Source organism: Caballeronia sp. LjRoot29 (assembly GCF_964252755.1).
Taxonomy (GTDB): Bacteria; Pseudomonadota; Gammaproteobacteria; order Burkholderiales; family Burkholderiaceae; genus Caballeronia.
Map to the genome: position 1 here is coordinate 1 of NZ_CAXUPU020000033.1, position 87,950 is coordinate 87,950.

The 87,950-nt window shown below is 59.1% G+C and carries 84 protein-coding genes and 1 pseudogene; 30 read left to right on the forward strand and 55 right to left on the reverse strand.

The features are described 5' to 3' along the window. Window positions 1–153 precede the first annotated feature (153 nt). The 6 genes from ACSQ83_RS27815 to ACSQ83_RS27840 all read right to left on the reverse strand — a co-directional run bounded on the left by ACSQ83_RS27815 (window position 154) and on the right by ACSQ83_RS27840 (window position 5,710). Window positions 154–1,509: a sensor histidine kinase gene (locus ACSQ83_RS27815; RefSeq protein WP_436230410.1), complete on the reverse strand. Its 1,356-nt coding sequence runs from the start codon at window positions 1,507–1,509 to the stop codon at window positions 154–156. Window positions 1,510–1,629: 120 nt separating this feature from the next. Further along, window positions 1,630–2,403: a response regulator transcription factor gene (locus tag ACSQ83_RS27820; RefSeq protein WP_414966448.1), complete on the reverse strand. Its 774-nt coding sequence runs from the start codon at window positions 2,401–2,403 to the stop codon at window positions 1,630–1,632. Next, on the reverse strand, window positions 2,400–3,125 hold the full coding sequence (locus tag ACSQ83_RS27825; protein ID WP_436230411.1) for a response regulator transcription factor: 726 nt from the start codon (window positions 3,123–3,125) through the stop codon (window positions 2,400–2,402). Before ACSQ83_RS27825 ends, ACSQ83_RS27820 begins: the two co-directional genes overlap by 4 nt. Window positions 3,126–3,134: 9 nt before the next feature. Beyond that, a complete protein-coding gene (locus tag ACSQ83_RS27830; protein ID WP_436230412.1) occupies window positions 3,135–3,953 on the reverse strand; it encodes a MipA/OmpV family protein in 819 nt (272 codons plus the stop codon). Between the two features lie 390 nt (window positions 3,954–4,343). Next, window positions 4,344–4,727, reverse strand: coding sequence for a nuclear transport factor 2 family protein (locus ACSQ83_RS27835; RefSeq protein WP_436230413.1), 384 nt, complete (start codon window positions 4,725–4,727; stop codon window positions 4,344–4,346). 41 nt (window positions 4,728–4,768) lie between these two features. After that, complete coding sequence (locus ACSQ83_RS27840; RefSeq protein ID WP_436230414.1) at window positions 4,769–5,710, reverse strand: aldo/keto reductase; 942 nt, start codon at window positions 5,708–5,710, stop codon at window positions 4,769–4,771. Window positions 5,711–6,298: 588 nt separating this feature from the next. Here ACSQ83_RS27840 and ACSQ83_RS27845 point away from each other — a divergent pair. From ACSQ83_RS27845 to ACSQ83_RS27860, 4 genes are all read left to right on the forward strand, one after another. Next, window positions 6,299–7,291 carry a fatty acid desaturase gene (locus ACSQ83_RS27845; RefSeq protein WP_436230415.1) on the forward strand — a complete coding sequence of 331 codons (993 nt, stop codon included), beginning with the start codon at window positions 6,299–6,301 and terminating at the stop codon, window positions 7,289–7,291. 283 nt (window positions 7,292–7,574) lie between these two features. Next, on the forward strand, window positions 7,575–7,889 hold the full coding sequence (locus ACSQ83_RS27850) for a PadR family transcriptional regulator (protein ID WP_414953408.1): 315 nt from the start codon (window positions 7,575–7,577) through the stop codon (window positions 7,887–7,889). Further along, window positions 7,886–9,295, forward strand: coding sequence for a GIN domain-containing protein (locus ACSQ83_RS27855; RefSeq protein WP_436230416.1), 1,410 nt, complete (start codon window positions 7,886–7,888; stop codon window positions 9,293–9,295). Before ACSQ83_RS27850 ends, ACSQ83_RS27855 begins: the two co-directional genes overlap by 4 nt. 35 nt (window positions 9,296–9,330) lie before the next feature. Continuing rightward, complete coding sequence (locus ACSQ83_RS27860; RefSeq protein ID WP_436230417.1) at window positions 9,331–10,473, forward strand: serine hydrolase domain-containing protein; 1,143 nt, start codon at window positions 9,331–9,333, stop codon at window positions 10,471–10,473. A gap of 119 nt (window positions 10,474–10,592) precedes the next feature. Here ACSQ83_RS27860 and ACSQ83_RS27865 read toward each other — a convergent pair whose 3' ends face one another. Beyond that, window positions 10,593–11,330: an ABC transporter substrate-binding protein gene (locus ACSQ83_RS27865; RefSeq protein WP_436230455.1), complete on the reverse strand. Its 738-nt coding sequence runs from the start codon at window positions 11,328–11,330 to the stop codon at window positions 10,593–10,595. A 215-nt stretch (window positions 11,331–11,545) separates the two neighbouring features. Beyond that, the gene (locus ACSQ83_RS27870; RefSeq protein WP_436230418.1) at window positions 11,546–12,790 is read right to left on the reverse strand and encodes an MFS transporter; all 1,245 of its coding nucleotides are present in this window, start codon (window positions 12,788–12,790) and stop codon (window positions 11,546–11,548) included. Between the two features lie 133 nt (window positions 12,791–12,923). Here ACSQ83_RS27870 and ACSQ83_RS27875 point away from each other — a divergent pair, with 133 nt between their 5' ends. Next, a complete protein-coding gene (locus ACSQ83_RS27875) occupies window positions 12,924–13,871 on the forward strand; it encodes a LysR family transcriptional regulator (protein WP_436230419.1) in 948 nt (315 codons plus the stop codon). 110 nt (window positions 13,872–13,981) lie between these two features. Here ACSQ83_RS27875 and ACSQ83_RS27880 read toward each other — a convergent pair whose 3' ends face one another. The 7 genes from ACSQ83_RS27880 to ACSQ83_RS27910 form a co-directional block, all read right to left on the reverse strand. After that, complete coding sequence (locus ACSQ83_RS27880; RefSeq protein WP_414953388.1) at window positions 13,982–14,431, reverse strand: ester cyclase; 450 nt, start codon at window positions 14,429–14,431, stop codon at window positions 13,982–13,984. Window positions 14,432–14,616: 185 nt separating this feature from the next. Then, a complete protein-coding gene (locus ACSQ83_RS27885; RefSeq protein ID WP_414953387.1) occupies window positions 14,617–14,991 on the reverse strand; it encodes a hypothetical protein in 375 nt (124 codons plus the stop codon). A 61-nt stretch (window positions 14,992–15,052) separates the two neighbouring features. After that, window positions 15,053–15,940, reverse strand: a complete 888-nt coding sequence (locus ACSQ83_RS27890) for an NmrA family NAD(P)-binding protein (protein ID WP_414953386.1) — start codon at window positions 15,938–15,940, stop codon at window positions 15,053–15,055. 105 nt (window positions 15,941–16,045) lie between these two features. After that, on the reverse strand, window positions 16,046–16,528 hold the full coding sequence (locus ACSQ83_RS27895; RefSeq protein WP_414966437.1) for a hypothetical protein: 483 nt from the start codon (window positions 16,526–16,528) through the stop codon (window positions 16,046–16,048). A gap of 98 nt (window positions 16,529–16,626) precedes the next feature. Further along, window positions 16,627–17,124 (reverse strand): MarR family winged helix-turn-helix transcriptional regulator, encoded by a 498-nt coding sequence (locus ACSQ83_RS27900; RefSeq protein ID WP_436230420.1) that lies wholly within the window; start codon window positions 17,122–17,124, stop codon window positions 16,627–16,629. Window positions 17,125–17,172: 48 nt separating this feature from the next. Next, complete coding sequence (locus tag ACSQ83_RS27905; RefSeq protein ID WP_414966435.1) at window positions 17,173–17,937, reverse strand: hypothetical protein; 765 nt, start codon at window positions 17,935–17,937, stop codon at window positions 17,173–17,175. A 118-nt stretch (window positions 17,938–18,055) separates the two neighbouring features. Next, entirely contained in the window at window positions 18,056–19,207 is a 1,152-nt protein-coding gene (locus ACSQ83_RS27910; protein ID WP_436230421.1) for an epoxide hydrolase family protein, read from the reverse strand. Between the two features lie 137 nt (window positions 19,208–19,344). Here ACSQ83_RS27910 and ACSQ83_RS27915 point away from each other — a divergent pair, with 137 nt between their 5' ends. The 3 genes from ACSQ83_RS27915 to ACSQ83_RS27925 are packed head-to-tail and all read left to right on the forward strand — an operon-like array spanning window position 19,345 to window position 20,644. After that, window positions 19,345–19,680, forward strand: coding sequence for an ArsR/SmtB family transcription factor (locus ACSQ83_RS27915; protein ID WP_436230422.1), 336 nt, complete (start codon window positions 19,345–19,347; stop codon window positions 19,678–19,680). Further along, window positions 19,677–20,204 (forward strand): SRPBCC family protein, encoded by a 528-nt coding sequence (locus ACSQ83_RS27920; protein ID WP_436230423.1) that lies wholly within the window; start codon window positions 19,677–19,679, stop codon window positions 20,202–20,204. The genes ACSQ83_RS27915 and ACSQ83_RS27920 overlap by 4 nt, the downstream gene beginning before the upstream one ends. Before the next feature lie 17 nt (window positions 20,205–20,221). Next, window positions 20,222–20,644: a DUF1801 domain-containing protein gene (locus ACSQ83_RS27925; RefSeq protein WP_414953379.1), complete on the forward strand. Its 423-nt coding sequence runs from the start codon at window positions 20,222–20,224 to the stop codon at window positions 20,642–20,644. A 24-nt stretch (window positions 20,645–20,668) separates the two neighbouring features. Here ACSQ83_RS27925 and ACSQ83_RS27930 read toward each other — a convergent pair whose 3' ends face one another. The 4 genes from ACSQ83_RS27930 to ACSQ83_RS27945 all read right to left on the reverse strand — a co-directional run bounded on the left by ACSQ83_RS27930 (window position 20,669) and on the right by ACSQ83_RS27945 (window position 24,218). Continuing rightward, window positions 20,669–21,652 (reverse strand): hypothetical protein, encoded by a 984-nt coding sequence (locus tag ACSQ83_RS27930; RefSeq protein ID WP_414953378.1) that lies wholly within the window; start codon window positions 21,650–21,652, stop codon window positions 20,669–20,671. Between the two features lie 138 nt (window positions 21,653–21,790). Then, the gene (locus ACSQ83_RS27935) at window positions 21,791–22,759 is read right to left on the reverse strand and encodes a helix-turn-helix domain-containing protein (RefSeq protein WP_436230424.1); all 969 of its coding nucleotides are present in this window, start codon (window positions 22,757–22,759) and stop codon (window positions 21,791–21,793) included. 90 nt (window positions 22,760–22,849) lie between these two features. Next, window positions 22,850–23,227: a hypothetical protein gene (locus tag ACSQ83_RS27940; RefSeq protein ID WP_414966429.1), complete on the reverse strand. Its 378-nt coding sequence runs from the start codon at window positions 23,225–23,227 to the stop codon at window positions 22,850–22,852. 115 nt (window positions 23,228–23,342) lie between these two features. Next, the gene (locus tag ACSQ83_RS27945; protein WP_436230425.1) at window positions 23,343–24,218 is read right to left on the reverse strand and encodes a LysR substrate-binding domain-containing protein; all 876 of its coding nucleotides are present in this window, start codon (window positions 24,216–24,218) and stop codon (window positions 23,343–23,345) included. Between the two features lie 131 nt (window positions 24,219–24,349). On the opposite strand from ACSQ83_RS27945, the gene ACSQ83_RS27950 reads away from it, so the two are divergent. From ACSQ83_RS27950 to ACSQ83_RS27975, 6 genes and pseudogenes are all read left to right on the forward strand, one after another. Continuing rightward, window positions 24,350–25,213 carry an alpha/beta hydrolase gene (locus tag ACSQ83_RS27950; RefSeq protein ID WP_436230456.1) on the forward strand — a complete coding sequence of 288 codons (864 nt, stop codon included), beginning with the start codon at window positions 24,350–24,352 and terminating at the stop codon, window positions 25,211–25,213. Between the two features lie 58 nt (window positions 25,214–25,271). Further along, window positions 25,272–25,898 (forward strand): annotated as a pseudogene (locus ACSQ83_RS27955) (MFS transporter); the annotation flags it as partial. A 142-nt stretch (window positions 25,899–26,040) separates the two neighbouring features. Then, window positions 26,041–26,661, forward strand: a complete 621-nt coding sequence (locus ACSQ83_RS27960) for an MFS transporter (RefSeq protein WP_436230426.1) — start codon at window positions 26,041–26,043, stop codon at window positions 26,659–26,661. A gap of 64 nt (window positions 26,662–26,725) precedes the next feature. Next, window positions 26,726–27,577 (forward strand): DUF72 domain-containing protein, encoded by an 852-nt coding sequence (locus ACSQ83_RS27965; RefSeq protein WP_436230427.1) that lies wholly within the window; start codon window positions 26,726–26,728, stop codon window positions 27,575–27,577. A gap of 1,047 nt (window positions 27,578–28,624) precedes the next feature. After that, window positions 28,625–29,677, forward strand: a complete 1,053-nt coding sequence (locus ACSQ83_RS27970) for a porin (protein ID WP_436230428.1) — start codon at window positions 28,625–28,627, stop codon at window positions 29,675–29,677. Between the two features lie 89 nt (window positions 29,678–29,766). Further along, window positions 29,767–30,699: a glycoside hydrolase family 6 protein gene (locus ACSQ83_RS27975; RefSeq protein WP_436230429.1), complete on the forward strand. Its 933-nt coding sequence runs from the start codon at window positions 29,767–29,769 to the stop codon at window positions 30,697–30,699. Between the two features lie 29 nt (window positions 30,700–30,728). On the opposite strand, the gene ACSQ83_RS27980 is transcribed toward ACSQ83_RS27975, so the two are convergent. Together ACSQ83_RS27980 and ACSQ83_RS27985 are read right to left on the reverse strand one after the other, a co-directional pair. After that, window positions 30,729–31,433, reverse strand: a complete 705-nt coding sequence (locus ACSQ83_RS27980) for a YceH family protein (protein WP_436230430.1) — start codon at window positions 31,431–31,433, stop codon at window positions 30,729–30,731. A 138-nt stretch (window positions 31,434–31,571) separates the two neighbouring features. Then, window positions 31,572–32,360: an alpha/beta fold hydrolase gene (locus ACSQ83_RS27985; protein WP_436230431.1), complete on the reverse strand. Its 789-nt coding sequence runs from the start codon at window positions 32,358–32,360 to the stop codon at window positions 31,572–31,574. A 129-nt stretch (window positions 32,361–32,489) separates the two neighbouring features. On the opposite strand from ACSQ83_RS27985, the gene ACSQ83_RS27990 reads away from it, so the two are divergent. After that, entirely contained in the window at window positions 32,490–33,395 is a 906-nt protein-coding gene (locus ACSQ83_RS27990; RefSeq protein WP_436230432.1) for a LysR family transcriptional regulator, read from the forward strand. Window positions 33,396–33,450: 55 nt separating this feature from the next. Here ACSQ83_RS27990 and ACSQ83_RS27995 read toward each other — a convergent pair whose 3' ends face one another. The 9 genes from ACSQ83_RS27995 to ACSQ83_RS28035 form a co-directional block, all read right to left on the reverse strand. Further along, the gene (locus ACSQ83_RS27995; RefSeq protein ID WP_089161796.1) at window positions 33,451–33,804 is read right to left on the reverse strand and encodes a RidA family protein; all 354 of its coding nucleotides are present in this window, start codon (window positions 33,802–33,804) and stop codon (window positions 33,451–33,453) included. 39 nt (window positions 33,805–33,843) lie between these two features. Further along, window positions 33,844–34,980, reverse strand: coding sequence for an NAD(P)/FAD-dependent oxidoreductase (locus tag ACSQ83_RS28000; protein WP_436230433.1), 1,137 nt, complete (start codon window positions 34,978–34,980; stop codon window positions 33,844–33,846). Next, window positions 34,973–36,367 carry an NAD(P)/FAD-dependent oxidoreductase gene (locus ACSQ83_RS28005; RefSeq protein ID WP_414966419.1) on the reverse strand — a complete coding sequence of 465 codons (1,395 nt, stop codon included), beginning with the start codon at window positions 36,365–36,367 and terminating at the stop codon, window positions 34,973–34,975. Before ACSQ83_RS28005 ends, ACSQ83_RS28000 begins: the two co-directional genes overlap by 8 nt. Beyond that, complete coding sequence (locus ACSQ83_RS28010) at window positions 36,357–36,713, reverse strand: (2Fe-2S)-binding protein (protein ID WP_414966418.1); 357 nt, start codon at window positions 36,711–36,713, stop codon at window positions 36,357–36,359. The genes ACSQ83_RS28005 and ACSQ83_RS28010 overlap by 11 nt, the downstream gene beginning before the upstream one ends. Before the next feature lie 84 nt (window positions 36,714–36,797). Next, window positions 36,798–37,940: an NAD(P)/FAD-dependent oxidoreductase gene (locus ACSQ83_RS28015; RefSeq protein WP_414953362.1), complete on the reverse strand. Its 1,143-nt coding sequence runs from the start codon at window positions 37,938–37,940 to the stop codon at window positions 36,798–36,800. Next, window positions 37,937–38,734 carry an ABC transporter permease gene (locus tag ACSQ83_RS28020; RefSeq protein WP_299701158.1) on the reverse strand — a complete coding sequence of 266 codons (798 nt, stop codon included), beginning with the start codon at window positions 38,732–38,734 and terminating at the stop codon, window positions 37,937–37,939. The genes ACSQ83_RS28015 and ACSQ83_RS28020 overlap by 4 nt, the downstream gene beginning before the upstream one ends. Before the next feature lie 13 nt (window positions 38,735–38,747). Next, the gene (locus tag ACSQ83_RS28025; protein WP_436230434.1) at window positions 38,748–39,620 is read right to left on the reverse strand and encodes an ABC transporter permease; all 873 of its coding nucleotides are present in this window, start codon (window positions 39,618–39,620) and stop codon (window positions 38,748–38,750) included. Then, entirely contained in the window at window positions 39,607–40,686 is a 1,080-nt protein-coding gene (locus tag ACSQ83_RS28030; protein WP_436230435.1) for an ABC transporter ATP-binding protein, read from the reverse strand. The genes ACSQ83_RS28025 and ACSQ83_RS28030 overlap by 14 nt, the downstream gene beginning before the upstream one ends. Window positions 40,687–40,738: 52 nt before the next feature. Next, complete coding sequence (locus ACSQ83_RS28035; protein WP_436230436.1) at window positions 40,739–41,830, reverse strand: ABC transporter substrate-binding protein; 1,092 nt, start codon at window positions 41,828–41,830, stop codon at window positions 40,739–40,741. A 134-nt stretch (window positions 41,831–41,964) separates the two neighbouring features. Here ACSQ83_RS28035 and ACSQ83_RS28040 point away from each other — a divergent pair, with 134 nt between their 5' ends. Further along, complete coding sequence (locus tag ACSQ83_RS28040; RefSeq protein WP_414953358.1) at window positions 41,965–42,888, forward strand: LysR substrate-binding domain-containing protein; 924 nt, start codon at window positions 41,965–41,967, stop codon at window positions 42,886–42,888. Between the two features lie 19 nt (window positions 42,889–42,907). Here ACSQ83_RS28040 and ACSQ83_RS28045 read toward each other — a convergent pair whose 3' ends face one another. Then, the gene (locus tag ACSQ83_RS28045; RefSeq protein WP_436230437.1) at window positions 42,908–43,450 is read right to left on the reverse strand and encodes an ureidoglycolate lyase; all 543 of its coding nucleotides are present in this window, start codon (window positions 43,448–43,450) and stop codon (window positions 42,908–42,910) included. Beyond that, complete coding sequence (locus ACSQ83_RS28050; RefSeq protein ID WP_436230438.1) at window positions 43,440–44,417, reverse strand: LysR family transcriptional regulator; 978 nt, start codon at window positions 44,415–44,417, stop codon at window positions 43,440–43,442. The genes ACSQ83_RS28045 and ACSQ83_RS28050 overlap by 11 nt, the downstream gene beginning before the upstream one ends. 192 nt (window positions 44,418–44,609) lie before the next feature. On the opposite strand from ACSQ83_RS28050, the gene ACSQ83_RS28055 reads away from it, so the two are divergent. Together ACSQ83_RS28055 and ACSQ83_RS28060 are read left to right on the forward strand one after the other, a co-directional pair. Further along, on the forward strand, window positions 44,610–45,293 hold the full coding sequence (locus ACSQ83_RS28055; RefSeq protein WP_436230439.1) for a DUF2848 domain-containing protein: 684 nt from the start codon (window positions 44,610–44,612) through the stop codon (window positions 45,291–45,293). A 242-nt stretch (window positions 45,294–45,535) separates the two neighbouring features. Then, window positions 45,536–46,633, forward strand: coding sequence for a branched-chain amino acid ABC transporter substrate-binding protein (locus ACSQ83_RS28060; protein ID WP_436230457.1), 1,098 nt, complete (start codon window positions 45,536–45,538; stop codon window positions 46,631–46,633). Window positions 46,634–46,654: 21 nt separating this feature from the next. Here the strand turns inward: ACSQ83_RS28060 and ACSQ83_RS28065 are convergent, their stop codons facing one another. The 6 genes from ACSQ83_RS28065 to ACSQ83_RS28090 form a co-directional block, all read right to left on the reverse strand. Then, a complete protein-coding gene (locus tag ACSQ83_RS28065) occupies window positions 46,655–47,482 on the reverse strand; it encodes a quaternary amine ABC transporter ATP-binding protein (protein WP_436230440.1) in 828 nt (275 codons plus the stop codon). A 31-nt stretch (window positions 47,483–47,513) separates the two neighbouring features. Continuing rightward, complete coding sequence (locus tag ACSQ83_RS28070; RefSeq protein WP_436230458.1) at window positions 47,514–48,473, reverse strand: ABC transporter permease; 960 nt, start codon at window positions 48,471–48,473, stop codon at window positions 47,514–47,516. A 40-nt stretch (window positions 48,474–48,513) separates the two neighbouring features. Next, on the reverse strand, window positions 48,514–49,551 hold the full coding sequence (locus ACSQ83_RS28075; RefSeq protein WP_414953353.1) for an ABC transporter substrate-binding protein: 1,038 nt from the start codon (window positions 49,549–49,551) through the stop codon (window positions 48,514–48,516). A gap of 79 nt (window positions 49,552–49,630) precedes the next feature. Next, window positions 49,631–50,497, reverse strand: coding sequence for a glycine betaine ABC transporter substrate-binding protein (locus tag ACSQ83_RS28080; protein ID WP_414953352.1), 867 nt, complete (start codon window positions 50,495–50,497; stop codon window positions 49,631–49,633). 83 nt (window positions 50,498–50,580) lie between these two features. Next, on the reverse strand, window positions 50,581–51,807 hold the full coding sequence (locus ACSQ83_RS28085) for a M24 family metallopeptidase (RefSeq protein WP_436230441.1): 1,227 nt from the start codon (window positions 51,805–51,807) through the stop codon (window positions 50,581–50,583). Between the two features lie 19 nt (window positions 51,808–51,826). After that, window positions 51,827–52,714 (reverse strand): HalD/BesD family halogenase, encoded by an 888-nt coding sequence (locus ACSQ83_RS28090; protein WP_414953350.1) that lies wholly within the window; start codon window positions 52,712–52,714, stop codon window positions 51,827–51,829. Window positions 52,715–52,844: 130 nt separating this feature from the next. On the opposite strand from ACSQ83_RS28090, the gene ACSQ83_RS28095 reads away from it, so the two are divergent. Then, window positions 52,845–53,747, forward strand: a complete 903-nt coding sequence (locus tag ACSQ83_RS28095; RefSeq protein ID WP_414953349.1) for a LysR substrate-binding domain-containing protein — start codon at window positions 52,845–52,847, stop codon at window positions 53,745–53,747. 970 nt (window positions 53,748–54,717) lie between these two features. On the opposite strand, the gene ACSQ83_RS28100 is transcribed toward ACSQ83_RS28095, so the two are convergent. After that, window positions 54,718–56,649, reverse strand: a complete 1,932-nt coding sequence (locus tag ACSQ83_RS28100) for a potassium transporter Kup (RefSeq protein WP_436230442.1) — start codon at window positions 56,647–56,649, stop codon at window positions 54,718–54,720. 458 nt (window positions 56,650–57,107) lie between these two features. Between ACSQ83_RS28100 and ACSQ83_RS28105 the strand changes: the two genes are divergently transcribed. Beyond that, on the forward strand, window positions 57,108–58,862 hold the full coding sequence (locus ACSQ83_RS28105; RefSeq protein ID WP_436230443.1) for a S10 family peptidase: 1,755 nt from the start codon (window positions 57,108–57,110) through the stop codon (window positions 58,860–58,862). Window positions 58,863–58,913: 51 nt separating this feature from the next. Here ACSQ83_RS28105 and ACSQ83_RS28110 read toward each other — a convergent pair whose 3' ends face one another. The 3 genes from ACSQ83_RS28110 to ACSQ83_RS28120 all read right to left on the reverse strand — a co-directional run bounded on the left by ACSQ83_RS28110 (window position 58,914) and on the right by ACSQ83_RS28120 (window position 60,939). After that, window positions 58,914–59,384: an Lrp/AsnC family transcriptional regulator gene (locus tag ACSQ83_RS28110; protein ID WP_414966406.1), complete on the reverse strand. Its 471-nt coding sequence runs from the start codon at window positions 59,382–59,384 to the stop codon at window positions 58,914–58,916. Between the two features lie 114 nt (window positions 59,385–59,498). Continuing rightward, entirely contained in the window at window positions 59,499–59,951 is a 453-nt protein-coding gene (locus tag ACSQ83_RS28115) for an ester cyclase (protein ID WP_414953345.1), read from the reverse strand. 136 nt (window positions 59,952–60,087) lie between these two features. Beyond that, a complete protein-coding gene (locus tag ACSQ83_RS28120; RefSeq protein ID WP_414953344.1) occupies window positions 60,088–60,939 on the reverse strand; it encodes an oxidoreductase in 852 nt (283 codons plus the stop codon). 133 nt (window positions 60,940–61,072) lie between these two features. On the opposite strand from ACSQ83_RS28120, the gene ACSQ83_RS28125 reads away from it, so the two are divergent. Then, window positions 61,073–61,990 (forward strand): LysR family transcriptional regulator, encoded by a 918-nt coding sequence (locus tag ACSQ83_RS28125; RefSeq protein ID WP_436230444.1) that lies wholly within the window; start codon window positions 61,073–61,075, stop codon window positions 61,988–61,990. Window positions 61,991–62,009: 19 nt separating this feature from the next. On the opposite strand, the gene ACSQ83_RS28130 is transcribed toward ACSQ83_RS28125, so the two are convergent. Further along, on the reverse strand, window positions 62,010–63,278 hold the full coding sequence (locus tag ACSQ83_RS28130; protein WP_436230445.1) for a cytochrome-c peroxidase: 1,269 nt from the start codon (window positions 63,276–63,278) through the stop codon (window positions 62,010–62,012). Between the two features lie 246 nt (window positions 63,279–63,524). Here ACSQ83_RS28130 and ACSQ83_RS28135 point away from each other — a divergent pair, with 246 nt between their 5' ends. After that, the gene (locus tag ACSQ83_RS28135) at window positions 63,525–65,081 is read left to right on the forward strand and encodes an acid phosphatase (RefSeq protein WP_414953341.1); all 1,557 of its coding nucleotides are present in this window, start codon (window positions 63,525–63,527) and stop codon (window positions 65,079–65,081) included. An 89-nt stretch (window positions 65,082–65,170) separates the two neighbouring features. Here the strand turns inward: ACSQ83_RS28135 and ACSQ83_RS28140 are convergent, their stop codons facing one another. After that, a complete protein-coding gene (locus ACSQ83_RS28140) occupies window positions 65,171–67,069 on the reverse strand; it encodes a potassium transporter Kup (protein WP_414953340.1) in 1,899 nt (632 codons plus the stop codon). 302 nt (window positions 67,070–67,371) lie between these two features. Here ACSQ83_RS28140 and ACSQ83_RS28145 point away from each other — a divergent pair, with 302 nt between their 5' ends. Further along, window positions 67,372–67,998, forward strand: a complete 627-nt coding sequence (locus tag ACSQ83_RS28145) for a ParB-like protein (RefSeq protein WP_436230446.1) — start codon at window positions 67,372–67,374, stop codon at window positions 67,996–67,998. Between the two features lie 140 nt (window positions 67,999–68,138). Here ACSQ83_RS28145 and rpoD read toward each other — a convergent pair whose 3' ends face one another. Then, a complete protein-coding gene (gene rpoD, locus ACSQ83_RS28150; RefSeq protein WP_414953403.1) occupies window positions 68,139–70,031 on the reverse strand; it encodes an RNA polymerase sigma factor RpoD in 1,893 nt (630 codons plus the stop codon). A 167-nt stretch (window positions 70,032–70,198) separates the two neighbouring features. Here rpoD and ACSQ83_RS28155 point away from each other — a divergent pair, with 167 nt between their 5' ends. Then, complete coding sequence (locus tag ACSQ83_RS28155) at window positions 70,199–70,390, forward strand: hypothetical protein (RefSeq protein WP_414966402.1); 192 nt, start codon at window positions 70,199–70,201, stop codon at window positions 70,388–70,390. Window positions 70,391–70,844: 454 nt separating this feature from the next. Further along, the gene (locus ACSQ83_RS28160) at window positions 70,845–71,186 is read left to right on the forward strand and encodes a zinc ribbon domain-containing protein YjdM (protein WP_414966401.1); all 342 of its coding nucleotides are present in this window, start codon (window positions 70,845–70,847) and stop codon (window positions 71,184–71,186) included. A 64-nt stretch (window positions 71,187–71,250) separates the two neighbouring features. Here ACSQ83_RS28160 and ACSQ83_RS28165 read toward each other — a convergent pair whose 3' ends face one another. Both ACSQ83_RS28165 and ACSQ83_RS28170 read right to left on the reverse strand, forming a co-directional pair. After that, window positions 71,251–71,904 (reverse strand): DUF2278 family protein, encoded by a 654-nt coding sequence (locus tag ACSQ83_RS28165; RefSeq protein WP_414966400.1) that lies wholly within the window; start codon window positions 71,902–71,904, stop codon window positions 71,251–71,253. A gap of 74 nt (window positions 71,905–71,978) precedes the next feature. Next, window positions 71,979–73,439 carry a metallophosphoesterase family protein gene (locus ACSQ83_RS28170; protein ID WP_436230447.1) on the reverse strand — a complete coding sequence of 487 codons (1,461 nt, stop codon included), beginning with the start codon at window positions 73,437–73,439 and terminating at the stop codon, window positions 71,979–71,981. Window positions 73,440–73,773: 334 nt separating this feature from the next. Between ACSQ83_RS28170 and ACSQ83_RS28175 the strand changes: the two genes are divergently transcribed. After that, window positions 73,774–74,085, forward strand: a complete 312-nt coding sequence (locus tag ACSQ83_RS28175) for a hypothetical protein (protein ID WP_414953335.1) — start codon at window positions 73,774–73,776, stop codon at window positions 74,083–74,085. Window positions 74,086–74,218: 133 nt separating this feature from the next. Here ACSQ83_RS28175 and ACSQ83_RS28180 read toward each other — a convergent pair whose 3' ends face one another. The 6 genes from ACSQ83_RS28180 to ACSQ83_RS28205 all read right to left on the reverse strand — a co-directional run bounded on the left by ACSQ83_RS28180 (window position 74,219) and on the right by ACSQ83_RS28205 (window position 81,896). Then, window positions 74,219–74,605: a nuclear transport factor 2 family protein gene (locus ACSQ83_RS28180; protein ID WP_414953334.1), complete on the reverse strand. Its 387-nt coding sequence runs from the start codon at window positions 74,603–74,605 to the stop codon at window positions 74,219–74,221. Between the two features lie 512 nt (window positions 74,606–75,117). After that, window positions 75,118–76,260: a diguanylate cyclase gene (locus ACSQ83_RS28185; protein WP_414953333.1), complete on the reverse strand. Its 1,143-nt coding sequence runs from the start codon at window positions 76,258–76,260 to the stop codon at window positions 75,118–75,120. A 331-nt stretch (window positions 76,261–76,591) separates the two neighbouring features. Next, window positions 76,592–78,247, reverse strand: coding sequence for a long-chain-fatty-acid--CoA ligase (locus ACSQ83_RS28190; protein ID WP_436230448.1), 1,656 nt, complete (start codon window positions 78,245–78,247; stop codon window positions 76,592–76,594). Window positions 78,248–78,265: 18 nt separating this feature from the next. After that, window positions 78,266–80,086 (reverse strand): alkyl sulfatase dimerization domain-containing protein, encoded by a 1,821-nt coding sequence (locus ACSQ83_RS28195; RefSeq protein WP_436230449.1) that lies wholly within the window; start codon window positions 80,084–80,086, stop codon window positions 78,266–78,268. A gap of 68 nt (window positions 80,087–80,154) precedes the next feature. Next, on the reverse strand, window positions 80,155–80,838 hold the full coding sequence (locus ACSQ83_RS28200; protein ID WP_436230450.1) for a TetR/AcrR family transcriptional regulator: 684 nt from the start codon (window positions 80,836–80,838) through the stop codon (window positions 80,155–80,157). A 122-nt stretch (window positions 80,839–80,960) separates the two neighbouring features. Beyond that, the gene (locus ACSQ83_RS28205; RefSeq protein ID WP_414953330.1) at window positions 80,961–81,896 is read right to left on the reverse strand and encodes a LysR family transcriptional regulator; all 936 of its coding nucleotides are present in this window, start codon (window positions 81,894–81,896) and stop codon (window positions 80,961–80,963) included. Between the two features lie 259 nt (window positions 81,897–82,155). On the opposite strand from ACSQ83_RS28205, the gene ACSQ83_RS28210 reads away from it, so the two are divergent. Beyond that, window positions 82,156–83,499, forward strand: coding sequence for an MFS transporter (locus ACSQ83_RS28210; RefSeq protein WP_414953329.1), 1,344 nt, complete (start codon window positions 82,156–82,158; stop codon window positions 83,497–83,499). Between the two features lie 108 nt (window positions 83,500–83,607). Here the strand turns inward: ACSQ83_RS28210 and ACSQ83_RS28215 are convergent, their stop codons facing one another. Beyond that, window positions 83,608–84,723: a porin gene (locus ACSQ83_RS28215; protein WP_414953328.1), complete on the reverse strand. Its 1,116-nt coding sequence runs from the start codon at window positions 84,721–84,723 to the stop codon at window positions 83,608–83,610. 598 nt (window positions 84,724–85,321) lie between these two features. Here ACSQ83_RS28215 and ACSQ83_RS28220 point away from each other — a divergent pair. Continuing rightward, window positions 85,322–86,011: a nucleoside 2-deoxyribosyltransferase gene (locus ACSQ83_RS28220; protein ID WP_436230451.1), complete on the forward strand. Its 690-nt coding sequence runs from the start codon at window positions 85,322–85,324 to the stop codon at window positions 86,009–86,011. Window positions 86,012–86,100: 89 nt separating this feature from the next. Here ACSQ83_RS28220 and ACSQ83_RS28225 read toward each other — a convergent pair whose 3' ends face one another. Further along, complete coding sequence (locus tag ACSQ83_RS28225; protein ID WP_436230452.1) at window positions 86,101–86,856, reverse strand: DeoR/GlpR family DNA-binding transcription regulator; 756 nt, start codon at window positions 86,854–86,856, stop codon at window positions 86,101–86,103. An 83-nt stretch (window positions 86,857–86,939) separates the two neighbouring features. Between ACSQ83_RS28225 and ACSQ83_RS28230 the strand changes: the two genes are divergently transcribed. Then, window positions 86,940–87,539, forward strand: a complete 600-nt coding sequence (locus tag ACSQ83_RS28230; protein ID WP_436230453.1) for an NUDIX domain-containing protein — start codon at window positions 86,940–86,942, stop codon at window positions 87,537–87,539. Then, window positions 87,536–87,928, forward strand: a complete 393-nt coding sequence (locus tag ACSQ83_RS28235) for a DUF4406 domain-containing protein (RefSeq protein WP_436230454.1) — start codon at window positions 87,536–87,538, stop codon at window positions 87,926–87,928. Before ACSQ83_RS28230 ends, ACSQ83_RS28235 begins: the two co-directional genes overlap by 4 nt. Window positions 87,929–87,950: the final 22 nt, after the last annotated feature.

An 87,950-nucleotide genomic window follows, 5' to 3' on the forward strand; every position in this document is an offset into this window, starting at 1 on the left:
AAACCCGCGAAGACCTAAAGAGCAGCAACCCGGCAATGAATCCGACCGCTAACGCAGAACCCATGCAACCCAGCAAAGAACCAGACCGCTAACGCCAGATCCTAGCCCCAACCCAACCCCCACCCAAAACCCGTACACCAAACAGAAACAACCTTAAAAAGAAACAATAAACTGCGTGCCCGACGCCAACGTCCTGACAGACAACTGCCAACTATGCGCCAGCGCAATCTCTTTGCAGATCGAAAGACCCAACCCGGCGCCGTCGTGTTGCGCATCGGGCGCGCGCCAAAAGCGCTCAAACAAAAACGGCAGATGTTCAGGACTAACACCAGCCCCCTCATCCTGAACGCAGATGGTCGTTTCATCGACTGAAACAATGACGGAACCATTCGAAGGCGTAGCATTGATTGCGTTTTCAACTATGTTTTTCAGCAAGATGAAAAGCGCACTCCTGTCAGCCCGGATTGTCGGGGGAATGACAGGCGCGTCAACATGCAACTTCACCTGCTTCTTGTCTGCCTTGCGCGCCAGATATTCCACAACATCCTCGGCAACATCGACCTTGTCGACCTCACCAAACTCAAAGTTCTGAGATTCGCTTACTTCAGCAAGGTGCAGAAGTTGCCGGACCTGCCGCGCCATCAAATCGATTTCTCGAAATAACAACTCCTTGTTCTCAACCTCGGGTTGCAACTCGATCTGTCCTCTTATCAACGTGAGCGGCGTTTGAAGTTCATGAGCGGCCGAGGCAAGAAATTGTTGTTGTACAGCGAACCCATTTTCGAGGCGCGCCAAGGCGTCATTGAACGCGATAAGAATGGGCTTAATTTCACTGGGAACGCCCTTGATGGAAAGCCGCATGCGAAGGTTCTGCGGCGTGATTGAAGCGGCGGAATCCGATGCCACGCGCAAAGGCCGCAGCACACGCCGAACCGTGAACGTCAAGGTCAGGCCGAAGATGATGGTGGTGATCAGCAAGGTATAGCTCACGACCTCCGGAATCGGCTCGATCCGTTCGCCAAGCACAGCCTTATTGAACGCCACGCTCGCCGCGCTCTGCAAGAAATAGGGTGTCTGGCCGCGCGTAATCTCCAGGGTCACAACGTCAAAGGGCTTGTCCTTGATAGTCACGCGTTTCATGACACCGAGAGATCGTGTCAAATCACCGGCATCCGGGGACGGAACGTTCAGCGCGCCGCCGGATGCAAAAAGCACGTGTCCCGAAGCATCGAGCGCCCGGTACCACAACTCCGTCGGTGCGAAGTCGAAGAGCCACGTCGCCCGCTCATCAAGGACTACCGAGACCGGTCGCCCCGACTCGTCAAAGCGCAACTTGGAAGCTAACATGTGGGCGCTTCTTACGCTCTCGCCCATCCGGAACCTGTCGGGTGGCAAGTGATTAAATGCATAGAGCACGATTGCAGCGATGACGGCAAGACACATCGCCAACGCCGCTACGCTGGTGATCCATAAACGCGCCGAGAGGCTTCTGATCCAGTAGCTGAACATGATGATGCTATCCGTGTAACTTGATCGACCGCGATCAAGGATAGAGTTGCGCGATATGAGCGCCCACCAGGGGATGCACCCTTCGCGCTCCGTCCGTGTGACGCTACCGGTCTTCGTAAGTCATCCCGCGCCGTGACCGCTTGCGGCTAACAGATCAGCCTCTATTCGCGGGCGTTGCGACGCAGTATGAAGCTCGGGACGAAAGACGTACCCATGACCGCGAAAGGTTTCTATGAACTCACATGCACCCACTATCTGCCTGATCCGCTCACGCAGCCGATGCACCCAGACGCCGACGTTGGTGCAAGCGCTCGCCGAGTCGGAATGCATGCTTTGAGCAATGGCGGCTTTCGAGAATATCCTGCCCGGCGCTGTTGAAAACAGCGCGAGTATGGCGTATTCATGCTGGGTCAGCGAAACTGGATCATCAAGATAAGTGAGCGATCGCAGCCCGTAATCCAGCTTGAACCCGCCAAACGAAAAAGGCGTCCGGTACGTAGGGTCCTGAAAATGATGCTCCCCAACTCGTCGCAGCACGGTACGAATTCTCAGTAACACTTCGTGCACGTTGAACGGCTTGGAAATAAAATCGTCAGCACCACACTCGAGCGCGACAATACGTTCGATCGCGTCGTCGCGTTCACCAAGCATGATAATTGGTATGTCATCCTGATCGATTCTCAACGCCTGAAGTGCTCGAAGCGCAGGCAAACCGCCGCGTCCGGACGAACCGCTGGCCATCAGGATCAGCGCGGGCCGCTCCTCTTTGATCCGGCGAGCCACCTTGCTTGCGTCATATAGAACCGCGGCTTCGTAACCATCGGCCTGCAAGGCGTTGCGCAAGACATCGCGACATCCAGGGTCATTGTCTACGACGAGGATAAGCCGCTTCATTGCTGCCCTTCATCGCGTTGCCCTTCGTCAGTCTGCAAAGGCGGACACTCAAGCGGCTGGACGGCGAAACCTGCGCCCCTGATGTTCCCGAGCCGTGTGGTCGCGCCCACCGCAAGCAGTTTCTTTCGCAGCCGGTGAATAGTCACTTCAAGCGCGTTGGGGGTGACTGCGTCGCCCATACCCCATCCCGCATGCTCAAGCGACGCATGGCGCACTGTCCGGCCGCCGGCTTTTAATAAAACAGACATGATCTGCAATTCAGCGGGCGCAAGCGGGATTGACTCCTCGCCGCATCGCATGGCATGTTGCTGCGGATCAATGGCGATATCTGCAAAGCTCAGAATCAGCGTCGTCATTTCGGCCGGCCTGCGCATCAGCGTTCGAACCCGTGCTACCAGCTCACTCATTTCAAATGGCTTCGTGACGTAGTCGTCCGCGCCGGTCTCGAGCCCTTCTATCCGGTCGTGCAACGCATCGCGCGCGGTCAACATCAAGCACGGAGTCATGGTTCCGGCAGCACGCAGGGTGCGCAGAAAATGCAACCCGTCGCCATCAGGCAGCCCGCGGTCAAAGATCATTACCGAATAGTCGCCATGGCTTAAGCCATAGGCTGCTTCAGAAAGATTGCTGAAGATATCGGTTTCGATTCCGGCAGCCAACAACGATTGCCGGATCATGTCCGCCAGTCGGGCATGATCCTCGATCAGGGCAATTCGCGACATATGGCCGGTTTATTTGAATTGATAGAGATAAGCCACCTTGGCTTCAGGAATGAATCGCCTGCCAACGATAGGGCTGTCAGTAATTCCGCTGCTCAGGTAGGCGACGCCCAGATCAAAGCTTAAGAGCTGGTTGCGCGTTACGCGATAGTCGAACTTGGCGCCGACTGTTTCTGTGTAGGCGGATGTGCCGGTGTAGGCAGGTCGTCCGGCTCGCGCCTCGGACGTCCTTACGCCATAGTAATAGTCAACATAATTGCCGTTGAGCCAAGTGGTGCCAACGTGCGGTTCTATGGAGAAGTTACCATAATTCAAGGTCTTGCCGAACGCGATATCCGCCTTCTGTCCTTTGTTTCCGCCTGTCAGGTAGTCACCCGACAGGTCGCCGTATGGCGTCGTCCATTTGAACGCGGGGCCTAGCCAGAATGCGGCGCGCCGGGTCTGCATCCCGTTGAGTATGGGTGCGTCAGAGCCCTTGTAGCCATCTGCGATCGCGTAATTTCCACGCAGTGTGAACGCCACACCGCCCCAATTTCCGACCTTCAGATCAAGCGTTGTACCAATTGCATGTATCCATTTATCGTCGAAGAAGAAAAACGGAACCGGCGTTATGTGCGTGCCATAACCTTTGTAAGGTGACTGCTCAAAAGCCGCCCCGCCGCCAAGTCCCCAGTGTGTAACGTTCGTGGCGTTGCTCAGGATCGCAAAGCCGCTCGTATCGGTGTTGGGCAGATTCGCGCCAGGACCTTCTGCCGAAGCCGCGCCCGAATACGTCAGTACGGATGCAACGGCGAATAGCAGTCGATACTCGCGACGAAAGTGTTTTTTCACAGTAGTGCCTTTTCTTGGTGTGGTCGTTGCGGCGTACTGTATGACCGGGGCACTTACTGGTCACTTACTCAGCCGTCGATTACTTCCATGGGAGGTGAATTGGTTCGCTGATCCGGCGCAGCGATACGACCTGCGGAATAAATCGCTTCACCGGCGTCATACAGTTGCGGACGCCGATTGATGCCGTCCGGACCGATCCGGCCAACCGAGGCCGGCCGTCGCGCAGGTCAGTAAGAAGTGGAAAGGAAGTTTGGCCGACAACAGGAGGGATCGGGCGGCGGTGGCTTTGTCGCGTTCTCAAACGCATCAGTTCGTGATCCTTATTATTTAGCAGACTATGACCAATGACTGCTGTGGAGCATTGGTTATCTAAAGCAATGTCGAGTCACGTCAGGCGATCTGCTCAACCCATTGACTCCGCCAGCCCGGTGCTTCAAAAGGATCCGAAAAATACTGAGTCTCGTGAATGACCTTGCCGTTGCAGAACTCCATGATACTTACCGTGAAAGTTGCTTGCCCCGTATAGGTGATCGTGTATTCCGTGATCCAGAGGCTGCCTTCGCCTTGGATTCGCCTGACATTGAAACCTGAAGGCTTGTCAGGATGATGACCGCGCAGTGCCTGCAAATTTTTTCGCCCAATAATTCGCTCACCAGATTGGGGATAGTCACAGATGGCGTCGTCATCGTAGATATCATGTTCCGCGTCGAGATCGCCGTCCGCCGACGCTTGCCAATGCGCATTCAGCGCTTCACGTATTTTCTCTTCCTGCATGAGCGTCTCCGGATACCGTTCAGGTCTATCTCGAGGTACCTCTATTGAGCAGGTCGCGGAATAAAGCCGGGGCTGCCCGTCTTGACCACTTCGTTGTAACGCTGCCGTGTCTCAATCCGGTTGATCTCGTCGAACGCGTCTGCCGGAAGCGCGGAGGTATCAAAATTCTCCCGTGCGCGGGCTGCGGTTTTAGGCGTTGTGAGCAAAGCCCCGCCCCGCTGAATTGCCCAGGCAAGCAATACCTGTGCTGGCGTCTTACCAAGTCGCGCAGCGACACGCGTGACGACCGGCTCCTCAAGCGGTCCCGGCCTGATTCCGTGACCCAATGGCGCAAAGGCCAGGAACACTATTTCGTGCTCTTTGCAGAATTCCAGAAGTTCCGTTTCTGGAAGATACGGATGGGCTTCTACTTGCACCGCCGCCGGCTTGATGCGTGCCGATTCATAGAGAGGCCGCAATTCGTCCAGGCCAATATCGGACAGGCCAATCGCCCCGCATCTTCCCTGGTCGACGAGATCTTCCATCGCCCGCCACGTGTCTTGCAACGTCACGCCTTTGTCGTAGATGACATCGCCGTTTTCATCGCGCGGGTCCTGCTCATCGCCGGGTTGAAATGCAAACGGAGTGTGTATCAGATAGAGATCAAGATAGTCGAGCCCGAGCCTTTCAAGACTTGCATCGAACGCCGGTCCAACACGTTCCGGCCGATGATTGGAGTTCCATAATTTCGTGGTCACGAAGATGTCTTCGCGCGCGATCCCGCCCGCAGCAAGCCCTATCCGCAGCGCTTCACCCACCTCGCGCTCGTTGCGGTATCGCTCGGCGCAATCAAAGTGTCGATAACCCGCTTCCAGCGCGTCCTTGGTCGCACTGATGGTTGTCGCCGGATCGGGAATCAGCGTGCCGAATCCGAGCGCGGGCATATGGCCGCGTCCGTGACTAAGTGCAATCTTTTTGCTCCGGAAACCGGAAGACTCAAGCATGGTCACACCTCCGCAATTTCAAGCCCTGCGATGGGGACCCGCGCCTCACGCGTGCAGTCGTGAGCGAGGTCCATGAACAGAAAAAGCATCGACGTACTCGAGTCGTTAAAACGGTGAGCAGATTTGATGGCGGAATGCCCCCACTGAATTCATGAACTGCTTACACTGCGGCCCGTTAAGTCGCGAAAAGCAAAGTCATTAAGGAAATCTAAAAGTATCGCTTCATTAGCAGGCGTGACTTGGCGTTTTAGCGATAACGCCTAGGTCGTCTCGACAACTCGTGCTTGCAGAACAGTGCCCGGAAAGCCGTTCTTTCTCAAGCACGGACCGGTGTTGAATGCGGGGAAGTGAAGCTGTTAAACCAAACGCCAAACAGGTCCGGGTCTCGATCCAGTGTAGCAAATGAATTACCAGGCAGCAGTGAAGAGTTGCGGAAGGATGCAGCGCGGCGGTAGGAGGCGATTAGCCGATCTTGCGATGTCTTTGTCTGCATTGCTTACCGGAGATTACCGGCGCACGAACGATTCTTCAGACTGTCACGAGGTGTTGTTAAGTTCTGCGGCGACATGGTGTGTCGACGGAGAAAAGATGGACCCAGAGGTATCCGCCAAGGCAGAAACGAAAGCATTCGCGGCAGCGCGAACTCAGCGAACACCCAGGCATTCCGCTATCGATAGCCGCGCTAATCTGGCGTTGCTCGCCCTTGTCACATTGGCGATGCTGCTGCAACTCCTCGCGTGGCCGTTCCTGTTGCGGCATTGGGGCGCGCATGCGCTATGGCTCGCCGTGCCGCTCGTGGTGCTCGCGCCTACTCACTGGGGCTTGATACACGAAGCCATTCACGGGCAATTGCTGCCGCGGCGACGGCTCAACGAATCAGCAGGACGTGTGCTGGCCATCACCTTCCTGTTGCCTTTCGATGCAGTGCGTTTCGGTCATTTGATGCACCATCGTTTCACGCGCGAACCGTACGACCGCCCGGACGTGCATGACGGTTCATCGCATCGCGTGCGCGCCCGTGTTCACTATTACGCGCGTTTGCTGGGCGGCCTCTACGCGGCGGAACTGGTGTTGCCGGTGCTCGCATTCCTGCCGGTCGGGCACACGCGCAAGTTGGTAGCGCGAGCGATTGACAGTGAAGGTCCGGTCGGGATGAATGTCCAGCGCCTGTTCGTCGGATTTGCCGGCGATCCGGCACGGCGTAGCCGCATCCGGCGCGACTGGCTGCTGTCGCTCGCGCTGCACGTGGGCGCGTTTTATCTATACGGCGAATGGTGGCCAACTCTTGCCATGACGATGCATCTGCGCGGCGTGTGGCTATCGATAGCGGACAACCTGCCGCATTACGATGTTGCGCTCGACGAGCCTGAGCGCGCACGCAACTTCCGCGCGCCCCGGATCTGGCACGCAGTGCTGATGAATCATCATCTGCATCAGTTGCATCATCGGCACCCCACGTTGCCGTGGACGGCGCTTCCTACGCTCGCGCGCGAGATTGCCGTGCCATCGGCAACTCGTAGCGACGCCGCCTACTTCCGGACCGCGCTCCGACAATTTCGCCGGTTCGGCAAGGTGCGTTGAACGGCCGTCGTGATGCAATGCACGTTAGCGTTGCATTGGCGCGACCTTAGATTTCGCGGACCCATCGAACCGTGCTCGCGCACGGATAAATCCACTCCGGACATAGCGCGCGGCCTCGCGACTTCGCGACTTCGCGACTTCATTACGGCTACCTTCCACGCCAGTTTACGCTTACCGAAACACGTGATCCCCTCTCCGAAAAATATGGACCCATCTACCTTGCATAAACAGGTAGCGTGTTATATGTTTATCCTAATCACTGAGTTCGCACATGACCGAATCGATCCAGGTTCAACTGAAGAAAGGCGCACTCGATCTCTGCGTGCTGGCGTTGCTGGCGCGGGGAGAGAGCTATGGCTACGAGATCGCCAGCACGCTCGCCAGCGCCGTCGGCATGGGCGAAGGCACGATCTATCCGCTGATGCGCCGCATGCAGAACGACGGGCTGGTCGCCACGCGTCTGGTCGAATCGAGTAGCGGACCTTCGCGCAAATATTATCGGCTCACGCCATTGGGTCAGGACGCGCTCGAGGCGCATCGGCGTGACTGGCGGTCTTTCGTGGCGGCAGTCGATCAACTTCTTGGAGCTCAGCCGTGAACAGTGAAGCATTCTTGCGCACGCTGCGCGCCGGGCTCGCCGGCCTGTCAAAGGAAGAGGTCGACGAGATCATCGCCGACTACGAAGCGCATTTTGCCGAGGCGCGCGCGTCGGGTCGCAGTGAGGCAGAAGTCGCCGAAGCGCTCGGCGATCCGTCTCGGCTAGCCCGCGAGCTTCGCGCCGAAACCGGCTTGCGTCGATACGAGGCCCATCGCAGCGTTGCCAATCTCATCACGGCCATGCTTGCGCTCGCGGGCCTCGCGGCGGTCGATATCTTCTTCCTGATGCCGCTGCTGCTCATCGTGGCAGCCGTCGCCCTCGGCATTGGCATCGGCCTCGTGGCGCTCGGCGCTGTCGGCGCGCACATGATCTTCACGGTCGTATTCCTGGCTCACGGCGGCTCGTTCGTTGGCGGAGCGGTGCGCTTCGTGGTCGGCATCGGGCTGATTGCCTGCCTTGTCGTCGGCGGCTCACTGCTGTTGATGGGACTTGGCGCCGGCGTGCGAATGCTCGGACGCTACATGCGGATGCATTACCACTTGCTCGAGCCCGAACAGGACCGCACGCGAGTTCCAGGCGAAGACGGTGCAGCGCAGGAGCGGAAGCCGGCTAAAAAATCGGCCGTGCTTGTAGTCACGGGATTGATCGTCGTCATTGCTCTCGGTGCTGTCCTCACGCTCGGCAGTTCGCTCGCAGGATCGCATCGGGCCGGCAGTGCGTCCTGGTGGAGCAATGGCGGATGGCGTTGTGGTCCAACATGGATGAACCGGTTCGACGGGTCGTCCGCAAGCGGACGCGGAGCAAGCAGCGTCAACGCGGCGAACGCGGCGGGCACTTCGCCGGCCTCCGTTACGTTCCCGTTCGAGGCAAACAACCGTATCGATATCGATCTGCCGGCCTCCGTCAGCTATCAGCCCGGCCCCAAAGCAGAGGCGACCGTGACGGACGATCCCGCCGTCGTCAGCCACGTTCACATTGCCGATGGCAAGCTCGGTTTCGACAACGAACTCGGTTGTTCCCAAGGCTCGCAAGTCACGCCACTCTCGGTTCGGCTGAAGGGACCGCCCATCGAAACGTGGGGAATCATAGGGAGTAGCGACCTTGCTCTGTCGGGTATCGACCAGCAGAAGCTGCAACTGCGCATCATGGGGAGCGGCCATGTTGTCGCGAGCGGTGCCGTGCAGGTTGTTGCGCTCAATGTTGCAGGTTCGGGCGAAGCGGAACTGCAAGGCCTCAAAGCCAGGTCAGCGAAGATCGTGGTTCATGGCAGCGGTGAAGTGCAGGTCACGGCGCAGGACAACGCTGACATCGAGATGCGCGGCAGCGGTGTCGTGAAGTTGCACGGCCGTCCAGCGCAGTTGCATTCGAACATATCGGGTAGTGGCCGTATCGAGAACACGCCTTAGCGGCATCGCACGCCAGGGCCTTCAAGGAGATGTTCATGATCAACTCTTTCAGCCGGCGCGATATCTTCAAACTCGCCGGCGCTGCATTCATAGCGAGCCAGATGCCGCTATTCGCCCAAGCCGCTTCGTTGGCAACGGGAACCCCAACTCCCATGACTTCCGGTTTCGCACCCGATCTCGACGCCCGCTTCGATGCATTTCGCGCCACGGCTTCGCTGCCCAACCTGCACAGCGTCCTGGTGCTTTATCAAGGGCACATAGCCTTCGAACGCTATTTCTCTGGTCTCGATGAAACCCGCGGAGAAGCGGCCGGGGAGATCGTTTTCGGACCCGACACACAGCACGATCTGCGATCGGTCACCAAGAGCCTTGTGTCGTTGCTCTACGGCATCGCGCTGGCTGACAAGCGCGTTCCGCCAATCGATGCACCGCTTCTCGCGCAGTTCCCGGAATACCCGGATCTCGCACGCGATCCGCAACGGGCAAATCTCACGATCGCCAACGCGCTGACCATGACGCTCGGCATGCAATGGAACGAACAACTTTCGTATAAAGATCCGGCTAACAGTGAGTCGGCGATGGACGCGGCGCCCGATCGTTACCGCTACGTGCTCGAACGGCCGATTGTCGCCGCACCGGGCGAAGTCTGGACCTATAGCGGCGGAGCTGTCGCGCTGATCGGCCGCCTGATCGAGAAGGGCACTGGGCAAGCGCTCGCGGACTACGCGCGCTCGGCGCTGTTCGAGCCACTTGGCATCGACAAATTCTCATGGGCGAAAGGTACGCATGGCGAAGCGATTGCCGCGTCCGGGTTACGTCTGACGCCGCGTGAACTTGCACGTATCGGACAACTGGTGCTTGCACGCGGCCAATGGGAAAGCAGGACGATCGTGCCCGCGGCTTGGCTGGATGCGAGCTTCACGCCCGCTGCTACCGTGCGTGACGGACAGTCATATGGTTACCTGTGGCGGGTCGGTCAGATCGCGTATCCGAGCAAGGGCGGAATTCGGGGCGAGCACTATGTGATGGCTTTCGGCAACGGCGGCCAGTTGCTGGCCATCATTCCGGCGCGCGAACTCGTGGTGGTTGTCACAGCCGGAAATTACAACGATCCGAAAGACTGGCAAGCGCCCGACGAAGTGCTGCGCCATTTCGTGTTGCCCAGCCTTAAGGCGTGATGGTTCTATCGGTGAATGATTCTTTGAATTCCCTGCATGCATGGGATGGAATTCGGCCTCCAGTCCACATGACTGTTTCACCGCACCCAGCAACGCTATAAGTGCGCATACGCCACCGGCTAGTCATTGTCTTTCGCAACGATCGCGCCCGAAATTCGATGGCGCGCCAGGGATGCTGCGACAAAGCCCGATGCTTTCATGTTCTCGACAAACGCAGACAGATACGCAGCCGCTTCATCGCCCTTCGCTTTGGGCACTCCCATCGCTTGTCGGATCACCATGAAACGTTGATCGAGAATCCGCAACCCGCCGGCCTTCGCGGCATCTCTTTCAAGCTGTTGCTTGACGCCTGCGGCAACGTCAAGATGCTGACCCAGAAAATCTTGCACCACGGCGGGAGACGTCGGGATTCGCACGATCTTCGCGCGATGCAATGCGCGTGTGAGGAACAGATCGTATGCACTGTCCTTGCCGACGGCGACCGTCACGCCCGGTTGATCGACTTGATCGTTGGTGGTGATCGGCGACGTGTCGCGCACCAGGTAAAAGCCTTCGATCAGCACATACGGTTTCGTGAAACTGATTTCTTGTCCGCGCTTGGGATCGACAGCAAAGAAACCGACGCCGGCCTTGTCCTGATTGACGTTATCCACGGATGCACCGGCCGATTTAACCACCACTAGTTGTATTGGCACATCGAGACGCCGGGCGAGTTCGGTGGCGAGATCGACCGATACACCGACCGCCTTGCCGCTCGCTGGATCGATGCTCGCCAGCACCGGATTCCCTAGGTTGATCGATGCGCGCAGCGTACCGCTCGGCGCGAATACTTTCACTAAGGATGCGTCGGCTTGCAGTGAGGTTTGGGCTTGCGCGAATACGGAAACTGATAGGGCGGCGCTGAACGCCAGCGCGAGCGACAGCATTGCGGTCCTGCTTTGCAGGATTGAAAGCTTCGTCATCTTGGGATGTCTTTTATTATTTAGCGGACTCAACGAGGTTTGGACCGCACATCCCATTTCAACCAACGTTCATTGGCCTGTCAAGCGCCCTCGTTTGGACCATGCTCAGCTTACCTAATCAACCGGAGAACAAAAGCGAGGCCGGTGAAAACGAATCCCACCACGCAGACACCAGACCACCCCGCGATCGCCCATGCAGCGCCGGACATTGCGGCACCCGATGCGCCGCCGACAAAAAACACGCCGACGAACAAACCGTTCAGCCTCCCGCGCGCGGCGGCGTCCATCAGGTTGATCGCCCTTCGCCCCAAGGTCTGGTCAGTGACGACACCTGCGTCGAGCGCAGCCGCCCCCGCGACGAGCATCGCAACCGCCAGGACAGGATGTGCGCTCGCTGAAAAGCCTCCCCAGCCCGCGCCTGCCACACCGATTGCTACGAGCGCAATAAGCATCGTCAGGTGGCCGGCAAGCAAACTCTTGCGATCCCATCCGCGGTCGCCCGCGCGGCCGGCAAGCGGCGTCACGACCGCACCGGCGGCGCCGGCGAGCGCGAAGAGCGCGATGCCCTTCATATCGAAGCTGAACGGCGGCTGCACGAGACGCAGGCTGATCGCAGTCCAGAACGTGCTGAACCCGCCCATCACCAACGCCGCCGATGCAGCATTGCGTTGCAACACAGGCTCGGTGCGCAACAGCGTCCAGAGCGAGTACAAAAGCGCCGGATAACGCGTCGGGTTCAGCGGCATGCGCACAGGCAACTTCACGTACAGGACGATCGCAAGCAGCGCATTAATCACCGCGGCAAGACCGTAGAAGGCACGCCAGCCCACCGACCCGGCAATCAGGCTCGCCGCCGGACGCGACAACAAAATGCCGAGCATCAATCCGCTCATCACGTTGCCGACTGCACGTCCACGATGACTTTCGGGCGCCATCGAAGCGGCCATGGGCACGAGCATCTGGATCACGCTCGATGCCGCACCGGCCAGGAATACAGCGATCAAAAACAATACGCGCGACTCGGTGAGCATCGCTATCGCGAGAAAACCTGCGCCGAGTACCAGTGTGCGCACGATTAGCCGACGGTTCTCCAGCAGGTCACACAACGGCACGAGCAGCACCAGGCCGACCGCATAGCCGAGCTGCGGCAGCATCGCGGCGAGGCCGGCGAACTCGGGGGCGAGATGCAAGCTGCGGCTGATCGCACCGGTCAGCGTTTGCGCGGCAAACAGGTTCATCACAATCACACCGACTGCCGTCGCGAAGAACACCGTCAGCGGCCCAGTGAGTCTGCGCGGACTGTCGGCGTCCTGCGTGGCGATAGCACGGGCGGGACTTTCTGCGGATGGGATCATCGAACGGATTCTCAAGATAGGGCTGAGAAGCCATCCTAGTGATGCATCTAATATGCGACAATTGAAATATGTTGATAATGATTATGCGGAATAAATTTCGCACGTTAGAACTCGACCCAGTCGGAGCACTTGCTTGAATACACGCGATCTACAGGCGTTCGTGGCAGTCGTCGACAGCGGGTCGATGGTGCGTGCGGCCGAAAAACTCCATCTCACGCAGCCGGGACTGACGCGGCGCGTGCAAAACCTTGAAACCATGCTGGGTGTGGAATTACTCGATCGCCAGAGCAAGCCGCTCAAGCCGACCGCTGCCGGCAACGAGGTGTACGCGCTCGCGCGCACCGTGTTACGCGCAGTGGACGATCTGCTCGTGGTGGCCTCTCCCGAAAGCGAGCCGTCCGGTGAGTTGAGAATCGGCATGCCGCCGTTTCTGGCGGAAGTCGGGCTCGAAAAGCCAGTCGATCTTCTGCGCGGCGCCTTTCCCCGGCTTACGCTGCGCGTAACAGCGGGGTGGTCGCCGGCTTTGATACAGAGTGTGGAACGGGCGATGCTCGATGCATCGATCGTATTGATGCCGTCCGGCTTCGCCCCACCCGAGACGTTGAATGGGACGCGCCTCGCTTTCCTGCCGACTGTGATCGTCGCGGCGCGCACCCTGGGTCTGCCTGATACGCCGGTGACACTGGCGGATCTCGCGCGTTACGAATGGGTGCTGAATCAGGATGGCTGCGGGATGCGCTCGGTGTTAAGACGCGCGTTGGAAGCAGCGGGAATGCCATTCAATGTCGCCGTTGAAGCATTTGGTTCCGAGCTGCAATTGTCGCTGGTCGCGCGTGGACTCGGCATTGGGCTTGTCACCCCGGACATGCTGGAACGCACGGCGCACCGCACGGCGCTCCAGGTCATAGAGACGACAGATTTTCGAACGGGAGTCGATGTGTGGTTCATCCACGGCTCCGTCCCCGCGAGGCTGATGCGGGCTATCGACCTGTTGCGATTCGCACTTACCGAGGTACTAAGCAAGGATACGACGGCGATGCAAGGAGTAGAAACTGATTCAGCCAATAATTTGCTTTCCTGAATAATCAGGCTTCCCTTATTGCGCTACAGGCAGCATGACCGCTCGTTCAAGTGAAGAAGGTTAGAAGTACGCGGCGTCGCCAAACGTTTCCGGCAACGCCGCGTCCTCGGTCACGCTGCCTTAAGGAGCCCGAGTTGTTGCAGAGCGGTCACGCCATCGTCCAGGCCAATTTCCTCAACAATCCTCCCATCTTTGAGACGAAGCACGGTCGTGCCGGTGAAGCGCATTTTTCTGCCCGTCGCAGCCGGCAACGATCCAACCAGAAAATCGCTGAATGCCGGGCCCGTGTGCGTGCCGCCACCCTCCCAACGTCCGACTACGTAGTCCCCCTCGGCGATAAGATCAGCAGCGCCCCAGAAGTTAAGGTCGGGAAACGCTTCGCGAAAGCCGTTCATGAATGCCTTGATATCCTCGCGGCCACGGCGCGGTTCATGCAGCGAGTAACGTAGAAGCATGTCGGGTGCAGCGAGTTCGTCGACAATGCCGAGGTTGCAGGTCTTGCCCCAGAAATCGGTGAACCAGCGGCCTACGATCGCCTTGTTGTCGTCTTCTCTGGACATGGTGAATTCCTCATTGACAGGTTGTAGAAGAGCGGCACGATCGCCTCTCTCTGCCTGAACAATATCGACGTAAGCGGCCGGATACTCCCCGTTTCTTGCGGCAACATTCGAAGAATTCCCGGAGGGAGGATTAGCGCGGATGAATCATGGTCCGTTTTACATGCTGGGTTTGAGCGAAACGTTCCTCAAGCTGCAGAAGGATCACCGATCAGCAACGCAAGCGGCTTTAACGGGGAAAGAGCGATGAGCTCAAACTCCATCATGCCCGCCACGCCCAGCGGCAGCTTTTCCAGAATCTCGTAAGCTTCGGCGGTACTCGACGCGTTCATGATGAAGACGACCCCGTACCCTTCGGCCTGGAAGTACCAGTGATCTATTTTGCCGGCTAGATAGTTACGAACGGTGGCTCGCACTTCGAATGGCAGGATAGGTGCTATCGCGTCGGGTGTTCCCTTCGTCGTCACCGAACCTATCGCAAGGATCTTGTTCGTTGGCGCGACGACGGCGGCTAGCGCAGGCAGAATGTCCGCATGGACACGCGGATTTTTTGCTTGGGACATGATCAAACTCCAGTTCATAAAACGGTGGGAGATACCGGCAACACTACAATTCGGACTACTTTTATTTAGGCTGAAAAAGCTTGATGTTGGCTTTGACGTATTCGCCGACCGTCATGGGCTTTTTGCCCGTTAAAGTCTCAATCACATCGTTGCTTCCGGCGAAAACCCCGTTTTGATAGTCGTGATACACCGCGACAATATGCTGGATGAAATGCTCCGGCATTCCGATTGCATTCAGCCGTGCGCGAAATGCGTCGAAGCTTTCCGGTTCATAGCGAATCTTTCGGCCCAATGCCTCGCCGACGGCGCTCGCGAGCTCTTCGTGATTCATCTCCACCGCGCCATAGAGCGGGTAGATCTTGCCGGCGTGCGGCGTTGGGTCGAGGAGGATATTGGCGATCGCGCGTCCCTGGTCCTCCGCTGAGATGGGCGCGTGACGCCCCTCTCCTGCCGGCACCTTGATGAGATCGTGGTTAGCAATGAGCGGCAGTTGAAACCCGTAAGTCAGCCATTCCATAAAAAAGGTGGGACGAAGATGCGTAACGGGAACGCCGGCCCAGTCGAATACGCGCTCTCCGTACCAATGCGAACGTGCGGCTTGGCTCACGGCGTCCATCTTTGCGGAGATCTGCGACATATTCACAATGGATCGCACCCCTGCGTCTATTGCGGCATGTGCGAAATAGGCGCTTGCATCGACAAGTTGCGGCTGCGTGACGGGATACACAAAGTACGCGCCGGTCACGCCCTGCACTGCTTTTTGAACGGCCCCGTTATCGAGAAGATCGCCTGGGACAATCTCGACTCCTTTGGCGCGCAATGCCGCGGCACGGTCGTCCTCGTTATGCACGAAAGCCCGAACCTTTGCTCCCTTCGACAACAGATGGTCGATAGCGCTCCGACCGGTGGCGCCGGTGGCGCCAGTTACCAGATACAGTTCATCACTCATTTCATTCTCCAGATAGTTTAAATACGATTTGTAATCCTACATATATGGAATGGAGCACCATCCCGGCATCCTTCGTTCCCTGCGCTCCTGACTTAGTTCTCTTTTCTACCGGCTTGCCGAACCGCCCAAAGCCGCCAGCGGAGATAACGGGCCCAGTGGAATAAGGTCGAATTCCATGAGATCCGCCCTGCCGAGCGGCAGCTGTGCCAGTGTGTTGCGCGCCTCATTTACATCGGTCATATTGAGAATAAAGACCACGCTCGCCTGGTCCTTGCGCACATACCACTGGTCAATCTTTCCCTCCAGGTAAAGTTTGACGGTGTCGCGTACTTCCTGTGGAAGCACCGCGCCGACCGCATCAGGAGTTGACTTGGACGTCAACCGGCCGATCGCGAGTATTCGGGTGGTGGGTACGTTAGGTAATCCGAGCGCAGCGGACGCTTGCGCGGGCTCCAATGGCGCCTGTGCGAAGCTGAACGCGGGTGCGGCAAGCGCCAGCGTGACCGCCAGCGCGGCGGTCACTAACCGCTTGGGAAGGATCGAAACAGAACCCTCCGTAGTTTCGTCGATGCTTTTCTCGAATGTCATGACATCTCCTTAAAGGTAGGTTTTTGATGTATATACAACATAGACGGCAAAAAAAAATGCCATCGAAACGACGGCGACAATCGCAGGCGGATGACAAATCAGACAGGCGAAGTCCAGACCGATGCCGATGCCTTATGGACTGCCCCAACTCCCTCCGGCCCCAGCAACTTGCCGGCCTGTCTTTGTGCGGCACGCCAATCAGGGAGCACGGCTTCAATCTTTTCTTCGCCCGCTGCTGTTAGCGCGACTTCACGAATTCCCTTTGCGTCCGATGACACCGCTTCGACCAATCCCTTCTGTATCAATAGATCCAGGTTGCGCGAGACGGTTGACCGTTCCAGTTGAAGAACCTCTCCAACCTTCCCCGGCGGGCAAACACCAATTTCGCCCAATGCGGTAAGCATATTCACTTGGGCAATGGTCACGTCGTGGCTTGCCATCGCTTGCTCGTAGATGGCCGAAACCGACCGCGCGACGACACGAACACGCATGGCCAGGCAGTTATTAATGATTTCGCGAGTGGAGCTACGTGTTGTCATGAATCGAACCAAGTTTGTTGATGAACCAATTGTTGTAGATACAACGTGCGATGTCAAGTTTATTTTTTGCCGGCGATATCAAGCGATTGTGGCCCTCGCCAAACATCACATCATTCCGCCGGTGGCGCCGCTTTTGCTGCCGGTGCCGGCGCCCGATGACGACGAAGCGGGTGTTGTAGCTAGCGGATGGGCAAGACCGGCCGATGAGAGTAGCGAGACAGCGGTCTGATCGGGCATGCCGTTGGTATCGATAGCGCCTGCTCGTGCCAGCGCATCGAGATCACCGTCAACGCCCGCTTGCCCAACATTAAACGGCGTCGTCAGAAATGCCGGCGTTGCCAACGTGAGAGCGTAGTGCGCTTGCAGATTCGTAACCACCGCCGATTGTGCGGCTAGCACGTCGGCCTGGTTTGCCAGAGCTTGCTGAAACTGCGGGTTATTCGGAAACCCCGCAATCAGACCGGCTTCGTCGGTGCCAAGTTGGGAGGCGAGATAGACCAGCATCAACTCGGTCTCGGGTGTCGTATTAAAGGTGCCGCCGCCAAATGCCAGCGAATGCAAACTTACGGCACCGGAGTTCGCTGTGATGACGCAGGGAAGCGTGGCGTTGAGCGTGATCGCGTAGTGTCCACCACCGTCCGACAAAGCCGAGCCCGAACCTTGCGCGCAACTGAAGTTGACCGTCGCGCTGGCGAGCGCGCTGCCGGTCGCCGCCGTGCCGGATAGGGTGATGTTTGGCACCGCATTTCCGCCGCCACACTCGCCGAGGCCGATGCAAGAGTTTCCGCCGCACGCCACGAGCGTTACAAGCGAAGCGATGCAAGCTGCGGCTAGCGCCGGGCGAACGAAACACGCATAACGAGCGTTCATGGTTGCCTGCCATTGATAGAGTCAGCCAGGACAATCGGTTCCACGCAAAGGAACCCGGCGTACCTTCAATTTTAACTCTCAAAGCGCCGGGAAACCTGCCCTCTCTTCAACGAACCGGCTACCGGAGGCGCCTGAAGAAGCCACGAATATCGGCCGCCAGGAGTTCAGGTTCTTCCATTGCCGCGAAATGGCCGCCACGTGGCATGTCCGTCCACTGCGCGACATCGAAAACTCGTTCCATCCATGCCCGCGGCGGATGGTTAATCTCTTTCGGAAAGTGTGCAAATCCCACTGGCGGCGTTACCCGTTGCCCAGCAGCGAAACGCATGGGCTGCAACCGATTTTCCCAGTACATTTGAATTGCTGAACCAATGCTTTGCGTGTACCAGTAGAGCGACAAATTGGTGAGCAGTTCATCTTTCGAGAATCTACGTTCGATATCCCCATCGCAGTCGCTCCATGCGCGAAATTTCTCCCCAATCCACGCAGCCAACCCGGCAGGCGAGTCGTTTAGCGACGCAGCCAGCGTCTGCGGCCTCGTGCCGTGCATATGCGCATAACCACCCTCGAGCGCGGCCCATTCAGCTTTCTCTTGACGGTAGGTTTGTTCGGCGACGGTAAGCGGCGAATTCGCGGCACCGATTGTGGGTTCGTACGAGCTCGGCAGAAAGTTAAGATGAATGCCATCGACTACTTCGGGGTGCTGCAAGGCGAGCGCGATCGACACCCCCGATCCCAAGTCGCCACCCTGAGCACCAAATCGTTCGTAGCCCAAACCTTTCATTAGCGATGCCCACAGCTCGGCCACTTGGAACGCCGAAGTTCCGGGTGCGGCTGGCGCCGGCGAAAAAGCAAAACCCGGCAGTGAAGGAATAACGACATCGAAGGCATCGTTTGGATCTCCGCCGTATGCGGCAGGGTTGCACAACCGCTCAGCCAACGCGTGAAATTCGAAGAACGATCCCGGCCAGCCGTGCGTGATGATTAGCGGATACGGCTTGGGTCCAACGCCCCGCCGATGAACGAAATGCACGCGCTGACCGTTCACGTCGGCCATGAATTGAGGTTGCTGGTTCAGACCGTGTTCTGCAGCACGCCAATCAAAACTCTCGGCCCAGTGCGTCACCCATTCGCGCAGCCATGCGTGCTCTGTGCCCTGTTGCCACGGCTCGGACGGCGTCATGGATGCCCACCGGGTATTGCGCAAGCGGCGGCGTAAGTCGTCGATCTCGACGTCGGATACGGAAATCTGAAATGGCTCGATATGCATGGCATCTCCTCTGAAGGCGTGCAGTCATTCTCCACGATCCAGCCGCAAAAGACAGGACGCCCGATTGCTCAGTTAAATCGCGCGGTTTTCATAAGCATGGCTTGACACGTATATACCTAACGGAGTATATATTAGGTATGGAATCAACATTCGCAATCATCGCCGAGCCGAGCCGCCGCGCCATCCTGAGTCTGCTAGCAACAGCTGAGCGGTCCGTGGGTGACATCGAGGAAAATTTAAACCTCTCGCAACCCTCGGTCTCCAAGCATCTACGGGTGCTTCGAGAGGCCGGGTTCGTGGAATCGCGCGTTGACGCGCAGCGGCGTTTATATCGGATCAAACCAGAGCCGTTGATGGAGATCGACGCCTGGCTCGCACCGTTCCGCCAGTTCTGGTCGGTTCATGTCGACGCGCTGGAACGTCATCTCGATCAGATGGATCCTGTACCGCGAAAAAAGGGAAAGAAACGATGAGCAACCGCGACCAATACATGCCGGGGCCGGCCGCCGGCGCCGCAGTCCGGAAGGATGGTGAGAAGTGGACTCTTATTCTCGTGCGCGAGTTGCGCCATCCGCCGGAGAAAGTGTGGAAGGCGCTGACCGACCCGGCCAGTCTGCGTGAATGGGCGCCGTTCGATGCCGACCGGAACCTCGCGTCTGTTGGTCCCGTCAAGCTTTCGACTGTCGGAACACCGACGCCGCAGATCTCGGCGTCGCAGGTGACGCGCGCCGAGGAGCCGAAGCTGCTTGAGTATCGCTGGGGCGAAAATGACATGCGATGGCAGCTTGAGCCGGTCGACGGCGGCACGCGGCTTACGCTGTGGCACAACATCGATCGCGGGTTTATATCGATGGGCGCCGCCGGCTGGCACATTTGCCTCGATGTACTCGATCGGCTTGTGGCCGGCGACCCCATTGGCCGTATTGTGGGTGGCGAAGCAATGAAATTTGGTTGGCCGCGCTTGAACATCGAGTACGGAAAGCAATTTGATATCTGAATCTTTAGGATCACAAAATGAAAAAAACTGATTTAGCCGAAGGGCTGTCGGCATCCGAGTTGATCGACAGAAAAATCACTGAGCTTGGGGACTGGCGCGGTGAGACTTTGAGCAGGATGCGCGAACTCATCAAAGACGCAGACCCGGACGTCGTGGAGGAGTGGAAGTGGATGGGCACGCCCGTGTGGTCGCATGACGGAATCATCTGCACCGGCGAGTCGTACAAGTCGGTCGTGAAATTGACCTTCGCCAAGGGCGCTTCGTTGGCAGACCCGGCCAAGCTGTTCAACTCGAGCCTCGACGGGAATACAAGGCGCGCGATTGACATCCACGAGGGTGAAGAGATCGAGTCGAAGGCGTTCAAGGCGCTGATCGGTGCTGCTATTGCCCTTAACACGTCGAATGTAAAAGCTAAGGCAAAGCCAAAGCGCGTGAAATAGACTAGTGAGAATCTTTCCGACTTATCAATAAGTCAGGCCAAGGCTCACTGTCCATCCCTTGAGGTGGGGACCAAATAGATAGGCTGCTCCTACCTGAAGGCGTTTCGATTGAGCGTTGTCTCTTGAAAGAGGAAGTTCGAACCCGCCGCCGATGTTGGCCAAGGTTGAAAACCCAAGAGCGTTGCGATTAGGTCCGAAAAACCCGCCGTATCCCGCATTGACAACGTAATTCAACGGACGCGCAAATAGCTGAGCACCTGTCGGCGCCGAGTACGCCGACTGGATCGACCACGAACCGGCTGTTTCCCTGAACCGCAGTAAAGGATCCGATTCGTCAAAACTGGAGACCCAGGACCACGCAATATGCCCACGAATAGTCAGCGTCTGTTCTGGCGCCATGCTCGTCGTCCATTCGAGCGCGGCGTTCGGCGTGACGAGCCATGCATTTTCGTGCCAGTTGAATAGCGGCCCGTCAGTGGCAGGTTTAAGGCTGGTAGCCGCGCCCGAATACGAAGCGTCATTGAGCAACCGAGCCACGCTGAGGTCCAGGCCAGGCTCGAACGTGAATCCATAACCCAGTTTGCTTTTCAGGAACAGGCCACCGCTCGCGCTGAAGGCCGACCACTTGCTTGCAATACTGCCTGCCGCGCCGTTAGGATCGTTGATCGTGAATTCGTCCTTTTCGCGAAAATAGCCGCCTGACACCCGCCAGCCAATACTGTTTCGATCCGAAAACGTGAGCAAACTACCCTCGTAGGGAATCCGGGTGACGGTGAGGGATTGCGGAACCGCACCATCCGAGATGTCGAGGTGTGCGGAGCTGATGTCCGGGGTTGTGGTCAAGTTGAGAATCTGCGAATACCCTGAACCGAGACGCGCGGCGCCGATGAAGTCCCGGCTGGACTGAGCAATCGCCGATGCCGAGGTTGTGACGGCGAGCGGAAAGACAAGGAACCGGACCACAAGAATCGACGCAATGCTACGGCGGCTTCGGGCTGAAGTTCGCATGCAGAGTTCTCTCCGTTTGGCGATCGGGTAACCGCACACGCAATCGCTGTACCGCACGCAAACTCAGGATGAATTCCTGGTAAGGCTCCGTCGTCGCTCTCTGACCGAGCGACGCGTCACGCTACCTTAAGCGCACATTTATCCAGTCTCTTCGTCCTCCGAAGCAACCCGCCCTCGGTTTCGTTGAAGCGATGGCGAGCGCTCAGTGAGCCGCACGACATTGTCGTCATCAGGAACACCGGCTTCAGCAAACTCCCGGCGATATGCCGCGGGCGTGGTGTCTCTCACCGACTTGAACTGCCGGTTGAAGTTGGACACATTCGCAAAACCTGACCGTGCCGCAATGACGGAAACCGGCAGCGATGTATTGCTCAGCATCCGGCAAGCATGGCCAATCCTCACGCGGGTCATGTACTGGCCTACGCTCTCGCCCATGTGTTGTGCAAAGTAGCGCGCGAGTGAACGCTCCGACAGGCTCGCAGCCGCACACAATTCCGACAGACGCAAAGGTTCGGCAAAACGCGCTTCGATCAGCGACAGCACCCGGTTGATGCGTTCGGGCTCGTGACCGGAAGGTCCGCCGTCACGCTCGTTGAACGCACTGGGTGACGCAAGCGGTTCGCCCGGTGAATCGGCGAGCGCGCACAAGATGTCCAGCGTACCGGCGAGGCGTTCGCGCGTCGCGCTCGATAGCAGTTCGTCGAGACGCTCGCGCATCATGGTGGCCGCCTCGGGTTCGAACGCCAGTCCACAAGCCGCCCGGCGCAACAACTTGCGCAGCGGTTCATATTCCGGGCAGCAATCCGCCAGCCGCCGGGCCCACTCGCCATCGAACCAGATCACGATTGCCACTTGCGGCAACGATGGTTCAATAGAGCGATTCGACGCCCAGGTATGGGGAAGGTCCGGTGGAACCAGCACGAGGTCGTCAGACCCGTAGCTGGTCACTGAATCGCCAATGTAGCGCTTGCCGTGGCTATTCATTGTCAGCGTCAGTTCGTATTCCGGGTGATGATGCCACTCGAACGGAATGCGGGGAAGCCGCCGGTGATAGACCCGGACGGAGCAGTTGCCGCCGAACTCGACATGTTCGTATGCTGGCTTCATGACGGAAATCGCAAAGTGAGTGTCTGGATAGTATCACCGCGGCGAGCGTGCGCGACAGGTGCTCCGGTCATCTCGGCTTGCACGGGAACGTCAAACCAGCATCGAAATAATTCCTCCAATGGTGAGGCCCGCAGCGATCCATCTTCCGGCCGTATAGAACTCGTTGTGATTTTGTTGCGGCTGGTCGGGACGTTCGAGTCCGAGCGTGCCGTAAGCAAGCGACTTGACTGCCGAAACGTTCGACGCTGCACCGTCGTCACTGCTTGCGTCCTGATTAGCCAATGCAGCGCCTTCGGGCGAGATTGTGACGGCCGAATCCTGTGTCGCGGCATCGGCCGGCGTGGTGCTCTGCGCCGCTTGCGTCGGGTCGACGTTGTCGTCCGATACAGAACGTTGGTCAGTCGCGGCACTCGAAGTCGATATCGTCTGCTCTGAAATTGGCGACGACGCGACATTGCCTATCTGCATAGCGAATCCCTCATCTTTGTCGGCCTCTCCAGCTTATCGACGCAAGCGGGCGGATCTTTAGTGTTGGTAAGGATGGGTAAGGTCAGCGCACTGCATTGACGAAATGCGAGGCGGCTTAAGCCAATGTCTGCAGCAACTTCTGCCGCACAATTCCCGTAATCTCAAGCTGTCGATCATTTTCAAGCATGCCGATTACGCGCTTGAGCGGGCCGTATGGAAGTTGCAATGCAATCAGCGAATGGTCGCGCGTCCAGGCGACATGCTTAAGCAAAGGCACGATGGAAACTCCTACGTTTTGCCGCACCAGGTCGATGATGGCTGCCACCGAATTGACCTCAAGAATCTCCTTGGGTTTTATCCGCATGCGCCGCAAGGTCTGTTCGACCTTGGCTCCCGTTGGCGAGGTCCGGTCGAAGCGAAGGAACGGCTGGGTCTTTAGCAAGGACGCGACATCGGCCTGTGCCGTTGCCACCCGCGTGCTTGCAATCAACATCAAGGGCTCTTCGTAAAGCGGTGTCCATTGGAGATTGGCGGGCGTCTCGTAAGGTATTTGCACGATAAGCGCGGCGTCTATCTGGGACGCCGTGACCTGCTCTGCAAGCTCTCCGGTGTGACCAAGAACGAGCCGGACATCGAGTGCCGGATACTGCGCCTTCAGGCTGACCAGGTTCTCCGACAGAAAGCCCATTGCTGAAACAATTGCACCCACGGTAATGCTGCCGGCAATCTCGTGACCCGTGTCCGCGTCGGCGAGCATTGCCTCGTACGCCGCGACCAATTTGCGCGCTTGCGGAATCAACGCACGTGCGGCGGGAGTTAGCGTAATGACCCGCCCTGACCGGAGGAACAGCGGTCTCCGGAACTCTTCCTCAAGCGCACGCATCTGCTGTCCGACCGCTGCCTGGGTCAACGCAACACGGCCTGCGGCCGCTGCGAAGGAGCCGTATTTTTCGACGGCAAGGAAGGTGCGCAAAAACCTAATGGTGCTCATGGGAATGGCATTCCAACATTGCGAGACTAAAGATTTAGTTTAGTTTGTGTAAATATAAATCAGTTAGTTTTTTTGAATAAGCGACTGCACAATTGTACGGTGAATCATTCCTTTACAAGGCTGCAGACATGATGCATGGAACTGAATTTCCGCCCGTAGACGAACCCGTCGAACGTGGACAAGCGTATTACGAACTAGGATCGACGACCGTGTTTGCATCGCGTCACGACCCACGTTTCGCTTACACGTTGTATGTGCCGGAAACGATCCTCGAACCGGGCAATGACGTTGAGCTCGTCGTGGTCATGCACGGCACGGGGCGCCAGTTCGCGCACTACCGCGATGCGTTTGCGGAGTTCGGCCGCTGGAACAACTGCGTCGTCTTATGTCCGCTCTTTCCAGTCGGCGTGCGCGGTGACGGCAACCGGGACGGCTTCAAACATCTGGTTGAAGGCGACATCCGCTATGACCGCGCGCTGCTCGACATGGTCGATGAAATCAGCGACCGCTATGGCAAACGCTTTGACCAGCTCGCGTTATTCGGCTTCTCCGGCGGCGGTCAGTTTGCAAATCGGTTTGCCTATCTGCATCCAGAAAAGTTGTGGGCCGTGTCGATCGGTGCACCGGGGTCGGTGACATTGCTCGATATCGATCGCGACTGGTGGGTCGGCTTGCGTGGTTTCGAACAGCAGTTCGGCAAGGCATTCAACCTTGACGCCTTGAAGCGCGTGCCGGTTCATATGGTGGTCGGCAAGGCGGATCTGGAAACATGGGAGATTACGCACCGCGAAGGCGGCCGTCACAACATGCCCGGAGCAAACGACGCCGGTAAGACGCGTCCAGAGCGCATCAGGACGCTCAAGGCGTCGTTTGAAGTTGCAGGGGTCCATGTCGTGCTGGACGAACTGGATAACGTGCCACACAACGGCATGATGGCCGTGAGCGCGGTTCAGGACTTCCTTGCAGCCGTACTGCGCGAGCGCCGGTCCAGCTGATTCAAGCGATACCCCAAACAAACTCGCTTTACCGGCGACGTGCAGGAGGAGACGGCTTATGAATCCAGCAGAACACGAACGCGGATCAGTGCCCGCTGCGCCCGACCTGCGCCAAGTCCGCCGCGCGTTAATTGCGTCGGTGATCGGCAGCGGCTTCGAGTGGTTCGACTTCACGGCGTACGTCTATTTCTCGAAGACCATTGCCGAGGTGTTCTTCTCGGTGGGAAGCAGCGTGGTGTCGATGTCGCTTGCGCTCGCCACGTTCGCTCTCGGCTTTCTCGTCCGGCCGCTTGGCGGAGTCCTCTTAGGCATCTATGCGGATCGCGTTGGCCGTGCTCGCGCCCTTTCGTTGGTTATGCTGATGATGTGCGCCGGCACGCTGATATTGGCCTTGGCGCCTGGCTACACGACGCTGGGCGTCGCCGCTCCCCTGCTCGTTCTGCTGGCGCGGCTGGTCCAGGGACTGGCGATTGGCGGCCAGTTCAGCCTTTCGTCGGTCGTGGTGGTGGAAAGTGCGCCGCCCGGCAAAAAGATCTACGGCAGCTTCAACATGTCCTCGCAGGCGCTAGCCATCTTGCTGGCCTCAGGATGCAGCTATTTGCTGATCAACAATCTCTCTGCACATTCGCTGTCGGCGTGGGGCTGGCGCGTGCCGTTCCTGATTGGCGCACTCATCGGACCACTGGGCTTTTACATCCGCCATAACATTGCCGAGTCGCCGGAGTTTGAGGCGCTGCGCAAGCAAGTTCGCGGGCGCAACACGAGCTTTCCGGCTGCGCGACTTTGTGCGCGAACAAGGCGATGCGGCGTTATGTGCAATGGGCGTGATGATCATTGGCACGGCCTCGAATTATTTGTGGAACGCGTATTTGCCCGTGTATGTGGAACGCCAATTGCATCTGCCGCTCAAGTCGGCTTTGCTTGGGACGTTTATTGGCGGGGTTATCAACTTCCTGCTGTTCCCGGTCTCGGGCAAACTCGCCGATAAATTCGGTGCGTACCGCCTTTTTTATCCACTGGTGATCAGTTGGTTGTTATGCACGTTCCCGTTGTTCTGGTTCATTGTCTCCGCGCCATCGCTCACGCGCCTCTTGATCGCGCAAATTATTGCGTCGCTCTTCCAGGCTGCCATCGCCGGTCCACATCCCGGCATGCTGGCGGCAATCTTCCCGGCGAAGGCGCGTTCAACTGGCGTGGCGCTGTCGTACAACCTCGCAGTCACTGTGTTCGGCGGCCTTGCGCCGCTGACCGTGTCGACGCTGACTCAATTCACGGGCAGCCACTATGTCCCGGCGTTTTATGTCGTCTTTGCCGCGCTGATTTCGCTTGCACTCGTGTCGTTCACGCGCACCGGACAAATGGCTTTGGCTAGCGACCGCGCTGACAGGAAGCTTTTTCCCGCGGCGCAGCATGGGCCCGCATCGGACCTTCAATCGTCCGATGGCTGACCACACGCCCGACGGTATTTCGCTACACTTGAGCGCATCGAGTGCACTGGGAGGGGTCTCATTCATGGCAGCAACCCGGAAGACGGCGAGCAAAGCTGGTGAAGCGGGCAAAGCTGGGCAGATCAGGATCGGCATTGGCGGCTGGACCTTCGAGCCGTGGCGCGGCACGTTTTATCCGGAAGATCTCGTGCAAAAACGCGAACTGGAGTACGCGAGCCGCAAGCTGACCACCATCGAGGTCAACGGCACGTTCTACGGCTCGCAGAAACCCGCCACGTTCGTGAAGTGGCACGACGAGACCCCGGATGATTTTGTCTTTTCGCTAAAGGCTCCGCGTTTTGCGACGAACAGGCGAGTGCTCGCGGAAGCCGGCGATTCCGTTGACCGTTTCCTTGCGAGCGGCGTGCTCGAATTGAAGAACAAGCTTGGCCCGATCAACTGGCAATTCGCCCCGACCAAACAGTTCGATCCGGACGACTTCGAGGCTTTCTTGAATCTGCTGCCGCATAAAGTCGATGGCCGTGAGATCCGCCATGCGCTCGAAGTGCGGCATGAGAGTTTTCGCGACGAGACATTCGTTGCCCTTGCGCGCAAATATGGTGTTGCCATCGTCATGGCGGGGGATTCGAAATATCCGCAGATCGCGGACGTCACGGCAAAGTTTGTCTATGCGCGGATCATGGGGACAACTGAGCAGTTCGCTCAGGGTTATGACCAAAAGATGCTGGATCTGTGGACTAAGCGAGCGCGTGAATGGGCATCGGGGGGTGGGCCGAAGGGGCTTGAAACGCTGGGCAAACCTGCCGCGGCGACAGCGGCGCGAGACGTCTATTTGTATGTGATCAGCGGGTTCAAGGCACACAACCCGGCGGCGGGCATGGCTATGATCGAGCGATTGAACGGTAGTGGTGCTTGAGTGGATTCAGCTGCGCTTACTTCAACTTGGCCGTCGTGCCGGGCGCGGTTAGCGCTTTGAGGAGCCAGTTCGTGGCTAGTCCTTGCGGGTGGTGTTAGTGGTCTACGTCATTGCCGGGTTGGTGCTTTCAAGGTTAGTGGTCTGCGAGAGTCGGCTTTTCTCTTTATCACTATTAGCCACTGCGCGTGGCGGCGCGTCATTTCTTTGTCCAAAGCGACAAAGAAACGAAGCAAAGAAAACGCTTTCACCGCTCTACCCTAAGTGTCCACAGCGTGCAGTTTCTATTCATGGGTGCCCCAAAAGCACGGTGCTCGCCAGAGCCACGGATGGTTGAAACCCTCCTTCTCGCGAATCCTGACAGTAAAACGCTTCGCCCCGTACGCTCTCGGGCAAGCACCCTTGCCCCACGGACCCGCACGGCCTCACACGTATCTTCCGCTATAGTTCTTCGCGGGTTAGCTGCTCAGGTTGCGCCGCTATTTTCGGGGTTAAGCCTCACTCAATCTGCTCCCTCATTTATTGACGGGTTGCAAAGTGGTTCGGTATGCGTACAAATTTGGTGGATGGTTTTCCGCGGATAGCGCGGGGTGCTCTTCGGGCGGGTTCAGTCACTGGTGGCGAAGCGTGGGGTATCTGTGTTCGGAGAAAGAGGGGTTCACACATCCGTGGCTCTTGCGAGCACCGTTCTTTTGGGGCACCCATGAATGAAAACTGCACGCTGTGGACACTTAGGGTAGAGCGGTGAAAGCGTTTTCTTTGCTTCGTTTCTTTGTCGCTTTGGACAAAGAAATGACGCGCCGCCACGCGCAGTGGCTAATAGTGATAAATAAATCAGCCAACATAAAACGCGCAAAAACCTAAAAAGCAGCAACCCGGCATTGACTCCGACCGCTAACGCAGAACCCGTGCAACCCAACACCGCCACTACCGCCCCGCCCCCCGAAAACCAAGCGCCAGCGCCCCTTCTCGTGCGAACGAATATAAATTTCATTGCAACGACAGTTCAACTTGCTACAGTCGCGGAACTCCTTGCCAAGACCCATCGCGATGAAATCCCCAGTCCGGCGCCGTGCCAAGCTCCTCCGTCGCACTTGCAAACACGCCCTGCTCTGCGCGCTACCGCTCCTTACCACTGCAGGCACAGTCCGTGCGCAAGGCTCAGTCACGCTATACGGCACGCTAGACACCAGCATCGAAGTAACGAACCCCGGCAATGGCTGGACCACGCGAATGGACTCCGGCGCGTATCGTGGCTCACGCGTCGGCTTGCGCGGCCGTGAAGCCCTCAGCAGTGACACCAGCGTGATCTTCGACCTGGAGAACGGCTTTGGCTCCGCAAACGGCACCCTCGATACACCCGGCACGCTCTTCAACCGGCAGGCATGGATCGGCCTCGACGCACCGTGGGGCGAGACCCGCTTCGGCCGGCAATATTCGCCGCTCTACATCCCGTTCAAGGGCGGACTCGATGCTTTCGGCGCAGGTACCATTGGATCGGGGCTGAACAACTTGTCGAAGATCACGCCCTACACGGACAACGCGCTGACCTGGATCTCGCCGACAATCGGCGGCTTCACCGTCACCGGCATGGCCGCGCTCCGCGACCCAGGCGATGGCAACGGGTTCGGCGGGTATTACACAACAGCCAATTACACGCACGATGCCCTCCAGTTATCGTATGCACGGCAACAAACCCACGGCGACACGGGATTGCGCGCGAACTTGGCCGGCGCGTCTTATCTGTTCGGTCCCGTGCGCGCTTACGTCGCGCTGTTCAACGGCGACGGCGGCAGCCCCCGCTATCACGACGACGGCATTTCGTTGTCTGCTTCCTGGGCCATCTCCCCGCTCGCGCGCGCGTCACTAGGCTACGCGCACGCACGCGATCGCAGCGGCCAAGGCAACAACGCTGACCAGTTCAGCGTGGCGTTCGAATACACAATGTCACCCACGCTCCTGCTCTATTTCACCGCCGCCGACCTGGAAAATCGCGGCGCAGCTACGTTCACCCTGCGCGGCGTCAACGTCACAGGCTTGCCGGTCGCCTACCCGGGCGCGCCGGTACGCGGTGTGCAAGTCGGCATGATCGAACGATTTTGAACCGGCCTTTTTTACGTAACGCGATAGACAAGCTCAGCGCAACAACTCGAAAAATCTTCAGAGACATCCGCCCTCGAAGTGAACCGGTCATGCTTATCAAATATTCTCTTGTTATCGCGGCGATGCTTTTTCTGGGCGTTACGCAAGCGCGTGCGGACAGTGGGTTTTATGTCGATCCCGATTCGAGTCCTGCGTTATGGGTGCGAGCACATCAAGCGGACCCGCGCGCGCCACGCATTGCCGAGGCGATCGCCAACGTACCCATGGCCCGCTGGTTCGGCAACTGGAGTGGCGACGTGCACAAGGCAGTCAAGCGCTTCGTCGACAAGGCGGATGCCAACCATCGCGAACCTATCCTCGTTGCCTACAACATTCCTCATCGCGATTGCGGAGGGGCATCGGCGGGCGGCGTGGACGACGCCTCCGCTTACGAAGCCTGGATAGACGCGTTCTCGCGCGGCTTGGGCAGTCATCGAGCGATAGTTATTATTGAGCCGGATTCGACCGCGCAACTGGACTGCTTCAAGACCGATGGCGAGCGCGAGGAGCGGCTTGGCTTGCTGCGTGATGCGGTCTCGCGTTTTCATCTCAACGCGCCGGCCGCGGATGTCTATCTCGACGGCGGCAACGCACGCTGGATTCCCGCAGCCGCCATGGCGGCTCGACTCAATGCGGCCGGTTTGAGCGAAGCGAAAGGCTTCGCACTGAACGTATCCAATTTCTACACGACGCAGGAATCGGCGGCTTACGCATACGCGGTGAATGCCGCTTTAGCGGCGCAATTCGGCTATAGCAAACCGTTCGTTGTCGATACAAGCCGTAACGGCAAAGGCTCGGATGGCCAGTGGTGCAATCCGCCCGGCAGGATGATCGGCGCGCGCACGACTGGCGCCTCGGGCGCCATGCTGCCGATATGGATCAAGATTCCAGGCAGTTCCGATGGACCCTGTGGGTCGGCTCCCACGTCACCCGCCGGCGCATTCAGCCCGGAACTGGCGCTGCGTCTTATCGACGGTGACTGAGGCGCGAGCCGAAATGCTAGAACCTGAGGCTAGCCGCTCGTTTTGTCGAGGTTGATGCCCAGCTCGGCAGCCATCTGTTCGACCATCGTCCGAAGGCGGACCAACTCGTCGCCGAGGCGCTTGTGATCGGCTTTGAGAATCTCGAACTCCGTATATGAAACGAAGTCGTCGACCGCTCCGCTAGCCGACGCTTCGCTCACACTCACGCTCACTTCGCCGCATAACAAATGCGCCCAGCGGCTCTCGCGCTCGCCCGGCGTACGCGGCAGCTTCACGACGCGCGGCGGCTCGCTGGCGGCGAGTTCATCGAGGAACGCCTCGACCGACGATACATCGGCGAAACCATGCAGACGCGCGGCGTTCAAGCGTAGTTCGGCGGCGGTCTGTGGTCCGCGCAGCATAAGCGTGGTGAGCAACGCCGCGGCCTGGCTCGGGATGCCCAGCACGCGGTTCATGTTGTGCTCGAAGCGCGGCACGCGGCTGCTGCTGCCTTCGAACACAAGGCTCAGGCGTTTCAGGTCATCTACGGTCGTGAGAACATCGGCGTCGGTGACGTTCATCACCGGGGAACGCGCGGTCTTCTGGTTGCAGCCGGATGTCAGCGCATTGACCGACAGCGGATATGCATCGGGAACCGTGTGCTGCTTTTCGACAAGTACGGCCAGCACGCGCGCCTCGAGCGGCGTCAAAGTGCGCATGGGTGGGCGTGAGGGAGCATCGGGAGTGGAGTTCATGCTTGGCGTCGCTGAGTGCAGATACGTGTATTCGGACCGGGCGTTGAGCCGGGCGATAGACCTCTATAGGCGCTTAACCAGCCTTGTGAAGAGCACTATGATATCCGCCCTGCCCTTGCCCGAGAATACGTGGCAATCTCAAACGGCACTCTCAAGCCCATCGACAAACCCGCGAATGATCCCGGCCACTTCCACCGGCGATTCAAGTGGTGACAAGTGGCCGGTACCGGGCAGAACATGCATGACCGCATGGGGCACGCGCGTGAGCAATTGCGCTTCGAGGATCGCGGGGCCATCGACGCGATCAAGCTCGCCGGCAATGACCATGACCGGTACATCGATCGCGGCGGCATCGAGCGTAATGTCTTCCTGGCTCGTCGATCGCGGCCATGCCAGCTTCGCCTGTGACGCGCCACGCAGGCTGTCTTCAATCACCTGTTCCCGATGCTTCGCGCTCAGCGGCTTGGCGGTCAGCATCTGGTCGATCGACATGCCGACCGACTCCCGCGTGAGGTAAGCCCCTTCCATTGCCGCACGCACTTCAGCGGGCAAAGCCAGCGGACCCGGCGGAGACGGCGCAACGAGCACGAGCCCCGCCAATCCCTGCGGGCGGCGCGACGCGAGTAACTGCGCGATCTTGCCGCCCATCGAGTGACCAACCAATACAAAGCGCTTCAGGTCCATTGCAGCAATCATGTGCTGCGCGTCGTCGGCGAAATCGGCGAGCGCGTATCCCGCGGGCGGCGCGTCCGAGTCGCCCCAGCCCCGAAGGTCCGGCGCGATGGTCCTGTATCCCGTCGGGAGCGCCGCTATCACGCCGTCCCACGTGCGCGACGATCCTCCCCAGTAATGTAGAAAAACGACTGGCAGCGCGCCGTTGCCCTGGTCTTCCACGTGAATGTTTATTCCGTTGGCTGCTACTTTCATCGCGTTGCTCCTTGATATCGACGGCTTGACCACGGTCGGCCAAACTCACAAGGCGATGTTAGATTAAAGCGTATTGAGCGATAATCCCCTCATTAGTATCATCACTCCATCATCTAGCTATCGAATAAAATGGATCGCTTCGCAAGCATCGCCGTGTTTGTTGCCGCTATCGACGAGGGGAGTCTCGTGGCTGCCGGCAAACGTTTTGGCCTGTCTGCATCCATGGCCGGCAAATATGTCAGCGCGCTCGAAGCCGAGCTGAATGTGCGCCTGCTCCATCGCAGCACTCGCAGCCTGAGCCTGACGGACGCCGGGCGCACTTATTACGTCCGGTGCCAGCGCATCCTGGAAGAGTTCGACGATGCCAATCGGGAGGCCAGCGACGCGCACAGCACGGTGCGCGGCACATTGCGGGTCGCCGCGCCCGTCACCTTCGGGTCGATGCATATGGGCGAGGTGGTCGCGCGATACCTTGACGACCACCCGCACGTCAGCATTGAAGTTTCGCTCGATGATCGTTATGTCGACCTGCAAAGCGCAGGCATTGACGTCGCTATCCGGATTGACAAGCTGCCCGACTCTGATCTCGTTGCGCGGCGTCTCGCGCCCTGCCGCATGGCGATCTGCGCGGCGCCGACGTACCTGCGCCGGGAGGGCACGCCACAGAATCCAGATGACTTGCGACGCGCGCCTCGTCTTGCGTTCAGCGAGGCGGTATCGGCTCCCGAGTGGACACTGACGGACAAGCAGAATCGCGAGCATGTGATCGACGGGCCGCTTCGAATGCAGGCCAACAACATGCAGATGCTGCTCTCGTCAGCGCTCGCGGGCGTCGGCATTGCGTACGGCCCCACCTTCGTTTTTGGGCAGGATATCAAGGCAGGGAACCTGATCAAGCTGCTGCCTGACTACAGGACTACCGAGCTGACTATTAACGCGGTGTATCCGACTGCGCGCTACGTGCCCTCGAAGGTTCGCCGGTTCATCGATTACCTCACCGATGCGTATCGCGACGAACCGCCATGGGACCAGTAACGGCTTTTAGTACTTGCGTAATGCCACCACCGGCGCTTCCGTGGTGGCACAACAATCACGCTAGCGCAGTCACCGTAATCTCAACCAGCAGATCCGGCGCGGCCAGCTTCGACTCCACCGTCGCGCGTGTCGGGGCACAACCCGGCGCGACCCATGCGTCCCATACTTCGTTCATGCCCGCGAAGTCGCGGCCAATATCGGCCAGCCAGACTTGCGCCGACACCAGCCGTGTTTTATCGATACCCGCTTGCGCGAGGTACCCATCAATCTTTGCAAGAACCTGCTGCGTCTGGCCTTTTACATCGAGCGTACGATCATTCGACGTTTGCCCGCCGACGAACACCAGCCCTGCAGCCTTCACGACACGGCTCATCCGCTGATTGGTTTCAATCCTGACGATGTCATTCATAAGTATTCCTTGTTTAATTAGAGTAACGATCAATCATCTCTATGCCGGCGCAACTTCCTTGAAACGGTCGATGGCAAACGCATCCAGCGGCAAGGACGCCACGCCGTCCAGCACCAGCTCTGAAACCAGCTTCCCACATGCCGGCCCCAGCTGAAACCCGCTGCCGCAATACCCGAACGAATAGGTCAGGTTAGACGCACGCCGGCTAGGCGAGATCACGGGCAACGAGTCGTCGGTGAAGGCTTCCACGCCGGCCCATGCGCGATTGATGCCGAGATTGCGCAAGTGCGGAAACAGATCAACGACCGTATTCGCGCTCTTGACCAACCGCGCGAAATCGACTTCGCCGTGACGTCCGGCCAGGTCCGCTATTCCGATCAGCTTGCCGCCAATCACCACCGTGCCGTTATCGAATTGCTTGAACGATAACGGCCGTCCCGTTGCACCCAGCGTCGCTCGGCAAAACGGTGCGGCGCGATGCGTGACCATCAACATCAGCCCTTCGGGATGAACCGGCACCGGCTCGCCCACTTGCTCCGCAAGCTCGCCCGACCACGCCCCGGCCGTGACCACCAGTTTCGTGGCCGAAAACACGCCCGACGGTGTATGCGCGAACCAGCGTTCGCCCTTCTGTTCAATGCGCGTGACCGGCGTGCCTTCATGGAACACAGCGCCATGACGCTCCGCTGCCAGCCTGAACGCGGTCGTTGTCCGGAACGGCAACGCGTAACCATCGCGTTCAACCCAGATACCGCCAGTCACCTGCGGCGTGAGTGCCGGCTCCAGTTCAAGCACGGTCTCGCGATCGATGATTTTCTCATGCGTGAAGCCATGCGACTCGAGCAACGCGACACGTTCTCGGCATTCATCGAGTTCGGCGCCGGTCTCTGCAATCTTCAATTGACCCGATGCCACGAAACCGCAGTCGTCGCCCACGGTATCAGCGATGTCATGCCAGATCTCACGCGACATCAGCGCCAGAGGAATCTCGGGCACTGGCCGGCCAAGCGTGCGCACGCCGCCTGCATTGACACCCGATGCGTGGCGGCCGACGTAATCGGCTTCCAGCACGGTCACGCTCACACCACGGCGCGCGAGATGGAATGCACTGCTCGATCCATGCAGTCCACCGCCGATCACCAGCACGTCCGACTCTTTGGCGACGGGATTATTCACCAGCCAGTTCTCCGAGCGTGAGCGGCTTGATCGGCGGACGGATGCGATAGTAGCCAACAGTCTCGGGAGGCACGCTGCGTGCATCGGCGATCACTTCGGTCACGGTCAATCCGCACAGCCGGCCTTGACATGGGCCCATGCCGCATCGGCCGAAGGACTTCGCCTGGTTCGGTCCGAGACAGCCGAGCTTCACGAAGCTTCGCAGTTCGCCGGCGGTGACTTCCTCACATCGGCACACGATAACCTCGTCCTTCGGCATACGGTTTTCATCGCGTGGACGATACAGACTGTCGAGAAAAGGACGAATGCGCATGACTTCAGCGAGGCGTCGAAGCAGCGGCGCGGCGCGGCGGTTGCGCGCGGCGGTATCAATCGCGCCGAGCTGCGCAGCGATCGCCAGCGCGGTCACTTCTCCCTGCGTCTCGGCCGCCTGCGCGCCGCCTATCCCGCCGCCATCGCCCGCGACGAAGATGCCGGGGACATCGAGCTCGCCCCATTGATCGGTTAAGGGTGCGAAGCATAATTGCGCTTCGTCCCACTTATGCGACGCCCTGAGCGAATGCGTGAACTGCGTATTGGGCACCACGCCCTGATGCAGCAGGATCACATTCGCCTCTATCCGATGCGAGACGCCCCGCACCGAAAAATTCAGCGCGCGTGCGCGTTCGGACCCGTCTTCATCGATACCGCTTTCCACCCGAAGTTCGTCAGCAGCTTCGTGCATTGCCACGCCTGCGTCGCGCAAGGTCCTCATGAGTTGCAGGCCCTTGCTCAGATACGGCCACGCACGCAAAGCCGACAACATGTGGCGTTTGGCGCGCCAGCGGTCCTCGTGACGCGTGGTATCCACCAGCGCGCGAATGGGCACGCCCGCGCGAACGTACTGCCATCCGAGCAAGTACAGCAGCGGTCCGCAGCCCACGAGTATGGGCGGTTCGGCCGGCACTTCGCCCGCGCTTTTCAACAGGATCTGTGCAGCGCCGGCTGTCATCACGCCGGGCAGCGTCCAGCCCGGAATCGGGAAGGGCCGTTCAAGCGCGCCGGTCGCGAGCACTACGCGCCGGGCCTCGAAGCTGCTCACCTTGCCGTCTTTGAGGTAGTGCACCGAGCGCTCGCGCGTGACTTGCCAGACCGACGCGTTCGGCACATAACGCGCACCTGAACGCGCAAATTCGCTCGCCAGCGCCGCACCCGCCGCATAGTCCGGACCGAGGATTTCGCGGCGCTGCGCGTCGCTACGTTCAATCGCCCGATAGATCTGGCCGCCAACCGCTTCCTGTTCATCGAGCAGGACCACGGACAGGCCGGCTCTCGCGGCCTGCGTCGCGGCCGCGAGCCCGGCAGGCCCGGCGCCGATCACGGCGACATCGACGGTATCAGCGGCCATGTGCATTCTCCAGCGGGTTCATGTCCGAAGACGGCGGCAAGTCGCGCGCGCCCTCTTGCGAGTGGATACGCATGCCGTCCTTTACCGTCACGAGACAACTCTGCCGGCTCGGCATGCCGTCGATCTCCACCAGGCATTCGAAGCACGCGCCCATCATGCAATAGGGCGCACGTGGCGCGCCCGACACCGGCGTCGCGCGAAACCGCTGGACTCCGGCAGCAAGCAGTGCGGCAGCAACCGAGCGTCCGCCCGGTACGCTGAGCGGCTGGTCGTTGAACCAGATATGAATTGTGGCCTGAGCATCGGTAGCCGGCGTGAGCACTTTGAATAGCGGTTTTGAAGTCATAGTCGGACAGGTCGAGGCAAAGCGGAATGTCGGCGTTCCGGGTGCATCGTCTTCAGGGCCGATGCAAGCGAGACGTTGAAGCGGTTAGTGAGCATGGCTGGTCGCGTGCTCGGCGGCGAGAAAGCGGCCACCTCGAAACGCGGCGAGTTCATCGGGGATCGGACCACCCTTGATCCATGGAGCGATGCGCATGGCATGTGCTGCCGCAAGCGTCACGCCGCTGTGGCAGGTCACGACGAACGCGCCCGGATACTGCAGCGACTGTTCGTAGATCGGGAAGCCATCGGGGCTATAGACACGCAGCGCCGCCCACGTGCGTACCAGCCGCACGTTCTTCAACAAGGGGAACGCACGCACGCCGCGCCGCGCAATGGTCGAGAGCACGTCGGCGGTCGTGAAGTCGTTGTAGCCGACCTCTTCCATTGAGTCGCCGAACTGCACTGAGCCTTCATCCGTCTGGCGCACATTGATGGTCGGGTAATGCAGGAACGGAGCGACACGTTCACTGACCAGCACCTGTCCGCGATTCGGTGCAACCGGCGCATGCAGACCTACCTGGGCGCTGAGCGCGCGGTTGCCGAGACCTGCTGACAGCACAACCTTCGGCGCGCGCCACACAGCTTTCTTGCCGTGCACGGCGAAGCCGTTCGTCTCGGGAACAATGCGCCCGATATCTTCGCCATTGACCAGCGTCACGCCGCGCTGCTGCATGGCTTCGTGCAACGCCCGCAGCAGTTTGAGCGGATTCACATGACCGTCCATCGGCGTATAACTTGCGCCGATCACCTCAGGTCCGACGGTCGGAATACGTTCACGCAACTCGCGCGCATCGAGCAATTGATAGGGATACTCATCACCAAGTTCTGTCTGTAGCGTAGACAGCCGCTTTTCGCGCTCGGCCAGTTCTTCATCAGAGAAACATAGATGGAAACCGCCGGGCTGCTTGAGCGATACATCAATGCCGGTCTCTTCCAGCAACGCCGCTGCGAGCCCCGGCCACAGTCTTGACGAACTGCGCGACCAGCGTGCGTAGGGTGTCAATCCGTATCCCTTACCCTGCACCCAGACCAGCCCGAAATTGCCGCGCGACGCGCGAAAACCGCCATCGCCCTGATCCAGCACCGTTACCTTGGCCCCTTCGCGCGCGAGCCCATAGGCTACTGCCGTTCCTACCAGCCCGCCCCCGACCACCAGCACGTCGGGACTGTCGACTGAATGACCTCTCATCGTGTTTCTCCAATCAGGACGCGGTCCAGACCGACCATCCGGTCGAGCACCAGCATCAGAACTATCGTGCCGACGATCAACACGGTCGACACGGAGGCCACCAGCGGATCGATCGTCTGCGCGATCTGGTTGTACATCGCGACGGGCAGCGTAGTCGTGCCCGGTGTCGCGACAAAAATGGTCATGGTGAGTTCGTCGAAGCTCTGGATGAACGACAGCACCCAGCCGCCGGCCACGCCCGTGCGGATCATCGGCAGCACGACGCGGCGAAAGGCGGTGAAGCGGCTAGCGCCACATGACAACGCGGCCCGTTCGGCATCGCGATCAAGGCCAATAGCCGATGACAACGCCAGCCGCAACGCGTACGGCAACACGATGATCACGTGCGTCGCGCAGAGCGCCCAGAACGACCCGCCGAGTCCGAGCAAGCTAAGAAATCGCAGGAACGCAATGCCGAGCACCACGGCGGGAATCATCATGGGTGACAGGAAAAAACCGGTCAGCGCGCCGCGCCCAGGAAAGCGATATCGGGCGATAGCAAGCGCCGCCGGCAACGCGAGCGCTACGCCTATTGTCGCGGCCACCAGCGCGAGGCGCACCGAGAGCCAGAAGGCATCGACGATCTGGTCGTTGTGCAGGAGCGCCCTGAACCAGCGCAGCGACGCGCCATCGAATGGGAGAGAAATAAAGCCCTTGTCGGTGAACGAGACCGCGATCACGACAACGAGCGGCGCGGCGATGAACGCGAGAAACAGCGCGTTGAACAGCAGCCCCAGGAATCCGTTTTGTTTCATGACGTCTCCCGGTTCAATCGAAGATGTGCTTGAAGCGGCGTTCGGCAAGACGAGTGCAACCCAGCACGATTGCCACGTTGGCGATCAGCAGCAGGACCGCGATGGTCGCGCCCAAAGGCCAGTTCAGTGTGCCGAGAAACTCGTCGTACGCAGCGGTTGCAACCACCTTTAGACGTCGGCCGCCGATCAGCGCGGGCGTCGCAAACGCCGATGCCGACAGCGCGAACACAATGATCGATCCAGACAAGATGCCCGGCAGGATTTGCGGTAGCACCACACGCCGGAACACGCGAAAAGGCGACGCGCCCATCGACCGGCCGGCCCATTCCACTTGCGGGTCCAGCTTCTGCAACGTCGCCCATACCGACATCACCATGAAGGGCACCAGCACGTGCGTCAGCGCGATCACAACGCCTGTCATGGTGAAGACCAAGCGAATAGGTTCATCCGTGATGTGAAGCGCCTGCAGCGCATTGTTCAGTACACCGTTGTTACCCAGCAGGATCTGCCAGCCGAGCGTGCGCACCACTACCGATATCAACAGCGGACCCAGCACGACAAGCAGACAGATGGATTGCCACGGCCGCTTCATCCGTGCGAGCACGATGGTCTCCGGTACGCCCAGCACTACGCAGAGGAAGGTCACCGCGAACGCCATGCCCGCAGTGCGCGCGAAGATTGCACCGTAGTACGGATCGGTGACCACTTCGAGGTAGTTGCGCAACGTGTAGGTCGGGAGCGTGCCCTGGCTATCGCTGAAAACGTGGAAGGACAGTACCAGCGTCAACAACAGCGGCACCAGCAGCAGGCTGCCGAATAACAGCAACGCGGGTGCGGAGAGGAGCCACGGCGCGGCGCCCGCGCGATCGTTGTCAAGCGTGGCCATGGTGTCCCTCCTTCTGGAGCACACGCAGGTCGTCGTCCGACCAGGCCACGCCGACTTGCGCGCCTTCATCGGGCGGCGGAGCGCCGTTGTTCGACTGCGCCACGCTCAGTTGCCCAAGACCGGTATCGATCAGGAGAAGCCACTGGTTGCCGGTGAACACCCGCGTGGTGATGCGGCCGGTGGCACGCACACCTTGCGTACCCATCGTCGTGAGATGAACCTTCTCCGGGCGGATATAGACGTTCACCTCGCCTTGCACATGGCGGCCTTCGTGCGGAACCTTGAGCGTGGTGCCCGCCACATCGATTTCAGCGCAACGCGCGTTGAGGCGCAATACCGCGCCGGGCAGCAAATTAGTCTTGCCCAGAAATGCCGATGCAAACGGCGTCTCCGGCCGCTCGTACGCTTCGAACGGCGTGCTCAATTGGGCAATCTTTCCACGATGCATCACCGCAATGCGATCGCTCATGGTCATGGCTTCGACCTGATCGTGCGTGACAAGAATGGTGGTTATGCCAAGGCGCTTTTGAATCGATCGCAATTCGATGTGCATCTCCTCGCGCAACTTGGCGTCGAGGTTGGACATCGGTTCGTCGAGCAGGAGTAGTTCGGGGCGCATCGCAAGTGCACGGGCGATGGCCACACGTTGTCGCTGACCACCCGACAACTCTTTCGGATATCGCCCGCCCAGTCCGTTCAGACGCACGAGGTCGAGCGCTTCTGCCACACGTTCGGCGCGCGCCGCGCGTTTCATGTTGCGCATTTCCAGGCCGAAACCGACGTTACCGTTCACCGTCATATGCGGAAACAACGCATAGCTCTGGAACACCACGCCCATGCCGCGTTTCTCCGGTCGCTCATGCGTAATGTCGCGGCCATCGAGCAGGATGTTGCCGGTGCTTGGCGTGACGAATCCCGCGATCATCTGCAAGGTCGTGGTCTTGCCGCAACCGGATGGACCGAGCAGCGACAGGAACTCACCACGCTCGACATCGAGGTCAATATGCTCGATCGCGGTGAAGTCGCCGTAGTGCTTCGAGATGCCTTTGAGGGTCAGAAAGCTCATGTGCGTCCGTGAGTTAAAGTCGGCGGTCGTGGTGCGCGGGCGAAGGTAAAGCTCACCGCTCCACGCTGCGATTCCAGCGCTCGGTCCACTCGGTTCTATGTTGATTGATCGTCGTCCAGTCCACTGCGACCAGCTTCGATATCTGCTCAGGACCATACGGCACGCGCGCCGCCACGTCCGGCGTCAGTTGCACGGTCTTGTTGACCGGTCCGAGGCCAATTGCCTGTGCCTGGATCGTCTGCACTTGCGGACTCAACAGGTACTGGATGAACTGCTGCGACAACGCGGGCTGCGCGTTCTCCGCCACGGCGCAAGCGCCAACCTGCAGCGCAACGCCGCCCTCTTTCGGATAGAAGAACTTCAGCGGGAAACCGGTGTTCTGCAGCGCAACGGCGCGGCCGCTGCCATACGGCGCGATGATCACGTCGCCGCTTTGCATGAGGCCGTCCATCTCGCCGGGCGTCGGCGCCCACGAGAGGACATCCGGTGCGACCTGCTTGGTCATCGCGGTGAACCCCGGGTCTATATTCTTCTCGCCGCCGCCGTTCAAACGCGCGAGCATCACCAGCGTATGCAGGCCGTATGTATTGGTGATGGGCGGCATGCCGAGCTTGCCCTTCAGGCGCTTGTCGTACAGCACGTTCCAGGAATCCGGCGCGGGCAGGCCCATCTTCTTGAAGGCGTCCGCGTTATAGCCAATGCCGGTCGCGACCATGCCGACACCCACCGAGGTCTGGCCAAGACGCGCAAGCGGATACAGGTCCTTCATCACCGGCGCTTCCTCGACCTTCGCGCACAAACCCATCTGCATCGCCTGGTACATCGGACCGTCATCCATGACCGCGACGTTGATCTGCTGATGCCCTTTTTGCGCCTGCAATTTCGCGAGCGTGTCGCTGGAGTTACCGGCGACGTAGACGATCTTGACGTCGTGCGCTTTCTCGAACGGCGGGATGATCTTGTCGCGATACATGGTCTCATTCGAGCCGCCGACGTTCGCCACATACAGCGTGGTTTCAGCGTGTGCCAGCAGCGATCCGGACAATGCCCCGGCGCAGCCGAGCGCGGCCAGCAGCGGCCGCAGATACGAACGAGAAGACAAATGAGTCGACGACAGGCAACGGATTTGCTGCAGTTGTTTCATGTGCGGTTCTCCAGACTATGCGGCGCGAACGGTTGCGGAATGTGATCAGGCAAATTTATTTTGTTCGTCGCGAGGCATATCGTCCAATAAGAATAAAATAACTATCCATACGAGGATGATATGGGTTTCGTTCAATGAATCTTAAGCACATAGAGGCGTTTCGGGCAGTCATGTTGGCGGGTTCAATGACTGCTGCGGCCAAGGAATTGTTCACGTCGCAGCCCAATATCAGCCGCCTGATATCGCAACTCGAACGCGAAACCGGACTGCTGCTGTTCCAGCGTAGCGGCGTCCGCCTGATTCCGACTAGCGAAGGAAATGCGTTTTTTCGTGAGGTGGAACGGGCGTATGTAGGCCTTCAGGGGCTGACGAATGCGGCGGCTCAGATCAAGAATCTGGGAACCGGTCGATTGCGCATTGCAGCAATGCCGTCAGCGGGAATGACGCTCGTGCCGCACGCAATCCAGCGCTTCCAGGCATTGCATCCGGAAGTCACCGTCTCGCTGCATGTGAACACTTCAGGCACCGTCAATCACTGGACGAGTTCGCAGTTCTGCGACCTTGGGGTCGCGATCTATCCAAGTGAAGCGTCCAATTGCGAGGTCGAGTTGCTGTCGAAAGTGGCGGCGGTAGGCGTGCTGCCCGCGGGTCATCGGCTGGCAAAAAAGGCGTCGCTCAAGCCGAAAGATTTTCAGGGAGAACCCTATATATCGCTGTGTCATGGCGACGGCACACGCGCGCAGATGGACGAGGTCTTCGCGCATGCAGGCGTTGAACGGGTCATGGCAATCGAGGCTCAATACTCGGCCATCTGCTGCGAGATGGTTCGCAGCGGCATGGGCGTGACGTTGTCGCATCCTATCGTTGCACAAGATTTTGCAGGGCCTGGGATCGAGATCCGTCCGTTCATGCCAGCGGTCCTGTTTCCCATCTATTTGCTGTTTCCCCCGCATCAGCCACGGACTCGCCTGACCATGGAATTCGTCGACATACTGCGAGAAACACACGACGATCGGATGGCGGCAGCGGATAAGCTTGGACGGTTGAAACGGGCTTGAAGGGACGTGGTTGTGGCGACTACAGACCCGCGAGCCTGTGCGCCGGAATCGACTTGATCGCGCTCTCGCATGCGGGCGCTCCGGTCTCCAGATGAACCACCAGGTCGTAGGTCGTCGAGCGCCGCGTGAGCATCAAGCATGTCGACTCGCCTTGCGATACGCGCGTTGCATGCCAGCAATGCGGCCGCATGCAGATGCCCTCGCCTTGTGGCACCCAAAACGCGCGCAGTGTTTCCATATCGGGTTGGCCGCCCTCCATGCTCGTTGCAACGATCTGGATAACAGGCGCGGTCAGCGGCACGATGGCTTGCTGCGTGAGCCAATGGGCTTCGAGGCTTGCGACTGTTTCATCGGCGTTCCGATACTTTACCCATAGCACTTCGGTCTCGCCGGCCACGCCTGTATCGAAGAGATGTTCGCGCCAGAAATCCGATGCCGGACTTGTGTAAGCGGGAACGTGACCATCGGTTTTAAGCGGTTTGCCCAGCATCCAGCCATAGGCACTGAAAGCCTCGGCGCTGAGCGGTTGAATCGCTAAAGAAGGATAAAAATCAGTCGGCATTTTTCGATGGGACGTGGAGAGCTGATGATGGAACCGGCGTGTCGTTCGTGCTGGGAAGCAACGCGAAATCGGGGCCGTTGGCGAGACTGAAATCGCGCACCACTTGTAATGCAAGCCGCGTAATGGATTCGCACAACAAGCTGTCCGGGCTGCGCCTGAACGTGGCAACGAGCGGGAGAGCCGGAACGCGGTGCGTCACCTGCAGCAATTGCAGCCTTCCCGATTGCAACTCGTGCATGACGAAGGCAGTCGGCAGCACGGCTATGCCGAAGCCATCGATAACAAGACGGATGATCGCGGCCACCGACGACACACAATTGATCTGGACGGTGGTCTCTCCGCTGGCTCCGAACAAGTCAGTGAGGAAACCATGCGGCGCCGAGTGCCGCGCAAAACTGACGATAGGAAACGCAGCCAGCTCGGCCTCCGAAAGCGCTTCAGCCGATAGATTGAGCGAAGGGCTCGCCACCCATCGCATGGGAAGCGTCCCCAGCGGAATGTTGACGGCGTCGCTGCCCGTCACGTTCGTGGTCAGCAGCGCCACGTCAACGTTGCCATTGATCAGATGCCCGGAAAGATTGGCCGTGGTGTCCGACGTCAGTTCAATGGTCAGGTTCGGATACTCCTCCCGCACCCGCTTCAGCAAGTTCGGCAACCATGTATGCACGACCGACTCGATCACGCCGAGCCGCAGCAGCCCCGATACCTTGGAGCGGTCGCTGACGCTCGCGAGCATGTCCCGGTTCAGCTTCAGGATTTGCTCGGCGAACGCGAGGGCCTTGGTGCCTTCCTGCGTGAGCGTCACATCGCGTGGACCGCGATCGAACAGACGCACGCCAAACTCCTGCTCCAGAGCCGATATCCGGCTGGAGATGGCGGCCTGGGTCGCGTGCAAATGCTCGGCCGTCATCCGGAAGTTGCGCAGTTTGGCGAGCCATACAAACGTTTCGAGAAAACGGACATTCATGGCGCACTCCGGCTGATGCGTTGAGTGGCGAAGCGGCGAGCATCGACCAAATCATTCCCTCTTACTTTATAGCTGGAAGAATTCCGGCGTGACAAGAAAAAGTGACCACGTGGGCCCACATTTACTTGTTGGACATCGCCGCGCCCTTCTTCAAGACTGTCATTCATTGAATCCACCGGGTGAAAGGTTTTGATGAAGACACTTGAATGCAGGATAGACGACGGCGCGGGTATAGAGGTGACGGTGAACCGCCTCGTCATCGCCGGCTGGGCAGGGCGGGACGCGCGCGATGTCGAGCACCATATCCGCGAACTGGAAGCGCTCGGCGTCAAACGTCCGGCGTCAGTGCCGACGTTTTACCTGGTCTCGCCCGCCTTGCTGACGACCGAGGACGCCATCGATGTGGTTGGCGTTCACTCGTCCGGCGAGGTCGAAGTCGTGCTGATCCAGACCGCCGCCGACGGCTTGCTCGTCGGCATAGGGTCCGATCACACGGATCGCCATGTGGAAAGTTACGACGTCGCGGTCTCCAAGCAGATGTGCGCGAAGCCGTTAAGCACGGTGCTCTGGCGTTATGCCGATGTCGCCCCGCATTGGGATTCGCTGATCGCGCGGAGCTGGCGAATCGACGATGACGCCGATCCTGCGCTGTACCAGGAAGGCACGCTCGCGCGCTTGCTGCATCCGGAAGACCTGATCGAACGAAGTTTCGGCGCGGTCGCCATGCCGCCCGGATCGGCGATGTTCTGCGGCACGCAAGCCGTGCTCGGCGAACTAAGCGCAGGATCGGGCTATGAGCTTGAGCTACACGATCCGGTACTGGGACGCAGCCTGCGGCACCGTTACGCGGTCGACTCACTCGCTCATGTTGAATGAAACCGCGCGACTTTCTCGAGGCATTAGATTTGTTTATTGCCGGCCAACAGAATTAGTCGCTGGACGTGGCAAATTGGCCTTTGAATACTGAGCCTCATTCGCTTCCCGTGTCGCCGGCCGTGTTCGATGAACACGGCCAGCCCGCTCACTCTCCAAGCCTCAAGGATCCGCCCGTGACTTCCTCTTCCGCCCCGCTTCGTTTCGCGCGTCCCGCTTGCTCCACCCTCGCCGCCGCGGTTCTCCTGACCATTAGCGGACAAAGCTATGCCGCCGACCCGAGGGTCGTCCTGATCGGCCACGCTGCCCCATTGACCGGGCAGCTTTCCCATATGGGCAAGGACAGCGAGAATGCTGCGCGGCTGGCGATCGACGAAATCAACGGCCAGCACCCGACGATTGGCGGCAAGCCGGTCAGGTTCCAACTCGATTCCCAGGACGATGCCGCCGATCCGCGCACCGGCACGCAGGTCGCGCAGAAGCTGGTGGACGACGGCGTGGTAGCGGTTGTGGGCGACATTAATTCGGGCGTCTCGATCCCTGCATCGAAGATCTATAGCGAAGCGGGCATCGTGCAGATTTCGCAAGGGTCGACCAATCCCACTTACACGCTGCAGGGATACAAGACCACGTTTCGCGTAGTCGCTACCGACGCGCTTCAGGGCCCTGCACTCGCCCACTACGCGCTCGACTCGCTGCATGCGAAGCGGATTGCGATCATCGACGACTCCACTGCCTACGGCCAGGGCCTCGCCGATGAATTCGAAAAGGCCGCAAAAGCGAACGGCAGCATGATCGTCACGCGCGAAGCGACCAACGACAAGGCGACCGACTTCCGCGCGATCCTGACGAAGATAAAAGGCTTGCGCCCCGACGTTATCATGTACGGCGGTTCGGACGCGACCGCCGGGCCGTTGGCCAAGCAGGCGGGCAATCTCGGGATCACGGCGAAGGTGCTGGGCGGCGACGGCGCGTGCACGGAGAAGATGATCGATCTGGCCGGCGATGCGATCGGCAACGTGACCTGTTCAGAGGCGGGTCTCGCGCTCTCGAAGATGCCCAAGGGACAGGACTTCGAAAAGCGCTATGCGGCCCGTTTCAATACGCCGATCGATGCTTACGCGCCGTTCACCTATGACGCCGTCTACGTGATCTACAACGCGATGAAACGCGCGGACTCGACGGAACGCACGAAGGTGCTTGCGGCGATGCCATCGACACAATATGACGGCGTGATCGGCCGCATTGCGTTCGATCCGCATGGCGATCTGAAGGATGCGGCCATCACGATCTATCAGTTCAAGGACAAGAAGAAAACCGTGATGGATGTCATCAGGATGTGAACGGCTTGTATAGGCGCTCAGTCAGCCAGCGACGCGGTCCGCCCGTCGCTCGACGAACCGGCGGACGTAGTCGTTCGCCGGGAAACGCACAATGTCTTCAGGCGTGCCTTGCTGCACGAGTTCGCCATCGCGGAGAATCGCGATCTGTGTGCCAAGGCGCAATGCTTCGTCGAGGTCGTGCGTGATGAAGACGATGGTCTTGTTCAACGTCCTCTGCAGTTCGAGCAACTGATCCTGCATCTCGGTCCGGATCAACGGATCAAGTGCCGAAAATGCTTCGTCCATCAGCAGCACTTCCGTGTCCGCCGCTAACGCACGGGCAAGCCCGACGCGCTGACGCATCCCGCCCGAGAGCTCGTCGGGGAATTTATCGCCGTAAGTATCCAGGCCTACCTTGCCGAGCCACGTACGGGCCTTCTGGTTCGCTGCATCGTGGCGTTCGCCTCTTACACGCAATGCGTACGCCGCGTTCTCCAGCACCGTTGCATGAGGCAACAGGCCGAAGTTCTGGAACACCATGCTCACGCGATGCCGCCGGAACTCGCGCAGCCCCGCTGCGTTGAGCGACAGGATGTTCTCGCCGTCGATCACGATCTCGCCCGCGCTGGGATCGATCAGCCGGTTGAAATCGCGCACGAGCGTCGACTTTCCGGACCCGGACAGGCCCATGATGACGAAGATCTGACCGGACTCGATATTCAGGTTGATGTTGTTGAGGCCGACGTTGCAACCGTTGTCGGCGAGGACATCCGCCTTCGACGCGCCGTGCCTGAGCATGTCGATCACGCGTGCGTGGGTCATCGTCGGGCCGAAGATCTTGTAGACGTTGCTGACTCGGATAGTTGTCATGTTCGCGCTCCGCTAGAGGAATAGATGAGGGTCAGACGTGACGCGACGCGGCATCACCCGCCGCTTCAGGCTCGCCTAGACCGGCGCTGCGCGCGCTCTGGCGAGCCTGCACGCGCGCCCTTCTGTTCGCGCTAAGCGCTATGCGTGCACGCCGTTCCTGCCCGTACCCCTGCGAGATCCGGTCGATGACTATCGCCAAAATCACAATGGCGATGCCCGCCTGCATGCCCTTGCCGACATCGAGTGTCTGGATGCCGGCGAGCACGTCTTCACCCAGGCCGCGCGAGCCGATCATCGATGCAATCACGACCATGGACAGTGACATCATGGTGGTCTGGTTGATCCCCGCCATGATGCTCGGCCGTGCCAGCGGCAACTGCACGCCTATCAGCATCTGGAAGCGCGTGGTGCCAAAAGAGCGCGCCGCTTCCACGACGTCACCATCGACTTGCCGGATGCCCAGGTCCGTCAGCCGGATCAGCGGCGGCAGCGAATAGATCACCGTGGCGAAGATGGCGGGCACCTTGCCAAGCCCGAAGAGCATCAGCACCGGGATCAGGTACACGAAGCTGGGCAACGTCTGCATCACATCGAGCACGGGCAACAATCCGCGGCGCACCCATCGATTCTGCGAGCACAGGATGCCAAGCGGAATCCCCAGCACGATCGACAGCACGGTTGCGACCAGCATCAGCGCGAGCGTCTGCATCAGCTTGTCCCACAGACCGAACGCGCCGATTGCATAGAGCAGCAACACGAACAACGCGGCCAGCGAGAGCTTGCGTGTGGCGTGCCAGGCGAGCAGGCCCGCGAGTATAAGAAGCAGCCACGGCGGTGTGATGCGCAAGCCGCTTTCAAGCGGCACCAGCAGGTATTTCAGCACGACCAGACTGAACGAGTGGAAGGCATCGCCATAGTTCTGGACCAGCAATGCAACCTTGTCGTTAATCGGGTCGGCAAGCGATCGATGCGGAAAGATGGACGTCATGATTTCTCTCGCTTAGAGAAGGGTCGCGTGGAAAGGCCCGTGTTCAAGTGCCCAGCTTGGCCTGCACCTTGGCCGCTACATCGGCCGGCACCCAGGTCTTCCACATCTCCGGATGCGTGCGCAGGAACGTGGTCGCCATAGCCGAGCCGTCGATCTTCTTCGATGTCATTTCAAGGATCGTACTGTTCAGGAAGTCCATCGGAAAATGGACCTTCGAGAACATCTCGATAGCTTGCGGTTCGGCTTCGCTGAAAGGCGTCGAAACCCCTACCGTCACATGCGACACCATGTATGACGAAGCACATTGCTTCGTACTGCTTTCATCGCGTAACGTCTTCCAGCAGGCGTCGTTATACGGCGGCATCTTGAGTTCGGCGAACTTGTATTTCGCCATCAGCGCAGCCGGTCCCCAGTAATAAAACACCATCGGCTTACCGCGCTGATATGCCGATTCGATCGATGCATCCAGCGCCGCGCCCGTGCCGGGGTGGAAGTTGGTGTAGGTTGCATCGAGTCCCAGCACCTTGAGCAAACGGGTGTTCACCCGTTCGCAATCCCAGCCCGTCGGGCAGTTCAGGAAACGGCCCTTCTCCGGTTCTTCATCATCGGCAAACAGCTCCTTGTATTTCGGCAGGTCGGTCACGGCAACCAGGCCAGGCGCGCTCGCTTTGATGTTGCGGGACGCGTCGCCCTTGATCACGTATTCGGGCACGAACCAGCCCTCTTTCGTGCCGCCCGGCAGCGTGTCGCCAATAAGCTTGACCTTCCCGGCGGCGACTGCTTTCGATGTGATCTCACTGCGGCCAGTCCATTGCTCGGCCCAGACCTGCACGTCGTTGCTTGCCAACGCAGTCTCGGTAGCGGCCGTGCTGCCGGGTACGACATCCGTGGCGCAGCCGTAGCCTTTTTCAAGGATTTGCCGCAACACTTCAGTCGCAAACGCGCCGCTTTCCCACGTAATGCCCGCGAAGTGCACGGTTTTGCCCGAGCTGCAGAAAGTCCCTGCGGCATGCGCAGTACCGGCGCTGGCGGCAACCACGACCAGCGCTGAAATGCTTGCTTTGAAGAATCGTTTGAGCATCGTCTTGCACCTATGGGGAGTTCGGGGGAATGGTTTTTTATCGATGGGTATGACGCGTCGGATGACCTGATAAAGCCGGCTACTTCAGCCACTGCGCCACTAGCGCCGGGTTCTTGCTGATCCACAACGACACGCCTTTCTCCGGCTGCGTGTCGCCTTCGCTGCGAATGTCATTCATCAGCGCGCCAAGCGTCTCGTCATCCATCTTCCATTGATGCAGCCAGCGCGACGCATCAGGCTGGCTGGCGGTGAAGTCCGATGCCGCTATTGCATAGATTGCGTCGGGGGACCCAAAGGTGCCCTTCGGGTCCTTGAGATAGTGCAGCTTGTATTTCGCCCACACCCAATGCGGATTCCACAAGGTCACCACAATGGGCTCCTTGCGTTGCTCGGCGCGTTGCAATGAGATCAGCATGGCCGCTTCCGACGACGGCAGCACGCTGTAGTCCAGCGCATAGTCGCCCTTGGCCTTCGCTGTGAGCTTCATCAGGCCGCTGCCCGATTCAATGCCGAAGATGGTCGGTTTGCCATCGTGGATAAATTGAGCGCCCTGTGCGTTCAACTGGTCGACGCTCTGGACCGGCACGTAGTCCGGCACCGCCAATCCGAGTTGCGCCTTGTCGAACCACGGGCCGATCTTTTCAACATGCGCCTTGACGTTGTCGTAAGGCGCCCCGTCGGCAGACGGCAACCACACTTCAAACGTGAGATCGAGCTTGCCCTGTGCCACGCCGCTATAGATGATCGCCTTGTCGCCGGGTTGCAACCTGACCGTATAGCCCTTTTGCGTCAGCAACACCTTCCACAGGTTGGCAACCGCAATATTCTCTGCCCAGTTATTCACGCCGATCGTGATCGGTTTGTCCTGCGGGCTTGAGGCGGCCCACACGGCCGAACTGCACAACAGGCATGCGTACACGAATACTTTTCTAAACAGCTTCTGCATGGCGGATTCCAGATACGGATGACGCCCGCGCGCAGCGCGGGCGGTCGATCAAAAGATGAATGCGGTCAATAGCGCTGCGAGGATCAGGCCAGCAGCCGCGCCTCGAACGGATAGTCCGAGAGCAGTTCCACGCGGCCGTCGTCGCGAATGTAGAGCTGCTCTTCCAGCTTCACACCCTCGCCGCCCGCCTCGTGTCCGATATAACTCTCGATACACAGAGTCATGCCCGGTTCGATCACGCCGTCATAACCCTTGGCCTCGTTGTCTTCCCTATGCACGATGTACGGATACTCGCCCGTCATGCCAACGCCATGAGCAAGCGCGAAATATCGGCGTGCGCGATAAGGCTCGGGAATCTTCCACGCGCGCGCGATGAACTCCTGGAAAGTCGTGCCGGCGCGCACGTTCTCCATGTTCGAATGAATCTGCTCGTACGCAAGCTGATAGAGATTCTTTTGCGCAGCCGTCGCTTGCACATCGCCGCAAAGAAACGTGCGCGAAAAATCCGCGTAGTAGCCAAAACGGCCGACCACGTCGGTATCAAGTCCGACGAGTTCGCCCGACTGGATCTTGCGCGGGCTGCTTTCCTGGAACCACGGATTGGTGCGCGGCCCCGAACTGATCAGGCGCGTTTCAATGTAGTCGCCATCGGTTGCAATGATGTGCTGATGCAGATGCGACCACAGCTCGTTCTCGCTAATGCCCGGCACGAGCGCCGCTTCCAGTTTGCGCACGCCATCTTCTGCGGCACGCAGCGAAGCGCGGATCATCTTGATTTCGTTGGACACCTTGATCGCGCGGGCGCGTTCGAGCGGCTCCTGTGCGTCGAAGACCTGATAACCGCGGGCCTGCAACGCGAACGCTGCTGCAGATGTCGCGCTTTCAATCGCGATGCGCTTGCCGCCGCCGCTTTGTTTCACCAACTCATCGATCTCTGCTGCCCAGCGCTCGGTCACCTGGCCGAGCATGTCATCGCAGAAGTAATAGGAGATCGCGGTCGCGGGACGGACTTCATCGACAGTGTCCAGACCGTCAGCCAGAAAGTCGCAACCTGCGTACTCGAACAGCACGACCTTGCCTTCTGCCGGCACGAACACATAGCGCGCCGGGTTGCGCATTGAATAGACCTGCATGTTGCGCGAGCCGGTGGCGTAGCGCATGTGAGTCGGGTCGAACAGCACTGCGGCGGTGAGATCGCGCTTCTTCAATTCACGGCGCACGGCGGCCAGCCGGTCACGTTGAATCTGCGCAATTTCGGCAGCCGTGGGTTCGCAATCTTCAGGAAGATGAGTGGGGCGAATAATCGACATGTGGGCTTTTTTGTAGGGGTTAATCAACCAGGCTATCAGCGCGAACGAGCCGTTGCTCGGCTTCCAGATGCGCTTCTGAAACACGGCCATACAACTGGCGGGTTCGTTCAAGCCGTCCGATCACGCCGGGCTTTTGCGAGTACGCAAAAATGGCGGTGTGACGCTCGACATCGCCCGCCACCTGCGTGACGCGGTGCAGCGAAAAGCGGCCCTTGAACAATTGCAGGTCGCCCGGACGCAAGGTGATGACGTTGATGGCGTCGCGGGTTTCCCCTCGTACTACGCGGCCGACGGCTTCATAGTTCTCACCTTGCGGCGTGCGAATATTCGGGCAGTATTCGAAGTCACCGCCGACGGTGGGTTGCTGCGTCATCATCGAAACAATGAATTCGTTCGTGTCGTAATGCCACGGCTGCTCGGTGCCGGGCGGCATCACGTTTTGCACCAGACCCGCATACGGATCGGCGTATTCCCAGACCCGGGTTTCTCCCAGGCAATCGGCCACGAAACGTTTCATCGCCTGGGCGACATAGATGCGATGCACGATTGCGTCTGCCGGAATCAGGTCGCGTGTCACGAAGCCGCTGGTGCGGTCCATGAAGATGCGGCGCGGATCGGCATCGGACAACGTGGGGTCATCGGCAGTGAAATAGGCGTTCACCTTACGGGTTGAAAAGTAGGTTTTTGCGGCCAGCGCGCGGCCTTCGTTGCGTGCCCGTTCCAGCGCCTCCGGGCGCAGGAAATCGTGCAGCACGGCGCTGCCGCTCGCGGCCAGCTCCGCACGGCAATTCGCCACCAGTTCGTTCAGGCGCGGGCTGTCCGGGTCATGCAGGGGATAGCGGTCGGTGTTGACGATATCGCCGAGATCAAGGCATTCGGCATCGGCAAGTAAAGCGGAGAGAACCACGGCAGGCTCCAAATCGATATTTTGGCGAGTGGATTTACGGGGCGACTTCAACAACAATCTGCGAACAGAATCTGCAAACGACTGCCCGATCTTTTGGCGGCCAATTTCTTTTGGAAAGCGAGTATTTCCGATGGATTCCATTAGCGAACCCGATTGGTCGAAGATCGCTTCACTCGATGCGGAACTCGTGCGGGCGTTTGTCGTAGTGGCCGAAAGCGGCGGTTTTACGGCGGCGGCGCGCCAGCTTCATCGCACGCAATCGACCATCAGCCTGCGTATCCGCACGCTGGAGGAGCGGCTCGGCGCGCACCTGTTTTTGCGCAATAGCCGTCATTTCGCGCTCTCAAGCGATGGCGAGAATTTCCTGATCCACGCGCGGCGGATATTGCAGGTGCAGAACGAAGCGATTGCATCACTGACGCGCGGTAGCCGCGGCAACGTGATTCGTTTTGGGCTGCCGGAAGATTATGCGGAGCTATGGCTGCCGGAATTGCTGCGGGCGTTTTATGCGTTACGGCCCGGCGCGCGGCCGCATATTCATTGCCGTACATCGCTTGAATTGCTCGAGCGGCTAGGTGCGGGTGAACTCGATCTGGCGCTAGTTGTGCGGCATGGCGAGCGCGCCGGGGGAAAACCCCTAGCGCGTCAGGAACTGGTGTGGGCAGCGCATCGCGACTTCGAGTTATGCGCCGATGCGCCGGTACCGCTCGCTCTCTTCGATGAAAGTTGTACGTATCGGCAACGCGGGTTGCAGGCGCTGACTGCTATCGGCCGGGATTATCAGCTTGTGTACACGAGCCAGAGTCCGACTGGCATTCGGATTGCCGTGAATCATGGTGCGGCGGTGACCATAATTGATCGTCGGACGCTGCCGGCGTGTTGGCGCACGTTTGGGGAATCGGATGGTCTGCCGGGGCTACCGCCCGCGGAGTTGGAGCTTCATGTCGCGCCGACCATGCGGAATGAGGCGACTCGCGATCTGAGCGCGTTGATCGAGACGCTGGTGTCGGAGCATAGCGGCGTGATGGCTTGAATGGGGGGTTTTTGCACGTTGGGGGTTGCTAGGGTTTGGTGTTAATGGTCGGGGTTATTGCTGGGTTGCGCGGGTTCTGCGTTAGCGGTCGGGTTCATTGCCGGGTTGCTGCTTTTCAGGTCTTCGCGGGTTTAGTGTTAGCTGTTCTCTTTATCACTATTAGCCACTGCGCGTGGCGGCGCGTCATTTCTTTGTCCAAAGCGACAAAGAAACGAAGCAAAGAAAACGCTTTCACCGCTCTACCCTAAGTGTCCACAGCGTGCAGTTCCATTTCATGGGTGCCCCAAAAGAACGGTGCTCGCAAGAGCCACGGATGTGTGAACCCCTCTTTCTCCGAACACGGATACCCCACGCTTCGCCACCAGTGAGTGAACCTGCCCGAACAGCACCCCGCGCTATCCGCCTAGAACCAATCACCGAATTTGTACGCATACCGAAGCATTTCGCCAACCCACCAAGAAACGAGGCTGCAGAATGCGTAGGGCCTAACCCCCGAAATGGCAGCGCAAACCGAGCAGCTAACGCGCGAAGAACCTCACCCATACAAGTGCGTGAGGCCGTGCGGATCGTGGAACACTGATGCTTGCCCGAGAGCGTACGGGGCGAAGCGTTTTACTGTCAGGATTCGCGAGAAAGAGGGGTTCACACATCCTTCGCTCTTGCGAGCACCGTGCTTTTGGGGTACCAATGAAATAAAACTGCACGCTGTGGACACTTAATTTTTAGAGAGGTGAAAGCGTTTTCTTTGCTTCGTTTCTTTGTCGCTTTGGACAAAGAAATGACGTGCCGCCACGCACAGTGGCTAATAGTGATAAAGAAAATAGCCAACATAAAACCCGCGAAGACCTAAAAAGCAGCAACCCGGCATTGACCCAAAACCACTAATCCCAGAACCCGTGCAACCCGGCGCCAACTCCGACCGCTAACCCCAGAACCTAGCATCCCGGCACTTCCCTCCCCAACCCGGCCCTCAAATCTCCACCTTCGATCCAAATTCAACCACACGATTAGTCGGCAACTTGAGATAGGCGGACACATTGCCGACGTTGTGCAACATGACGCCGAACAATCGCTCGCGCCACAATGCCATACACCTTTCCCTATCCTTCTTGGGTATCACCGTAGCGCGGCTCAGGAAGTACGATGTCTCCGATTGCTCGAACGCAAGCCCATACGCCTTGCATGCTTCGAGGGCCCGCGGCAAGTTGACCTCGTCCTTGAAGCCATAAGCGATCGTGATGTGATAGCAATCGCTACACAGCAATTTCACCGTGACGCGCTCGCGCTCCTCAATCCACGGAACCTCCTTGTTCGAGACCGTCAGGAAAACCACTCTCCGATGCAATACCTGGTTATGCATCAGATTGTTAAGCAGTGCGTGCGGTACGCCATGAGGATCTGGCGAAAGGAAAATCGCCGTCCCGTTAACCCGCACCGGCGAACGAGCCAGCAACGACTCAAGGAACGGCTTTAGCGGCGTGGTCCCCGCCCGTACCTTGGCTTCTCCCAGCATGATTTCCCATCCACGTCCCCACGTCGTCATGACGGCGAACATGAGCAGCCCGATAGCAAGCGGGAACCACCCGCCTTGCGTGATCTTGAGCAGGTTGGCGGAGAAGAACGTAGCATCAATCACAAAGAAAAACGCCGTCGCGCCCAGGCAAAGCAGCCAGTTGTAATGCCACGCATAACGAATCACGAAGAACGTAAGCACGGTCGTGATGAGCATGGTGCCGGTCACGGCAATGCCGTAAGCCGACCCCAGCGCAGTCGATGAACCGAACCCGATCACAGCCGCCACCACGGCAACCAGCAAGGTCCAGTTGATCCCCGGAACATAGATCTGCCCTATCTCCTTCACCGATGTGTACACCACATTCATGCGCGGCAGGAAGCCGAGCTGCATCGCTTGCTTGGTCATCGAATAGGTGCCTGAGATCACGGCTTGCGAGGCGATGACCGTGGCTATCGTCGACAACACGACCATGGGGTAAAGCGACCATACCGGGAACAATCGATAGAACGGGTTTTGCACAGCGGACGGATCAGACAGCAGCAACGCGCCCTGCCCGAGGTAATTCAACGCAAGTGCCGGGAACACCATGCCGAACCATGTAAGCCGGATCGGATGCGCGCCGAAGTGCCCCATGTCGGCATAGAGCGCCTCTGCGCCCGTCAGCGAGAGCACCACGGCCCCCAATGCGACGAACGCCAGCCACTGGTGATGCAGGCAAAATGCCAGCCCCGCAAGCGGGTTGAGCGCGACCAGGATATGCGGCGCGTTCATGATCTGGACGAGCCCGGCGCCGGCCAGCACGATGAACCACACCACCATGATCGGCCCGAACACCGCGCCAATGCCGGACGTCCCGTGCTTTTGCATCATGAACAACGCGATCAGCGCGGCAAGCGTGATGGGGATGACATAGGGCTTGAGGAGCGGTGTCGCGACCTGTAGTCCTTCAACCGCGCTCAGCACCGAGATAGCGGGCGTAATGACGCCATCGCCATAGAACAGGGCTGCGCCCATCACACCGACACCCAGCAGCACGCGCCGAAGCCGTGGACGATCCGCCACCGAAGACGCGGCAAGCGCCAGCAGCGCCATGATCCCGCCCTCGCCGTGGTTGTTCGCACGCAGGATGAGCGTCACGTACTTGAGCGAGACGACCACCGTCAGCGACCAGAAGATCAGCGAGACAATGCCGATCACATTCGCGGCTTCCAGCTTCAAGCCGTTGGCGGGATCGAAGACGGTTTGCAGCGTGTACAACGGACTGGTGCCGATATCGCCATAAACCACGCCAAGGGCAGCCAGCGCGAGACCCACTACGGCCGGCCGATGTGGCTGGGGCTCACCGACGTTCTCAGCGCCGGTTGCAGCGAGTGCATGTCGTCCCATGTCTCCTCCAGATGGCCGCTTCCGGGAGCCTTTGACCCTCGGGTACGGATCGTCCATCGTTTGTTCTGGTTCGATCCGAAGCTGGCTTAATTGTCAGGCGAGAAACAGTTTGTTATCTCTGGTTGTTCCAAGTATAGGAAAGCGTAAGCGGATAGGCGAACCGATCTCGTGGTCGATGGCATCGAGTGAGTGAACGGGGGAAAGTGCTAAGGGTTAACTCAAACATCATTAGCTTGTCTCTTGCTTCGAGTCGTATTTGTGACCGGAAAGCGCCTTGGCTGACACTAGGACTTCGAAATACTTACATGTGCGCTTACGGATCTTGCGTCTTGCCTCCGATGACAACAACGCTATTGACGCAACAGGTAGGCTTATCGAGAATCCAGCCTGCACCCAGAGAAACAAAAATGGCCGGGACCAAGATGCGCGCAAGTTTCTACTCAGCGGTAAGTGGCCTGATGAGCAGTCTGATAAGCGGCCTGTTCGTGCTCAGCCTTGCCGGCGGTTTGCCCTCTGCCATGGCTCAGGAAGGCGGCGCAGCACCGGCCGACACATCGGCCGCCCCCGCAGATACGCAAGCGCCGCCGAGCGCTGCCGCTTCGTCGCCTGCCGGGACGCTATCGCACCCGGACATGGCGAAGCCCTCCGCTCAAGTCAACGACCGCGCCGCATCGGATGCAAACATCAACCCCGCTCACCGCAACCGCCCAAGCGCTGCGCGAGCAGCTGCCACCACCGACACCGCCAGCGAATCGAAAGCGGACACCGTGATACCGGTCCCGCCGGAAACCACGTCGGTCACGCAGCATTCAGTCAGGCTTGACGGCCGCAAGATCGACTACACGGCAACGGCCGGCAATCTGCTTCTGCGCAACAACGCGGGGCAGGCGGAAGCCAGCGTCTTTTATGTCGCCTACATCGCGGATACGAAAAGCACGGCCGCGCGTCCCATCACGTTTCTCTTTAACGGCGGCCCGGGTGCGGGCAGCGTCTTCTTGCTGATGGGATCGTTCGGACCCAAGCGCGCACATACATCGAGTCCCGCTATCACGGCACCGGCACCTTATGTGCTCGCGGACAATCCGGACAGCCTGCTCGATACCACCGACCTGGTCTTTGTCGATGCACCCGGCGCAGGCTTCTCAAGGATCGTAGGCCACGCAACCGGCAAGCGCTTTTGGGGCGTCGATGAAGATCTGGACGCGTTCCAACACTTCATCGAACGCTACCTGAGCATCAACCAGCGCTGGAATTCACCGAAGTACTTGCTCGGTGAATCGTACGGAACAGCGCGCGCCGCCATGCTTGCGTACCGTTTGAGCCAGAACAACATTGCGTTGAACGGCGTCGTGTTGATGTCATCGATCCTTAACTCGGGCGCGCATATGGAAGGGACCGATCTGGAAAGCGAGAGCTACTTGCCGACCTACGCGGCCATTGCCTGGTACCACGACAAGATTGTCCCCAAGCCGCCAAGCTTGCCGGCGTTCCTCGACGAGGCCCGCGCGTTCGCTTCCGGCCCCTACGCGCAAGCGCTGGCAGCGGGTGATTCGCTCTCTGATTCGGATCGCGACGCAATTGCCGCACGTGTGGCGCATTACACGGGGCTCGATGTGAACTACGTCAAACAGACGCGGCTGCAAATCTGGCCATCACGGTTTCGCAAGCAACTGCTGCGAAGCGAATCGCGCACGGTGGGCCGCTACGACGCGCGATTCGAAGGCATCGACCTCGACGACGCCGACGGACGCCCCGACTACGATCCCTCGGTCACCAGCGTGTCGAGCGCTTTCGTTGCCGCGTTCCACGAACATCTTGCGCAAGACCTTCACTTCGAAGCGAAGGACGCGTATCGCGTATTCAACGATGAAGCGTTGAGGCAGTGGAACTGGAAACATCGCGCGTGGTGGGGAGAGCAGTTCCAGTTGCCCTATGCGGCCGGCGACCTCGCTGAAGCAATACGGCAAAATCCCCAGCTTCGCGTGCTGTCGGTTAACGGTTACTTCGATCTGGCGACGCCTTTCTTTCAGACCGAATACGATCTGGCCCATATGGAACTGGACCCGTCGCTGCGAGCAAACGTACAGCGCACGTATTATCCGACGGGCCACATGATCTATCTCGACGATGCAGCCCTGCATTCGCTCAAGAGGGACCTCGTGCGTTTCTATGGTGCCGGCACGGCGGAAATGCCCAAGGCTGGCTCGCAATGAATCGGTAGTAAAAGCTTGTTCGTATTCCTGATGAATTTTTGACCGATCCGCTCAAAGCAACGGCAACCCCGCATCACGCTTGACCTCGCGTAACGAAAGCGTGGACTCGACGGCCGTAACGCCGGGCAATGTACGCAATACGTCACGGAGGAACGTGCCATAGTCCTCCAGGTCTCGCGCGACAACCTGCAGCAGATAATCAGCGCTGCCAGAAATGTTGTGGCACGAAACAATCCGCGGTATGGCTTGTATTTCGCGTTCGAAGCGGTCGGCGAGTTGCCGGTCATGCACGCCAAAGCGCACCAGCGTAAATGCAAGCAGACCCAGCTTTAATGCGGATCTGGACAAGATCGCCCGATATCCCTCGATATACCCTTCCGCTTCCAGCCGTTTAAGGCGTCGAGCGCACGGCGTTTCGCTAAGGCCGACCGCTTCGGCGAGGCTCGCGTTAGTCGCGCGGCCATCGGCCTGGATCGCTATCAGGATTGAGGTGTCTATTTTGTCGAGCTGCGTATGCTCCATTCTTATCCTCCATGGAGGATAAGAATGTTAGTGCATTCCGCTAAGTCTTGGCGTTCTGCGACTAGAAATACCTAACGCGTTGATATTATCTAATTAATAACGACGCACACCGTCCTAAGCAGGACGGTTGGCCAAGCCCGGCGGCAACTCGCCGATTTGCCGGAACAAGCCCAGCCAATCCTCAAGGTGCCACGTCTTGGCAATGCGGTCATCGCGGAGTTCATGGAACGTATGAATCGCGAAATCAACCACCTTGGACGTAGCCGGAATACCCATGAGCGGTCCCGACTGCGTGCCCGTGACCTTGGCACGCACGCCGACCATGGCGTCGTGGATCAGGACATCGAGCAGGATGATTTTCATATCGGGCAGCGCACGCACGAAATCTGCGAGCATGGGTGCAATCTGCTCCACGCCGATCGATGGCGCCGATGTGCCCGGGACATATTGCCAGTCGGACGTCACGGCGGTGCGCAGGAGCTCTATATCCGCATTCTCGATGGCGCGATAAAAGCGCTCGATGACTTCTCTTGTAGCGGCATGTCCAACTTCATTCGATGCAGTCATGTTCCGTTCTCTCCGGCGCTGCGAGACGCGCATAGGCAAGCAGTCGGCCCTGCATCCCATGCCGCATTCCATCTGCACAGGAGAGGGTTTTAGCAATGATAAAGCCACCCGGCTCCCTATGCGCGACCACACTCCCTCACACCGGAAAGTCGGTCGACCGCGACAGCGCTTCCCACGTCTGAAGTTCCTGTTCGACAAACGCATGCTTCTCGCGAATCCGCGTCAAGGCGTCCGTACCCAACTGAAGCCGCAGCGGCGGATTCTCGGCTGACACCAATGTCAGCAGCGCTTGTGCAAGCCGCTTAGGGTCGCCTGGTTGTTGATGGTTATACGCTTTCGCCGACACGCGAACCTTGCCGGCGGTTTTCGCATAGTCCGCGATCACATTCTTCGCTTCCATCGCAGACGATGAATCGAGAAAGTCCGTTCGGAAATAACCTGGCTCGACGACCGTGACATGAATACCGAGCGGCGTAAGTTCCGCGTGAAGCGCTTCCGACAGCCCTTCCACTGAAAACTTGGTCGCTCCGTACACACCGAAACCCGCACCGACCCAATAACCGCCAAGTGACGACATGTTGATCACATGCCCCGAACGCTGGCTGCGCATGTGCGGCAGCACGGCGCGCGTGACGTTGAGCAGACCCATCACGTTGGTATCGAAAATATTGCGGACCTCTTCGGCGCTGCTCTCTTCAACCGCGCCCGCCAAGCCGTAACCGGCGTTGTTGACAAGCACGTCGATGCGACCGAAATGCGCCATCGCCAGCTTGACGGCTTGAAGCGCCGCCGACTCGCTGGTGACATCGAGGTCGACTGCCAGCAGGCCGGGCTGCGAGCCGAGTGCATCGATTATCGCGCTCGATTTGCGCGCGGTGGCAACCACGGCGTCACCTTGAGCGAGCGCTGCCGCAGTGATCTCGCCGCCCATTCCGCGCGATGCACCGGTGATCATCCATACGCGCCTGAAGCCTGTTTGCTGGGTCATGTCGAACCTCTCTGGTCGGAACGGCCACCGGAAATCCGGTTGCCATGACGCAAATCCTACGCATTCGATTCAGCTTGAAAAAGCGTATCGAGGTACATTCCCTATGAACCGGAAGTTCATAATGGAGCCGCGCATGGACAAGGATCTTCTCGCCGGCGTGGCCATGTTCCTGGCGGTGGCCGAGCATAAGAGCTTTACGACCGCGGCCGCTCGTTTGCAGGTTTCGCCCACGGCGGTCAGTAAATCGATCCGGCTGCTGGAACGGCGTCATGGCGTGTCGCTGTTTCAGCGCACCACCCGGAGAGTCGCGTTGACCGAGGCAGGGGTATCGCTGTTCGAGCGCCTGCGTCCGGCCGTTGAAGACATCGACAGTGCGTTTGAAGCGCTCAACAGCTTTCGCCACAACGCGTCCGGCACGCTACGCATCACGATGACCCGTTCTGCCTGCGCAGTGCTGATCGAACCGATGATCGAACAGTTTCGCGTGGCTCATCCCGACGTGCATCTGGACCTGACACTCGATGAGGGCGCCGTGGACTTAGTGGAAAGTGGTTTCGATGCCGGCGTTCGCTTGGGCGAAGCGCTTGCGAAAGACATGGTGGCTTTGCGGCTTACGCCGGATGCCGTGTGGTCGGTCGTCGGCAGCCCCGCGTATTTCGCTAAGGCGGGACGTCCTCAAACACCGCAGGACCTGATGAATCACGAAGGCATTCAGTATCGCTTCGTCAAATCGGGCGTCATTCACCGATGGGACTTTCAAGTCGAGGGCCGCAAGGTCATGATCGATATGGGCAGCCGTTTGACGGTCAACGATCGCGGCGCTTTGCTTAACTTTGCCCGCATGGGTCTTGGGCTCGCATACGTCGCGGATTTCGAAGCGAAGCGCGAGCTGGCCGCGGGCGACCTCGAACAAGTGTTGCTGCCCTTCACTCCGCCTAGCGACGGCCTCTATTTGTATTTCCCGGTCCGCACGCAATCGCAAGCAAAGCTTAGGGCATTTATCGATGCGCTAAAGCCGGCGCGCTCAGCTAAAGCAAAGGCTAAGGGCTAAAGGTTAGGCATCGTCAAGTTTATTTAGCCACCTGATACCCATCCGTCAGCGTATTCAAGAACGCGACCACGTCCTTGATTTCAGACTCGTCCAAAGCCGGCTTTTCACCGGGCTTACGATCAAATGGCGGTTCGGTATTCACATTAGCCCAATAGCGTTTCGGCAAGTCGTCGAACTTCTGGACCTTGCCATGAACGGTGGGATAAAACTTCTCGGGGTTCGTATCGCGTTGAACATAGAAGCGCACGGCTTCGTCCAGCGAGTGATAGATACCATTATGGAAAAACACCTTACGTGTAGCCACATTGCGTAATGACGGCGTCCTGAAGATGCCGCAATACTCCGACTCGCCCTTCAGGTCTTGACGCTCAGGACCGCACGCGCCAAGGTCGAAATACTTCGGGTTCTTGTTAATAGGCAGCGCCCGATTGCGCGGCACGCCCAACGCGATCAATCCAAAGTCGCTGAACTGCGGCGGCGAGCCATCCTTTGCGCGCTGGCTGATATGACATGCCGCGCAATTGCCCTTCTTCTCATCGTTGAATAGTTCCAGCCCGCGCATTTCCGCTTCGTTCAGCTTAGCCTTGCCTGCAAGAAATGCATCGAACTTGCTGGTGTACGGATAGAACTTTTGCGGCGTCTGCTCGAACGCTTCAAGCGAACGGAGGATGGCGTCGAAGGCTTTTTCGTCGTTATCGAAAATCGCGGGGCCGAACGCATCGCGCAACTCTCCCGCATACGGCGCGGCCTTCACCGCCGCGACCACTTGAGCCGGTGTACTGCCCATTTCAAACGACGACGTCAGGGGAATTCGCGCCTGATCCGCACCATGATCGACGCGGCCGTCCCAGGTCAAACCACCGGTCGGACCCGCGTCGACACTTTCGTCGCCTTCATCGTCTGAATCGTGGAAATGCTGCGTGAATTGCGGCACCGATTGCAAATAGCGCAATGACGGCACCGCGCGAAATCCCGGCCGCCGCAAGTCGCTGCCACCCAGCTGCACCGACAACGCGTTAGGCGGCCCGAACGCATGATTCGGACTATGGCACGACGCGCAAGCCAGTTTGCCGGACCCGGATAACGACGGGTCAAGGAACATCTTTTCTCCCACCGACGTCATCTGCTTAACCTGCGCGAAAACCTGCGCGCGAGTCTTCGCTTCGCCTGCGTTGTAAGACCCGGCTTGCGGCGCCGTTGAAGCAGCATGGGAATCGCAACCGGTCAGCACGATGGATGAAACACAAAGTGCGGCAAGCAGCAGCAACAGGGAGACGATGGATGGCATGTGCGTAAGGCATTGGACGGAAGCCGAAGCCTATGACGTTTGTGTGTCACATCAATGACATGACAAAATCCCTTCGTTTATCTGATGCAACCTGACATATTCTTACTTAATGAAAGAGATATTAAATGTTCCTGTCAAATACCGTTGGGACACTGCGGCACCGGCAAGAATCGCTAACGGCCTTAGCAAAGCTTAGGTGGTACTTAGCGATTCGTTAGCCGGTTCCCCAACGACAGAGACCTATCGATGAATAAGAAACTCGTCCTCGCCGTGCCACTCACGGCGTCGATCGCACTCGGCTTATACGCGTGCGGCGGCAATGACGACAACCACGCCGACCTCAACTCGGTTAAGAACATTGTCGTGATCTATGCGGAAAACCGCAGCTTCGACAACCTCTACGGCAACTTCCCGGGCGCCAACGGCTTGCAGAACGTAACAGCCGCGAGCGCGCAGCAACTTGACCGCGACGGCAGCGTGCTGGCCACGCTGCCGCCTATCTGGGGCGGTCTGACTGGCACAGGCGTGACGCCTGTGGTCACCCAGGCAATGACGGCAAACTTGCCAAACTCGCCTTTCGCTATCGACGACCCGGCAGGTTTCAACACGCCTTTGTCCTTGACGACGCGCGACCTGTATCACCGTTTCTATGAAAACCAGATGCAGATCGATGGCGGCAAGAACGACAAGTTCGCCGCGTGGGCTGACTCTGGCGGCTTCGTCATGGGTCACTACAACACCAACGCCGACAAACTGCCGCTGTACAAGATCGCCCAGCAATTCACGCTCGCCGACAACTTCTTCATGGGTGCGTTCGGCGGCTCGTTCCTGAACCACCAGTGGCTTGTTTGCGCGTGCACGCCGATCTATCCGAACGCGGACAAGAGCGTGGCATCGGGATCGATTTCATCGGTGAATGCTGACGGGGTATCGTTGAAACTGACCGCAGCATCGCCCACTTCCGCCATTACGGGCATTCCAAAGTTCGTCAACTCAGGCAACCTGACGCCGGATTTCTTTGCCATCAATACAATGCAACCCCCGTATCAGCCGAGCGGCAACACGCCGCCGACAGGTGGCGATCCGGCACTCGCCGATCCGGCTGTCGCGACCACGCTGCCGCCGCAAACGCAGACGCATATAGGCGACTTGTTGAATACCGCGAATGTTTCGTGGGCCTGGTACGGCGGCTCGTGGGGCGCGGCGTTAGCGGATCGCACGAAGATCAGCGGCTCGACAAATTCAGTGCCGAACTTCCAGACGCATCACCAGCCGTTCAACTATTTCGCCGACCTGGCGCCGGGCACGACGAACCGCACGGAGCACTTGCTGGATGGCGGCACGGACGGCGCGGGGTTCATCGCGGCAATCGATGCAGGCACCTTGCCGTCTGTTTCGTTCTATAAACCGCAGGGCAACTTGAACGAGCACGCGGGTTATACGGACGTGGCTTCGGGCGATGCGCACATCGCTAATGTGATTGCGCATTTGCAGGCTAGCCCGCAGTGGAAGAACATGGTCGTGGTCGTGACGTACGACGAAAACGGCGGGTTCTGGGATCATGTTTCGCCGCCGAAGGGCGACCGCTGGGGTCCGGGTACGCGCATTCCGGCGCTCGTGATTTCGCCGTACGCCAAGAAGGGTTTCGTCGATCACACGCAATACGATACGACGTCGATCCTGCGTTTGATCACCACGCGATACTCATTGCCGAAGCTGCCGGGTCTGACGGCACGCGACGCAGCAATGGTCGCTGCAGGCGGCAAGCCGATGGGCGATTTGACGGCGGCGCTGCAGTTCTGAAATTGAGCGCTTGCTAGCTGTGATGTATTAAAGCGCGATGGGGTTAATAACCCCATCGCGCTTTTTTCGTTCGTAGCCAGCACAGCCCTTTACATATTGATCTGGCCGCCCAATTCGACCACGCGATTGGGCGGCAAGCTGTAGTACTCCGCCGCTTGCGCCGCATTGCGGCCGAGGAATGCGAACAGCTTCTCGCGCCAAAGCGCCATCGCCTTGCTTTCACCCGTTGCACGAATCGTGTCGCGGGCGAGGAAGAACGAGGTATCGGCGGCGTCGTAGGTCCAGCCCGGAATCTGCTTCTGGATCAACGTCAGAAGCACCGGCACGTCCGGAATCTCCATGAAACCGTGACGTACCCTGACCGCATAGCAACCGTCGCCAAGGTCCTCCACTACGGCCTTATCGGCGTCCCGAACGTGGGGAACGTTGTCCGTCGTGCCCGCAAGAAAGATGTTGGTCTTGTGCAGCACGCGGTTGTGCTTGAGGTTGTGCATGAACGCCGTCGGGGTCATGCCGGCCACGCCGCCCGGGAATACGGCAGTCCCATCCACGCGCGATGGCGGATGACTGCCCCGGCATAGCGAATGAATGATTTCCTTGAGCGGCAGGTTATCTGATTTCATCCGGTCGATAAGCGTTTCGCGCCCCTTGTGCCACGTCGTCATGACCGTGAACAACGTAGCGCCCGCGAGCAGCGGAAACCAGCCGCCGTCGAGCACCTTGCTGACGTTACTCGATACGAACACTGCATCGACAACCGCAAAAGGCCCTATGACAAGTGCCGTCGCCAGTGGTTTCCAGTGCCAGAGACAATGCGTGATGAAATACATCAGCAGGGTCGTGAGCAGCATGGTGGAAGCCACAGCGATACCGTAGGCGGACGCGAGGTTATCGGATGATTTGAAGAACACCACCAGGAACACGACCGCCGCGAACAACGAGAGATTGATAAACGGTACGTACACCTGCCCAATCTCATGCGTCGACGTATGGACGATCGGAATGCGTGGCAGGAATCCAAGCTGCACGGCTTGCTTCGTCATGGAAAACGCACCCGAGATCACCGCTTGCGACGCGATAATGGTCGCGGCCGTCGCCAGGATGACGAGCGGCACCAGTCCCCAGGAGGGAGCCGACTCGAAGAACGGTTGCTTGAGGGTTTCGGGATGCATCATCACAAGCGCGCCCTGACCGAAATAGTTCATGACGAGGCTCGGCCAGACGAGGAACATCCACGCGAGGCGAATCGGCTTCTTACCGAAGTGTCCCATGTCCGCATATAAAGCTTCGCCGCCAGTGAGCGCCAGGAAAACCGAGCCCAGCACGATGAACGCAGTGCCCGGGCTATGCGTCAGGAACGATATCGCGAAGGTTGGCGAAGCCGCTTCAAGAATGACCGGATGCTGGACGATATGCGACAAGCCCAGCGCGGCCAAGGTAACGAACCACACCACCATGATCGGCCCGAAGACTTTCCCTACCGCGCTGGTGCCATGCTTTTGGATCGCGAACAAACCCGTCAGGATAACCAATGAAATTGGCACGATCCAGGCAGTGAGTTGAGCATCGATAAGCGTCACGCCCTCCACCGCCGATATGACGGAAATAGCTGGTGTAATCATGGAGTCGCCATAGAACATGGCCGCACCAAATACGCCCAGCGTTAGCAAGACATTACGCAGGCGCTCGGGAGCCACACCCGACGCCAGCGCGGTCAGCGCAAGAATGCCGCCTTCGCCGTCATTGCCGGCACGCATGACAAAGCTGACGTACTTCAGCGTGACAACGATCAGGATGGACCACAGAATCAGCGAGACGATGCCGAACACGTTGGCCTGACTGACTCCGCCCGCGGCCTTGAGGCATTCCCTCAGCGTGTAAAGCGGACTTGTCCCGATATCTCCAAATACGACACCGACAGCACCAAGCATGAGAACGGGCGCAGCTTGTACAACTTTGGTCGAAGAATTTGCGACGGATGCTGACATATGCCTTTCGCTCGATTTGTTAATCACCACCGCTAACCGGGATGGCCCACAGGCTAACCGGTTTCATCGGCATGGTCTTCAGCATTTACACCAAGCGCGTTTAAACATTCCCAGAACATCTCATAACATTCCATACAATAACCGCGAAAAATGACGAAGACTCATGTAAAGAAAATGCAAAGCGCGCACATGTACTAGCAAGAGGAGGAGCGGCACGCGCCATGCCTGCTGCTTGCGCTGACTTGTTGGCGCGCATGGCGTCGGGTACGCTTGCCACTTACTAAAGGCGCTGCGTACCCACTATGAAAAAATTAGTCAGGCTGGAATTGCAGCAGATCCATCCAACGCAGATAACCGCCGGCATGCTGGAAGTCGATGAGAAACGCAAACACTTCGCCTCCTTGCCTGCCGAAGAATTAAAGCGCGCACTCAAGGCCGTGCCTATTCCTGCCGTGTTGGGGCGCGATGGTACTCACTTCGCGACTGATCATCATCACCTTGCACGGGCTTTATTCGATGCCCAGATTAATTATGCTTACGTTGAGGTTATGGCCGACCTGTCGAAGCTGAAAGGCGATGCCTTCTGGCTGGAAATGGCGAACCGCCACTGGGTGCATCCCTATGACGAGCACGGCATCCTGCATGGCGTTGCCGCGATTCCCTCGAATGTCTCGGGGCTGATAGACGATCCGTACCGAAGCCTCGCAGCGTTTGTGCGCAATGCAGGGGGTTACATCAAGACGCCTGAACCGTTTGCCGAATTCCAGTGGGCGGACTTCTTCAGGACTCGCATCCGCTTGTGGAGTACATCGTTTCAATTCAGCGCCGCCGTGCAGCAGGGGGTGCATCTTGCCAAGAGTCCAGATGCGTTAGTGTTACCGGGGTTCTATAAGAGCAAGGTTGGTAGCGGAGCAAGCTCGCGCCCTTGAAGTTAAGCGTGATTTGCGCTGGGAACACGGCTGCAGATTTCCCCTTGATGAACAACTGGCGCACCAAAGAAAAACGCCGCTGGACCCTTTGCGAGTCCAACGGCGCCAACCTACTTTTCAACAAGCCTTGCGTCGAAACCTTAATGTGCCAGGAACGAACGCAGCTTCTCTGACCGGCTCGGATGCACGAGCTTGCGCATCGCCTTGCTTTCAATCTGGCGAATCCGCTCACGCGTCACATCGAACTGCTTGCCGACTTCTTCCAGCGTATGGTCGGATACGGTGTCGATACCAAAGCGCATGCGAAGCACCTTCGCTTCACGCGGCGACAATGAATCCAGTGCGTCCTTGATCGCCAGACGCATGTCGGCGTGCATGGCGGCGTCGGCAGGCGATTCGGTATTCGAATCTTCCACCATGTCGCCCAGCGTCGTGTCGCCGTCTTCGCCCAAAGGCGTTTCGAGCGAAACCGGCTGACGTGCAATCTTCAGAATGCTGCGAACCTTTTCTTCCGACAAATCGAGGCGAACCGCCAGCACCGACGGATGCGCTTCCTGTCCCGTTTGCTGCAGGATTTCGCGCGATACGCGGTTCAGCTTGTTGATCGTCTCGATCATGTGCACCGGCACGCGGATCGTCCGGCCTTGGTCGGCGAGCGAACGCGTCACAGCCTGACGGACCCACCACGTGGCGTACGTCGAAAACTTCCAGCCACGGCGGTATTCGAACTTGTCCACGGCCTTCATCAAGCCGATGTTGCCTTCCTGGATCAAATCCAGGAAATGCATGCCGCGGTTGACGTACTTCTTCGCGATCGAGATCACCAGACGCAGATTCGCTTCCGTCATTTCGCGCTTCGCCTGACGCATCTTGTGCTCGGCGGACGTCATCTGCTTGTTCAGCGCCTTCAGCTGCAACAGCGGCAACATCAGGTTCGACTCGATCTGGATCAGCTTCTGTTGCTCTGCCTGAATGGCCGGCAGGCTGCGTTCAAGTGCCTTGCCGTAGGCGCTCGATGCCGTCGCGTGACGCGTTGTCCACTCGAGATCCGTTTCGTGGCCCGGGAATACTTCCACGAACTTCTCACGCGGCATGCCCGCCAGGTCGACAGCAATCTTCAGGATCCGGCGCTCGATGGTGCGGACCTGTTCGACCTGCTCATGAACCTCGGCGCACAAGCGGTCGATGGTACGAGCGGTAAAGCGGATCGTCGCCAGTTCGCGCTGGATGTGTTCCTGCACGCTGGGCCAGTCACCGGTACGCGAATCGTCGGCGATATAAGCCTTATGGAACTCGTCGAAATGGTCGCGCACGTTCGAGAAGATAGGCAGGCAGTCGCGCAGCAAATGCTTGAGGCGCGTTGCGTTTGCACGCGTTGCCTGCTCGTCTTCGGTCTCGCCGTCTTCGTCGTCGCTTTCCGACGCGAGTTCAGCTTCGTCGAGTTCGGCGTCGGTATCGGCATCAGCCGCCACCGCGTCTTCGTCGAGCGTGGTGTCCTTGAAGCCATCGACCAGTTCGTCGATGCGCAACTCGCCCGCGACAATCTTGTCCACCGTCGTGAGCAGCGTGATCACGGTCGACGGGCACGTAAATGCCGCCTTGATCATCTCGCCAAGGCCATCTTCAATGCGCTTCGCGATTTCGATTTCGCCCGCACGGGTCAGCAATTCAGTGCTGCCCATTTCGCGCATATACATACGCACGGGATCGGTCGTCCGGCCGAATTCCGAGTCGACGGTCGCCAGCGTGACTTCCGCTTCTTCGTCCGACTGCTCGTCCGACACCGCCGTGGGGGCGGAATCGTTCAGCAGCAGCGTTTCCGAGTCAGGCGCTTCTTCATAGACGGCCACGCCCATGTCGCGGAAGGTGCTGACAATGGTTTCGATAGCCGATGTCTGAGCAAAGTTACCCGGCAGGTGATCGTTGATCTCTGCGTGGGTCAGGAAACCTTGCTGTTTGCCCAGTTGAATCAACGCCCGCATCTGGCGTTGACGTTCATCGGCTTGCTCGGGCGAGCAAACGCTTTCGTCCATGGGCCGCGACAACTTGTCGGCAGACCCACGGCGGGCTTTCGATTTTTTTGCAGGAACGCCGTTTCCGGCGGTAGATTCGGTTGGATCAAAACTTGTCATACATTTCCTCGACAGCTTTGCTCTGTAATAACAAACCAGTGCACAAGCGGTTAGACACGAGCACTACCGTGACGACCGACGGGATCATCACCTCGGGTTCAGCTATTCAGCTTATTCAGCCATTCGATGCGTTGATTCGAGCAAAACTGAATCAGTTTGGAGGCGGGCGCGCTAAGGAGCGCAGTATTCGCGCGGGTCGTACAGTTTATAGCAATTTGCTTGCTGCCAGTGCGGTAAACGCCAATATCGGGCGTATTTAGTAGCCGGATGCAGAAAAACTACAACATTTAGCTCCGGCAAGCATTCATTTGCGGACGATTTAGCCCGAATCAAGGCCGCGCGAGCCTGATGAAGTCCGCTAATCGAGCTTAAAAACGCCACGCTATTCCGGCCCCGATTAATGCGTTTGCTCATTGATTGACGATTTTCGTCCACCTTGCCTTGGTGAGGTAATTTTTTCGGATTGCAACTTGGCGAGAGACCATGCGCGCGCTTCACCGGCCTTGTCCATAACCGGAAGAACGGCAGTTGGGAAGCACGTTCGCGCCGATGGAATTCCAGCCTCGGGAAACGGTGATCCCGGTCCGGCGTGTGTCGGGCGCGATGGTTCGCGTGCAACTGACCCGGTTTATACACGACGATTAGGCTGCCTTATAATCCCGGCCGCCGGAGCGCGTCACGCCTCCCCGACTGTTACGATTATTTGAAGAAACCATGCCTACACTCCCAGCCTGCCCACTATGCGCGATGGAAAATACCTACGCGGACGCCGATCGAATCGTTTGCGCAGACTGCGGTCATGAATGGTCAACTTCGGAAACTGCTCCAGCTGACGACGACGCAAATGCCGTCGTGAAAGATGCCAATGGCAACGTGCTGGCCAACGGCGACTCCGTGGTGTTGATCAAGGACCTTAAAGTGAAGGGCTCGTCGATCACCCTGAAGGTCGGCTCGAAAGTGAAAAGCATCCGGCTGGTCGGCGGCGATCATGAAGTCGATTGCAAGATGGACGCCGGCAGTTTCATGCTGAAAGCCTGCTATTTGAAGAAGGTTTAACCTCTGGCGGGAGTACGAAAAGCCATCCGTCATGGATGACTTTTCGTAGACTTCACCAACACACTTAGCCGCCCGATATCGGATTGCCGTGGTCGTCGGTATCGAAGGTCTGCGACTGGAACGCAAAGAAAAACGCGCGCCACGTCTTGTCGGCATACGCGATCATCAGCGCCCCGTCCTGGTACACGCCGTTATCCTGCTCATACGGGGCGGCGTTCCCCTGGTTCATATGGATGTCGTGAACACCATTGCCGGGGACGAACTTGAAATACTGGTCCGGCTTGTTTTCTTCAGGACCCCATCGCGATCCAAATGCGTAAATGATCGACCCTTCCATGGCCATCGCTGCAACGACCGCGCTTTCCAGTTTGTCTTTCAGGTCATTGGTCGAACCGGGCGCGTCGGCGGGAACCAGCGTCATCGCCTTGGTATTGACCAGACCGCTGCGCACGTAGTCGATGGCGAGACCGCCGGGCGTGGATGGCAGCTTGGTGAAACCGGGCGTCAACGCGCCCAGGCCGCTCGTTAATGAATCGGGCAACGTATCCCGCTCTTCGAACAATACCGTTGACGGCGCGTGCGGCGCCGACGACTTGACGTTCGATGCAATCCGGAAAACCGTTGTTCCCGCGTGGACCAGGATTTGATAGTGGTCGTCATCGGCATTGCGAAGATGACCGGTCACGGTGCCCTTGAGCACCCCGTAGTTCACTGCCATGCATCCTCCTCGTGTTAAGACCGGCAGCAACTGCTGCCTCCAGCTTCTTGCACCTTCTTGCACCTTCTTGCACCTTACTCCTGCGCGCGCCCTCGCTCGAACATTGCACGCGCCGTTGCCGCGGCCGCCGGGCGCCCGAGGTCGGGTGCTTCAAAATGCGCGATCTGACGAGTCGCGAGATCGACCGTGACGTAATCGCTCGGCGATTTCCTGGAACTCCCATCCGATGTTGTCGCGTGATACTCAATGCGAAGTTGCGCCTGCGTTACGACAATACGCAAATAACCGTAGTGGGTGTCGTCGTAACTTTCCAGCACGACCTGGTCCGTCGAACTGCTTGCCGCCTGGATGACCTGCGGCGCGCGCATCGGGGTGTCGCCGTGTTTCGCAAGCTTCGCGAGAGCGTGGCCGCCGTTGCCGCAGACGAGATACGGAATATGCGTACCGTCGGCACTGCGCGTACGGGTGAAGCGCTGATAGTTATGCGCGTGCCCCGACAAGAAGGCATGCGGCCAGATCCCGTTCGCCGCGCACACCTTGTCGATCTGGGCCAGCAACTCGACACTCCAGCCGTGCGCCGCGACGGTATAGGGCGGATGGTGATCGGCAATGATCAGCGCGCCCTGATAGTTCTCCGACCTGACCCGCTTGAGCGCGGCATCGAGGAACTGAAGCTGGCTTTTACCTACATGCGAATCCGCGATCACGCCCGGATCTTCCAGCGTATTGCTGTACAGGACCAGCACGCGAACGAACGGTGCTTCGAACGTAAAAAAGACGCCCGGCTGGATCTGCGCGGTACGCGACAAACCGCCCGCTTCCGGCGTGACCACGATTTTTTCGGCGCAGAAATTGCGCAAGAATGCGGCCAGACTCTTGGCGTGAGCTTCCGGCGAAACCATGCCGTCGTGATTGCCCGCGCAAGCGAGGATAGGCGCAGGATAGTCCCGATAGGGTTCGTAGAACTGGTCGTAGTAGTACTTCCCCTCGCCGAAGTCGTAGACCACGTCACCGAGCAGCAACGCGAACTGCGGCACTTCGTTCGCGGCCGTCTCCACGAAGTCGGCGGTCATCTTATCCGCCACCTGGTTCTGCGAAGCCGGACCGCTCGTGTTGCCGCAATCTCCCGTTGCATGAAAAACGAGTTGGCCGCCCGCATTGATTCGATGGGCCGCGTTCACGTTGCCGCCCATCACATCGGCCAGCGTCAGCGTGGGCTCTACTCCGCCTCGTGGCGCAGGGAACGGCAACGGGAACAGCTTGTGTTCGGCATTGAGTTTGTCGATTTCTTTGTAGGCCGCGTCATCGGAGGGATGGGGCACGCGGAACACGGTCGGGTCGGCGGTCGCCTGGGGCTGCGCAAAAACCGGCTGTGCGAGGACCCGGGAGCCGAGCGGGTTTTTCTTGCTGGCCACACCCGGCGAATGAGCTTTGTCGCCGTGCTTTCCTTGCGCAGTTACGCGGCGTGAGGCCGACAACTTGCGGCTTGCTTTCTCGCGGCCACCCTTCGTGTTCGTCTTTGCTTTCGTCGGCATTCATCCTCCTTGCAGCAATCGATCGATGTGTGCGAGGCGAGATGCGCGTTGCGTTCAGTATTGCGTTCATCGCCGGGCGGTTCGACAGGCTGTCTGCGAAGAAGTGCCATCGAATAGAGGAGTGTCGAAAAACATCCGTTCAATGTTCGGTTGCCATCAAAACGTCATTAAAAAGGCGTACCGGGAGCGATCACTCGCAGCGCCTTTCGCGTTATGTACGGTCGCAGACACATGAGCATTTGTGAGCGGTATGTAATGTCACCGTCACGACTCTTTCGTCGCGTACAGTGCACCGTTCGACCACCGTCACCGCTTATCAGGTCTTGCGACATCCATGAACGCACCTTCTCTTTCCGACCACCACGTCAGCGACGCCCCCGATAGCACACGGTTAGGCCGCGCATTCGCGGCCAGGCTCGACATGACCATCAAACGCTCGGGGCTTTCGTCCGGACGCGTAGCGAAATCGCTGGGTGTTACCGAAGGGGATGTTGCGCTGTGGCGCGCGGGTATCACTCTGCCGCGAGCCGCGGACTGCCGCCGCTTGTCGGAACTCCTGCATGTGGAGATGGCGTGGCTGAACGGCGGGTCGAAGCCGGTTGGCGAAAGCGAACGCAGGTCCGATAGGGCGAATGCAATCGTTTAGCGGCGGCGCGATTTATCGACGACTCGCTGCCTTTTATCACGCGCCGGACAATTGTCCGGCGGAATCCGCCACGAAGAAGCAAGTAGCGCGCACGACCCAGATCGGGCCATGCGCCATGCGGCATTTGCGGTCGCTACGCGGTCAAACGCGCGGCCGTATCGAAGAACTCAATCCAGCGCGTCAACAAGCCGTCCTTGACGGTGCAGATGTGAACCCACTCCGACTCGAATGGCTTGCCGGTTTCGCTGAGCGTCACCCGGACAAACCCGAGAACGACAATATGCTCCTTCGCGTCGATAAACTCCCGGGGTTCGAACGCCGTGATCTCGCCGTCCGCATCCAGCTCCTTGAAGAACTGGCCAACCTCCTGCCGGGTATGGCACTGCGTTGGAAAAGGCAACGAGGCGGGACCTACGACCCGCCAATCGACCGTCGGCGCGATGCACTCGAGGACTGCCTCGATGTCCTTGCGCCCGAACGCTTGATAAGCCCGCTTCACAACTTCCATGGGCGTGTCCATGAAATCCTCCCAGCGATAAAAAAGTGGCGCGGGACGGTCGACCGGACGAATCGAGTTATCGCGAAGTCGATGCTGGCCGGCGGAGCACGTTCATCAAGGCTGCGCCGTTGCCAAGCGGGACCTCGCCTGCGCTCGACACGCCGTCCCACGTGAGACGGTCAGCTTCGCAAATGCCTTAACGCAGCGGCAGCGTTGATAACCACGCATACCGGTCCATTAAAGCGGTTCTGTTTGGATGGCCGAGAGTTTCCCCTGTGTCAGGATTCACAGGTCATAACAAAGGGGGAATCGTCATAAGAACGGGCAGGATTCGGCGTCTTCCAGCTGTGGCCGACCTTAAGTGCAATGCCTTAACCAGCGCGTTGAACGGTGTTATAGGTCGCGCCCGGATATAAATCCAGGGTGTCGAGCATGGATCGACTGCAGCAGCACCAGGACATACTTAAACAAGGATGCCTAAGTATTAATCAGCTTACTTCGAACATTCCAGATGCGAAGATTGAGCGCCCTCTCTACGAGGCGAAACTCCAGCGCGATTTGCCCATCGCTTTCGCGACGTTGAGCGCCTTGTCGGCGGCATTGAGCGCCGTCAGCACGTCGCTGCCGTGATCGGGAATCAGCGCCACGCCAATACTCGCGCCGACATTCACCGTGACATGCGCGGTCAATGGAAACGATGCGGACATTTCGCTGATCAGGCGATCCGCGAACGCCGCCGCTTCCTCATAGTTTTGCGCGCCAACCGTGACGACAAATTCGTCGCCGCCAATGCGAAACACCATGTCCTCCGGCCCTTTCAATGCGTTGAGGCGGCCACCGATCATCACCAGCAAAAGGTCCCCTGCTTCGTGGCCGTACTGGTCGTTGACGGGTTTGAAGCCGTCCAGGTCGATATAAAGAACAGCCGTTTTCGCCGCGCCGTCCGACACCGTTTTGTATCGGGTCTGCGACGCATGGATCAACCCGGCACGATTCGGCAGGCTGGTCAGCGCGTCATGGCGCGCACGGTGATCGTTTTCCCGTTCGGCTTTCATGGTCGAGACGAGCAGTCCATTCAGGCGGAACGCGGCAATGCTCATTGCGACGAGGTAGAACGGAATCTGAATCAGCGTCAGGCTCAGGATGAGCTCTTTGGACATTGCCGCTGCAATACAGCACGGGCCAAGGGACAGAAGAATCATGATCCCGACCAGCCGGGGCGCGCCGAAATTCCGGAAGCAGATGCCCCCTACCATCGCGGCAGCGGACAAGCACGAGAGCGTGGCAGCAATCCAGTCGGCGCTCAGGATGCTGATAAATGCACCGTAACCCACGCTGGCGCCCCAAAGCACACCCAGGAGCAGATAGATATCGGTGTAGGTCGGTTGCCCGCGCCTCGCTGCCCGATGCGCCGCGACGAGCAAGATCAGCCGCGCGCTGCACAGAACGACTTCTATCACCACCCATGCAATGAATGCCGCCGAGGGTTCGCGAAGCGCGATAGCCACGGAGACGGCGATGGTGTTAAGCACGCCGCCCGCAAAAATAGGCAGCGTGCCGAACAGACTTCCGATCAGCGCGACCCGGATATCGTCGGGTACATCGGACCCGGAATAACATAACCAGGTCGTGAATCTCCAGCGAGGCAAGCTAAATGGCGCTATTTTCGTATCCATGGATCGATTCATTTTATGCGCGACTGCCGTGTCATATTGCTCGTCACGGCCAGCGCTCCCCCGAGCGCTTTAGCCGAATAAGCGGCTATTCTATACGTGCCTTAAGTCACGCGAATGCGAGCGCTTCAATGGGAGGGCGATGAATTGCGGCCAATTCGCTTGATCGACGGATGGCGCTGCCCGGTGGAATAAAACAGGAAGGGAGCGCGCTTAGGGAGTTCGCTTAGCGAGCAAATTCTGGAAGGGATCAAACACTTTAATGAGCGCGGCTCTGAAGGCCGCTTCCGGCTGAGTCTGATCCGATTCAAACTCAGCCGATAACACCCGCTTGCTAACTTTCCCGCTCGCGAAGCTTACGCCGCAGGATCTTCCCTACATTGCTCTTGGGCAGTTCGTCGCAAAACTCGACGGTCTTCGGTCTCTTGTACCCAGTCAGTTGCTCCCGGCAAAACGCCAGGATGTCGCCTTCCGTGAGTTCCGGATCACGACGCACGATAAACAGCTTCACCGCCTCACCCGCATGTTCATCGCGCACGCCAATTGCCGCGACCTCCAACACGCCAGGATGCGAGGCGACCACGTCCTCGATTTCGTTCGGATAAACGTTGAAGCCGGACACAATGACCATGTCCTTCTTACGATCGACAATTTTCACGAAGCCGCGTACATCCATGATGCCGATGTCGCCGGATTTAAAATAACCATCCGCCGTCATGACGCTGGCGGTGTCATCGGGCCGGTTCCAATAGCCCGCCATCACCTGCGGACCAAAAATGCAGATCTCGCCGGGCTCGCCATGCGGAACCTCGCGGCCGTCGTCATCGCGAATTGAAACGAACGTCGACGGCAACGGCACCCCGACCGTTCCGTTAAACGCAGTGCCGTTGGACGGGTTGGTTGTCGCACATGGCGAAGTCTCCGACAGCCCGTAGCCCTCGAGGATCGGCTTGCCCTTTCGCTCATACCAGCGCGCGGCCACTGCTTGCTGGATTGCCATGCCGCCGCCATTCGCAAGCATCAGGCCGGACAGATCGAGCGTCGCAAAACCGGGGTCGTTCAACAGCGCGTTATATAGCGTGTTGACGGCGGGGAACGAGTTGATCGCGTAGCCCTGCAGCGCCTTTATCATGCCGGGAATGTCGCGCGGGTTCGGAATGAGGATACCGAGTCCGCCGGCGCGCATGGTCAGGAACGCGCACACCGTCAGTCCGAAGATGTGATACAGCGGCAACGCGGCCACAGTGACAATCGGACGGGCATCGGGGCGGTTCCGGGTCACCGGCTCGCGCCACACTTCGCTCTGAAGCACGTTGGCGATCAGGTTCCGATGCAGCAGCATCGCCCCTTTGGAAACGCCCGTTGTACCACCGGTGTATTGCAGCACCGCCAGGTCATCCGGCTTGAGGTCGGCCCGCACAAACGGGCTGCGGGCACCTTGCGCCAACGCGTCCCAGAAACCGGTACGCGGAGTACGCGCCTGCGCGTCCAACGTAAGCGAGTCTGACGCCCTCATCATCTCGCCCATCGACGTCACCACGACATGCGCCACCCGCGTATTGTGTTGAACAGCCTGGAGGACGGGATCGAATGCGTCGAGCAGGATAATTGCCTCGGCCCCGCTATCGACCAGTTGATGTTCGAGTTCGCGTGGCGTATAGAGCGGATTGACGTTCACGATCACATAACCAGCGCGCAGGATAGCCGCCATTGCCACCGGATACTGCAGCACATTCGGCATCATGATCGCGACGCGCGCACCGCGGGCGAGCGCCTTCGATTGCAGCCACGCGCCTAGATTGCGCGATTGCACATCGAGTTCCGCATACGTCAGCGTCCTGCCCATGCAGGCAAACGCCTGCCGTGACGCAAACGCCTCAAAGCTCTCGTCGAGCAGGTCCGGCAGGGAACGGTATCGGGCCGGGTCGATATCAGCAGGAACCCCGGGCGGATAAGCTTCCAACCAGATTCTTGCCGTTGTGCTTTTCATTCTTTTGCTCCTCGATGTCTAACGTGCTGCTAGCGCGGGCAAGCGTCGCGACGGCCGATCAAAACAGGCTATATACATACGCAGTTGATCACCGGTTCCGCGCTCCAGAACAACGGTCCCGTCCTGAAGCAGATCCGGCACCTGGCCCGCGATGTCGCGCAGCATCGTGTACAAAGCAGCGGTATTGAGTGAAAGCTGGAGGTGAGCGTCTGGCCAGGGCCGCTCGTGAACCTGAAGCACGCCCTTGCGCAATTCGAGCGCGAACGTGGCGTCCCGGTCTGTCAGCCGCAGCGCGAGGACCATGTGTACATCGGCAGACAGAACGGGATCAACGCCAACGCAAAGGCGCTGCAACACGTTGCCAAGCGGTTGCGCGCGCATCACGTCCATGGAGGCCAATCCGCCGCCGCCCGCGAACGGCAGTTCGTCATAGGCATGTTCCAGCTCGCGCGCCGCGCTCAGGTACCAGTTGCGCCAGTTCGTGTTCTCGGTTTGGTACCCCAACCCTCGCAACGCCTCCGCCTTGATCGTGCGGGCGTCGGTATCCGTTGTATCGAGTCGCACGAGCAAGGTGGCCAACTCGGCGGCCCAGCGCCAGTCCGCGTCCCCGAGCGCCACCCGGGCGGCCGCGCGCACGGCTTCGGCACCGTTCATCATGTCGACCGTGCGACGGGCCCGCTCTCCACGCGGCAACGGATCGAGCGAAGCGGGGTCGCCGTCGAACCAACCGAGTTGTCCGGTGTAGACCTGCCGCACAGAATGCTTGACCGTGCCGTAGTACTCGCCCAGCCACGCGTGCCCTGCCAGATGTGGGGGCAGCGACGGAATGGCGTCGGCGAGTTCGTCCTGCGTAAGGCCCAGATTCATATGGCGGATCGCCTGGTCGTGGATGAACTGGATTGCGTCGCGATACACGGACAATACCTCCGCCACCGCCGCTTCGCCCGACACCGGCCGGCCGTGCGCCGGCACCATGTGCATTGCATGGAAGCCACGCATCATGTCAATCGTTCGATACCAGCGCACCGGATCGCGATAGCGCGTGCCGCGCAGCGTATGCACGTTCGCGAGACACTCGCCCTGGATCACTTCCGCCGACAGCAGGACTCCAAGCTCAGGCAGCCACATTACGATCTCGTCATCGGCTTCCGATGGCGCATAGCGGAACTCGAACCGCACCCCTGCGAGCACGATGTCCAGCGTATCGTCGAAGACATGCGTCGGCGCGAGAAAACTGGCCGCTTCGGCAATCAACACCGGCCCGATTCCTGCATTGACCTTGCCGGTCGCGCCAGCGGGCAGCAAGGTGCCGAAGCTGTAGGCCGAGCGCGCCGCGAGAATAGGCGCGACAAGATTTGCGTTGTTGATGACTGTTTCCATCAACGAACTATGCGCGATGATCTCGACACTTCCCTCGGCCAGTTGCGCCTCATTGGCAAACGCACGCACGCCGCCCGTGTGGTCCGTGTGGTTGTGGGTGTACACCACCGCTTTCACTGGCAACTGCGCATGGCGCGGATCGATTGCGCAGAAGTCCTCATAGATACGTTTTGCCGCCGATACCGCCTCGGTTGTGTCGATCACCACGATGCCGTCGTCGCCAACCACGAAGATGATGTTCGCAATCGCATAACCGACCGCGCAGTACACGCGCTCCGCCACACGGTAGATGCGCTGCGCCATGCGCTTCGAATGTTCCGTCAAACGCGGCGGGACGGTGGGCGCGGCAATCGCGAAGGCGAGGTTCACGCCGGCATCGAACGCGACATCAAGCGGCTCGCCAATGTGTGGCGCGTCAAAAGCGGGCTGGCGCAATGTGCCGGCGCAACATGGGGTCATGGATGTCTCCTTGCGGTGATTGTTAATCAAATCGGAATCGGAATTCTTATTCCGTTTTTTGTGAAAAATCATGGAGTAGCCAAAATCAGGCAACGGCAAAATTGTGTCTTGAGCCAAGGCGCGAGGCGGCGGCTCGTCAGCGTCAACGGACCCGGGTTGTTCAGGACGATGTTGACGAGCATCCCCAGGATCAGTTGAAGCGCTGCCTGCACCTCGAACTCAATCGGCCCTGCATCCACTTTTTTCGCGCCACGTTCCTTAATGATCGCGGCAACAAGCGGCGGCACGATCAACGCAAGCACGTCGCGGTTCGCTTCCTTGACGACGTCCCACGTCGCTCTCGGCCGCGCCACGCGTAAGAGGGACGCATGGAACAGCCCGCGGTTGCGGCGAAACGACTGCACGTACATTTCGATGATCGCATTCGCGACTGCCCGTGCGTCACCCGAGCGCCATTCGGACCCGCTCGCGACCAAGTCGCGAATACGGTCGCGACCTTCGGTCATGGCGCGGTCGAGCACGACGTCGAAAAACATGTCTTTGCTATCGAAGCGCCGATAAAACGCGCCAATAGACGTACCCGAGCGTTCAACGATATCCGTGATGGACAGATCGTCCAGATTGCCACTCGCCTCGATCAACTCGCGGCCGGCCTGAAGCATCTTTTCCAGCCCGATCTGACTGCGCGCCTGCCGTGGTACGGCGAGAGACGATTCAACTGCTGCGCGGCTTCGTGGTTCGGGTCTGGACATGGGGTTTTGTAAGCGATGCTGCATAAAAACGGAATCGGGATTCCGGATCCTCGGCGAACACCCGGGCTTTGTCAACCCGGCCAAGGGAAAGCCCTATGCCTGCCGCCCGGCGACTTCACGATTTACATCATGCCTCGCGCGGCCGTATTGGTAACGTTCATGACTTCCTCGGTCAACGCCAGCGCCGCGCTGGCGGCTGGAGAATGCGTTCGCTCAGCCAGCGACACCAGTGCGAACTCAAGGCTCAGTTTCGGCGGATGCGTAAGCGGGATGCGCGCGAGACGCCGAAGCTCCAGGTCGCGCCGGACCGCCGAGGCGGTTGCGAACAAAACCGCGTCCGTTCTGGCCACTACCTCCTTGAGCACCGCGACGTCATTGCACTCGACTTGCAACGGAATTTCCTCGTGCGCGCGGTACTTGAGCAGGCGATGCAGCGCATCTTTCATGAACCCGGGCAGCGACACGGAAACGAGCGGAAACTCCCGCAACGCGGAGAGCGGCACCGGGCCGCGCGCGAGCAGTGGATGATCCGGCCGCGCAAACCAGCCGCCTTCATGACGCGGCAACCGGTGCAACGCCAGATCCGGCGCGACGGGCGGAACGCGCCGGTCAGTCACCACGAAATCGACCCGTTCCGCGCGAAGTTTTTGCACCAATTCTTCGCCTTCGCTCAGTTCGATCAATACCTTGATCTTCGGAAAACGCTGTGAAAACTCGACCAGCAGGTCCGGCAACAGCACAACAGCCGCATAGGGTCCGAGGCCAATTTTCACCTCGCCGAGTTCGTGCGCCTTAAGCAACTCGACATCACGAAACATGCACCGGGTTTCGAACAAAACCCGCCTCGCGCGCTCGACCAGGAGGCGGCCGGCAGCCGTCAGCGCGACCCCTCGCGCGGCCCGATCGAACAGCTTCATGCCCAGTTCGTCCTCAAGCGCCTGAATGCTGCGGCTCAGCGCCGGCTGGCTCAAGTGGACCCGGCCAGCCGCGCGGGCGAAACTTCCTTCCTCAGCCAGCGCAACAACGTGAGCGAGTCGACGCGAATTGATTTCATGCATTTTCTGCAACGTTCCGATAAAGATATTGCACTTGAACTATTGCGTTATACCACCTCAAATGGGCGGCAAACCAGCGGCCAGGACCCCCTTGAATCAGGCCACCATTAGAGCTGCATAGGAGACGTTATTGAAAACCCCATCATCGCGCACCGCTCCAAAACCCGCCTTGTCCGCCATCGTTTCCATTTTCTGCTATCGGTAACGCGTCGGGGTACGAAGCTCGCTGCCCCCACTGCCAGGACATTTTCAGGAGCATGAGATGTTTGAAGTAAAAGAATCCAGATTCGTGCTGGACGGCTCTGCGCCCACGGCAACAACAAGCCATCGACGCTGGGTGATCGTGGCGACGCTCTTTCTCTTCATGGCGATCAATTTCGCCGACAAAGCCGTGTTGGGTCTCGTCGCGCTGCCGCTCATGCACGACATGCAGTTGACGCATACGCAATTTGGAATCATCGGAAGTGCGTTTTTCCTGCTATTCGCGTTATCGGGGATCAGCGTCGGGCTGGTTGCCGACCGGCTCAACGTGAAGTGGCTGATGGCGGGCCTGGCGCTCGTGTGGGCCGTCGCGCAGTTGCCGCTAGCGTGGCCCACCAGCTTCGCCGTGCTACTGGCGTGCCGGATCCTGCTCGGCGCGGGAGAAGGGCCGGCGTCACCGCTCGCGCTGCACGTTGTGTACACCTGGTTCGAGGATCATGAACGCGCGCTGCCAACCACCATCGTCCAGCAAGGCGCCACAACCGGCATCATCCTGGCCGGGCCGGTGCTTACTTTCATCGCTCAGCGCTGGTACTGGCACGCAGCGTTTCTATCGCTGGGCGTGGTCGGCGTCATGTGGACACTCCTCTGGCTGGGTGTGGGAAAGAGCGGCGATAAGTGCGGCGATACGTGGGGCGTTAAGCATCGCCGCCAGCCGCTCAACAATGCGCTGCGCGCTGGCTGGGCTCCAGTCCGCCCCAGTGTGAGTTATTGGCGGCTCCTCACTGACCGGACCGTGATCGGCGTGCTGTTGCAGGGACTTGTCGGCTATTCGGTGATAGCGATAGGCGTGACCTGGGTACCCAGCTATTTTAGGGTAGCGCTCGGGTTCAGCGCCACGGAGGCCGGCTGGCTTTTCGCTCTGCAAGTGGCGGCGCAAATTCCCATCGGGCTCGCGCTGGCCATGGTGTCCCATCGAATGCTCGCACGCGGGGTGCCGTCGCGGCTCGCGCGTGGCGCACTGATTAGCAGCGCATGCGTCGCGAGTGGAATGGCTTACTGCATGCTTTACCTGGATGCTCCGCCGTTCGTGAAAGTCGCAGTGATGGCACTGGCAAGCGCGCTGGCCCTCCAGGCCTTCACGTTCGGCCCTCTGCTGGTGGCCGAGGTCACGCCTGACTCACGGCGCGGCGCGATGCTGGCAATCACGAATTCTATTGCGACGTTGGCGGGTTTGATTGCGCCTGCGGCGATGGGCAAGGTGCTGGGCGCAGTGGCGAACAATCGAGGGTACGAGTTGGGCTTTAGCGCCACGGGCGTGCTATTGATCCTGGTGGGTGCAGCAGGATTCTTGTTGCTCGATCCGCAACGCTCGCATCGGCGGCTGCAACAACCTTCCGTTTGAGAGCGGTTCAATTCCGGGGACCCGGCTTCCGAAATGCAAGGACTAAAAAAAACTGCGGCGCCCGGTTAAATTCGGGAGCCGCAGTTTTTTATCGAGCGGGCAGTGAAGTTAGAACTGGTGACGCAAGCCGGCCATAACGCCCAATTGTGTGCCCTTCTGAGCCAGCCCGATACCATTGACACCCTGCAATTGCGCGCCGATCAGGTCTCCCCGATATTGCGAGTAATCTGTTTCCAGATAAACGTCCGTACGCTTGGACAAGTTGTAGTCACCCACTAGCTGATACTGCCACGCTGACCCGTTCTTCGACTGAGTCTTGCCATCCTGAAGCGTGCGCCACACGTTCGCTGCAAAGTGCCACGCGTTGCCCACCTGCTGCGTGACGCCGCCCATGATCATGCGGCGTTTTGAAAAGTCGGTGTACTTGAGCGCCGTCAGCGCTGCCGCCGTAAAGGGTCCGTTAGCAAAGTTGGAGAACCCGGCGTCGTTCTGATCAACGATATACCCCAGCGCAAATCGCGTCTTGTCCCATGTGTACGATCCCCCAAAGGTCCACGACTTTGAATCGGCGCCATTCACTGAATCCTTTGATTCCTTATACGCGCCACCCAGCGAGACCGGACCGCCCGCCGGCGCGTAGGCGGCGGCCAAACCCATCTCGCTGCCATACGAGGTGTGACCGGCGACACCGCCGAACGCATAGCCTGCCGAGACCATGAGATCGTGAGCATGAAACTGATACTGAACCTGATTGCTGGTCCAGATCCCGCCGGTCATTGTCACCTCGGGCTGGAAGCTGAAGTCGTACGGAATCCAGGGATTGCTGCCGTACCCGCCAATGGTGATCCCTTCAATCATCACGTTGTACTGACGACCGATAATGACCTGGCCATAGGTACTCGAGCGTATTCCGACCTGTGCTTCGTTGAAATAGGGCAACGTGGGATCACTTTGGCCGTTATTGATGTCGAACCGATTTTCGAGCTTGAAGAAGGTCGACCAACCGCCGCCCAGATCCTCGACGCCCTTCAGGCCCCAACGGCTTTGTGTCATGCCGCCATTGCCCAGCGCTACGCTTGAATCACCGGCTTTGTTAGCGTTCGTCATGTAGCGGACGCTTTCATCGACGACGCCATACAACGTGACGCTCGATTGCGCATGCGCTTGCTGACAAGCCAACGCGACCGGCAGCAAGGCATAACGCCATTTGCTCAACTTCCTCATACTGTCTCCCCGTTTTTGAATTCCGCTTTATGCGGATTGGTCGCTGGCACCGAGATCATCAGCCCTCTGCATCTGTACGTAAGGGCTTGTCAATTCTCGCTGCTGAGTGACAAGACGATGCTTGCGTCTTCAGTTTGACGGTAAGCCTGCGATAATTCCAGTGCATTGTTGTTATGGTCTAGTTGCATTGACTGCATGACAGGCACGGCTTGCGCGCAAGGCCGGTAGGGGCTTTGGCCGGGATGGACATGCGAAGTGACGGCGCGCGATGTGACTTAACCTGCGATGGACGATCTCCGAGGCAGCGACCGTTGTATAGCCGCTGCAGTCCTGTCGTCGATGCGCGAATTTAATAATCTTTATACTTGGCAAATGGGTGCGAATCGGGTGCGAATCGTCCGGCTCGGGGACCTGAAGCGCCGGAAGTGCCTGAGTTGACGCGCCGACTTTGCTGACGCGGTCGCGGTCGCGGTCGCGGTCGCGGTCGCGGCGTAAAGTCTGAGCGCACACTAGAGGGTTATTGACTTGACCCGCGTTCGCCATTCTACTTACGCCCCTGCGGGGCAATGTCTGCCGAAAGCGTTACATGAGGAGAGCAATGCGCGGCCCAACCAAGAAGCAACTGACTTTGATCGAGCTAGTCGACCAGGGCTTGAGCGTCGAGGAAATTGCGACGCGCACCGGGAAACTGGTGGCATCGGTTCATAAGCAACTGAACCGGGTTCGACGCAAAGTGCGCGAAGGGCATTTCGCACCCTCCCCGCTGCCCATCGAGCGGGCTGCGGCCACGCCGCGCGTCTACCTCGCGGGCTTCGACGTCTTCCGCAGTGACGCACTCAGTCACGGCCAGCACCTGAAAACGCTCTGCCAGGCGCACGGAATGATCGGTCTCTACCCGCTGGACGGACAGGTTCCCGACGAGCTTGAGCCCCGCGCAAAAGCGCAGTGGATTTGCCGCGCCAACATGGATGCCATTCGTTCAGCCGATGTCGTCCTCGCCAACCTGAACGACTTTCGCGGAGTCGGCGAGCCGGACAGCGGCACGGCGTTCGAAGTCGGTTTTGCCGCCGCGCTCGGCAAACCGATATGGGCGTACACCGGCGACGACCGCTCGCTGCTCGAGCGTGTATCGGTGAGGACGGACGAATCCGCTGCGTATTGCGCGAACGGCTTCGTGGTCGAGGATTTCGGCTTGAACATGAATCTCATGCTTGCGTGCACCGCACGCGTTGTCGTGGGCGGCCCGCAAGCGTGCTTGGACGCGATGTTCGCAAGCGGGCAGTTCTGATCGCTGCTGATTTGCTGTCAGCCTTTGGATGCGCCAGCGGTATCGGACAGCACGTAAGCGTAAGACTCGTGCTGAAGCTTGCTCCTTAACTAAGCCCGCACGATCGTAATACCCGCGTCCTCCAGCGGCCTGGTCAATGCAAGCTCTGTTTCCCGTTCGACGATGATCGTCTGAGCCAGTGTGACGTCACCAATCACGTACTGCGACGCGGCGTTGATCTTGTCGGATGAAGCCAGCACAACCGTTTCCGCCGCGCGGGCAGCGAGCGCGCGCTTGACGAACGCCTCCTCGAAGTTTCCCGTACTCAGACCCACAGTCGGATGCACGCCCGTCACGCCCATGAAATAGATATCGGCCTGGATATGCGACATCGCTTCGACGGCAGCGGCGCCAACTGTCACGATCGAATGCTTGTAAAGCCGGCCGCCAATAACAATCACCTCGATCAACGGATGATCGACCAGCCCGACGGCCACGCTCGGACTATGCGTCACCACCGTTGCCGACAAATCGTGCGGGATCTGGCGGATGAGTTCAGCGGAGGTCGTACCGCCATCGATGATCACCACCTGCCCGGCTTCGATCATGGCCGCCGCCGCGGCGGCTATCGCGCGCTTGGCCGTCGACTCAATGCCTCTTCGCTCGGCGAACGGCGCCACGGCCGTAGATGCAGGCAGCGCGCCGCCGTGAACGCGCTGCAGTAAACCCTCGCCGGCCAACTCGCGGAGGTCGCGGCGCACCGTGTCTTCGGATACTCCGAACGTCTCGCTGAGTTGTTTGGCGAGCACTTGACCATCACGCGCCAGGGTTTTGAGAATCGCTTTCTTGCGTTGGGAAGTCAGCATGGTGTTTGCACGAAATAGCTTGATATTGCACGAATTTGCACGATACCATGGCTACTCCTTTTGCGCGACGTGGAGTTGATGACATGGTGGCTACAAAAGACAGGGTTCGCATTATCGACTCGACGATTCTGTCCAATGACTGGTACGTGCTGAAGAAGACCACATTCGACTTCCAGCGCCGGGACGGGGCGTGGCAGCGTCAAAGCCGCGAGACTTACGATCGGGGCAATGGGGCGACCATTCTGCTGTTCAATCGCGACCGGCGCACGGTCGTACTGACCAGGCAATTCAGGTTGCCTGCGTTCGTCAATGGTCACGACGGCATGATGATCGAGGCAGCCGCCGGACTGCTCGACAATGCCTCGCCGGAGGAGCGAATCCGTGCCGAAGCTGAAGAGGAAACGGGGTATCGGGTGGAGAACGTGCAGAAGGTTTTTGAGGCGTACATGAGCCCTGGTTCGGTAACCGAGAAGCTGCATTTCTTCATCGCCGAGTACGGCGCTTCGACCCGCGTGGGACAAGGCGGCGGCGTGGAGGCAGAGGGCGAGGATCTTGAAGTGATCGAACTGACGTTGGACGATGCGCTGAGTGCGGTGCGTCGCGGCGAGATCGTCGACGCAAAAACCATCATGCTCCTGCAGTTCGCCGCTTTAAATGCTGTCATTGAAAGGAGTGCGCCATGACCCCTCAACTGATACTCATCGCGGGACCGTACCGCAGTGGTACGAATGGGGACGCCACGTTGATTGCAGGCAATCTTCATCGGCTCGAAGAGGCTGCACTGCAGGTCTACGGGCTCGGGCATATGCCGATGATCGGCGAGTGGGTGGCGCTTCCGCTAGCGGCAGCGGCAGGCTCCAAAGTAGTGGGCGATGCGATCAGCGAAACGTTCTTGTACCCGGTCGCGAATCGCCTGATACGGCAATGCGATGCGGTGTATCGAATTGATGGCGCGTCCCAAGGCGCCGATGCCGATGTCCGCCTGGCAGAAGAACTCGGCTTGCCGGTGTATAGACATCCTGATGATATTCCGAAGGCATCAATCAAGACTAACGCGCCTCACATCTCGTAAGAGGGCAGTTCAAAAAGGCTGT

Bases quoted from the DNA above. Each gene is read 5' to 3' on its own strand.
- ACSQ83_RS27815 (WP_436230410.1), bottom strand. From the start codon at position 1,509: ATGTTCAGCTACTGGATCAGAAGCCTCTCGGCGCGTTTATGGATCACC.
- ACSQ83_RS27820 (WP_414966448.1), bottom strand. From the start codon at position 2,403: ATGAAGCGGCTTATCCTCGTCGTAGACAATGACCCTGGATGTCGCGAT.
- ACSQ83_RS27825 (WP_436230411.1), bottom strand. From the start codon at position 3,125: ATGTCGCGAATTGCCCTGATCGAGGATCATGCCCGACTGGCGGACATG.
- ACSQ83_RS27835 (WP_436230413.1), bottom strand. From the start codon at position 4,727: ATGCAGGAAGAGAAAATACGTGAAGCGCTGAATGCGCATTGGCAAGCG.
- ACSQ83_RS27840 (WP_436230414.1), bottom strand. From the start codon at position 5,710: ATGCTTGAGTCTTCCGGTTTCCGGAGCAAAAAGATTGCACTTAGTCAC.
- ACSQ83_RS27845 (WP_436230415.1), top strand. From the start codon at position 6,299: ATGGACCCAGAGGTATCCGCCAAGGCAGAAACGAAAGCATTCGCGGCA.
- ACSQ83_RS27860 (WP_436230417.1), top strand. From the start codon at position 9,331: ATGATCAACTCTTTCAGCCGGCGCGATATCTTCAAACTCGCCGGCGCT.
- ACSQ83_RS27870 (WP_436230418.1), bottom strand. From the start codon at position 12,790: ATGATCCCATCCGCAGAAAGTCCCGCCCGTGCTATCGCCACGCAGGAC.
- ACSQ83_RS27880 (WP_414953388.1), bottom strand. From the start codon at position 14,431: ATGTCCAGAGAAGACGACAACAAGGCGATCGTAGGCCGCTGGTTCACC.
- ACSQ83_RS27885 (WP_414953387.1), bottom strand. From the start codon at position 14,991: ATGTCCCAAGCAAAAAATCCGCGTGTCCATGCGGACATTCTGCCTGCG.
- ACSQ83_RS27890 (WP_414953386.1), bottom strand. From the start codon at position 15,940: ATGAGTGATGAACTGTATCTGGTAACTGGCGCCACCGGCGCCACCGGT.
- ACSQ83_RS27895 (WP_414966437.1), bottom strand. From the start codon at position 16,528: ATGACATTCGAGAAAAGCATCGACGAAACTACGGAGGGTTCTGTTTCG.
- ACSQ83_RS27905 (WP_414966435.1), bottom strand. From the start codon at position 17,937: ATGAACGCTCGTTATGCGTGTTTCGTTCGCCCGGCGCTAGCCGCAGCT.
- ACSQ83_RS27910 (WP_436230421.1), bottom strand. From the start codon at position 19,207: ATGCATATCGAGCCATTTCAGATTTCCGTATCCGACGTCGAGATCGAC.
- ACSQ83_RS27915 (WP_436230422.1), top strand. From the start codon at position 19,345: ATGGAATCAACATTCGCAATCATCGCCGAGCCGAGCCGCCGCGCCATC.
- ACSQ83_RS27920 (WP_436230423.1), top strand. From the start codon at position 19,677: ATGAGCAACCGCGACCAATACATGCCGGGGCCGGCCGCCGGCGCCGCA.
- ACSQ83_RS27925 (WP_414953379.1), top strand. From the start codon at position 20,222: ATGAAAAAAACTGATTTAGCCGAAGGGCTGTCGGCATCCGAGTTGATC.
- ACSQ83_RS27930 (WP_414953378.1), bottom strand. From the start codon at position 21,652: ATGCGAACTTCAGCCCGAAGCCGCCGTAGCATTGCGTCGATTCTTGTG.
- ACSQ83_RS27935 (WP_436230424.1), bottom strand. From the start codon at position 22,759: ATGAAGCCAGCATACGAACATGTCGAGTTCGGCGGCAACTGCTCCGTC.
- ACSQ83_RS27940 (WP_414966429.1), bottom strand. From the start codon at position 23,227: ATGCAGATAGGCAATGTCGCGTCGTCGCCAATTTCAGAGCAGACGATA.
- ACSQ83_RS27945 (WP_436230425.1), bottom strand. From the start codon at position 24,218: ATGAGCACCATTAGGTTTTTGCGCACCTTCCTTGCCGTCGAAAAATAC.
- ACSQ83_RS27950 (WP_436230456.1), top strand. From the start codon at position 24,350: ATGCATGGAACTGAATTTCCGCCCGTAGACGAACCCGTCGAACGTGGA.
- ACSQ83_RS27960 (WP_436230426.1), top strand. From the start codon at position 26,041: ATGATCATTGGCACGGCCTCGAATTATTTGTGGAACGCGTATTTGCCC.
- ACSQ83_RS27965 (WP_436230427.1), top strand. From the start codon at position 26,726: ATGGCAGCAACCCGGAAGACGGCGAGCAAAGCTGGTGAAGCGGGCAAA.
- ACSQ83_RS27970 (WP_436230428.1), top strand. From the start codon at position 28,625: ATGAAATCCCCAGTCCGGCGCCGTGCCAAGCTCCTCCGTCGCACTTGC.
- ACSQ83_RS27975 (WP_436230429.1), top strand. From the start codon at position 29,767: ATGCTTATCAAATATTCTCTTGTTATCGCGGCGATGCTTTTTCTGGGC.
- ACSQ83_RS27980 (WP_436230430.1), bottom strand. From the start codon at position 31,433: ATGAACTCCACTCCCGATGCTCCCTCACGCCCACCCATGCGCACTTTG.
- ACSQ83_RS27985 (WP_436230431.1), bottom strand. From the start codon at position 32,360: ATGAAAGTAGCAGCCAACGGAATAAACATTCACGTGGAAGACCAGGGC.
- ACSQ83_RS27990 (WP_436230432.1), top strand. From the start codon at position 32,490: ATGGATCGCTTCGCAAGCATCGCCGTGTTTGTTGCCGCTATCGACGAG.
- ACSQ83_RS27995 (WP_089161796.1), bottom strand. From the start codon at position 33,804: ATGAATGACATCGTCAGGATTGAAACCAATCAGCGGATGAGCCGTGTC.
- ACSQ83_RS28005 (WP_414966419.1), bottom strand. From the start codon at position 36,367: ATGGCCGCTGATACCGTCGATGTCGCCGTGATCGGCGCCGGGCCTGCC.
- ACSQ83_RS28010 (WP_414966418.1), bottom strand. From the start codon at position 36,713: ATGACTTCAAAACCGCTATTCAAAGTGCTCACGCCGGCTACCGATGCT.
- ACSQ83_RS28015 (WP_414953362.1), bottom strand. From the start codon at position 37,940: ATGAGAGGTCATTCAGTCGACAGTCCCGACGTGCTGGTGGTCGGGGGC.
- ACSQ83_RS28020 (WP_299701158.1), bottom strand. From the start codon at position 38,734: ATGAAACAAAACGGATTCCTGGGGCTGCTGTTCAACGCGCTGTTTCTC.
- ACSQ83_RS28025 (WP_436230434.1), bottom strand. From the start codon at position 39,620: ATGGCCACGCTTGACAACGATCGCGCGGGCGCCGCGCCGTGGCTCCTC.
- ACSQ83_RS28030 (WP_436230435.1), bottom strand. From the start codon at position 40,686: ATGAGCTTTCTGACCCTCAAAGGCATCTCGAAGCACTACGGCGACTTC.
- ACSQ83_RS28035 (WP_436230436.1), bottom strand. From the start codon at position 41,830: ATGAAACAACTGCAGCAAATCCGTTGCCTGTCGTCGACTCATTTGTCT.
- ACSQ83_RS28040 (WP_414953358.1), top strand. From the start codon at position 41,965: ATGAATCTTAAGCACATAGAGGCGTTTCGGGCAGTCATGTTGGCGGGT.
- ACSQ83_RS28045 (WP_436230437.1), bottom strand. From the start codon at position 43,450: ATGCCGACTGATTTTTATCCTTCTTTAGCGATTCAACCGCTCAGCGCC.
- ACSQ83_RS28050 (WP_436230438.1), bottom strand. From the start codon at position 44,417: ATGAATGTCCGTTTTCTCGAAACGTTTGTATGGCTCGCCAAACTGCGC.
- ACSQ83_RS28055 (WP_436230439.1), top strand. From the start codon at position 44,610: ATGAAGACACTTGAATGCAGGATAGACGACGGCGCGGGTATAGAGGTG.
- ACSQ83_RS28065 (WP_436230440.1), bottom strand. From the start codon at position 47,482: ATGACAACTATCCGAGTCAGCAACGTCTACAAGATCTTCGGCCCGACG.
- ACSQ83_RS28075 (WP_414953353.1), bottom strand. From the start codon at position 49,551: ATGCTCAAACGATTCTTCAAAGCAAGCATTTCAGCGCTGGTCGTGGTT.
- ACSQ83_RS28080 (WP_414953352.1), bottom strand. From the start codon at position 50,497: ATGCAGAAGCTGTTTAGAAAAGTATTCGTGTACGCATGCCTGTTGTGC.
- ACSQ83_RS28085 (WP_436230441.1), bottom strand. From the start codon at position 51,807: ATGTCGATTATTCGCCCCACTCATCTTCCTGAAGATTGCGAACCCACG.
- ACSQ83_RS28095 (WP_414953349.1), top strand. From the start codon at position 52,845: ATGGATTCCATTAGCGAACCCGATTGGTCGAAGATCGCTTCACTCGAT.
- ACSQ83_RS28100 (WP_436230442.1), bottom strand. From the start codon at position 56,649: ATGGGACGACATGCACTCGCTGCAACCGGCGCTGAGAACGTCGGTGAG.
- ACSQ83_RS28105 (WP_436230443.1), top strand. From the start codon at position 57,108: ATGAGCAGTCTGATAAGCGGCCTGTTCGTGCTCAGCCTTGCCGGCGGT.
- ACSQ83_RS28110 (WP_414966406.1), bottom strand. From the start codon at position 59,384: ATGGAGCATACGCAGCTCGACAAAATAGACACCTCAATCCTGATAGCG.
- ACSQ83_RS28115 (WP_414953345.1), bottom strand. From the start codon at position 59,951: ATGACTGCATCGAATGAAGTTGGACATGCCGCTACAAGAGAAGTCATC.
- ACSQ83_RS28120 (WP_414953344.1), bottom strand. From the start codon at position 60,939: ATGACCCAGCAAACAGGCTTCAGGCGCGTATGGATGATCACCGGTGCA.
- ACSQ83_RS28125 (WP_436230444.1), top strand. From the start codon at position 61,073: ATGGACAAGGATCTTCTCGCCGGCGTGGCCATGTTCCTGGCGGTGGCC.
- ACSQ83_RS28130 (WP_436230445.1), bottom strand. From the start codon at position 63,278: ATGCCATCCATCGTCTCCCTGTTGCTGCTGCTTGCCGCACTTTGTGTT.
- ACSQ83_RS28135 (WP_414953341.1), top strand. From the start codon at position 63,525: ATGAATAAGAAACTCGTCCTCGCCGTGCCACTCACGGCGTCGATCGCA.
- ACSQ83_RS28140 (WP_414953340.1), bottom strand. From the start codon at position 67,069: ATGTCAGCATCCGTCGCAAATTCTTCGACCAAAGTTGTACAAGCTGCG.
- ACSQ83_RS28145 (WP_436230446.1), top strand. From the start codon at position 67,372: ATGAAAAAATTAGTCAGGCTGGAATTGCAGCAGATCCATCCAACGCAG.
- rpoD (WP_414953403.1), bottom strand. From the start codon at position 70,031: ATGGACGAAAGCGTTTGCTCGCCCGAGCAAGCCGATGAACGTCAACGC.
- ACSQ83_RS28160 (WP_414966401.1), top strand. From the start codon at position 70,845: ATGCCTACACTCCCAGCCTGCCCACTATGCGCGATGGAAAATACCTAC.
- ACSQ83_RS28165 (WP_414966400.1), bottom strand. From the start codon at position 71,904: ATGGCAGTGAACTACGGGGTGCTCAAGGGCACCGTGACCGGTCATCTT.
- ACSQ83_RS28170 (WP_436230447.1), bottom strand. From the start codon at position 73,439: ATGCCGACGAAAGCAAAGACGAACACGAAGGGTGGCCGCGAGAAAGCA.
- ACSQ83_RS28175 (WP_414953335.1), top strand. From the start codon at position 73,774: ATGAACGCACCTTCTCTTTCCGACCACCACGTCAGCGACGCCCCCGAT.
- ACSQ83_RS28180 (WP_414953334.1), bottom strand. From the start codon at position 74,605: ATGGACACGCCCATGGAAGTTGTGAAGCGGGCTTATCAAGCGTTCGGG.
- ACSQ83_RS28185 (WP_414953333.1), bottom strand. From the start codon at position 76,260: ATGGATACGAAAATAGCGCCATTTAGCTTGCCTCGCTGGAGATTCACG.
- ACSQ83_RS28190 (WP_436230448.1), bottom strand. From the start codon at position 78,247: ATGAAAAGCACAACGGCAAGAATCTGGTTGGAAGCTTATCCGCCCGGG.
- ACSQ83_RS28195 (WP_436230449.1), bottom strand. From the start codon at position 80,086: ATGACCCCATGTTGCGCCGGCACATTGCGCCAGCCCGCTTTTGACGCG.
- ACSQ83_RS28200 (WP_436230450.1), bottom strand. From the start codon at position 80,838: ATGTCCAGACCCGAACCACGAAGCCGCGCAGCAGTTGAATCGTCTCTC.
- ACSQ83_RS28205 (WP_414953330.1), bottom strand. From the start codon at position 81,896: ATGCATGAAATCAATTCGCGTCGACTCGCTCACGTTGTTGCGCTGGCT.
- ACSQ83_RS28210 (WP_414953329.1), top strand. From the start codon at position 82,156: ATGTTTGAAGTAAAAGAATCCAGATTCGTGCTGGACGGCTCTGCGCCC.
- ACSQ83_RS28215 (WP_414953328.1), bottom strand. From the start codon at position 84,723: ATGAGGAAGTTGAGCAAATGGCGTTATGCCTTGCTGCCGGTCGCGTTG.
- ACSQ83_RS28220 (WP_436230451.1), top strand. From the start codon at position 85,322: ATGCGCGGCCCAACCAAGAAGCAACTGACTTTGATCGAGCTAGTCGAC.
- ACSQ83_RS28225 (WP_436230452.1), bottom strand. From the start codon at position 86,856: ATGCTGACTTCCCAACGCAAGAAAGCGATTCTCAAAACCCTGGCGCGT.
- ACSQ83_RS28230 (WP_436230453.1), top strand. From the start codon at position 86,940: ATGGTGGCTACAAAAGACAGGGTTCGCATTATCGACTCGACGATTCTG.
- ACSQ83_RS28235 (WP_436230454.1), top strand. From the start codon at position 87,536: ATGACCCCTCAACTGATACTCATCGCGGGACCGTACCGCAGTGGTACG.